The 111,455-nt window shown below is 64.2% G+C and carries 109 protein-coding genes, 1 tRNA gene and 1 pseudogene (2 of these 111 only partly in view); 61 read left to right on the top strand and 50 right to left on the bottom strand.

What is annotated here, in order from left to right:
* Window positions 1-529: the 5' portion of a chemotaxis protein CheD gene (locus tag DQG18_RS02695; RefSeq protein ID WP_116652659.1), read on the bottom strand. The gene continues 56 nt to the left of window position 1, outside the view; only the first 529 of its 585 coding nucleotides appear in the window; the start codon lies at window positions 527-529; its stop codon lies beyond the left edge, outside the window.
* Window positions 530-816: 287 nt separating this feature from the next.
* Here DQG18_RS02695 and DQG18_RS02690 point away from each other — a divergent pair, with 287 nt between their 5' ends.
* Window positions 817-1,170 carry a hypothetical protein gene (locus tag DQG18_RS02690; protein WP_116652658.1) on the top strand — a complete coding sequence of 118 codons (354 nt, stop codon included), beginning with the start codon at window positions 817-819 and terminating at the stop codon, window positions 1,168-1,170.
* 60 nt (window positions 1,171-1,230) lie between these two features.
* Here the strand turns inward: DQG18_RS02690 and DQG18_RS02685 are convergent, their stop codons facing one another.
* From DQG18_RS02685 to DQG18_RS02670, 4 genes are read right to left on the bottom strand one after another with little or no spacing between them, the layout of a single operon-like run.
* Window positions 1,231-2,754, bottom strand: a complete 1,524-nt coding sequence (locus DQG18_RS02685) for a tripartite tricarboxylate transporter permease (RefSeq protein WP_116652657.1) — start codon at window positions 2,752-2,754, stop codon at window positions 1,231-1,233.
* A complete protein-coding gene (locus DQG18_RS02680) occupies window positions 2,754-3,200 on the bottom strand; it encodes a tripartite tricarboxylate transporter TctB family protein (RefSeq protein ID WP_116652656.1) in 447 nt (148 codons plus the stop codon). The genes DQG18_RS02685 and DQG18_RS02680 overlap by 1 nt, the downstream gene beginning before the upstream one ends.
* A 53-nt stretch (window positions 3,201-3,253) precedes the next feature.
* Entirely contained in the window at window positions 3,254-4,240 is a 987-nt protein-coding gene (locus tag DQG18_RS02675; RefSeq protein ID WP_116652655.1) for a Bug family tripartite tricarboxylate transporter substrate binding protein, read from the bottom strand.
* Window positions 4,241-4,274: 34 nt separating this feature from the next.
* The gene (locus DQG18_RS02670) at window positions 4,275-5,216 is read right to left on the bottom strand and encodes a fumarylacetoacetate hydrolase family protein (protein WP_157969969.1); all 942 of its coding nucleotides are present in this window, start codon (window positions 5,214-5,216) and stop codon (window positions 4,275-4,277) included.
* A gap of 201 nt (window positions 5,217-5,417) precedes the next feature.
* On the opposite strand from DQG18_RS02670, the gene DQG18_RS02665 reads away from it, so the two are divergent.
* Window positions 5,418-6,116 carry a FadR/GntR family transcriptional regulator gene (locus DQG18_RS02665; RefSeq protein WP_116652653.1) on the top strand — a complete coding sequence of 233 codons (699 nt, stop codon included), beginning with the start codon at window positions 5,418-5,420 and terminating at the stop codon, window positions 6,114-6,116.
* A gap of 64 nt (window positions 6,117-6,180) precedes the next feature.
* Here the strand turns inward: DQG18_RS02665 and DQG18_RS02660 are convergent, their stop codons facing one another.
* From DQG18_RS02660 to DQG18_RS02640, 5 genes are all read right to left on the bottom strand, one after another.
* Window positions 6,181-6,669: a chemotaxis protein CheW gene (locus DQG18_RS02660; protein WP_116652652.1), complete on the bottom strand. Its 489-nt coding sequence runs from the start codon at window positions 6,667-6,669 to the stop codon at window positions 6,181-6,183.
* 26 nt (window positions 6,670-6,695) lie between these two features.
* Window positions 6,696-8,909 carry a chemotaxis protein CheA gene (locus tag DQG18_RS02655; protein ID WP_116652651.1) on the bottom strand — a complete coding sequence of 738 codons (2,214 nt, stop codon included), beginning with the start codon at window positions 8,907-8,909 and terminating at the stop codon, window positions 6,696-6,698.
* A gap of 41 nt (window positions 8,910-8,950) precedes the next feature.
* The gene (locus DQG18_RS02650; protein WP_116652650.1) at window positions 8,951-9,310 is read right to left on the bottom strand and encodes a response regulator; all 360 of its coding nucleotides are present in this window, start codon (window positions 9,308-9,310) and stop codon (window positions 8,951-8,953) included.
* Between the two features lie 8 nt (window positions 9,311-9,318).
* Window positions 9,319-9,609, bottom strand: coding sequence for an STAS domain-containing protein (locus DQG18_RS02645; protein WP_116652649.1), 291 nt, complete (start codon window positions 9,607-9,609; stop codon window positions 9,319-9,321).
* A 134-nt stretch (window positions 9,610-9,743) separates the two neighbouring features.
* Window positions 9,744-10,823: an enoyl-CoA hydratase/isomerase family protein gene (locus DQG18_RS02640; protein ID WP_157969968.1), complete on the bottom strand. Its 1,080-nt coding sequence runs from the start codon at window positions 10,821-10,823 to the stop codon at window positions 9,744-9,746.
* A gap of 147 nt (window positions 10,824-10,970) precedes the next feature.
* On the opposite strand from DQG18_RS02640, the gene DQG18_RS02635 reads away from it, so the two are divergent.
* From DQG18_RS02635 to DQG18_RS02605, 7 genes are all read left to right on the top strand, one after another.
* Window positions 10,971-12,311, top strand: coding sequence for an NAD(P)H-dependent oxidoreductase (locus DQG18_RS02635; RefSeq protein ID WP_116652647.1), 1,341 nt, complete (start codon window positions 10,971-10,973; stop codon window positions 12,309-12,311).
* 136 nt (window positions 12,312-12,447) lie between these two features.
* On the top strand, window positions 12,448-13,605 hold the full coding sequence (locus tag DQG18_RS02630) for an ABC transporter permease (RefSeq protein WP_116652646.1): 1,158 nt from the start codon (window positions 12,448-12,450) through the stop codon (window positions 13,603-13,605).
* A 4-nt stretch (window positions 13,606-13,609) separates the two neighbouring features.
* Window positions 13,610-14,389 (top strand): ABC transporter ATP-binding protein, encoded by a 780-nt coding sequence (locus DQG18_RS02625; RefSeq protein ID WP_198669631.1) that lies wholly within the window; start codon window positions 13,610-13,612, stop codon window positions 14,387-14,389.
* A complete protein-coding gene (locus DQG18_RS02620) occupies window positions 14,379-15,872 on the top strand; it encodes an MlaD family protein (protein ID WP_116652645.1) in 1,494 nt (497 codons plus the stop codon). The genes DQG18_RS02625 and DQG18_RS02620 overlap by 11 nt, the downstream gene beginning before the upstream one ends.
* Entirely contained in the window at window positions 15,869-16,486 is a 618-nt protein-coding gene (locus DQG18_RS02615) for an ABC-type transport auxiliary lipoprotein family protein (RefSeq protein WP_116652644.1), read from the top strand. The genes DQG18_RS02620 and DQG18_RS02615 overlap by 4 nt, the downstream gene beginning before the upstream one ends.
* 52 nt (window positions 16,487-16,538) lie before the next feature.
* On the top strand, window positions 16,539-17,987 hold the full coding sequence (locus DQG18_RS02610) for an NAD-dependent succinate-semialdehyde dehydrogenase (protein ID WP_116652643.1): 1,449 nt from the start codon (window positions 16,539-16,541) through the stop codon (window positions 17,985-17,987).
* Window positions 17,988-18,995: an aldose epimerase family protein gene (locus tag DQG18_RS02605; protein WP_116652642.1), complete on the top strand. Its 1,008-nt coding sequence runs from the start codon at window positions 17,988-17,990 to the stop codon at window positions 18,993-18,995.
* A gap of 1 nt (window position 18,996) precedes the next feature.
* Here the strand turns inward: DQG18_RS02605 and DQG18_RS02600 are convergent, their stop codons facing one another.
* The 5 genes from DQG18_RS02600 to DQG18_RS02580 all read right to left on the bottom strand — a co-directional run bounded on the left by DQG18_RS02600 (window position 18,997) and on the right by DQG18_RS02580 (window position 23,743).
* Window positions 18,997-20,277 (bottom strand): TRAP transporter large permease, encoded by a 1,281-nt coding sequence (locus DQG18_RS02600; RefSeq protein WP_116652641.1) that lies wholly within the window; start codon window positions 20,275-20,277, stop codon window positions 18,997-18,999.
* Window positions 20,278-20,290: 13 nt separating this feature from the next.
* Window positions 20,291-20,773: a TRAP transporter small permease gene (locus tag DQG18_RS02595; protein WP_116652640.1), complete on the bottom strand. Its 483-nt coding sequence runs from the start codon at window positions 20,771-20,773 to the stop codon at window positions 20,291-20,293.
* Between the two features lie 92 nt (window positions 20,774-20,865).
* A complete protein-coding gene (locus tag DQG18_RS02590; protein WP_116652639.1) occupies window positions 20,866-21,855 on the bottom strand; it encodes a C4-dicarboxylate TRAP transporter substrate-binding protein in 990 nt (329 codons plus the stop codon).
* A gap of 77 nt (window positions 21,856-21,932) precedes the next feature.
* A complete protein-coding gene (locus DQG18_RS02585; RefSeq protein ID WP_116652638.1) occupies window positions 21,933-23,003 on the bottom strand; it encodes an Ldh family oxidoreductase in 1,071 nt (356 codons plus the stop codon).
* Window positions 23,000-23,743, bottom strand: coding sequence for an SDR family oxidoreductase (locus DQG18_RS02580; RefSeq protein WP_116652806.1), 744 nt, complete (start codon window positions 23,741-23,743; stop codon window positions 23,000-23,002). Before DQG18_RS02580 ends, DQG18_RS02585 begins: the two co-directional genes overlap by 4 nt.
* Before the next feature lie 135 nt (window positions 23,744-23,878).
* Here DQG18_RS02580 and DQG18_RS02575 point away from each other — a divergent pair, with 135 nt between their 5' ends.
* Window positions 23,879-24,889: a GntR family transcriptional regulator gene (locus DQG18_RS02575; RefSeq protein WP_157969967.1), complete on the top strand. Its 1,011-nt coding sequence runs from the start codon at window positions 23,879-23,881 to the stop codon at window positions 24,887-24,889.
* Window positions 24,890-24,915: 26 nt separating this feature from the next.
* On the opposite strand, the gene rhaM is transcribed toward DQG18_RS02575, so the two are convergent.
* A complete protein-coding gene (gene rhaM / locus DQG18_RS02570; protein ID WP_425454206.1) occupies window positions 24,916-25,233 on the bottom strand; it encodes an L-rhamnose mutarotase in 318 nt (105 codons plus the stop codon).
* A 327-nt stretch (window positions 25,234-25,560) separates the two neighbouring features.
* On the opposite strand from rhaM, the gene rhaS reads away from it, so the two are divergent.
* The 4 genes from rhaS to DQG18_RS02550 all read left to right on the top strand — a co-directional run bounded on the left by rhaS (window position 25,561) and on the right by DQG18_RS02550 (window position 30,169).
* The gene (gene rhaS / locus DQG18_RS02565) at window positions 25,561-26,556 is read left to right on the top strand and encodes a rhamnose ABC transporter substrate-binding protein (RefSeq protein ID WP_116652636.1); all 996 of its coding nucleotides are present in this window, start codon (window positions 25,561-25,563) and stop codon (window positions 26,554-26,556) included.
* A gap of 114 nt (window positions 26,557-26,670) precedes the next feature.
* A complete protein-coding gene (locus tag DQG18_RS02560) occupies window positions 26,671-28,173 on the top strand; it encodes a sugar ABC transporter ATP-binding protein (RefSeq protein WP_116652635.1) in 1,503 nt (500 codons plus the stop codon).
* Window positions 28,170-29,162, top strand: coding sequence for an ABC transporter permease (locus tag DQG18_RS02555; protein ID WP_116652634.1), 993 nt, complete (start codon window positions 28,170-28,172; stop codon window positions 29,160-29,162). Before DQG18_RS02560 ends, DQG18_RS02555 begins: the two co-directional genes overlap by 4 nt.
* Window positions 29,159-30,169 (top strand): ABC transporter permease, encoded by a 1,011-nt coding sequence (locus DQG18_RS02550; RefSeq protein WP_116652633.1) that lies wholly within the window; start codon window positions 29,159-29,161, stop codon window positions 30,167-30,169. The genes DQG18_RS02555 and DQG18_RS02550 overlap by 4 nt, the downstream gene beginning before the upstream one ends.
* Before the next feature lie 3 nt (window positions 30,170-30,172).
* On the opposite strand, the gene DQG18_RS02545 is transcribed toward DQG18_RS02550, so the two are convergent.
* The 8 genes from DQG18_RS02545 to DQG18_RS02510 all read right to left on the bottom strand — a co-directional run bounded on the left by DQG18_RS02545 (window position 30,173) and on the right by DQG18_RS02510 (window position 40,134).
* A complete protein-coding gene (locus tag DQG18_RS02545) occupies window positions 30,173-30,994 on the bottom strand; it encodes a beta-keto acid cleavage family enzyme (protein WP_116652632.1) in 822 nt (273 codons plus the stop codon).
* Window positions 30,991-32,328 carry an aspartate aminotransferase family protein gene (locus tag DQG18_RS02540; protein WP_116652631.1) on the bottom strand — a complete coding sequence of 446 codons (1,338 nt, stop codon included), beginning with the start codon at window positions 32,326-32,328 and terminating at the stop codon, window positions 30,991-30,993. The genes DQG18_RS02545 and DQG18_RS02540 overlap by 4 nt, the downstream gene beginning before the upstream one ends.
* A 40-nt stretch (window positions 32,329-32,368) precedes the next feature.
* Window positions 32,369-32,806 carry a universal stress protein gene (locus DQG18_RS02535; RefSeq protein ID WP_116652630.1) on the bottom strand — a complete coding sequence of 146 codons (438 nt, stop codon included), beginning with the start codon at window positions 32,804-32,806 and terminating at the stop codon, window positions 32,369-32,371.
* 16 nt (window positions 32,807-32,822) lie between these two features.
* A complete protein-coding gene (locus DQG18_RS02530; RefSeq protein WP_116652629.1) occupies window positions 32,823-35,594 on the bottom strand; it encodes a TRAP transporter permease in 2,772 nt (923 codons plus the stop codon).
* Between the two features lie 108 nt (window positions 35,595-35,702).
* Complete coding sequence (locus tag DQG18_RS02525) at window positions 35,703-36,692, bottom strand: TAXI family TRAP transporter solute-binding subunit (RefSeq protein WP_116652628.1); 990 nt, start codon at window positions 36,690-36,692, stop codon at window positions 35,703-35,705.
* Complete coding sequence (locus DQG18_RS02520; RefSeq protein ID WP_116652627.1) at window positions 36,689-37,675, bottom strand: MurR/RpiR family transcriptional regulator; 987 nt, start codon at window positions 37,673-37,675, stop codon at window positions 36,689-36,691. Before DQG18_RS02520 ends, DQG18_RS02525 begins: the two co-directional genes overlap by 4 nt.
* Before the next feature lie 264 nt (window positions 37,676-37,939).
* On the bottom strand, window positions 37,940-39,187 hold the full coding sequence (locus DQG18_RS02515) for a D-tagatose-bisphosphate aldolase, class II, non-catalytic subunit (protein ID WP_116652626.1): 1,248 nt from the start codon (window positions 39,185-39,187) through the stop codon (window positions 37,940-37,942).
* Window positions 39,184-40,134, bottom strand: a complete 951-nt coding sequence (locus DQG18_RS02510; protein WP_116652625.1) for a sugar kinase — start codon at window positions 40,132-40,134, stop codon at window positions 39,184-39,186. Before DQG18_RS02510 ends, DQG18_RS02515 begins: the two co-directional genes overlap by 4 nt.
* A gap of 202 nt (window positions 40,135-40,336) precedes the next feature.
* Here DQG18_RS02510 and DQG18_RS02505 point away from each other — a divergent pair, with 202 nt between their 5' ends.
* The 8 genes from DQG18_RS02505 (at window position 40,337) to DQG18_RS02470 (ending at window position 48,999) form a co-directional block, all read left to right on the top strand.
* A complete protein-coding gene (locus tag DQG18_RS02505; protein WP_116652624.1) occupies window positions 40,337-41,365 on the top strand; it encodes a LacI family DNA-binding transcriptional regulator in 1,029 nt (342 codons plus the stop codon).
* A 134-nt stretch (window positions 41,366-41,499) separates the two neighbouring features.
* Entirely contained in the window at window positions 41,500-42,813 is a 1,314-nt protein-coding gene (locus tag DQG18_RS02500) for an ABC transporter substrate-binding protein (protein ID WP_116652623.1), read from the top strand.
* Between the two features lie 133 nt (window positions 42,814-42,946).
* A complete protein-coding gene (locus DQG18_RS02495; protein WP_116652622.1) occupies window positions 42,947-43,819 on the top strand; it encodes a carbohydrate ABC transporter permease in 873 nt (290 codons plus the stop codon).
* A gap of 11 nt (window positions 43,820-43,830) precedes the next feature.
* A complete protein-coding gene (locus DQG18_RS02490; RefSeq protein ID WP_116652621.1) occupies window positions 43,831-44,661 on the top strand; it encodes a carbohydrate ABC transporter permease in 831 nt (276 codons plus the stop codon).
* Window positions 44,662-44,670: 9 nt separating this feature from the next.
* Window positions 44,671-45,684 (top strand): ABC transporter ATP-binding protein, encoded by a 1,014-nt coding sequence (locus tag DQG18_RS02485; RefSeq protein WP_116652620.1) that lies wholly within the window; start codon window positions 44,671-44,673, stop codon window positions 45,682-45,684.
* Complete coding sequence (locus tag DQG18_RS02480) at window positions 45,671-46,441, top strand: L-iditol 2-dehydrogenase (protein WP_116652619.1); 771 nt, start codon at window positions 45,671-45,673, stop codon at window positions 46,439-46,441. Before DQG18_RS02485 ends, DQG18_RS02480 begins: the two co-directional genes overlap by 14 nt.
* Window positions 46,442-46,519: 78 nt before the next feature.
* Window positions 46,520-47,995, top strand: coding sequence for a mannitol dehydrogenase family protein (locus DQG18_RS02475; RefSeq protein WP_116652618.1), 1,476 nt, complete (start codon window positions 46,520-46,522; stop codon window positions 47,993-47,995).
* A gap of 8 nt (window positions 47,996-48,003) precedes the next feature.
* On the top strand, window positions 48,004-48,999 hold the full coding sequence (locus tag DQG18_RS02470; protein ID WP_116652617.1) for an alcohol dehydrogenase catalytic domain-containing protein: 996 nt from the start codon (window positions 48,004-48,006) through the stop codon (window positions 48,997-48,999).
* Between the two features lie 96 nt (window positions 49,000-49,095).
* Here DQG18_RS02470 and argE read toward each other — a convergent pair whose 3' ends face one another.
* The 4 genes from argE to eutB are packed head-to-tail and all read right to left on the bottom strand — an operon-like array spanning window position 49,096 to window position 53,464.
* The gene (gene argE, locus DQG18_RS02465) at window positions 49,096-50,262 is read right to left on the bottom strand and encodes an acetylornithine deacetylase (RefSeq protein WP_116652616.1); all 1,167 of its coding nucleotides are present in this window, start codon (window positions 50,260-50,262) and stop codon (window positions 49,096-49,098) included.
* Between the two features lie 8 nt (window positions 50,263-50,270).
* Window positions 50,271-51,455: a M24 family metallopeptidase gene (locus DQG18_RS02460; RefSeq protein ID WP_116652615.1), complete on the bottom strand. Its 1,185-nt coding sequence runs from the start codon at window positions 51,453-51,455 to the stop codon at window positions 50,271-50,273.
* Window positions 51,456-51,479: 24 nt separating this feature from the next.
* Window positions 51,480-52,472 carry an ectoine utilization protein EutC gene (eutC, locus tag DQG18_RS02455; RefSeq protein ID WP_116652614.1) on the bottom strand — a complete coding sequence of 331 codons (993 nt, stop codon included), beginning with the start codon at window positions 52,470-52,472 and terminating at the stop codon, window positions 51,480-51,482.
* Window positions 52,472-53,464, bottom strand: coding sequence for a hydroxyectoine utilization dehydratase EutB (gene eutB / locus DQG18_RS02450; protein ID WP_116652613.1), 993 nt, complete (start codon window positions 53,462-53,464; stop codon window positions 52,472-52,474). Before eutB ends, eutC begins: the two co-directional genes overlap by 1 nt.
* Window positions 53,465-53,860: 396 nt before the next feature.
* Between eutB and ehuB the strand changes: the two genes are divergently transcribed.
* The 16 genes and pseudogenes from ehuB (at window position 53,861) to DQG18_RS02375 (ending at window position 66,569) form a co-directional block, all read left to right on the top strand.
* Complete coding sequence (gene ehuB, locus DQG18_RS02445) at window positions 53,861-54,727, top strand: ectoine/hydroxyectoine ABC transporter substrate-binding protein EhuB (RefSeq protein ID WP_116652612.1); 867 nt, start codon at window positions 53,861-53,863, stop codon at window positions 54,725-54,727.
* Between the two features lie 97 nt (window positions 54,728-54,824).
* Window positions 54,825-55,496 carry an ectoine/hydroxyectoine ABC transporter permease subunit EhuC gene (gene ehuC, locus DQG18_RS02440; protein ID WP_116652611.1) on the top strand — a complete coding sequence of 224 codons (672 nt, stop codon included), beginning with the start codon at window positions 54,825-54,827 and terminating at the stop codon, window positions 55,494-55,496.
* Between the two features lie 4 nt (window positions 55,497-55,500).
* A complete protein-coding gene (ehuD, locus tag DQG18_RS02435; protein ID WP_116652804.1) occupies window positions 55,501-56,193 on the top strand; it encodes an ectoine/hydroxyectoine ABC transporter permease subunit EhuD in 693 nt (230 codons plus the stop codon).
* Window positions 56,190-56,969 (top strand): ectoine/hydroxyectoine ABC transporter ATP-binding protein EhuA, encoded by a 780-nt coding sequence (gene ehuA / locus DQG18_RS02430; RefSeq protein WP_116652610.1) that lies wholly within the window; start codon window positions 56,190-56,192, stop codon window positions 56,967-56,969. The genes ehuD and ehuA overlap by 4 nt, the downstream gene beginning before the upstream one ends.
* 119 nt (window positions 56,970-57,088) lie before the next feature.
* Window positions 57,089-57,223, top strand: a pseudogene (locus DQG18_RS16675) (winged helix-turn-helix transcriptional regulator); the annotation flags it as partial.
* Between the two features lie 108 nt (window positions 57,224-57,331).
* On the top strand, window positions 57,332-57,610 hold the full coding sequence (locus DQG18_RS16670) for an Lrp/AsnC ligand binding domain-containing protein (RefSeq protein WP_342771495.1): 279 nt from the start codon (window positions 57,332-57,334) through the stop codon (window positions 57,608-57,610).
* A 157-nt stretch (window positions 57,611-57,767) separates the two neighbouring features.
* Window positions 57,768-59,261, top strand: a complete 1,494-nt coding sequence (locus DQG18_RS02420; RefSeq protein ID WP_116652608.1) for an NAD-dependent succinate-semialdehyde dehydrogenase — start codon at window positions 57,768-57,770, stop codon at window positions 59,259-59,261.
* 61 nt (window positions 59,262-59,322) lie between these two features.
* Window positions 59,323-60,702: an aspartate aminotransferase family protein gene (locus DQG18_RS02415; protein ID WP_116652607.1), complete on the top strand. Its 1,380-nt coding sequence runs from the start codon at window positions 59,323-59,325 to the stop codon at window positions 60,700-60,702.
* Window positions 60,703-60,877: 175 nt separating this feature from the next.
* Entirely contained in the window at window positions 60,878-61,762 is an 885-nt protein-coding gene (locus tag DQG18_RS02410) for an MBL fold metallo-hydrolase (protein ID WP_116652606.1), read from the top strand.
* Window positions 61,762-62,067, top strand: coding sequence for an ArsR/SmtB family transcription factor (locus DQG18_RS02405; protein WP_116652605.1), 306 nt, complete (start codon window positions 61,762-61,764; stop codon window positions 62,065-62,067). The genes DQG18_RS02410 and DQG18_RS02405 overlap by 1 nt, the downstream gene beginning before the upstream one ends.
* A gap of 17 nt (window positions 62,068-62,084) precedes the next feature.
* Window positions 62,085-62,306: a YgaP family membrane protein gene (locus DQG18_RS02400; protein WP_116652604.1), complete on the top strand. Its 222-nt coding sequence runs from the start codon at window positions 62,085-62,087 to the stop codon at window positions 62,304-62,306.
* Window positions 62,303-62,731, top strand: coding sequence for a YeeE/YedE family protein (locus DQG18_RS02395; protein WP_116652603.1), 429 nt, complete (start codon window positions 62,303-62,305; stop codon window positions 62,729-62,731). Before DQG18_RS02400 ends, DQG18_RS02395 begins: the two co-directional genes overlap by 4 nt.
* On the top strand, window positions 62,732-63,175 hold the full coding sequence (locus DQG18_RS02390; RefSeq protein WP_116652602.1) for a DUF6691 family protein: 444 nt from the start codon (window positions 62,732-62,734) through the stop codon (window positions 63,173-63,175). It begins immediately after the preceding gene.
* A 38-nt stretch (window positions 63,176-63,213) separates the two neighbouring features.
* Window positions 63,214-63,543: a protein tyrosine phosphatase family protein gene (locus tag DQG18_RS02385; protein WP_198669630.1), complete on the top strand. Its 330-nt coding sequence runs from the start codon at window positions 63,214-63,216 to the stop codon at window positions 63,541-63,543.
* Between the two features lie 68 nt (window positions 63,544-63,611).
* Window positions 63,612-65,336, top strand: coding sequence for a SulP family inorganic anion transporter (locus DQG18_RS02380; protein WP_116652600.1), 1,725 nt, complete (start codon window positions 63,612-63,614; stop codon window positions 65,334-65,336).
* 48 nt (window positions 65,337-65,384) lie between these two features.
* Window positions 65,385-66,569 carry an NnrS family protein gene (locus DQG18_RS02375; RefSeq protein ID WP_116652599.1) on the top strand — a complete coding sequence of 395 codons (1,185 nt, stop codon included), beginning with the start codon at window positions 65,385-65,387 and terminating at the stop codon, window positions 66,567-66,569.
* Window positions 66,570-66,575: 6 nt separating this feature from the next.
* Here the strand turns inward: DQG18_RS02375 and DQG18_RS02370 are convergent, their stop codons facing one another.
* Both DQG18_RS02370 and DQG18_RS02365 read right to left on the bottom strand, forming a co-directional pair.
* Complete coding sequence (locus tag DQG18_RS02370) at window positions 66,576-67,193, bottom strand: UbiX family flavin prenyltransferase (RefSeq protein ID WP_116652598.1); 618 nt, start codon at window positions 67,191-67,193, stop codon at window positions 66,576-66,578.
* Window positions 67,186-68,721: a UbiD family decarboxylase gene (locus DQG18_RS02365; protein WP_116652597.1), complete on the bottom strand. Its 1,536-nt coding sequence runs from the start codon at window positions 68,719-68,721 to the stop codon at window positions 67,186-67,188. The genes DQG18_RS02370 and DQG18_RS02365 overlap by 8 nt, the downstream gene beginning before the upstream one ends.
* Window positions 68,722-68,832: 111 nt before the next feature.
* Between DQG18_RS02365 and ubiT the strand changes: the two genes are divergently transcribed.
* Genes ubiT through DQG18_RS02345 form a run of 4 tightly spaced genes read left to right on the top strand, consistent with a single transcriptional unit; the run spans window position 68,833 to window position 71,615 of the window.
* Window positions 68,833-69,330, top strand: coding sequence for a ubiquinone anaerobic biosynthesis accessory factor UbiT (gene ubiT / locus DQG18_RS02360; protein ID WP_116652596.1), 498 nt, complete (start codon window positions 68,833-68,835; stop codon window positions 69,328-69,330).
* Window positions 69,330-70,307: a ubiquinone anaerobic biosynthesis protein UbiU gene (gene ubiU, locus DQG18_RS02355; RefSeq protein WP_116652595.1), complete on the top strand. Its 978-nt coding sequence runs from the start codon at window positions 69,330-69,332 to the stop codon at window positions 70,305-70,307. Before ubiT ends, ubiU begins: the two co-directional genes overlap by 1 nt.
* Entirely contained in the window at window positions 70,304-71,215 is a 912-nt protein-coding gene (gene ubiV / locus DQG18_RS02350; protein WP_198669639.1) for a ubiquinone anaerobic biosynthesis protein UbiV, read from the top strand. Before ubiU ends, ubiV begins: the two co-directional genes overlap by 4 nt.
* Window positions 71,205-71,615 (top strand): hypothetical protein, encoded by a 411-nt coding sequence (locus tag DQG18_RS02345; protein ID WP_116652593.1) that lies wholly within the window; start codon window positions 71,205-71,207, stop codon window positions 71,613-71,615. Before ubiV ends, DQG18_RS02345 begins: the two co-directional genes overlap by 11 nt.
* 4 nt (window positions 71,616-71,619) lie before the next feature.
* Here DQG18_RS02345 and DQG18_RS02340 read toward each other — a convergent pair whose 3' ends face one another.
* The 4 genes from DQG18_RS02340 to DQG18_RS02325 form a co-directional block, all read right to left on the bottom strand.
* On the bottom strand, window positions 71,620-72,390 hold the full coding sequence (locus DQG18_RS02340) for an ABC transporter permease (RefSeq protein ID WP_116652592.1): 771 nt from the start codon (window positions 72,388-72,390) through the stop codon (window positions 71,620-71,622).
* Window positions 72,387-73,184: an ABC transporter ATP-binding protein gene (locus DQG18_RS02335; RefSeq protein WP_116652803.1), complete on the bottom strand. Its 798-nt coding sequence runs from the start codon at window positions 73,182-73,184 to the stop codon at window positions 72,387-72,389. Before DQG18_RS02335 ends, DQG18_RS02340 begins: the two co-directional genes overlap by 4 nt.
* 80 nt (window positions 73,185-73,264) lie before the next feature.
* A complete protein-coding gene (locus DQG18_RS02330; RefSeq protein WP_198669629.1) occupies window positions 73,265-74,278 on the bottom strand; it encodes an ABC transporter substrate-binding protein in 1,014 nt (337 codons plus the stop codon).
* A gap of 135 nt (window positions 74,279-74,413) precedes the next feature.
* Window positions 74,414-74,968, bottom strand: a complete 555-nt coding sequence (locus DQG18_RS02325; RefSeq protein WP_116652590.1) for a LuxR C-terminal-related transcriptional regulator — start codon at window positions 74,966-74,968, stop codon at window positions 74,414-74,416.
* Window positions 74,969-75,035: 67 nt separating this feature from the next.
* On the opposite strand from DQG18_RS02325, the gene DQG18_RS02320 reads away from it, so the two are divergent.
* The 3 genes from DQG18_RS02320 to DQG18_RS02310 all read left to right on the top strand — a co-directional run bounded on the left by DQG18_RS02320 (window position 75,036) and on the right by DQG18_RS02310 (window position 80,452).
* Window positions 75,036-76,214, top strand: coding sequence for an acetyl-CoA C-acetyltransferase (locus DQG18_RS02320; RefSeq protein WP_116652589.1), 1,179 nt, complete (start codon window positions 75,036-75,038; stop codon window positions 76,212-76,214).
* Between the two features lie 17 nt (window positions 76,215-76,231).
* The gene (locus DQG18_RS02315) at window positions 76,232-78,163 is read left to right on the top strand and encodes an acetoacetate--CoA ligase (RefSeq protein ID WP_116652588.1); all 1,932 of its coding nucleotides are present in this window, start codon (window positions 76,232-76,234) and stop codon (window positions 78,161-78,163) included.
* 219 nt (window positions 78,164-78,382) lie between these two features.
* Window positions 78,383-80,452, top strand: a complete 2,070-nt coding sequence (locus tag DQG18_RS02310; RefSeq protein WP_245958336.1) for a methyl-accepting chemotaxis protein — start codon at window positions 78,383-78,385, stop codon at window positions 80,450-80,452.
* A gap of 263 nt (window positions 80,453-80,715) precedes the next feature.
* Here the strand turns inward: DQG18_RS02310 and DQG18_RS02305 are convergent, their stop codons facing one another.
* The 7 genes from DQG18_RS02305 to DQG18_RS02275 all read right to left on the bottom strand — a co-directional run bounded on the left by DQG18_RS02305 (window position 80,716) and on the right by DQG18_RS02275 (window position 85,274).
* Window positions 80,716-81,000 (bottom strand): hypothetical protein, encoded by a 285-nt coding sequence (locus tag DQG18_RS02305; RefSeq protein WP_116652586.1) that lies wholly within the window; start codon window positions 80,998-81,000, stop codon window positions 80,716-80,718.
* A 16-nt stretch (window positions 81,001-81,016) separates the two neighbouring features.
* Window positions 81,017-81,673, bottom strand: a complete 657-nt coding sequence (locus DQG18_RS02300) for a hypothetical protein (protein WP_116652585.1) — start codon at window positions 81,671-81,673, stop codon at window positions 81,017-81,019.
* A 2-nt stretch (window positions 81,674-81,675) separates the two neighbouring features.
* Window positions 81,676-82,107, bottom strand: a complete 432-nt coding sequence (locus DQG18_RS02295) for an RrF2 family transcriptional regulator (protein ID WP_116652584.1) — start codon at window positions 82,105-82,107, stop codon at window positions 81,676-81,678.
* 342 nt (window positions 82,108-82,449) lie between these two features.
* Window positions 82,450-83,061: a NifU N-terminal domain-containing protein gene (locus DQG18_RS16665; RefSeq protein ID WP_116652583.1), complete on the bottom strand. Its 612-nt coding sequence runs from the start codon at window positions 83,059-83,061 to the stop codon at window positions 82,450-82,452.
* A gap of 23 nt (window positions 83,062-83,084) precedes the next feature.
* On the bottom strand, window positions 83,085-83,603 hold the full coding sequence (locus tag DQG18_RS02285; RefSeq protein ID WP_116652802.1) for a DUF2249 domain-containing protein: 519 nt from the start codon (window positions 83,601-83,603) through the stop codon (window positions 83,085-83,087).
* 14 nt (window positions 83,604-83,617) lie between these two features.
* Entirely contained in the window at window positions 83,618-84,967 is a 1,350-nt protein-coding gene (locus DQG18_RS02280) for a hypothetical protein (RefSeq protein ID WP_116652582.1), read from the bottom strand.
* A 58-nt stretch (window positions 84,968-85,025) separates the two neighbouring features.
* Window positions 85,026-85,274 (bottom strand): DUF2249 domain-containing protein, encoded by a 249-nt coding sequence (locus DQG18_RS02275; RefSeq protein ID WP_116652581.1) that lies wholly within the window; start codon window positions 85,272-85,274, stop codon window positions 85,026-85,028.
* A 207-nt stretch (window positions 85,275-85,481) separates the two neighbouring features.
* Here DQG18_RS02275 and fdxA point away from each other — a divergent pair, with 207 nt between their 5' ends.
* Window positions 85,482-85,820 (top strand): ferredoxin FdxA, encoded by a 339-nt coding sequence (gene fdxA / locus DQG18_RS02270; protein ID WP_116652580.1) that lies wholly within the window; start codon window positions 85,482-85,484, stop codon window positions 85,818-85,820.
* 244 nt (window positions 85,821-86,064) lie between these two features.
* Here the strand turns inward: fdxA and DQG18_RS02265 are convergent.
* A tRNA-Ser gene (locus tag DQG18_RS02265) sits at window positions 86,065-86,154 on the bottom strand.
* A 216-nt stretch (window positions 86,155-86,370) separates the two neighbouring features.
* Here DQG18_RS02265 and DQG18_RS02260 point away from each other — a divergent pair.
* The 15 genes from DQG18_RS02260 (at window position 86,371) to DQG18_RS02190 (ending at window position 99,858) form a co-directional block, all read left to right on the top strand.
* A complete protein-coding gene (locus DQG18_RS02260; protein WP_116652579.1) occupies window positions 86,371-87,072 on the top strand; it encodes an MBL fold metallo-hydrolase in 702 nt (233 codons plus the stop codon).
* Window positions 87,073-87,331: 259 nt separating this feature from the next.
* A complete protein-coding gene (locus DQG18_RS02255) occupies window positions 87,332-88,024 on the top strand; it encodes a 50S ribosomal protein L21 (RefSeq protein WP_116652801.1) in 693 nt (230 codons plus the stop codon).
* A gap of 27 nt (window positions 88,025-88,051) precedes the next feature.
* The gene (gene rpmA, locus DQG18_RS02250; protein ID WP_116652578.1) at window positions 88,052-88,318 is read left to right on the top strand and encodes a 50S ribosomal protein L27; all 267 of its coding nucleotides are present in this window, start codon (window positions 88,052-88,054) and stop codon (window positions 88,316-88,318) included.
* 109 nt (window positions 88,319-88,427) lie between these two features.
* Window positions 88,428-88,988: a GNAT family N-acetyltransferase gene (locus DQG18_RS02245; RefSeq protein ID WP_157969966.1), complete on the top strand. Its 561-nt coding sequence runs from the start codon at window positions 88,428-88,430 to the stop codon at window positions 88,986-88,988.
* A complete protein-coding gene (obgE, locus tag DQG18_RS02240) occupies window positions 88,985-90,028 on the top strand; it encodes a GTPase ObgE (RefSeq protein ID WP_116652576.1) in 1,044 nt (347 codons plus the stop codon). Before DQG18_RS02245 ends, obgE begins: the two co-directional genes overlap by 4 nt.
* Window positions 90,028-91,167 carry a glutamate 5-kinase gene (gene proB / locus DQG18_RS02235; protein ID WP_425454205.1) on the top strand — a complete coding sequence of 380 codons (1,140 nt, stop codon included), beginning with the start codon at window positions 90,028-90,030 and terminating at the stop codon, window positions 91,165-91,167. The genes obgE and proB overlap by 1 nt, the downstream gene beginning before the upstream one ends.
* Window positions 91,168-91,217: 50 nt before the next feature.
* Window positions 91,218-92,459: a glutamate-5-semialdehyde dehydrogenase gene (locus tag DQG18_RS02230; protein WP_116652799.1), complete on the top strand. Its 1,242-nt coding sequence runs from the start codon at window positions 91,218-91,220 to the stop codon at window positions 92,457-92,459.
* Entirely contained in the window at window positions 92,456-93,073 is a 618-nt protein-coding gene (locus DQG18_RS02225) for a nicotinate-nucleotide adenylyltransferase (RefSeq protein ID WP_281270372.1), read from the top strand. The genes DQG18_RS02230 and DQG18_RS02225 overlap by 4 nt, the downstream gene beginning before the upstream one ends.
* A gap of 206 nt (window positions 93,074-93,279) precedes the next feature.
* The gene (gene rsfS, locus DQG18_RS02220) at window positions 93,280-93,672 is read left to right on the top strand and encodes a ribosome silencing factor (RefSeq protein ID WP_116652575.1); all 393 of its coding nucleotides are present in this window, start codon (window positions 93,280-93,282) and stop codon (window positions 93,670-93,672) included.
* Window positions 93,673-93,751: 79 nt separating this feature from the next.
* Window positions 93,752-94,237 carry a 23S rRNA (pseudouridine(1915)-N(3))-methyltransferase RlmH gene (gene rlmH / locus DQG18_RS02215; protein WP_116652574.1) on the top strand — a complete coding sequence of 162 codons (486 nt, stop codon included), beginning with the start codon at window positions 93,752-93,754 and terminating at the stop codon, window positions 94,235-94,237.
* Between the two features lie 132 nt (window positions 94,238-94,369).
* Window positions 94,370-95,722 (top strand): murein hydrolase activator EnvC family protein, encoded by a 1,353-nt coding sequence (locus DQG18_RS02210; protein ID WP_157969965.1) that lies wholly within the window; start codon window positions 94,370-94,372, stop codon window positions 95,720-95,722.
* On the top strand, window positions 95,722-97,122 hold the full coding sequence (locus DQG18_RS02205) for a S41 family peptidase (protein WP_116652572.1): 1,401 nt from the start codon (window positions 95,722-95,724) through the stop codon (window positions 97,120-97,122). The genes DQG18_RS02210 and DQG18_RS02205 overlap by 1 nt, the downstream gene beginning before the upstream one ends.
* Before the next feature lie 285 nt (window positions 97,123-97,407).
* Entirely contained in the window at window positions 97,408-98,574 is a 1,167-nt protein-coding gene (locus DQG18_RS02200) for a divergent polysaccharide deacetylase family protein (protein WP_116652571.1), read from the top strand.
* A 52-nt stretch (window positions 98,575-98,626) separates the two neighbouring features.
* A complete protein-coding gene (locus DQG18_RS02195; protein WP_116652570.1) occupies window positions 98,627-99,175 on the top strand; it encodes an RNA pyrophosphohydrolase in 549 nt (182 codons plus the stop codon).
* Window positions 99,172-99,858: an aspartate/glutamate racemase family protein gene (locus tag DQG18_RS02190; RefSeq protein ID WP_116652569.1), complete on the top strand. Its 687-nt coding sequence runs from the start codon at window positions 99,172-99,174 to the stop codon at window positions 99,856-99,858. Before DQG18_RS02195 ends, DQG18_RS02190 begins: the two co-directional genes overlap by 4 nt.
* A 219-nt stretch (window positions 99,859-100,077) precedes the next feature.
* On the opposite strand, the gene DQG18_RS02185 is transcribed toward DQG18_RS02190, so the two are convergent.
* The 8 genes from DQG18_RS02185 to DQG18_RS02150 all read right to left on the bottom strand — a co-directional run.
* Entirely contained in the window at window positions 100,078-102,072 is a 1,995-nt protein-coding gene (locus DQG18_RS02185; RefSeq protein WP_245958335.1) for a methyl-accepting chemotaxis protein, read from the bottom strand.
* Window positions 102,073-102,350: 278 nt separating this feature from the next.
* Window positions 102,351-104,417, bottom strand: coding sequence for a methyl-accepting chemotaxis protein (locus DQG18_RS02180; protein WP_245958334.1), 2,067 nt, complete (start codon window positions 104,415-104,417; stop codon window positions 102,351-102,353).
* A 176-nt stretch (window positions 104,418-104,593) separates the two neighbouring features.
* Entirely contained in the window at window positions 104,594-105,016 is a 423-nt protein-coding gene (locus DQG18_RS02175; protein ID WP_116652568.1) for a F0F1 ATP synthase subunit epsilon, read from the bottom strand.
* A gap of 16 nt (window positions 105,017-105,032) precedes the next feature.
* Entirely contained in the window at window positions 105,033-106,472 is a 1,440-nt protein-coding gene (atpD, locus tag DQG18_RS02170) for a F0F1 ATP synthase subunit beta (protein ID WP_116652567.1), read from the bottom strand.
* 78 nt (window positions 106,473-106,550) lie between these two features.
* On the bottom strand, window positions 106,551-107,429 hold the full coding sequence (locus tag DQG18_RS02165; RefSeq protein ID WP_116652566.1) for a F0F1 ATP synthase subunit gamma: 879 nt from the start codon (window positions 107,427-107,429) through the stop codon (window positions 106,551-106,553).
* 39 nt (window positions 107,430-107,468) lie between these two features.
* Window positions 107,469-109,004 (bottom strand): F0F1 ATP synthase subunit alpha, encoded by a 1,536-nt coding sequence (atpA, locus tag DQG18_RS02160; RefSeq protein WP_116652565.1) that lies wholly within the window; start codon window positions 109,002-109,004, stop codon window positions 107,469-107,471.
* The gene (locus tag DQG18_RS02155) at window positions 109,004-109,564 is read right to left on the bottom strand and encodes a F0F1 ATP synthase subunit delta (RefSeq protein WP_116652795.1); all 561 of its coding nucleotides are present in this window, start codon (window positions 109,562-109,564) and stop codon (window positions 109,004-109,006) included. The genes atpA and DQG18_RS02155 overlap by 1 nt, the downstream gene beginning before the upstream one ends.
* Before the next feature lie 225 nt (window positions 109,565-109,789).
* Window positions 109,790-111,455, bottom strand: partial view of a primosomal protein N' gene (locus DQG18_RS02150; RefSeq protein ID WP_116652564.1) — the 3' portion only. It continues 506 nt past the right edge of the window; 1,666 of the gene's 2,172 nt are visible here — the last part of the coding sequence; its start codon lies beyond the right edge, outside the window; its stop codon occupies window positions 109,790-109,792.

Raw genomic sequence — 111,455 nt, 5'->3', positions numbered from 1 at the left:
CCAGTTCGTCCCTTACCAGATGCACGCTGTCGCGGCTGTCGAGGCGCTTGACCAGCGCCCGGCCGGTGGTCGGCTGGAACATCACGCGCCGCGCGAAATTGCCCCCCATGTCCTCGCTGGAGATGACGTAGTTTTCCTCGCGCAGAAATTCGCGGACAAACTCGATGTTCTTCAGTCCCACATCGTTGATCCCTGGATGGATGTTGCCACCCCCGAAAATCTTGAACTCGAGATTGGATTTCCGCCCCGTCCCGCGCGAAAGGATCATGTTGATGAGCTGTTCCATGGCGAACGCGCCATAGCGCGCCGATTGCCCGAACCGGTCCCTGGACGAGCCCGATTGCACGGCGAGCAGGAAATGATTCATCCCCCCGACCCCGGCCACCCGGTCGCGGATGCAGGCCGAGATACACGATCCCAGCACGGTGGAAAATGTGGTCCCCGGCTTGCCCGAGACCAGACAGTCACCCTGATGGACACTGGAGACCGTTCCGCGCGAAAAATCGGCTGGAAGCGATGCTGACGACATATGCTTTTTGTATCCCGGCTTTGAGGCCAATCCCTGTTGACGCAAATCCTTGTCGATTAACCTTGCCGATTTGCTAACCGGGCGGGATCGAACGGATTTATGAGCGATTATTTCCGCCTTTTGCCCCGCCAGCGCCCCAGCCCAGAGAGCGTGAAGCGCAAATTTCCAATCGCGTTAGGGCTTTTCTAACCCCGCACGGGCAAGTGTCCATCGAGGCATTTACGGTAAACATCGGTTTAGAACTTTGCCGTTACCATCGGCATCGGTATGAATCAGGAGTATGTCGAATGGGGCTGCACAAGCTGGCCAGAGAGCTGGAAGAAACCGCGCGCCAGACCGCCGAGATGGTGGACGGGATCACGGCCAGCCTTCTGACGCTGGGCGACACCTCGATCGACTGCAACGCCGCCCGCTCCACCGCCATCCGCCAGATCGTCATCGCGCTCCAGATGCAGGACCGCATCGAGCAGCGCTGCCGCAACATGGCCGAAGCCGCCCGCAAGATGGCGGATCTGCACGAAGGGGTCGACAAGGTCTCCTCGGAAGGCGTCTGGTCGTCCCTGACGCTCGACGAATTGCGCGACGAATCCCTTTCCGGCATAGCCGCCCGCACCAATTCGGGCGAAGTCGAGTTCTTCTAGAATGTTTCCAGAATAAGCGAGAACCATTTATTCGGTTCGGAAACACGAAAAATCAAAGACTTAAAGCGTTTTTCCTTCAGCCACCTCCGGCAGTTCCTCAACCGGCCGGGCCTTGCGCCGCCGGAACATCGCATAGACCATCCATCCCACCAGTAGCGCGCTGCACGCAAAGAAAGCGGCGGCAATCGGCCTTTGCATCAGGGCCAGATAATCCCCGCCGGTCAGAATGAGCGCCCTGCGGAATTGGGCCTCGATCATCGGCCCGAGAATAAACCCGATAAGCAGCGGTGCCGGTTCGAGGTCGAGCAGTTTCATGCCGTATCCGACCAGGCCGAAGATGATGACCAGCCAGACATCGAAAACGCTGTTCGAGATTGAATAGACACCGATGCAGATCATGCACAGGATGATGGGATAAAGCAGCCTGTAGGGGATTTGCAGCAGTTTGACCCACAATCCGATCAGGGGAATGTTGAGCACAAGCAGCAGGACATTGCCGATCCAGAAGCTGGCGACCAGCCCCCAGAACAGTTCGGGATGATCGCCCATGAGGCGGGGGCCGGGCTGGATGCCGTGGATCATGAGCGCGCCCAGCATGATCGCCATCGTCGCCGATCCCGGAATACCGAGGGCCAGCGTGGGCACGAACGAGGTCTGCACCGCGGCATTGTTCGCCGATTCAGGTGCTGCGACGCCCTCTACCGCGCCATTGCCGAACCGCTCCGGCTGACGCGCGATGCGCTTTTCGATCGCATAGGCCATGAAGGCGGAGATGGTTGGCCCGGTGCCGGGCAATGGCCCGAAAAAGCTGCCGACACCGAAACCGCGCAGGATCGGCATGATCGATGCCTTCATGTCCTTCCGGTCCGGGATCATGGAGCGGAGCGTGATGCGTCCGGCCTCGGTTACCGACTTTATCTTGCCGACCGAGGCGATGACCTCCGACATGCCGAACAGACCCATGGCAACAACAACCAGCGGGATGCCGTCGAACAGTTCAAAGAACCCGTAGGTGAACCGGCGCTCGCCTGAATTGATGTCGATACCCGCCAAGCCAAGGCATACCCCGAGCAGCACCATCACCACCGATTTGACTGGCTTGCCACGCCCGATGGTTCCTGCCGCGATCAGGCCGAGAAGCATGGCGGCGAAATATTCGGCAGCACCGAACGAAAGTGCAAGACTCACGAGCGCCGGCGCCAGCGCCATGAGCACCGCAATGCCCAGTGTCCCGCCGATAAACGACCCCACCGACGTAATGAACAAGGCCGGACCGGCCTTGCCCTGACGCGTCATGGGATAGCCGTCGATGCAGGTGACCGCATTGGAGGCCGTTCCCGGCAAATTGAGCAGGATCGATGCGGTCGACCCGCCATATTCGGCGCCGTAATAAATACCCGCCAGCAGGATCAGCGCACTGATCGGATCGAGATAAAACGAGACGGGCAGCAAGAGGGCGACAGCCGTCAGCCCGCCAATGCCGGGCAACACCCCGACAAATGTGCCAAGGAACACGCCTGCAAAACAATAGGCGAGATTTTCGAGCGAAAGCGCGGTTGGAAAACCGATCGAGAAGAGATCCATCAGAAATCCAGTGCAAAGGCGGGCAGCGGAATGCGCAGGCCAAGAACAAAAACGACCCACATGCCCAGCGCGACACCGACGGCAAGCGCTGTGGTTGGCAGTGGACGGGATTCGGGATCCCCGATGGCGGAAAGCCCGACCAGCAGGCACACCGCCGGAACCAGGCCGAGTACCCTCAGCGAGAGTGCGAAGCCGATCATGCCCGCCGTAACGGCAACAAGCGGGCGCCAGGCGATCCCGGGAAGCGGGTCGGCATAGCGAAGGGAGGCGACAGCCATTGCAAGGCCGAGAACCACCATCGCCACACCGGCGATGACCAGCACATAGCCCGGCCCCATTCGCGCAGCGTTCCCGATACCGAAACCCGCCGCCGAATAGGCCACATAGCCGCCGGTCAGCGCGATCAGCGCGCCACCCCATAAATCCTTGTGATTGAGCTCAATCATTGCCGTCTGTCTTTTGGATGCGGCCCGAACCGCTACGGCCCGGGCCGGAAGGATTATTCCTCGGCTTCCGCGATAGCCGCCAGTTCGAGCCACATGCTGACATCGGCATTGACCCAGTCCCGATATTCATCGGGCAGCATCGGTGCGGGCGCGGCACCTTGATTGGCGAGCGCTTCAACGACTGCCGGATCGGCCATCGCATCGGTTACGGCGGTGTTGATGGCCTCAAGCAGACCCGGCTCGACCCCGGTCGGCGCATAAAGCCCGAACCAGCCGATCGCCGAAAACCCTGCGACGCCACCTTCGGCGACTGTCGGAAGATCGGGATGCAGCGCAGAGCGCTCTTCGCTCGTTACGGCCAGCGCGATCAGTGCGCCATCCTCCGCATGCGGCAGGACCGATGAGGGCGGGGCGAACATGAGCTTGATGTCGCCGCCCAGAAGGGCCGGAACGGCTTCACCGGTGCCCGAATAGGGCACATGGCGCAGTTCCACACCGGCAAGCTGCTCGAAGAGCACGCCGGTCAGATGTGAGGCCGAGCCGATACCCGAGGACCCGAACGGGATGGCGTCCGGATCGGACTTGGCGAGCGCAACGAGTTCCTCGATCGATTCGACGCCCAGCGAGGGATGGACTGCAACGACATAGGGATCGGCGGAAAGCTGGGTGACCGGCGTCAGAACCTCCTGGATCTGGAAAGCGCCGCTATCCATGCCCATGCCTTCGCGGGCCAGGGACAGGATCGAGCCGGTCGATCCCATGATCAGCGTATAGCCGTCAGGCGCTTCGCGCATGGCCGAAAGCGTTCCCACAAGCCCCGATGCACCGGGCTGATTCTGGATAACCACCGGCTCGCTCCAGCCTTCGGCCACCTTGTTGAAAACGATGCGGCCGATCGTGTCCGTGCCGCCACCCGGGGGGAAGGGGATTACGACGTTGACGGGCTGGGCGGGATAGTCTTGCGCAAGAACCGCTCCGCCCCCGGTCAGAACAATGCCGGCTGCCACGATACTCGCGGCAAGAAATGAACTTCTGGTCATGATATTCCTCCTTTATACGACTGGACTGAAAATGTCAGATGACGTGCGTGCGCAGCGTCATGAACCCTTCGAGTGTGACCTCGACGGCATCGCCGGGTTTCAAAAACAGCTCGGCGGCATTGGGTTGGCCGAAGGCAGTGCCTTCCTGGCACCCGGTTGCCATGACATCGCCGGGTTCGAGCGGGATGTAGCGTGAGAAATGTTCGATGATCGTCGGGATCGAATGGATCTGGTCACGGGTTGAAAAACGCAGCCGCTTTTCTCCGTTCACCGCGCATGAAATCCAGATATCGGACAGGTCCGGAACCTCGTCGAGCGTTACGACATAAGGCCCCAAAGGTCCAAAACCGGGCATATTCTTGGCGGTCCAGAACCGTGTGCCGGTCTCCACCTCGCGCTTCTGGATTTCGCGCGCCGTCATATCGTTGAAAGCGGTGATCCCCAGGACATGCCCAAGCGCCTGATCGGCCGAAACGCCACTGGCGCGCTTCCCGATGATAAAGGCAAGTTCGGGTTCGTAGTCGAAAGTTGTGATGCCTTCGGGACGGCGGACATACCCCCTGTGCGGCGCGATGACAGCGTTGAGCTTGATAAAGCCGGTCGGTTCGTCGGGCATTTCCCGTATCAGACCGTTGCGCTCAAGCTCGGCCAGATGGGCGCGATAATTCTTGCCAATGGCGAGGAATTTCGAAGGGTCTGGCACCGGAGGCAGGAAGATCGCTGTCTCTTCCGCGATGGTCACCTTGGAAGTGTCGTGGCCGGCCTCGCGGATCGATTCGACCGCAGCCACCACCGCGCGGACCGCCCTCAATCCTTCATCACCCCGCTCCGCGAGCGCCTTGATCGAAACGGCCGGAGCAAGGCCCAGAGCGAAAAGCCTGTCAGCGGCCCCGACATCGAGCAGCAGGCCATCGCCGATCAATACGGCGAGCACCGGCGTGCTATCCGCGCCGCGCGCAATCAGGGCAAGTCTCATAGATATCCTCCGGCAAAATTGGGCGACCAATAGCATGGCCTGCACGCCTGAATTTGGCCTTACCCGTCGATTTCGCCAAATACTGCACATGTTGGGCGACCATTCAAGCCAAATTTTGCCATAATGGGCGCCCATTATGGCACGAGCCCTTGCAAATCCGTGCAAATGCCGGCAAATTGGGCGCTCATTGAATGGATCTGAATGCGGGGTCCAACCGCCGATATGCTGCAAAAAGCCGAAGACGCCGTCAGGGCCTATATTGTGGGCGCGATTACGCGTGGAGACTTCAGGCCCGAAAACCGCCTGCCGCCCGAACGCGCTCTTGCCGAGGAAATCGGGGTATCGCGCGCGGCGGTGCGTCAGGCTCTGACCGTTCTCGAAGCCGAAAATCGCATTCATCGCCATGTCGGGCGCGGCACTTTCGTAAGCGCACCGGGGATTGAACCCTCTCATCAGGCGAGGCGCCCGGTGATCGACACAAGCCCCTCCAAGCTGCTCGAAGCGCGCAATGTGCTGGAGGTCCGGCTGGCCGAGCTTGTGGTTCTGAACGCCACCGAAAAGGATTTGCGCGCGATCCGCGATGCAGCCGAGGCGATGGAAGGGATTTCCGATGCCCGCGATTTCGAGCGCGCCGACGCCGCCTTCCACCGGGCTATCGCCTATGCGTGCCACAACGACCTGCTGATCGGTGCCTATGATCTGATCGAGGCCGCACGCGAAGACCCCGAATGGATCAAGCTCAAGATTTCAAAGAACCAGCACGCCGAAAAGCGCAAGGACGATGTGAGGCGCGAACATGCCCGGCTCGTTGAGGCGTTTGAGGCGCGGGATCGCGACGAGGCCGCCGGGGCCATGCAATCGCATCTTCAAGCCGTCCGCATCAATCTGCTCGGTTTCTGAGACGCCATGAAACAACCCGCCGGGGTGCCGGCGGGCTTTGAAGGATTTGTGATTTGCGCGCCCGTCAGGCGTCGGGCTTGGCCCCGGCGACCACCGCGTGCAGGTCGATCAGTCCGACCATGCGGCTTTCGTGGGTGACGATGCCGTTCAAGAGTTCGGTATCGATCGAATTGCCTTCCGGCACGTTGTGGATGTCGTCCCTGGAAACGGTGAGGATGTCCGAGACCGCATCGACGAGGATGCCGATCCATTTGTCGCCCACGCTCATTACCACGACGACATGGTTCTTGGTGGGCTGGGTCTGCCCGTCCCCGAACCGGGCGCGAAGATCGAAGATCGGCACGATGGTGCCGCGCAGGTTGATCACCCCGCGCACATATTCGCGCGTGTTGGGAAGCGGGGTCGCCCCGTTCCAGGCGCGGATTTCCCGCACGGTGGTGATTTCGACGCCGTAGATCTGCTCATCGATGGAAAAGGCGATGAGCTGGAGCGTGTTCTGGCTGACACCGGCTGTACCGTCGCCATATTCGTCACGAATCTCGAGAGCTTCCATGTCCCTAAAACCCCGTTGCGCGGCCCTCATGCCGCATTCTGATGCGCGTTGCTCGTCTTCAAGCTTTGCACATCAACAATCAACGCAACGTTACCGTCGCCCAGGATTGTGCCGCCGGCTATGCCGTCGATGCGCTCGAAGTTTTCTTCGAGCGATTTGATGACAACCTGCTGCTGGCCGATGATGTCGTCGACCACCAGCGCGATCTTGGAATTGCCCTCGGCTTCGCACAGGACCACGAACCGGTCGGCATCGTCCTGCTCGGACCCGAGCTCGAACCGGCGCGCCAGATCGACCACCTGCACATATTCGCCGCGCACCTGCAGCACTTTGCCGCCCGAAGGCATGTGCCCGAAATCGGCCCGCGAGTTCTGGATGGTCTCGACGATCGAGGAGAGCGGAACGACGTAAGGGGAACCGGCGACCCGCACCAGCATGACGTCGAGCACCGCCAGCGTCAGCGGCAGGCGCAGCGTCATACGCGTCCCCTTGCCGGTCCAGGAGCGCACATGCACCGACCCGCCGATCTTCTTGATGTTGGAGAGCACCACGTCCATGCCCACGCCCCGGCCCGAAATGTCGGACACTTCCGAGGCGGTCGAAAAGCCGGGCGCAAAGATGAGGTTGTCGATCTGCTCGTCGGTCAGTTGCTGGTCGGGCCCGACAACGCCACGCTCGCGCGCCAGATCGAGCACCCGGTCGCGATCGATGCCCTGCCCGTCATCCTCGACGACGATGAGAATATTGCCCCCCGCCTGCTCGGCGGAAAGCCTGATGGTGCCGGTTTCGGGCTTGCCGCGCGCCAGGCGCTCCTCGCTGGTTTCGATGCCGTGATCGGCCGAATTGCGCACCATATGGGTCAGCGGATCGGACAGTTGCTCGATCACCGTCTTGTCGATTTCGGTGTTCTCGCCGATGGTTTCGAGCCTGATCTTCTTGCCCGTCTTGCCCGCCAGTTCGCGCACCAGCCGCGGCAGGCGCGAAAAGACCGACTTGACCGGCTGGGCGCGGATGGCCATCACCGCATCCTGCAAGCCGCGCGTCGTCTGCGCCAGAACCTCGATGCCCCGCACCAGTTCCTGGTAACGGTCGCGGATCGCATCGTCCATCTGCTGGGTGAGCATGGACTGGGTGATGACCAGTTCGCCCACCATGTTGACCACGCGGTCGACCTTGTCGAGATCGACGCGGATCGACTGCATGCCCGGCACCTTGCCGGCGCCCGTTCCGTCCTCGGCATCACGCGGCGCGGCGCCCGCGCTTTCAGCCGCCGCGCCTGGCGCTGGCGCGCTCGCGGCCAGCGAAATGGCAGGCGCTATGCGAACGGCGGGCTCCGCGTCGGGTTCGCCCGTCGGCACGAATTTGCGTTCGGCCTTGGCCGCCTCGGCCAGTTCGGCAAAGCTGGGAAGATCGTCCCCCGATGCGGGCTCGTCCTCCACCAGGGCCTCGAGCCGGGTCACCGCTATGGCGCAATCCCCGTCGACGAACTCGAACACCTCGCGGATCGCGTCCTCGCTCGCCTTGTCCGAAGCCAGTTCGATCGACCAGGAACAATAGACCCCGAACGGGTCGAACCCGGCCAGATCGGGCAGGGCCTCGAGCTTGGCGGTAACGGTCGTCCGGCCCAGAAGCGCCAGTTCGCGGAACAGCAGCAACGGATCGTTGGCGCGTTCGTAAAGCGTGGGGTAGGGCGCAAAATCGATCAGCCAGCGCGTCGCGCCACCGGCGGAGGGTGCCGCCGCGGAAAGCGGCGTATCGGTGTCGAGATCGACGCTAACGGGGGTAAAATCGATATCGAATTCCTCGTCGAGGTCATCGGTGGCACCTGGCGCATCGCCGCCGGTTTCCGCCGCCTCACCGCGCGCCAGCGCATCAAAGCTCGCTTTTTCGGTCGCGCCATATTCGGCTGGCAGCACCTCGCCGGTACGGGCGGCATTGACGAAATCGGCGACCAGATCGACCGAACGGATGCACAGCACCACCACCTCTTCGGTCAACTCCACCCGCCCGTCACGCACGTAATCGAGCAGCGTCTCGAAACTGTGGGCAAAGCGCACCAGCGCATCGAACCCGAACGCTCCGCCCCCGCCCTTGATCGAATGGATGGCGCGGAACACGGCGTTGAGCCGGTCGGCGTCGCGATCCCCATCCTGAATGGCCATGAACTGCTCTTCGAGTTCGAGCAGCAGTTCGGAACATTCGTCGAAATATGTGGCCTTGAATTCGTCGAGGTCGCTCATTTTCGCCTAAACCTGACCCACTGAAACCTGTTGCACGTCCGCTAGTGGACGACCTTGTTGATGACCGAGATGAGTTTTTCCGGATCGAAAGGCTTGACGATCCAGCCCGTCCCACCCGCCGCCCGGCCCTGATCACGCTTGTCCTGGCTGGTTTCGGTCGTGAGGATAAGGATGGGCAGGCTCTGGTGCTTGCCGGTGGCGCGCACCTGCCTGATGAATTCGATCCCGTCCATCACCGGCATGTTGATGTCGGTGATGACCACGTCGACCTCCTCGTTCTTGAGGACATCGAGCCCGATCTGCCCGTTTTCCGCCTGCAGAACCTCGAAACCCGCATTGGTGAGGGTGTGATGAAGCATGGCGAGAATGGTGCGGGAATCATCGACTGTGAGGATACGCATTTTGAGATTTACCCTTTGAGAACAGGCGCAAAGACCGGCATGAGGCCGAGCTTTTCAATCGAACCAACCATGATGTCGCTGGCCCCCGAGATCGAGAAGGCATTTCCCGACCGTCTGGCGGTTTCAACGGCACTCAGGAGCATGAACAGCCCGTTTGTCGAAACGCGCTCGACCGTCCCCGCCGCCACATCGACCGGCCCTGTTTGCAGCGCCTCGATCAGCGTTTCGCGCACCTCGTCGATCGCATCCAGATCAACGACGCGCGGCAGAACCACCGGCTGGGCTTCGGACTTCGACATCTGACGGCAGGCCCCCTGATTCGGCGCGCGCCCATGGCAGGCGCGCAGCCAGACACTGTTCGGAGCGTTCGTCCCGGCTTGTTCGATGCAAAAGGGTTCCGCTCCAACCGGACGCAGTTTTGTCCATGAAGCGTTTAAGAACTCCTAACCATAAGCGCGCGCCAGGGACGATGGGAATCCAGAACCCGCTCGAGCGCATCGCTGCCGACCTCGGCCATCGTTGCCGGCGACCATCTCGGCGCGCGATCCTTGTCGACCAGTACCGCCCGCACCCCCTCGGCAAAATCGGACCGCCCGGCCATGAAAGCGGCAAGCTCTGTATCCATGGCGAGGATAGCCGGCACCGAGCGCAGCCGCCGCGCCAGCCGGTGACTCTGGGCGATGGCTTCAAGACTGGTGGGGCAATGCGCCGCCATTGCCTGATAAAGCGCAGAGGCCGCCGGATCACCCTCCCCGGCCAGCGAAGCGAGATTGGCAAGGATATCGGCGGCGGACTGGCCCTCAAAGGCCAGCCGCAACGTATCGGCCGCGGCACAGAACCCAGCCGCCTCCTGATCGAGGGCCACCCCGCCGATGATCGCCGCGATCGCCGTATCGGGATCGGCGGCGAGCGCCGCCTCGATTACCCGGCCGCGAAGCGTGCCCAGTTCCGCCTCGGGCACCACCGCATCGGCAAGCCCGAGCGCCACGGCGTCCGCCGCCTCCACCTGCATCCCGCTCAAGAGAAACGCCAGCGCGCGGTGTTCGGCGGTCTGGTAGAGGATGGCGTTGACCCCCACGTCGCAGAAGAACCCGATGGCCGCCTCGGGCATCGCGAACCGGCTGGCCGGGGTAGCGATGCGGTAGCGCGCATGGCTCGAAAGCCCGATCCCGCCCCCCATGACGAAACCGTGCTGGAAGGCGACGATGGGCTTTTTATAGGTCGCGATCAGCCCGTTCATGCGGTATTCGAGCGTAAAATAGGCCCGCGCCGCCTCGCTGCGCCCCGAAAGCACCATGTCGCGCACCGCGCGCACGTCCCCGCCCGCGCAAAGACCCTTTTCGCCCCGTCCCTCGACGAGGACGAGCGTGACGTTCGGATCGTCCGCCCACCGGGCAAGCGCCGCCGAGATCGCCGCGATCATTTCACCCGTAAGCGCATTGATCGCCTTTTCGCGGTTGAGGGTGATGATGCCCGCCCGCCCTTCTGTCCCGATCCCAACCTCTGTGGTCATTTCCGCTCCCCGCATGCCGTAGTTTTGCCTTCATACTGCACGGCGGGCGGACAAATTGAAGCGCTTTGACGCCTCCAGCATTTCCATCGGCGGCGAAAATGCTCTAATGCTCACCGCGCTTCCGCCAAAAACCGATAAAACAACAAGATGCCATCCATCCCCACATTCCAGATCGCCCGCACGGGCATCGCCCGCGACCTCGAAGCCCGCGCCGAAACCGGAAAGCCGATCCGCCTCGGCATCATCGGGTCCGGCGAGATGGGCACCGACCTCGTGACCCAGACCATGCTGATGAAGGGTATCGAGATCGCCGCGATCTCGACCCGCCGCCCCCACACCGCCATGGCCGCCATGGACATCGCCTATGGCGAGGGCGAGGGAAAGGCCCACGCCAGCGAGGTCGAAAACCGGGCCGCGATGAGCCGGGCGATCGATGCGGGAAAAATCGCGGTTACCTCCGATACCGAACTGATGGTCACCGCCCCCGAGATCGACGTGGTGATCGATGCGACCGGCAAGCCCGGTGTTGCCGCCGATTTCGATCATCTGGCCATGGAACACGGCAAGCACGTGGTGATGATGAATGTCGAGGCCGACGTCACCATCGGCGCCTGGCTCAAGAAGGAAGCCGACCGGCTGGGGGTCGTCTATAGCGTGGGGGCGGGGGACGAACCCTCGTCCTGCATGGAGCTGATCGAGTTCGCGACCGCGCTCGAACTCGAGGTGGTCGCGGCGGGCAAGGGCAAGAACAACCCCTTCAACCCCGACGCGGTGCCCGCCGACTACATCGAAGAGGCCACCCGGCGAAACATGAACCCGCGCATGCTGGTCGAGTTCGTCGATGGCTCCAAGACCATGGTCGAGATGGCCGCGATCGCCAACGCCACGGGGCTTGTCCCCGACAAGCCCGGCATGCACGGGCCCGACGCAAGCCGCGACATGTTGCCCAAGGTCTTGATCCCCAGGGAGGATGGGGGCCTGCTCTCGCGCTCGGGCGTTGTCGATTATACCGTCGGCAAGGGGGTCGCACCCGGCGTCTTCGTCATCGCCCGGGCCCATCACCCCCGCATCATCGAGCGGCTCGATGACCTCCACATCGGCAAGGGCCCCTATTACGGCTTTTACCGCCCCTACCATCTCACCAGCCTTGAGGTACCGCTGACCGCGGCGCGCATCATGCTTTACGGGCGCCCCGACATGGTGCCGCTCGCAAACCCGGTCGCCGAGGTCTGCGCCATCGCCAAGCGCGACCTGCCCGCCGGAACCCCGCTCGATGCCATCGGGGAAACCTGCTACCGCTCCTGGACGATGACCGTCGCCGACGCCCGCGCGGCCGGAGCCATCCCCGTGGGCCTGCTCGAAGGCGGTGTCACCACCGCCCCGCTCAGGAAGGGCCAATTGCTGACCACCACCAACGCGACCCCCGACAGGACGACGAAACTTTTCCGCCTGCGCGAAAAGCAGGACCGGATGCTGGCCGGCCAGTAGGCGCGTGATCGTGTCCGAAACACTGGCCGCGCCCGAACAGTTGCTATAACTTGACTTCCAATGGAGGGGGACGCGCGGTTGCGTGGGTGATTCGTGTGCCTGTCCGCGCAAGAGTTGAGGAACCATCCGCGAGATCATGACGTCCGGGACCGCCGACCCCGCGCCAGCGCGGCTCGATATAGACCGAACCGGCCAAACCGCCACGCTGAGACTGTCCGGCCGCTGGACGGGCGATGAAGCGCGCGGTCTCGAACGTGCGCTTGCCGATTTTTCGCGCCAGACCCCTGCGCCCTCGCGCCTGACGTTCGAGCTTTCCGGCCTCGATGAACTCGATACCGCCGGCGCCTGGCTTGTGGTCGCCGCCCAGAACGCCGCCGCGGCCTCGGGGTCCGAAATCGCCATCACCGGCGGCAAGCCGGCCCATCTGGAGCTGCTCAAGCGCGTCGCCGCAAACCGGCCCGCGCCCGATGCCGGGCGGGCAAAGCCCCTGCCCCTGCTGATCCGTCCGTTTGATGCCCTCGGCCGTGCCATCGTCGAAGCCCTCGCCGATACCGTCCGGCTCGCAGCGGTTCTGGGGCAGATCCTTGCCGCGTTGGGAGCGACGCTCGTGGGGCGCGGCGCCTTCCGGTTCACCGCCTTCGTCAACCAGTTCGACCTCATCGTCTTTCGCTCGGTGCCCATCGTCGTGCTCATCTCGCTGGTGGTCGGCGCCATCATCACCCAGCAGACCATCCTCCAACTCGCCAATTTCGGCGTGGCGGTCTATGTGGTCGATCTCGCCGCCATCCTGATGCTGCGCGAGGTGGGCCTGCTGCTCGCCGCGATCATGGTCGCAGGGCGCTCGGGCTCGGCGATCACCGCCGAGATCGGCTCGATGCGCATGCGCGAGGAGATCGACGCCCTCTCGGTGATGGGGGTCGATCCCTACCGCGCGCTGGTCCTGCCGCGCATGGCCGCGCTGGTGCTCGGCATGCCGCTTCTGGCCTTCATCGCGTCGCTGGCGGGACTCGCCGGAGCCGCCATCGTCGCCCGCGTCTATGGGGACATCCCGCTCGGGATCTTTTTTGACCGCCTGCAGGACGCGCTCTCGATGCAGAGCCTTCTGGTGGGGATGATCAAGGCCCCCTTCATGGCCTTCATCATCGGGCTGGTCGCGATCAACGAGGGGTTCAAGGTCAAGGGCAGCGCGGAATCGCTGGGCCGCCGCACCACCGCCTCTGTGGTGCGCGCCATATTCCTCGTCATCGTCGTGGACGGTCTGTTCGCGGTGTTCTTTGCTGCGATCGGGTATTGACGCCATGGCCCAGGGGACGCCCATCATCGAGATCGAGAACCTTTCGGTCGCCTTCGGACCCAAAAAGGTCATCGACGGGCTGAGCTTCACGGTCGAAAGGGGCGAGATCCTGGGGGTCATCGGCCCCTCGGGCTCGGGCAAGTCGGTAACGTTGCGCGCCATCATCGGCCTGTTGCCCAAGGCAGGCGGCAAGGTGCGGGTCTTTGGCACCGATTACGACAATCTGGGGCCCGCCGGGCGCCGGGCGACCGAGCGGCGCTGGGGTGTTCTGTTCCAGCAGGGCGCGCTTTTCTCCGCGCTGACCGTACTCGAAAACATCGAGTTTCCCATGCGCGAGCACTTTTCGATGAGCGCCCGGATGCGCCGCGAGATCGCGCGCTACAAGATCGATCTGGTGGGCCTGCCGCCCGAAGCGGCCCATCTTTACCCTTCCGAGCTTTCGGGCGGCATGATCAAGCGCGCCGCGCTCGCCCGTGCGCTGGCACTCGATCCCGAAATCCTGTTTCTCGATGAACCGACCGCCGGGCTCGATCCGATCGGGGCGGCCCGGTTCGATGAACTCGTCGTATCTTTGCGCGACATGCTGGGCCTGACCGTTTATATGGTGACCCACGATCTTGACAGCCTGGCCGCCGCCTGCGACCGCATCGTGGCGCTGGGCGATGGCAGGCTCTTGAAAGCGGGAACCATGGCCGACATGCTCGCCTCGGACGACCCTTGGCTCAACGACTATTTCAAGGGCCCCCGCGCGCGGCACCTGGAGAAGCTGGACGATGGAAAATAAAGCCAATTACGCGCTTGTCGGCGCCTTTGCCACCCTCGTCATCGCCGCCCTGTTCGGGTTCGTCTACTGGTTCAGCGCCTCGGGCAATGCCGGACCGCGCACCCCCTATGACGTGGTGTTCACCGGCTCGGTCACCGGGCTCGGCGCGGGCACCGACGTGCTTTTCAACGGCATCAAGGTGGGCGACGTCACCGGCGTCAGGATCGATCCGGAAGACCCCAACCGCGTCATCGCCCGCATCACCGTGCGCGAAAGCACCCCGGTGATGAACGACACTCGCGCCGTGCTCGAAATCCAGGGGCTGACCGGCATGGCCCATATCCAGCTTCTGGGTGGCACCGTCGCGGCAGGTCCGGTCGCTGCCTCCGCCGGGCAGGACGCGGCGATCCTTCTGGGCGAACCCTCCGACTTCCAGCTCATCATCGAGGGCGCGCGCGACATCGTTGCCAGCGCCGATTCCACCCTTTCGCGCATCGATACGTTCCTGGGAGAAAACACCGACAGCCTCTCGCGCACCATCGCCAGCGTCGAAAACCTTGCCACCTCGCTTTCCGCGCTCGCCGACAATGTCGGCATGGGCGAGGATTCCGATTTCTCGGCCATCATCGAGTCCGCGCGCTCAACGCTCGAGGGCGCCAGCGCGACGTTCAACCGCCTCGAACGGTTCATCGCCGATAACGAAGCGTCGCTGGCCACGACCATTGCCAACGCGGAAACCTTTTCCGGCGCGCTCGCCTTAAATGCCGACGGGCTGGACGACTTCCTGTCCACCCTCACCGACACCGCCGATCGCATCGGTCCGCTGGCCGAGGAGTTGCGCAACCTGACCACCGAGGTGCGCAGCGTCGTCGAGGCCGTGCCCCCCGAACAGGTGCGCGAGACCTTCAGCAATATCGAAGCGTTCTCGGCATCTCTGGCCCGCAACACCGGCAGTATCGACAATTTCTTCGACAATGCCGATGCGCTCGCCGGCAATCTTTCCGGCATCGCCGATGCCCTTGAGGATACACTGAGCCTGATCGACGATGCCTCCGAGGCGGTCGATCCTCAGGTGATCGCCCGCGCCATGGACAATATCGAGGCGTTTTCGGTTGCGCTTGGCGATGGCGCCCCCGCCGTATCCGAGATCATCGAGAACGGCCGTATCCTGACCGAGAGTCTGATGAACACGGCCGACCGGATCGAGGCCATCGCCGGACGCGTCGATGAGATGGTTGGCTCGGACGAGGGTGAAACGCTCTTCAGCGATCTGGCCCTCACCTCCCAGTCCATCAGGACGCTCGCCGAAAATCTCGATGCACGCACCACCGAGATCACGAACGGGCTCACCGGCTTTGCCAATCGGGGCCTGGGCGAATACACTGCCCTTGCCAACGAGGCACGGGGAACCTTGCGTCGCCTCGACCGCATACTTGCAAATTTCGAGCGGAACCCGCAGCTTCTGATTTTCGGCGGCCAGACAGTAAGAGAGTTGGGTCAATGACATCGAAAACGCCCGCAACCGGCCCCGTTCTCGCCCGGCGTGCCTTTCTGGCTATGACCGCAACCGGCACGGCGGGCCTTCTTGCCGCGTGTACGGGGACGACCCCGCTGGTCACCTATGATCTCGTCGCCGCCGCCACCCAGCCGGCAGCACGCCGCTCGAACCGCACCGTGCTGATCTCGGTGCCCGAAGCCCTCCAGACCTACGATACCGACAGGATCGTGGCACGCGAACCGGGCGGGGTGTTGAGCTACCTGCCCACCGCCCAATGGTCCGACAGCTTGCCCCGGTTGATCCAGACCCGGCTCTTGCAGGCGTTTCAGGATGCAGGGGTTGCCAATGTGGGCCGGACCACGGACCCGCTCAATCCAGACCGGGTGCTGGCGTCGGACATCCGGGCGTTCGAGCTCGATCTTTCGGCCGGGCGCCAGGCTGTCGTGAGCCTCAATGTGCGGCTGGTCGATGACTGGAACCGGCGGGTCGTTGCATCCTCGGCATTCGCCGCGACCATCCCGGCCCCGGGAACCAGCGCCCCCGAAGCGGTGCCGGCCCTTAACGCGGCGCTCAACGAGGTGATCGGGGAAATCGTGCGCTGGACCGTCCAGCGCGTCTAGAGCTTTTTGCTGACGGTCCGCCTCGTTCCGAAACCTTTCAAGGGAGCCCCCCATGACCGACCTGCTGCGCCACAACGCCAATCTCATCGATGGAGAGTGGGTGCCCGCCGATTCGGGCAAAACGCTCGATGTCATCAATCCCGCGGATGGATCGGTGATCGGGCGGGTGCCCAATGCCGGGGCAGCCGAAACCCGCCGCGCCATCGAGGCCGCCGCCACCGCCTTTACCAGTTTCAAACAGACCCTTGCCGCCGAACGCGCCGACATGCTGTTCGCGCTTTACGACGCCATCCGCGCCAATATCGACGAGCTGGCCCACATCCTCACCGCCGAGCAGGGCAAGCCGATCGCCGAGGCCAGGGGCGAGCTTGCGCTTTCGGCCGGCTATATCCGCTGGTTCGCCGAAGAGGCGCGCCGGATCTATGGCGACATCGTTCCCTCCCCGTTCAAGAACCGCAAGCTGCTGGTAACGCGCGAGCCGGTGGGCGTGTGCGCTGCGATCACCCCCTGGAACTTCCCCTCCTCGATGCTGTCGCGCAAGGTCGGCCCGGCGCTCGCCGCGGGCTGCACCGTCGTCATCAAGCCCGCCTCCCAGACCCCCTATTCCGGGCTCGTCTGGGGCGCGCTCGCCGAAATGGCGGGCTTTCCCAAGGGCGTGGTCAACGTCGTCACCGGCTCGGCCCGCGAGATCGGGGGCGAGTTGACGGCCAACCCGCACGTGCGCAAGGTGACCTTCACCGGCTCGACCGAAGTGGGCAAGATGCTGATCGCCCAGTCGGCCACGACGGTCAAGAAGGTCTCGATGGAGCTGGGCGGCAACGCGCCCTTCATCGTTTTCGACGATGCCGATCTCGACAAGGCCGTCGACGCCGCCATGATCGCCAAATACCGCAATGCAGGCCAGACCTGCGTGTGCACCAACCGCTTTCTCGTTCAGGACGGCATCCACGACGCCTTCGTCGAAAAGCTCACCGAGCGCTCAAGGGCCCTCAAGGTTGGCCCGGGCACCGGCGAGGGGATCGATCAGGGCCCACTCATCGATATGGACGCGGTCGAAAAGATCGAGGGCCTGATCGCCGATGCGACCGATAACGGCGCGAAAATCCTTGCAGGCGGCAAGCGCCACGCGCTGGGCGGCACATTCTTCGAGCCGACCGTCCTGTCGGGTGCCACAACGAAGATGAAGATCGCCAGCGAGGAGATTTTCGGGCCCGTCTCGGCGGTCTATCGCTTCGCCGGCGAAGACGAGGCCATCCGCATCGCCAACGACACGCCCTACGGGTTGGCGTGCTACTTTTTCTCACGCGACCTTGGCCGCGCCTTCCGCGTCGCCGATGCGCTCGAATACGGGCTGGTCGGCGTCAATGAAGGCTTTTTCACCACCGAGGTCGCGCCGTTCGGCGGGGTCAAGGAAAGCGGGCTGGGCAGCGAGGGCGGCAGGCAGGGGATCGAGGAATATCTCGTCACCAAATATATCTCGCTTGGAGGACTGGGCGGCTAGATGAACGGACAAAGACGGGTTTTCGGGACCTTCGAGGGACGCGATGTCGAGGAGGTGACGCTGACCTCCCCGGCGGGCGTTTCCATCGCCATCCTCACCTGGGGTGCGCTGGTTCGTGACTGGCGCGTGCCGGTGGGCGACCAGATGCGGCCGGTGGTGCTGGGTTTTGACAGTTTCGATCCCTACCCCGCCCACAGTCCCTATTTCGGCGCCATCGCCGGACGCATCGCCAACCGCACGGCGCGCGGGCAGTTCACGCTCGATGGCACGGCCTATACCCTGCCGCTGAACGAAGGCCGCAATCACCTGCATGGCGGTCCACGCGGCATCGGCAGGCAGAACTGGACCATTGCCGAATACGATGGTTCGAGCGTCAGGCTGACGCTCGACAGCCCCGACGGCGATATGGGCTATCCGGGAAATCTCGCGATCTCGGTCACCTATCGGCTCGACGGGCACCGGCTCGATATGGAATTTGCGGCAACGACCGACCGCCCCACCCCGGTCAACATCGTCCAACACAATTATTTCAACCTGACCGGTGAAGGCGATGTGCTCGACCACCGCTTGTGGCTCGCGGCAGGCGCCTATACCCAACTCGACGAGGAACTGATTCCGACCGGCGCAATCCTGCCCGTTGCCGGCACCGATTACGATTTCCGCGCCGCAAGACCGATCCGCACCGCCGATGGCGCACCCGTGCCGGTCGATCTCAACTTCGTCCTCGACGCGCGGCGCAACACGGAAGACCCGGCGGCGATCCTTGCCGCTCCCGACGCGGCGCTGACCCTGAGGCTCTACACCGACCAGCCCGGCGTTCAGGTCTATAACGGGATAAAACTCTCGGTGCCGGTTCCCGGGATCGATGGCCGCCATTATGGTCGCTATTGTGGCCTCTGCCTTGAGGACCAAATCTTTCCCGACGCGATGAACCATCCCCATTTCCCTTCGCCGGTGATCACCCCCGAAAGCCCCTATCTCCACCGCTGCGCCATAGAGATCGCTTGATCTATCCAAAGAACATGTTGGGCAGCCACAGCGCCGCCTGCGGCACGAAGACCAGAAGGATGGTGACGGCGACGACCGCAATGATGAACGGCACCGATTCACGCGTATAATCGCTGACGCGCGTCTTGAGCACCGAGCACACCGCAAACATTGCCGCCCCGATCGGCGGGGTGAAATTGCCGATTGTGGCCGCGAGGATGAACACCACCCCGAAATGGACCGGGTCCCCGTCAAGGCTGCGGATCAGCGGCAGGAAGATGGGCGTGAGCATGATGATCAGAACCGTCGCATCGATCACCAGCCCCGCGACCACCACCCCCACCGCGATCATCACCATGATCACCGAGATATCGTCGGTCAGCCCGATGATCCAGTTGGCAAGCGTCTCGGGCACACGCTCGAGCACGATCCCATAGGTGAGGATGGCCGAAACCGCGATCAAAAACATGACGGCGCCGATGTCGCCGAGGCTGCCCTCGAGCGCATCGATGAAATTGCGCGTCCTGAGCCTTCGATAGATAAGCGCGCCCACGAACACCGCATAGATAACGGCGAACGCGCCGATCTCGGACGGGGTGAAGACTCCTGCCCTCAAACCGAACAGCAGCATCACGGGAAACAGCATCGCCCAGAAACCGGCGCGCAGCGCGCCGCCCAACTCGCCCAGCGAAGGCCGTGTCTGGCGTTCGGGCTGATAACCGCGCATATGGGCGGTGATCCACACCGCAATGGCCAGCGCGAGCCACAGCATCAGCGCGGGGATGATCCCGGCCGCAAACATCCGCCCGATCGAGACCTGTCCGATCGAGCCGTAAAGGATCATGCCGATCCCCGGCGGGATCAAGGGGGTGAGGACCGATCCGAACGAGAGGATGCCCGCCGTGAAGCCGCTTGAAAATCCGCGCTTCATCATCGGCTCGCCCAACATGCGCGACTGCATGGCCGCATCCGCGATGGCCGATCCCGATACCCCGCCCATCAGCGCCGAGAGGGCCAGCGAGACCTGGGCGAGCCCGCCCTTGAGCCGTCCCGTCAAGACCGATGCGAGCTTTAAAAGTTGTTCGGTGATGCCCGAATGGTTGAGAAAATTGCCCGCCATGATGAAAAGCGGAATGGCCAGCAGCGAGAAGTTCTGCGTCTGGCTGACCGTCACCTGCACGGGAATGGTGAAGGGAAGCTCGGGATACTGGATGAAAAAGAGCGCGCCCGAAATCCCGATCGCAAACGCGACCGGCATACCGATGACCAGAAGCACGAAAAAGGCGATGATGACGATCAGCATGGCACCCTCATATTCAAAGCTCGGCCGGGGCGGAGGGGCCGGCAAGGAATGCCTTGAACTTGAGCCAGGTGGTGACGAGCATGATCATGGCCCCGACCGGCAGGCTCAGGGTCACCCAGCTATAGCTGGCCCATGGAATCCCCTGGAAGGGCCGTGCCCGGCTCACCCAGGACAGGTGAATGCCCGAATAGGCGAGATAGATCAGAAACCCCGCAATGAGGATGTAGTTCACGAAAGTAAGTGCCCGCTGCACCGGCGGCGCGAACCGCTCGGCAACGATATCGACCGACATGAGCAGATCCTTGCGCCACGCGATATCGGCGCAAAGAAACACGCTCCAGGCAAACGACCATGTGGCGATGTCGATGGTCCAGTTGAGCGGCATGCGCATCAGCCGCGCAACGCCACCGGTGAACATCATCACCACCATCAGGAGCAGGAATACGCCGGCAAGCACCGCTTCGATCCGCAGGAAGCCCTGATAGATTTTACGCATCGAACCGTCCCCGCCGGCGTCGTCTTGATATGTCGCGCTTCCGAACCGAATAAATGGTGCCCACTTATTCTGGAAACGCTCCGGTTGGTTTATCAGTCCTTGCCGATCTCGGCATAGACCTGCGCGCGCGCCTCGGTCAGCCCGAGTGCTTCATAGGCCGCCATGCCCGCCTCGCGGAACGGAGCCAGATCGAGATCGTCGATGATGGTCATGCCCTCGTCGATCAGGGTCTGCTTGGCCGCCTGCGCCGCCTCGGCCATCACCGCCGAGGTTTCTTGCCCGGCAACGCGGCATTCCTCGACCAGCGCGGTCTGGTAGTCTTCCGGCAGGCCGTTGAACCACTGCGAACTCACCACCTGGAAATTGACCAGCTTGATGTGCGCGGTCTCGATCGCGTAGTCGAGCACTTCATAAAGATTGCCCGCCGTGATGTTGGGATAGACGAGCTCGGCCCCGTCGATCGCCATCTGCTGCAGGCCCGGATAGACATCGCCGAAATTCATCGCCGTGGGGGCCGCGCCCAGAGCCCGGATCGATTCCTGCCAGATCGGGGCCGGCGGAGTGCGGATGCGCAGCCCGGCCAGGTCGTCAGGCGTGCGGACCTCGCTATTGGTGAAGAAGTGCCGGTCGCCCTGCACCCAATCGAAGCACACCACCTTGAGCCCATGCTCGTCGGCAAGCTGCTGCTGCCAGGCGATCATCGAGGGCGAATCGGCCAGCGCAAAAGCCTCCTCGTTGGAATCGACGAAATAAGGCGCGTTGACCACCGCGATCTGGGGCACATAGGTGCCCAGCCGCGCCGCGTCGGTGTTCTGCCCGATATTGGCGCCCTGCCGGATCTGCTCGATGATGTCTTCCTCAACGCCGAGCTGGGCGGACGGGAACACCTCGATCGTGAGCCCCCCGCCGGTCCGCTCGCTTACCGCTTCAGCCCAGGCGAGGAACCCTTCGTGGAAGGGCTCGGACGGGCCGAGCACGTGGTTAAAACGCAGCGTATAGGTATCCTGCGCCTGAACCGCGCTCGCACCGGCGATTGCCGTTGCCGCCAGAAGCACGGCGGCGGTCCTGATGGTCGTTTTCATTATGAACCTCCCTGTTCATATACTTGTCGCACGATGCCTCGTCTCAGCCCGCATCGCGAGGGCCTCATGCTTCGCCCCTATGGGGCGAAGGGTAATTTCACGCCATATGTCCGCGACAGCCGTTCAAAGGCCTGCCGCGTTTCAGGATCGAGCGGCACGCCCGAGCGCTCGCGCTCGGCCGCCACGGCCCATTCCCGGTCCCCCGGCATCATGACCTTGCCGCCCTTGCGCACTGCCGAACCGCGGACCGCCTCGAAATAGCGTTCCATTCCATCGGAAAAGCCCGCCTTGTCGGTGACCGCATCGACCCGTATCGCGACGACGAACGCGCCCATCTTGCGCGGCGTTGCGCGCTCCGGCCCGCTCATGGGGATGATTTCATGGCTGAGCTTCATGCCCGAAAGCACGGCGGAGAAAATTTCGACGAGCCCGGCAAGCCCGGCGCCCTTGAACCCGAACTCTCCGCCCAGCGGCGCCAGCATCTCAACGTCATCGGCGTCGCGCGTATCGCGCCCCTCCCGATCCGAGGCGGTCGCGGCGGGCAGGTCCTGTCCAAGACTGCGATAGAGCTTGACCCGGTTGTAGGGGATGGCGCTGGTCGCCATGTCGAGCAGCCAGGGGTCCCGGCCGGGCACCGGCACCGCCATGGCGATGGGATTGGTGCCGTGGAACCGCTCCGCACCGTCATGAAGGCGCACGAAACTGTCCGAATTGCAGAAAGCCAGCCCCATATACCCCTTTTGCGCCATCGCCAGCGCATAGGCTCCCGCCGGGCCGAAATGGGAGGAGTTGCGCACCGAAACGGCACCGATCCCGGCATGTTCGGCCAGTTCCACCGCATGGTCGGCAGCCAGATAGGCGCCGAGCGCGCCATGGCCGTCATCGGCATCCACATACCCGAACCCGGGAAACGTGCGCGCAAAGCCCGGCGCGGGAGTCTTGTTAACCCGCCCCCCCTCGAAGACCCAGACGTAGTGATCGAGAAGCCGGATGCCGTGGCTGTCGATCCCCAGCCGCGAGCCATGCAGCATGGCGGAGGTGGCGGCGTCCGCGCTCCGGGCATCGACCCCGATAGCGACAAGAACCTCGCGGGCGAACCGGTCCAGTTCGGCAAGGCTTATGCGAAGGGCTTGGGGATGCGCGCTCATAGCGTCTGCCCTCCATCGACCACCAGCACCGTGCCGGTCATGAACGCGGCTTCGTCGCTCGCCAGAAACACACAGGCCGCCGCCATTTCCTCGACCCGGCCCAGCCGCCCCATGGGCTGGCGCGCAACAAAGCTGCGCCGCGTGGCATCGGGGTCCCCGGTTGCATTGATGCGGTCCTTAAGCGAGGGGGATTCGGTGGTTCCGGGCGCCAGCACGTTGCACCTTACGCCCTTTGCGATGAAATCGCGCGCCACCGCCTTGCTCAGCCCGATCAGCCCCGCCTTGGACGCGCCATAGGCCGCGCGGCTGGCAACGCCGGTGATCGAGGAGGCGACCGAAGCCACGTTTACGATAGCGCCTCCGCCCCGCGAAAGCATGCCCGGCAGCGCCGCCTTGATGGTGCGGAAACAGGCGGTGACGTTCTGGTCGAGGCTTTTCGCCCAGTCCTCTTCGGAGCAATCGAGCACCGTGCCGTTGTGCACCCAGCCCGCGCAGTTGACGAGAATATCGACCGGGCCGGCGGATGCGAACACCGCGTCCACCGCCGCGCGATCGGTAACGTCCATTTCACGGATCGCCATGGCGGGATCGCTGGCGGCCAGATCCGCCATCTTTTCCGCGCTGCGGCTGGTGGCGATGACCCTTGCGCCCTCGGCGGCAAAGGCGAGGGCCACGGCACGGCCGATGCCCTGCCCGGCACCGGTGATCAGCGCGGTCCGCCCCGCCAGCCGTCCAGCCATCATAGCAACCCTCCCGACTTAAAACGTCTTATGTACACACTAGCCATAATTTTGGAGTCCCCGCAAGCCCCCAATATTGCTCCGACGCAGGCAAGGCTTTATCCTTGGCAGCGGCACAAAGGGGTAAGGCACACGATGGTGGCACGGCAGGCGGGCGGGAACGCCCGGCAGGAACAGCAGCCCGTAGGACCGGCGCCCCGGCTTTACGCACAGGTTTACGACATCATCGCCGCCCGCATCGCCGACGGCACGCTGGCGGCGGGCACGCGGCTCCAGGAATCCCAGCTTGCCGCCGAATTCGGCATCTCGCGCGCACCCACCCGGCAGGCGCTTTCGGAACTCGAAGCCGGAGGTCTTGTCACAAAGGCGGAGGGGCGCGGCTATATCGTCTCGGGCGCCCACAAGACAAAGCCCGCCGTCCGGTCGGCGCCGGCAGGCCCGGTGACGCTCAACGCCGGCGCGAGCTGGGAGCGCATCCACGCCGAGGTCGAAAGCGAGATCATCGCACGCATTTCGTTCGGAAGCTGGCGGGTCAACGAGGTCGCCATGGCCCGTCATTACGGAGTCAGCCGCACCGTGGTCCGCGATGTCATGGGGCGCCTCCAGCAGCGGGGCATCGTGCGCAAGGACGATGCCGGGCGCTGGCTCGCCCCCGCGCTCACCCCCGATCATATTGGCGAGGTCTATGAAATGCGCTGGCTGCTCGAACCGGCGGCGCTCATGAAGGCGGCGCCCAACCTGCCCGAAAGCCTGCTCGCCACCATGAGCGCCGCGCTCGACCGCGCCATCGCCCACGCGCACGAGATTGGCGGCGAGGTGCTCGATACGCTCGAAGACCAGCTACACGTGCAGGTGCTCAGCCATTGCCGTCAGGACACCCTGATGCGCGCCATCGTCCAGCACCAGTCGCTGCTGGTCGCCCATCACTTCCTTTACCGCTGGACCCCGCAGCTCTTCAGCTCCGAGCCCTTCCTGCCCGAGCACCGCGAAATCCTCGATCTTCTCGCACTCGGCCGCCCCCGGGCCGCCGCCGACAGCCTCGAACGGCATCTCAAGGTCTCGCGCGACCGCGCCGTCGCTCGCGTCGAACTGATCAAGGGGGCCTTCAACGCCGAGGACATCTCGTTCCTCACCCTCGTCCGGTAGGCGTTGTTCCGCGCCTTGGGTCCCGTTCACGCCATATGAAAGACAGGGACCAGTTCGCACTCCATGGGTGAATTGTCCTCATGGGTCTCCATGATATCGGCCATCGCCCCCCACCATCGCTTGACGATTTCGGTGCCGGGCAATCGCCCCATCGTGTGATCGCTGGTCCTTATAAGCGTTGCAAAAAGACAGTTGGTCTCGGGGTCGAGCCAGATGCTGTAATCGGACACCCCCGCCCCGCGCAGCGTTTCCACCAGTTCAGGCCATATCTCGTCATGGCGGCGTTTATATTCCGATGCCTGCCCCGGGTTGAGCCGCATGCGAAACGCGATCCGCTCGTTCATGATTGTCACTCCAGTGATGATTGCCGTCCCGCGCCCATGAAAAAGGCAAACTCGATCATATACAATCATAAACGCGCATTGTTGCGGCAGAATCTGATTGACAATGATCGAAATTGGTAGGAACCATGCTCAGGGAGGAGTGCTCATGCAAACGCGAACGCTTTTGGCGTGAAACCGCCGCCGCGCCCTGCGCTGCTGACGGCGAAAGCCCGGCCCTGCGCGGGTCCGGGAAGGTGTTTTGCCTCAAAGCGAGCCATGGGGAGCACTCATCCACCGCAAAGAGGGCGGAAAAGGAATTAACCAGTAAATCCGGGGAGGATTGTCACTATGAGCCTGATCAAGAACCTGGCTGTCACCACCGCGCTGACCGCCGCAATGTTTGCCCTGGCCGCTCCGGCCCAGGCCCAGACGCGCATCGCGCTGCTGGTCAAGTCGCTCGGCAACGGCTTTTTCGAGGCCGCCAATGCCGGCGCGCAGGAAGCCGCCGAGGAACTGGGGGACGTCGAGATCATCTATACCGGCCCGACCGAACCCACTGCCGAGGCCCAGATCGAGGTCATCAACAGCCTGATCGCCCAGCAGGTCGACGCCATTGCCATTTCCGCCAACGACCCGGACGCCGTTGTCCCGGCGCTGCAGCGCGCCATGGAACGCGGCATCACCGTCATCTCCTGGGATTCGGGCGTTGCCCCCGAAGGGCGCGCCATGCACCTGAACCCCTCATCCAACGAACTGATCGGCAGCACCATCATTCGCCTTGCCGCCGACCATCTGCCCGATGGCGGCCAGGTCGCCATTCTTTCGGCGACGGCAACCGCCACCAACCAGAACATCTGGATCGAGGAAGCCCGCAAGGTGCTGCCCGATTATCCGGGCATCGATCTGGTCACCGTCGTTTATGGGGACGATCTCTCCGACAAGTCCTATCGCGAGGCACAAGGCCTGATCCAGAGCTATCCCGATCTCGATGCCATCATCGCCCCGACGACGGTCGGCATCGTCGCCGCCGCGCAAGCCGTGACCGATGCAGGCAAGATCGGCGAGATCAACGTCACCGGCCTTGCTCTGCCCTCGGAGATGGCCGGCCACATCGCCTCGGGCGCCAGCGAGTCCTTTGCGATCTGGAACCCGATCGACCTGGGCTATTCGGCGACCTATATCGCCTATGAGCTCGCCACCGGCGCTGCGACCGCCAACGAAGGCGACACCATCCCGATCGGCCGCGTAGGCGAAGTCACCATCGGGGAGAACGGCGAGGCGGCGATGTCCGAACCGTTCACCTACGATGCGAGCAATATCGACGAGTTCAAGAACATCTTCTGATCGCTCCTGCCCGGCCCGGCGTCCCAGATGCCGGGCCGGTCGCACCGCGCGTCTTTGAAAGGACGCGGGGTGCGGCTATCATCCTTGCGCATAGCCCATTTCCACAAAGCCCAGATGACCCAGCCCTGCCTTTCCCTCAGCGGCGTATCCAAGAGTTTCCCCGGCGTGCGGGCACTCAACGACATCGCGCTCGATCTTTATCCCGGGGAGGTGACCGCGCTCGTGGGCGAAAACGGCGCCGGAAAATCCACCCTCGTCAAGATCCTGACCGGCATCTATCAGCCCGACGCGGGCGAAATCCGCATCGACGGCACCCCGATATCGCTGCCCACCGCCCTCGCCGCCTTCGAGCACGGCATCACCGCCATCCATCAGGAAACCGTACTGTTCGACGAGTTGTCGGTGGCCGAAAACATCTTTCTCGGCCATGCCCCGCGCACAAGGCTTGGCCTTATCGACTGGCGCAAACTGCGCGCCGAGGCCCAGGACATCCTGTCGTCCATGGGCGCGCCCATATCGCCTCAAACGCGCCTCAAGGACCTCTCCATCGCCAACAAGCATCTCGTCGCGGTCGCCCGCGCGCTCTCGATCGAAGCGCGCATCGTCATCATGGACGAGCCCACCGCCGCGCTCTCGCACAAGGAGATCGAGGAGTTGTTCGTCCTCATCGACCTTTTGAAAAAGGACGGCAAGGCGATCCTGTTCATCTCGCACAAATTCGACGAGATTTTCCGGGTCGCCGACCGCTATACGGTGTTCCGCGACGGCGAGATGGTCGGCGCGGGGCTGATGAAAGAAACCAACGAAGCCGATCTCGTGCGCCTGATGGTGGGCCGTTCCGTGGAACACGTCTTTCCCAAGCTCGACATCACCCCCGGCGCGTTAGTGCTGAACGTCAGCGGACTCTCACATCCCACCGAGTTCGAGGACATTTCTTTTTCGCTGCGGCGCGGCGAGATCCTGGGCTTTTACGGCCTTGTGGGAGCGGGGCGGACCGAGATCATGCAGGCACTGTTCGGTATTACCCGCCCCAGCGCCGGAACCGTCACCCTCGATGGCAGGCCCGCCCTTGCCAGAGACCCCGCCCATGCGGTCGATATGGGCATCGTCTATGTGCCCGAGGAACGGGGACGCCAGGGCGCGGTGATCGGGCTACCCATTTTCCAGAACATTTCGCTCCCTTCGCTCAGGACCACCTCGCGCGCCGGCTTTCTGCGGCTGGCCGAAGAGCTGGCGCTGGCCCGCAAATATGCCGGGCGACTCGATCTCAGGGCCGCCGCGCTCGATCAGGACGTGGGCACGCTTTCGGGCGGCAACCAGCAAAAGGTGGTGATCGGCAAGTGGCTGGCCACGCGCCCGCGGGTCATCATTCTCGATGAACCCACCAAGGGTATCGATATCGGCTCCAAGGCCGCCGTCCACGCCTTCATGAGCGAACTGGCCGCCGAGGGGCTGAGCGTGATCATGGTCTCGTCCGAATTGCCCGAGATCATGGGCATGTCCGACCGCGTCATCGTCATGCGCGAGGGGCGGATGGCGGGCGAATTCAGCCGCACCGAACTCGATGCCGAAACCCTCGTGCGCGCCGCTGCGGGAATCGTCGAGGAGGCCGCATGAAACCGGGCACCCTTTTGCGGCACCGCGAACTGATCCTCGTTTTCGCCATCGTGGTGCTCGTGGCGCTCATTGCCCTGCGCTTTCCCGCCTTCATCCTGCCGCGCAACCTCATTCGCGTTTTCGACGACACCGCCATCCTCGCCATGCTGGCGCTGGGCCAGATGCTGGTCATCCTCACCCGCTGTATCGACCTTTCGATGGCCGCCAACCTGGCGCTGTGCGGCATGGTCGTCGCCATGCTCAACGCCGCCTTTCCCGATATTCCCATTCCCCTGCTGATCGTAGCGGGCATGGGGCTAGGGGCGGCACTTGGGGCGGCCAACGGGCTTCTGGTCTGGAAGCTCGACATGCCCTCGATCGTCGTGACGCTGGGCACGATGACCATCTTCCGCGGCGCGATCTTTCTTCTCGCCGGTGGCCAGTGGATCAACGCCCACCAGATGAGCGACAGCTTCAAGGCCCTGCCGCGCAACGTCTTTCTCGAGCTTCCCGTGTCCACCTGGATTACCGTGGCGGTCATCGGGCTCTTTGCGTTGCTGATGGGGCGCACCCCGCTTGGCCGCGCCTTTTACGCGGTCGGCGTCAACCCCACCGCCTCGGTCTATACCGGCATCGACGTGGGCCGGACGCGCTTTTTCGCCTTTACCATCGCCGGGATGGTCTCGGGGCTGGCGGGCTATCTGTGGGTGGCGCGCTACGCGGTTGCCTATGTGGACATCGCCGGCGGGTTCGAGCTTTCGATCATCGCCGCCTGCGTCATCGGCGGGGTATCCATCGCCGGGGGCATCGGCACCGTGGCAGGAGCGGTCCTCGGCGCGTTGTTCCTGGGCGTCGTCAACAACGCCCTGCCGGTCATCAACGTCTCGCCCTTCGCCCAGATGGCCATCTCGGGCGCGGTAATCGTCATCGCGGTGATCTTCAACGCCCGCAACGAGCGCAAGCGCGGCCGCATCATCCTGAAGAAAGCCGAAGCGGAGGCCCGCGCATGAACGAGGTCCCCCAGACACCGCGCACCATTCCCGACCGGCTCGAAAGCCCGTTCCGCTCGGCGCTCAAAAGCTGGGAGGCGCTGCTAATCGTCGTGGCGGTGGCGATCTTCATCGCCAACAGCTTCGCCTCGCCCTATTTCCTCAACCCCTGGAGTCTGTCGGACGCGACCTTCAACTTCACCGAAAAGGCCATCATCGCGCTGGCCATGGCCATGGTCATCATTTCGGGCGAAATCGATCTTTCCGTCGCCTCGATCATCGCGCTGGCCTCGACCGCCATGGGCTTTGCCCTCCAGTTCGGAGTGGACACACCGACGCTTGTAGCGATCGGCCTGTTTGTCGGGCTGGCCTGCGGCGCGTTCAACGGGGCGCTGGTCGCCGGCTTCGGCCTGCCCTCGATCGTCGTCACCATCGGCACCATGAGCCTTTTCCGGGGCATCTCCTATCTCGTGCTGGGCGATCAGGCCTTCCGGGGCTACCCGTCCGATTTCGCATGGTTCGGACAGGGCTATGTGTGGTGGGTGATCTCGTTCGAGCTGGTGCTGTTCCTCGTTTTGGCAGGGCTATTCTACGTCCTTCTTCATCGCACCAATTTCGGGCGCACCGTGTTTGCCATCGGCAACAATCCCGTCGCCGCGCAGTTTTCAGGCATCCGCGTCGCGCGCATCAAATTCATGCTGTTCCTGCTCACGGGCCTGATGTCCGGAATCGCCGCCATACTGCTCACGGCCCGGCTCGGCTCCACCCGCCCCTCGATCGCCTCGGGCTGGGAGCTCGAGATCGTGACCATGGTGGTTTTGGGCGGGGTCGCGATCCTGGGGGGATCGGGCAGCATCGCCGGGGTGGTCATCGCCGCCTTCATCATGGGGCTGGTGACCTTCGGGCTGGGTCTTCTCAACGTGCCGGGGATCGTCATGTCGATCTTCATCGGCCTGATGCTGATAACCGTCATCGCCCTGCCCATCGTTGCAGGAAAGCTTCGGCAGCAAACGAGCGGCGCGAAATAAACGTCAGCCCAGACCGAGAATCCCCAGCGCTTCGGCGCGGCTGGGGCGGGCACGCGCCAGGGTCGACGCGATGCCCGCGACGGCGGCGACCGGGTGCGTGTTGTCGGGCCAGAGCGCACCATCGGGGCCGGTCAGCGAATTTTCAAAACCGGCGCGGGCGTGACCGCCCAGCGCAAGCGCGGCGGCCAGCGCCGGGATTTCCCCCCGCCCGAAGGCGCAGACCATGACCGTCGGCGCCAGTACCCGCGCCGCATCGAGGAACCCCATAAGATCGGCGGGATCGCTCTGCTGCCCATCCGTATAGCGCCCGAGGACAAAAAGGACCGAAAGCCCCTTGTCGGGAACGATCCCGCGCTGGACGAAACCGGAAAGGCGCTCGACGTCATGGGGCGCGTAAAGAATGTGCTGGATCGCGATATCGCGGGCCGCACATCGGGCATAAAAGTCGGCCGCTTGCGCTTCATGGGCGGCATCGGGCACCATTTCGGCAAGGGCGACCGAGGCCGCGTCGGGATGGACGGCATCGACAACGGCGCGCTGCTCGGCCGGGGTAAACCGCCCCACCGCTTCGGTCGTGATCTGGACGACCATCTCCCGGCCCGCCTCGCGACGGATGGCGGCGATGAGATCGCGATAGCCGTCCGCATCGAGGCTATGGACGCCCTTTGCGTCGCGCAGATGCGCGTGGACGGCATCGGCCCCCGCCTCCCGGCATCGCGCCGCTGCCGTGGCGACTTCCTCGATCGTCACGGGCAATGCCGGATGATCGGCCTTGCTCCGCCGGGCTCCGTTGGGGGCAACCATCACAAGGGCAGGCGCGGTCATGGCTGTGCGAGAGCCGCCGCGAGGCTTTGATCGAGAAGATCGATGATCGTGGCGATCTCTTCGGGGGTGACGATAAAGGGCGGCGCAAGAAGGATGTGATCACCGCGCGCGCCATCGATCGTGCCGCTCATGGGGTAGCAGGCAAGACCGCGCGCCATACCCTCCGCCTTGATGCGGGCCGCTAGCTTTTTTTCCGGCGCGAACGGGGCCTTGGTCTGGCGGTCCTCGACGAGTTCAAGACCGACGAACAGCCCCCTCCCCCTGATGTCGCCCACATGAGGATGCTGGCCGAACCGGGCCTCGAGCCCTTCCCTGAGCTGGGCGCCGCGCGCGCGCACCTGGGCCAACATTTCGGGCCGCGATATTTTTTCAACCACCGCCAGCGCCGCCGCGGTGGCCATCGGATGGCCGATATAGGTGTGGCCGTGCTGGAAAAAACCCGTCCCGGCCTCTATGGCGTCGTAGATCCGGCCTGCAACCAGCAGCGCGCCGATAGGCTGGTAGCCCGCGCCGAGCCCCTTGGCGATGGCGATCATGTCCGGAGCGATACCATCCTGCTCGCAGGCGAACATGGTACCGGTGCGGCCCATGCCGCACATCACTTCATCGAGAATCAACAGCACCCCGTGGCGCTCGCATACCGCCTTGATCTTCTTGAAATAACCCTCGACGGGCGGAACCGCGCCCATGGTCGCACCCACCACCGGCTCGGCAATGAACGCTGCGACCGTATCGGGGCCCAGTTCGATGATCTTTGCTTCAAGCTCGGCCGCCAGCCTGTCGCCGTAAGCGGCGTCGCTCTCCCCCTCGCGCTTGTCGCGCCAGGCATGGCAGGGCGAGACATGATGCATGGCCTCGACCATATAGGGCGAGAACTGCGCGCGCCGCCAGCGATTGCCCCCCGCCGACAACGCCCCGATGGTGTTGCCGTGATAGCTCTGCCAGCGCGCAATGACGTTGCGGCGCTCCTTCTGGCCGATTTCGAGGAAATACTGGCGCGCCAGCTTGATCGCCGATTCCACGGCCTCGGAGCCCCCCGAGACGTAATAGACCCGCTCGATCCCCTCGGGGGCAAGGCTCACCAGCTTCTCGGCCAGCGCCTCGGCGGGAGGGCTGGTGAAAAAGGCGGTATGGGCATAGGCGAGCGTATCGGCCTGCGCCTTGATGGCCGCGATGACGTCGGGGTCGGAATGCCCGAGGCACGAAACCGCCGCCCCCCCACTGGCATCGAGATAGCGCTTGCCGTCCGCATCTATGAGCCAGGCGCCCTCCCCGCCGACGGCCATCGGCAGATCGGCCTTGGTGTGGCGGGGAAAGACATAACGCGATTTCATCTCACGGAACTCCGCAGGGAAGATATTGGGGGGCAGGCGCTCAGTCCTCGGCACGCACCACGAGCACCGAGCATTTGGCGTGCCGCACGACCCGCGCGGCGTTGGGGCCGAGCAGATAGTCGTCGAGATCGACCTTGCGCCCCGAGGACATGACGACCAGATCGCACCCTGTTTCGCGCGCATAGTGCAGGATGATCCGGTAGATCACCCCGTGATCGACGATGTGGCGATGGCGGATGTCGGCGGGAATGGCCTTGTCGGTAAAGGCCCGAAGCTGGGCGTTGGCCTTGGCCACCGACGTCTTTTCGTGATCGGGCGGGAAAAAACCGCCGACGATCGAGAGCCCGAAATCGGGCACGACGGTCAGGATATGAAGGGTCGAACCGAAGGTCCGCGCGTACTGGACGGCGAACTCCACCGCCCGCATCTCATCGTCGAGATTGGCAAGATCGACGGTGAGCAGGATGTCCTTGAACACTTGGGGTGCCCTCCTTTCAGGCCTCTGCCGGTTTGCCGGCGGCCCGCTGCTTGTCCCGGCGGCGGCGCTGCAGCAGATAGATGCCCCCCAGAAGCGCCAGCGCCGGGACATAGACGATCTCCCGGGGCGGACGATTGGCGTTGGGGGTCAGCACCCGGGTGATCTCCATGCCGAAATTGACGCCATAGCGTTCCGCTTCGCTCGAAAACTCGACGCCCATGATCTGGACGCTGTCGCCCATCTCCATGACGTCGAGCCCGGCGTAGCGCAGGCGCTCCATCGGCGGGGCTTCGGGCCCGAGATTGAGCATCACGACCTTGGAGATGTCGTTGCCGCGCATGTCCATGCCCTCGATCCCGAGGCGGATGAAATCGTTCTCGGGCTTCTGCGCGACGATTTCCATCAACTCGGTCGCCGGGCGCGGGTCATAGGGCGGAACGGCCAGATCGATCCAGAAATTAGGACGGAAGATGGTGAAGGCGATCAGCACCAGCAACACGGACTCGTAAAGCCGGGACCGGGTGACGAAATAGCCCTGCGTGCCCGCCGCAAAGGTCAACATCGCCGCCAGCCCCGCAACGAGGACCGTGAGGAAGGATACGAAATCGCCGACCCCGATCAGCAGCAGTTCGGTATTGAAGACGAAAATGAAGGGCAGGATGATCGTGCGGATATCGTAAGTGATCGACTTGAACCCGGTCTTGATGGGGTCGCCGCGCGAGATGGCCGCCGCCGCATAGGCGGCAAGGCCGACAGGCGGGGTCGCATCGGCCATCAGCCCGAAATAAAAGACGAACAGGTGGACCGCGATCAACGGCACCACGAGGCCCTGCTGGCTGCCCAGTTCGACGACCACCGGCGCCATCAGGGTCGCAACGATGATATAGTTGGCCGTGGTGGGCAGCCCCAGACCGAGGACGATGCAGAAAATCGCCGTCATCACCAGCATCAGTACAAGGTTGCCACCGGAAATATGCTCGACGAGTTCGACCAGAACCCCGCCGATGCCGGTCTGGGCCACGGTCCCCACGATGATGCCGGCGGCGGCGGTGGCGACCCCGATGCCCACCATGTTGCGTGCACCCGCCGCCAGCCCTTCGACAAGCTCGACAAAGCCCTGCCGCGTCGCCGCGGCGATATCGGCGTGGCGGCGCATGAGGCTCAAAATGGGGCGCTGGGTGACGAGGATGAACATCATGAAGGCGACGCCATAAAAGGCCGAAAGCCCCGGCGAGAGCCGCTCGACGATCAGCGCCCACAAAAGGACGACCACCGGCAGCAGGAAATGCAGCCCGCTGCGCACCGTTGTGCCCACTTCGGGCAAAACCAGCACCGGATCGTTGGGGTCATCGAGCGCAAGCTCGGGCTCCCTGGCCGAAAGCCACAGCAGCCCCAGATAGGCGACGAGAACACCCGCCCCCACGATCCATGTCGCGGCGGGGCCGAAGACCGTGCGCGTCCAGCCCACCCCGTAATAGACCGCCGCCGCGAGGATGACGAGGCTGGAAACCGTGATGCCGAAGCTGAAAATGCTCCAGAACCACGGGCGCTGGGTGCGCCGGGGTAGGCCCTCGAGCCCTTCCTTGAGCGATTCCAGATGCACGAGATAAAAGAGCCCCACATAGGCCAGAAGAGCGGGCAGAAACGCGTGCTTGATGACCTCGATATAGGGGATGCCCACATATTCGACCATGAGGAACGCCGCGGCCCCCATGACGGGAGGCATGATCTGGCCATTGGTCGATCCGGCCACTTCCACGGCCCCCGCCTTTTCCGACGAGAAGCCGACGCGTTTCATCAGCGGAATGGTGAAGGTGCCGGTGGTGACGACATTGGCGATCGAGGACCCCGAGATGAGCCCCGACATGGCCGAGGCAACGACCGACGCCTTGGCCGGTCCGCCGCGCATGTGCCCGAGCAGCGCAAAGGCGACCTTGATGAAGTAATTGCCCGCCCCCGCCCGGTCGAGCAGCGCCCCAAACAGGACGAACAGGAAGACAAAGGCGGTCGAAACCCCGATGGCGATGCCGAACACGCCCTCCGCGGTCAGCCATTGCTGGCTCATGGCGCGCTGGAACGAGGCGCCGCGATGGGCGATCATATCCGGCATGTAAGGCCCGGCAAAGGTATAGAAGAGGAATGCCAGCGCAATGAACAGCAGCGCCGGCCCCAGCGCCCGGCGCGTGGCTTCGAGCAGCAGCACGAGCCCCACACCCGCAACGACCAGATCGAAAAGGATCGGCGCGCCCGGACGGCGGGCCAGATCGTAATAGAAGATATAAAGATAGGCGGCGGAAAAGGCGGCGAGCGCCGCCAGAACCCAATCGACCGATGGCACCTTGTCGAGCGGGGCGGGGCGCCATGCGGCGTAAGCAGCGAGCCCTGTGGCAACGGTCATGGCGGCAAAGGCCGACCACTGATCGTTCCCGGCAAGCACAAGGCTTACCCCATAGAACGCAAAACCCGCCGTTGCGATCGCCAGGATTCCGGCAAAGACCGGCAGGGTGGCGGTGCGCCTTATGACGCCGGGGAAAGCCGTATAGGCCAGAAACAGGGCAAAAGCCAAATGGATGGCGCGCGCCTGGGTATCGTTGAAAATGAGAAAATTGAAGACGAAGGGGAGCGGAGAGGCATACCAGAGCTGAAACAGCGACCACGCCAGAGCCACACCGAACAGAACCCGGCCCGCCCACCCGTGCGGCGCGCGGGCGCCCGTATCGGCGATCGCGACCAGATCTTCGGGGTTATCCCGGTCGCCCACCGTGCCGGCTTCACCGCTCGTGCTCATGCCTGCTCCTCCCTCTCATCGCGTTCTCGGGCTTTTTTAGCCCTTCGTTCGACAACGCGGCCACGCGCCGGGGACAGGACCATCCCCGGCGCGTGCCCCATGACCCGATTACATCAGGCCCGCTTCCTCGTAATAGCGGACGGCACCCGGATGGAGCGGGGCCGAATTGCCCATGGAGATCATGGTCTCGGGTTCGAGCACGGTAAAGGCGGGGTGGAGGGCCTTGAAGTCCTCGAAATTCTCGAACACGGCCTTGACCACTTCATAGACCACGTCGTCGGGCGTATCGACCGAGGAGACGACTGTGGCGCCCACGCCGAAGGTCGTCACGTCCTCGTCATTGTTATACATACCCGCCGGGATGGTGGCCGAGAAGTAATAGTCGTTCTCATCGACGAGCCTGTCCACGATGTCGCCGGTGACGTTGACGAGCACCGCATCGCAGGTCGCCACCGGTTCCGAAATAGACCCCGAAGGGTGCCCCACGGTGAAGACGAACGCATCGAAGCGGTTGTCGCACAGCGACTGGGCCTGTTCGCGCGAGGGCAACTCGGCGGCAAGGGTGAAGCTGTCGGTGGTCCAGCCATATTCGTCCATCAGCAGTTCCATCGTGTTGCGCTGCCCGGAGCCGGGATTGCCGATATTGACGCGCTTGCCCTCGAGATCCTCGAAATTGACGACGCCCGCATCGGGGCGCGCAACGACCGTGAAGGGTTCGGGGTGGAGCGAAAAGAGAGCGCGCAGGCCGTCATAGGGCCCGACATCGGCGAACTGGTCGAGCCCGTGGACGGCGTTGTACTGCACGTCCGACTGCACGACCCCGATATTGAGCTCGCCCTCGCGAATGGAGTTGAGGTTGAAGACCGAGCCGCCCGTGGATTCCGCCGAGCAGCGGATGCCATGATCGGCGCGCGTGCGGTTGACGTTGAGGCAGATCGCCCCGCCCGCCGGATAATAGACCCCGGTGACGCCGCCGGTGCCGATGGTAACGAATTGCTGCTGGGCCATGACGGGCGCGGCAAACGCGAAAAGCGCTCCCGATGCCGCCGCGAGAACCGCAGCCCTCTTCGCCGTGGATTTGATATCGATGATCATCATCTTCTCCCTTTGGTGATTTGTGATTCTGGTTGTGTGGAGCCGCCGGGCTCCTCGGTATCCCTGGTCTCAGGGGGTTTTCGCCGCGCCCGCTCCCCCGGAGGACGGATGGAGCGCGGCAAAAGATAGGTGTCGAGCGCGGCGAACTGGGCTTCGCTGCGGGCCAGCGCCTGTCCCGCCCTTTCCCCGCCCCCCGCCGCAACGAGCGCGGCGATGGCTTCCGCGGCAACGAAGGCGGCGCTCATCGTATGGAAGAACGAGGGACTTTCCGCGCCGATGATGACGGCCACATCCGCGTTGCGGGCCAGCGGCGAGACGACGCTGTCGGTAATCGCGATGATCTCGATGTCGCGTTCGATGGCATAGGCGGCAATATCGGCGGTGGCGCGGGCATAGGGGTGGACGCTTATGGTGACGACCACATCGCCTTTCCCGGCATCCCGGAGAGGATCGAGCCCGATGCCGCCGGGATGGTCGAGCAGGCGCGCATCGCACCCAGCCAGCGAGCAGACATAGGCAAGCTGATAGGCGACCGAAAACCCTGCGCGCTGGCCGACAATGAAAATGCGCCGCGCCGCGACCATCAGCCGGGCCGCCTCGGCCAGTTGGACGAGCCCCTCCCTTTCTCCCAGCGCTGCCACGCGGGCCGCCGCTGCGTCGATGAGTTCGGCTGAAAGCGCATCCTCGCCACGGACCCGCCGCCGCTCCCTCAGTTCGCCTGCCTTTTCGGCAAAGCCGCCCGTGCTGCGCAAAAGCTGCTCGGCATAGAGCGCGCGCATGTCGTCGTAGCCTTCAAAGCCGAGACGCTTTGCCAGCCGGGTCATGGTGGTGGGGGGCACGCCGGCGCGCTTTGCCTGGTCGCGCATCGAAAGCAGCGCAACCTCGTTGGGGTGCTCGATGACCCAATGGGCACCGGCCTGCAACCGGGCGGGCAGGTCCTCATAAAGAGCAAGCAGTTTCTGCCTGAGCGGCGCGTTGTCCGGCACTGAATTTCCTCCCTCGCAACAAGTGAACCGAATGTTCCATTTTGTCAATATGGTTTGAATGGTTCACAAATCGGGTCGGAATCCTGCGCGGTTTCCGCGGAGATCACTGGCATTCACGGATGGGTCCGGCGCGTGCGTGCGCCTGAAGCTTCCGTTTCAGCGGGGTCAAAACAGAGGCTCCAGGTCTTTGATCCATCGCGTTTCGCTTGCGCGGTCCTTCGGGTTCGAACCGAAAGGCGGTGCCCGCTTGGTTCTGGAAACGTTTTATTGCGCCGTGGCACACGCGTAGTGCGCAAGGACGCCCTGGATCGCGGCAATCAGGAGGGCACGCGCACTTCCATGTGCGGGAAGACCGGGCAGATACTGATCGAGCAGCGGGGCGGGGATGTCGATGCCTTCGAGCCGGTTCATCAGATGGGCGACGGCCGCGATTGCCTGCCGTTCGGACCAATAATAGCGGATGCGGTCGGAATAGCTGAAATGGCGCTGGACCCAGAGGCTTTTCGCGTCGCCGTGATAATGGCGGTTCCAATGATCCGGCGAAGCCTCCATCAGCCGCTCCATCGCCGTCATGAGGCGATTGCGGGGCGGATGGCCATCGAGCGCATCGGCGACGGCATCGAGCCCGTAGAGCGCTTCGCGCATCCGGAACGTCAGCCACGGGCCGACCTTGAGGATCGAGAACCCGGCGCGCACCAGCGCTTCGAGCGCCGCCTCCGTCTGATAATCGGTCGAATGGGCTTCAAACACGATGCCGGGCAGAAACGCGAGCGCCGCCGAAAGGTCGCGGGCCTTGCCGGGATCGAACCGGATGACGTCGGCATGACCGAATTCGACCCCCGGCTGCACGACGAGCGCAATGACCCGCGCAAACGCTTCGCTTGCGCCCGCCGCGGCGAATGCCTCGCGATGAACGGCGTGGGTACGCGCCACCGCCTGGGGCGCGGTGACCGCTACCGTATCCAGCGCCTCGAGCGCGCCGCCGGGCACCGGAACCTCGGTGCCGATCACATAGACCGGGGCGTCCGCGCCGCTATGGGCTTCCGCAACCAGCGCCAGGCGGGCGGCGCGCGCCGCCGTCGTCTCGTCATCGAGAGCGAGGGACTCACCGGCGCAGCCCATCGAGGTATCGAGATGAAGCTTTGAAAAACCCGCCGCGCTATAGGCTGCGATCATCGCTTCGGCTTTTGCCATCGCCGTCTCGGCATCGAGATGCTTCCAGGGGTTGGGGCCCAGATGGTCCCCCCCCAATATGATCCGGTCGGACGGAAATCCGATTCGGGCCGCGATCTCCTCGACGAATGCGCGGAAACGGGTGGGCGTCATGCCGGTATAGCCGCCCTCCTGGTTCACCTGGTTGCAGGTCGCCTCGATCAGCGCGACCCTCCCCGTTTCCTGGGCCAGCAGCAGGGCCGCCTCGATGACCATGGGATGGGCCGAACAGACCGAGGTGATGCCCCCCGGACGCCCGGCATGGAATTGCGCGGCCATTTCGATCAGCGGGTGGTTCATGGGTTTTCCATTCCTCGCGCGGCAAGGAAGGCCCTGAGGTCGGAACGGCTCGACGTGCCTTCCATCGGCCCTCTTTTTCCAACGGCAATGGCCCCGGCGGCGGCGGCCATGATCAGCGCCTCGCGCGTCGGCGCGCCTTGCAGCCACAGGACGGTAAAGGCCGCTCCGAAACAGTCCCCCGCCCCCGTGGGATCAATTTCCTCGACGTCGAAGGCCGGGACGAACTGGCTGCCCTCGCGGTCGTAATGGCGGACGCCCTCCGCTCCTAGCTTGTGGACGATGGCACAAACCCCGCGCCCGAACAGTTCGTCCACCGCCTGCCGGGGCTTTTTGGCGCGGGTGAAAAGGAAAAGCTCGTCCCCTGAAGGCAGGAACAGATCGGCAAGCCCGAGAACCGCCTCCATCGCCTCGCCGATGCCGGGGCTGGCGAGCATTTCCTTGCGCAGATTGGGGTCGAACGACACCGTGCCTCCGCGCGCCTTGACGGCGCGGGCTGCGGCGAGGTTGAAGGCAATGAGGTCGGGACTCGAAAGGGACGAGCCCATCACGTGAAGGTGCCCGGCCCGGTCCAGAACCGGCTGCGCCTTTGCCTTGTCGGGGGGAAGGCCGCAGGCGCTGTGCCGGATATTGAAGATGAAATCGCGCGCGCCATCGGTCCGGTAGCGCACGAATGCGGTGGCGGTGGGATGGCCGGGGGCGATGGCAACGCCCGAGACGTCGACCCCGTCCCGGGACAGGCGTTCGAGCGCCTGGCGACCGAAATCGTCATCCCCGACCGCCGATATGACGGCGCTGGCATGTCCCATCCGGGCGGCCTGATCGGCAAAGATGGCCGGCGCGCCCGAGGGAAAGGGGCCGGTGAGCGCGATCGGTTCGAGAAAACCCATGCCGGGCGCATCCGCCAGGATTTCGGCCAGAACCTCTCCAATGACGACGATGTTCTTCATGGCCCACCCTGATATTGAACTGACGCTCCAGCCCTGCCCAACAAGTTAAAGCGGTGCCATCGGCCCCCGCTCAAGTCAATCGAAATTTTACGCGCGATAAAATTTAACTTTACGTCCGGGTCTGTTATGGTTGGCTTTTTGCGGCCCACCGGGCAAAGAGGAACAGTGGCAAGCTGGCGCAGACAGGACGAGTGAAAAAAACATGCAGGACTCAAAAATCCGCAACATGGAGGAATTTGCCGCCATCAGCGGAATCTCGCGCCCGACGGTCTCGAAATACTTCAACGATCCGGCAAGCGTGCGCAAAAGCACGAGGGACAGGATCGAAAAGGCGCTCGAAGAGCACAATTACCGCCCCAACATCTACGCCATAAACCAGAACCGGCGCACCTCGAAAAGCATCGGCGTGGTCGTGCCCTATCTCGCCGACCCGTTCTTTGCCGAGATGGCACGCCACATCGAGCGCCGCTGCATCGCAGCCGGCTTCTGGCCGATCCTGTTCAGCTCGCACGGGGAAACCCAACTCGAGATCGACATCCTCGACAGCCTGCTCTCGCTCAAGCCCGCCGGGGTGCTGCTAGCCCCGCTAGGGCGCGCATCGGATCGCCGGGCGGTGGAAAAATTCTGCCACGACGTGCCCACGGTCCTGTTCGACAGCAATCTCGAAGGGGTGGGCAAAGCCTTCGTGGGCTCCAACAACTTTCATTCCATCGGGCTGATCGTCGAATATCTGTGCCGGACCGGCGAACCCCCGTGTTTTTTCGAGATGCCTCCGGTCAACCCCAACGCCAACACGCGCCGCCACGCCTATATCCGGACCATGGAAGCGCTGGGGCACAAGGCCCATGTCATCCACGTCGAGGCCCAGGGCTGGGGCTTCGAGGAGGTGGGCTATTCGGAGGGCAAGAAGGTCATTTCCGATGGCAGGCTGCCCACCGACACCATCCTGTGCTCGAACGACCGCCTCGCCATCGGCCTTCTGGCGGCCGCCTATGAAAAGGGAATGCGCGTGGGGCGCGGGCCGGGCTTTGCCCTGCGGATCGCCGGGCATGACGACCACCCTTTTTCCAAATTCACCTCCCCATCGCTCACCACCATCGCCCAGGACTACGCGGCAATCACCGAATACAGCGTCGAGACCCTGTTCCGCCTCATCGAAACCGACAGCAAGAACGCCGAACGCGAAACCAAGCTGTTCGAGAGCAGGCTGGTCATGCGCGCGTCGGCCTGACCGGAGCGCCGACGCTTCCACCCGCCGTTGCACCGGAGATTTAAATTTACGCGCGTAAAGAAAATTATTGACGCCAGGGCATCTATGCCGTTAACCTCTCCGCCGGTACATCCAGTACGCAAGGGAGGATACGGATGAGACTCAAGACCACTTTGCTGGCGGCGTCTGCCCTGGCCCTCGTAGCCGCAGCAGGCGCTTCGGCCGAGGAACTGACCATTGCAACGGTCAACAATTCCGACATGATCATCATGCAGGAGCTGTCCGACCGGTTCACGGCCGAAACCGGCCACACCCTCAACTGGGTCGTTCTTGAAGAAAACGTCCTGCGCCAGCGCGTGACGACCGACATCGCCACCAATGGCGGCTCGTTCGACATCGTGACCATCGGTGCCTACGAAGCCCCGATCTGGGGGGCGCAGGGCTGGCTCAACAGCCTCGACGATTTCGGAGACGATTACGACTACGAGGACATTCTCGAGCCTGTCCGCAACGGACTTTCGGTCGACGGCTCGCTTTATGCCGTGCCCTTTTATGCCGAAAGCTCGTTTACCTTCTATCGCACCGATCTGTTCGAGGCGGCCGGCATCGAAGCGCCGACCGAGCAGATCACCTATGACGAGTTCGCCGAGATCGTCGCTGCCGTGCACGATCCCGACAACGACGTCTTCGGCACCTGCCAGCGCGGCAAGGCGGGCTGGGGCGAGAACATGGCGTTTGTCGGCCCGATGGTCAACGCCTTCGGCGGCCAGTGGTTCGACATGGACTGGAACCCCACCATCGACAGCCCCGAATGGCACGCCGCCATCACCTACTATGTGGACCTGATGAACGCATACGGGCCTCCGGGCGCGTCCTCGAACGGGCACAACGAAAACCGCGCGCTGTTCGCGGACGGCAGGTGCGCCACCTGGATCGATGCGACATCGGCTGCAGGCTATATCTACAACCCCGACGAAAGCTCGGTTGCCGACGTGACCGGCTTCTTCCAGGCCCCCAGGCAGGTAACCGACAAGGGTACGGGCTGGTTCTGGGCCTGGGCGCTCGCCGTTCCCTCGAGCTCCCAGAAGGTCGACGCGGCCAAGGAGTTCCTCGCCTGGGCGACCAGCAAGGACTACGTGGAACTTGTGGGCGAGACCAAGGGCTGGGTCGCCGCACCTCCGGGCACGCGCGCCTCGACCTACGCCAACCCGGCCTATGAGGAAGCCGCGCCCTTCGCCGGCACCGTGCTCAACTCGATCCTTGCCGCCAACCCGGCCGATCCGACGCTCAACCCCGTGCCTTATACCGGCGTTCAGTTCGTCGCGATCCCCGAGTTCCAGGGCATCGGCAATTTCGTGGGCCAACAGATCGCGGCCGCCCTTGCGGGCCAGACCACGGTCGACGAGGCCCTTGCGGCGAGCCAGCAGATGGCCGTGCGCGAAATGACACGGGCCGGTTATATCGACTGACCTCCTCCGGGGTGGGCCGGCTCGCAAGAGCCGGCCTGCTTTTCCTGTTATAGTATCCGTTACAGGCTTTTGGAGATCGCCCCCCGAGGGGACCATATCCTGAAGACTGCCGCCATCATCCGGGGAGGAGCGCATGGCAACCAAAGCATCCCGATCCGCCGCGCGGCTGATGATCTCGCCCGCAGTGATCCTGCTGCTGGGCTGGATGCTCATCCCGTTGGGCATGACGCTCTACTTTTCCTTCCTGCGCTACAACCTCATCATCCCCGGCAACCATCCGTTCGTGGGCTGGGAGAACTACCACTGGTTCGTAACCGATCCCAGTTTTAACGCCGCCATGATCAATACGCTCCTGCTGGTCGGCGGCGTGTTGCTGATCACCGTTCTGGGCGGGATCGGGTTCGCCTTGCTGCTCGACCAGCCCATGTGGGGACAGGGCGTCATCCGCATCATGGTCATCGCGCCATTCTTTGTAATGCCCACCGTCTCGGCACTGGTGTGGAAGAACATGTTCATGAACCCGGTGAACGGCTTTTTCGGCCATATCGCCCACGGACTGGGACTGCCGCCCATCGACTTTTTCAGCCAGATCCCGCTGCTCTCGATCGTCCTGATCGTGAGCTGGCAATGGCTGCCCTTTGCAACGCTCATTCTGTTCACCGCGCTGCAATCGCTCGACCAGGAACAGCTCGAAGCCGCCGAGATGGACGGCGCGCGGTTCGGATCGCGCTTCGCTTTCATCGTCCTTCCCCATCTGGCGCGGGCGATCACCGTCGTCATCCTCATCCAGACGATTTTCCTTTTGTCGATCTTTGCCGAGATTCTCGTCACGACCAATGGCGGTCCGGGGACGGCAACGACCAATCTCACCTATCTGATCTACGTCTCTTCGCTCCTGCAATACGATGTGGGCATGGGCAGCGCGGGGGGCGTCATCGCAATCATCCTTGCCAATATCGTCGCCATCTTCCTGATGCGCATGATCGGCAAGAACCTGGACGCTTGAGGAGAAAGACCATGGCGCGCGCCGTTTCGACTTCCCGCAAGACGTTCAACACTGCCATCGCGGGCCTGCTCGGTTTCGTGATGTTCTTTCCCGTGCTCTGGATCGTGATCCTGTCGTTCAAATCCGAGTTCGACGCGATCCGCTCCCCGCTCGCCATCCTGACTTCGGGCTGGACGCTCGAGAGCTATGGCGCGGTGCAGGCCCGTTCGGACTATTTCAAGCACTTCACCAATTCGGTGGTGATCTCGGTCGGCTCGACCTTTCTGGGGCTGCTCATCGCCGTCCCCGCGGCCTGGTCCATGGCGTTCGTGCCCGCCAAGCGCACCAGAGGCGTCCTGATGTGGATGCTCTCGACCAAGATGCTGCCGCCGGTGGGCGTGCTGGTCCCGATCTACCTCATCTTCCGCGATCTTGGAATCCTCGACACCAACCTTGGGCTGGTGATCGTCCTGATGCTGATGAACCTGCCGATCATCATCTGGATGCTCTACACCTATTTCCGCGAAATCCCCGGCGAAATTCTCGAAGCGGCCCGCATGGACGGGGCGAGCCTGCGCGATGAGGTGCTGTACGTCCTGACGCCGATGGCCGTTCCGGGCATCGCCTCCACGGTGCTGCTCAACATCATCCTCGCCTGGAACGAGGCGTTCTGGACCCTCAACCTCACCGCCGCCCGCGCCGCGCCGCTCACCGCGTTCATTGCCAGTTATTCGAGCCCCGAGGGGCTGTTTTATGCAAAATTGTCCGCCGCATCGGTCATGGCGATCGCACCGATCCTCATCATGGGCTGGTTCAGCCAGAAGCAACTCGTCCGCGGCCTGACGTTCGGCGCGGTGAAATAGGAAAAGAGCATGGGACAGATCGAGCTCAAACAGGTTTCCAAATCGTTCGGCACCGTCGAGGTGATCCGCCCGCTCGACCTCTCGATCGAGGAGGGCGAGTTCGTGGTCTTCGTAGGCCCCTCGGGGTGCGGCAAGTCCACCCTTTTGCGGCTCATCGCCGGGCTTGAGGACGTGACGTCCGGCGCGGTGCTGATCGATGGCGAGGACGCGACGGGCACCGCGCCCGCCAAGCGCGGCCTTGCCATGGTCTTCCAGTCCTACGCCCTTTACCCGCATATGAGCGTGCGCAAGAACATCGCCTTTCCCCTGCGCATGGCCAAGCTGGACAAGAACGAACAGGACCGCCGTGTCGAAGAGGCGGCACGCGTGCTGAACCTTGGCGACTATCTCGACCGGCGCCCCGGCCAGCTCTCGGGCGGCCAGCGCCAGCGCGTCGCGATCGGCCGCGCCATCGTGCGCGAGCCCGCCGCCTTTCTTTTCGACGAGCCGCTTTCCAACCTCGACGCCGCCCTGCGCGTGGGCATGCGGCTCGAGATCAGCGAACTGCACAAGCGGCTCAGGACGACGATGATCTACGTCACCCACGACCAGGTCGAGGCCATGACCATGGCCGACAAGATCGTCGTCCTTCAGGCCGGGGTCATCGAGCAGGTAGGCAGCCCGCTCGAACTTTACCAGCGCCCGCGCAACCTGTTCGTCGCGGGCTTCATCGGCTCACCCAGGATGAACTTAATCGAGGGGCCCGAGGCCGCGAAATACGATGCCCACACGATCGGTATCCGCCCCGAGCATATCGAGATTTCAGAGAGCCAGGGCTCTTGGAAAGGCACCGTCGGCCTCTCCGAACATCTGGGGGCCGACACGTTCTTTCACGTCCAGTGCGCCGTGTCCCCCACCCCCATAACGGTGCGCGCGCCCGGCGAGATGATCCTCAAATATGGCGCCGAGGTCCATCTCACCCCGCGCACCCAATATCTCCATCGTTTCGACAGTGAAGGATTGCGTAAAAATGAGCCGTCTTGAAGGTAAGGTCGCGCTGGTCACCGGCGGGGCGCGCGGTATCGGCCGGGCGATTTGCGAGGCTTTCATCGCCGAGGGCGCACGGGTTGCCGTGGCTGACCTTCTCGCCCAGGAGGCCGCTGAAACGGCTGCCGCCCTCGGCGCAAATGCCATGGCCGTCACCATGGATGTCACCAGCCCCGAGGCGATCGCCAGCGGCGTTGGAGAAGTGGAAAAAGCCTTCGGCGGCATCGATATCCTCGTCAACAATGCGGGGATCTTCAACATGGCCTCGATCGACAAGATCACCTTCGAGGACTACCGCCGCCAGTACGATGTCAACGTTGCGGGCACGATCTTTGCCATCCAGGCGGTGGTGCCGGCGATGAAACGGCGCGGCGGCGGCGCCATCGTCAATTTCGCCTCCCAGGCGGGTCGGCGGGGCGAACCCAACATCACCATCTATTGCTCGACCAAGGCGGCGGTGATCTCGGTCACCCAGTCGCTCGCGCTCGAACTGGCAAGGGACAATATCCGCGTCAACGCTATCGCCCCGGGTGTCATCGACACCCCGATGTGGGACATCGTCGACGCCAAATTCGCCGAGTACGAAAACAAGCCGCTGGGCCAGAAAAAGCGCGAAGTGGGCGAGGCGGTCCCGCTCGGGCGCATGGGCGATCCCGGCGAAGTCGCCGGGCCATGCATCTTTCTTGCCTCCGATGAAGCCCGCTACGTCACCGCCCAGACACTCAACGTCGATGGCGGCAACTGGATGAGCTGACGCGCAACGCGGCGCAAAATCCCGGCCGCGGCGGCCCTGCCGCGGCACACAAGCCAGTTGCAAAAAGAGTATCTTTCCATGGCCATCCCCCTTGCCGACGCCACCCTTGACCAGCTTCCCCCGGACATAAAGCGCCCGGCCTATGACCGCGCGCGTCTCAGCCCCGGAATCGTTCATATCGGCGTGGGTAATTTCCATAGGGCCCATCAGGCATGGTATCTGCACCGGCTGATGCAGATGGGGCTGGCCCATGACTGGGCGATCGTGGGGGCCGGGGTGCGGCCCAGCGATGCCGAGCAGCGCGAAAAACTGGCCGCCCAGGATTTTCTCACCACCCTTGTCGAACTCGACCCCTCCGGGCGCTCGGCGGAGGTGATCGGCTCGATGATCGATTTTCTGCCCGTCGAGTCCGACAACGCCGCGCTCGTCGCCCGTATGGCCCGGCCCGACATCCGCATCGTCTCGCTCACCGTCACCGAAGGCGGATATTATCTCGATCCTCTTGGGGAACTGGACGTGTCCCACCCCGACATCGTCCATGACGCAACGCATCCGCAAACGCCCCGCACCGCGTTCGGAGCCATGGTTGCCGCATTGCGCGAGCGCCGCGCCAGCCGAACGGGTCCGTTCACGGGGCTGTGCTGCGACAACCTCCAGGCCAATGGCGAGGTCCTTCGCCGCGTCGTCGTCTCTCTTGCCCGCCTTTCCGATCCGGCGCTTGCCGACTGGATCGAGCGCAATTGCTCGTTCCCCAACGCCATGGTCGATTGCATCGTGCCGGCGACCGGCCCCAAGGAAATTGCGCTTGCGGCGGAATTTGGCATAAGGGACGCCGCACCCGTTACCCACGAAAACTTCCGCCAATGGGTGATCGAGGATGATTTTTGCCGCGGGCGGCCCGATTGGGACAAGGCGGGCGCAACCTTCACCAGCGATGTCCACGCCTTCGAGCGCATGAAGCTCAGGATGCTCAATGGCGGCCATCAGGTGATTTCCGATCTGGGCGAACTGCTCTCGGTGGCAACGATTGCCGCCACGATGGAGCACGCCGGCATCCGAGCGGTGTTCGAAAAGGTCGAGCGCGAGGAGATCATGCCCCATGTCGCGCCCGTATCCGGCTATACGCCGGAGCAATATCTCGACCTTCTGCTCCGCCGGTTCGCCAACCCCATGATCGGCGACACGACGCGGCGCGTCGCGTTCGACGGTTCGTCCCGCCATCCGGGATTCGTCCTCGGCAGCGTTCGGGACGGGCTTGCGGCGGGAACCCCGGTCGAGGGGCTGGCGCTGGTCGAGGCGGCCTGGGCGCGCATGTGCTACGGCACGCGCGAGGACGGATCGCCGATCGAACCCAACGATCCGCTCTGGAACCAGTTGCAGGCAACGGCGCGTGCGGCACGCCAGACCCCGCGCGCCTGGCTCGACATGGGCCGCATCTATGGCGATCTCGGCCGGCACCCGCGTTTTGCCGATGCCTTTGAAAACTGGCTGTCGCTGATCTGGCAAAAGGGCACCCCAGCCGCGATCGCGGCGTATCTGGGCGATGACCGGTGAGGGACGGCATGCGGGCGATCTATTTTCCCTCGAAAGACAGGACCGAAACCGGCGAAATCCCCGACCCCGTGGCCGGCCCGGGGGAGGTCGTCATCGCGGTGCGGGCCAGCGGAATCTGCCACACCGATATCGAGGTCAGACGCGGAAACTATGGCAGTTCGGCATTTCCCATCGTGCCCGGTCACGAATATGCCGGGGAGATCGTCGAAACCGGGGCGGGGGTTGAAGGGCTCCGGATCGGGGACCGCGTCGTGGTCGATCCCAATATCGAATGCGGCACATGCGCGCCGTGCCGGCGGGGCTGGGCGCATCTGTGCGAAAGGCTGGGCGCCTACGGCGTTACCGTCAATGGCGGCTTTGCCGAAAAAAGCGTCGTGCGCGCCGCCGCGGCGCATCCGATCGGCGACATGAGCTATGGAATGGCCGCGCTGGCCGAACCGGTCGGCTGCGTTCTCAACGGGCTGTCTCCGCTGAAAGGCCGCATCATCGACCGCGCGCTGATCTTCGGCGCCGGACCGATGGGGCTCCTGATGGGGCTGACGCTCAAGGCGCAAGGGATCGCCGAGGTGGTTGCCGTCGACCGCAACGAAGCGCGCCTCGGGATGGCCAGCGCATTTGGCATCACCGGCCATATGGCAGGAGCGCCCCAACTGGCCGGACTGCACCAGTCCTTCGACCTCGCCGTCGATGCCACCGGCGTCCCCGAGGTTGCCTCCAGCCTCCTCGATTATACGGCCAATGGCGGCGCCGCGCTGTTTTTCGGGGTCTGCCCGCAGGAGGCCCACATCGGGATTTCCCCGTTCGAAGTCTTCCGCCGCCAGCTTTCGCTGCTCGGCACCCATTCGCTCAACCACAACATCCCCAGGGCCCTCGAAACGATACGCGCCATAGGGCCGCGGATCGGCACGGTGGTCACCCACAGCCTGCCGATGGAAGAGGTGGCGGCAATCCTTGCGGGCCATCCACCCGCCGACAGCATGAAAGTGCAGATGGTACTGGGGTAAAACGACCAGAGCGTTTCAGCTCTTGATTGAACCGGCACAGAGCACGGTTTCCACAAAGCCTACAGCCTCGACAATTCCGTCAAACACTGACGCGCGCTAAGCCTGCCCTTCCAGCCCCTCGATCATCTCAAGGCATGCGCTGAGCTGATCGAGTTCGATGAATTCATCGGGCTTGTGGGCCTGCTCGATCGAGCCCGGACCGCAGATCACCGTATCGATACCAAGCTCCTGGAACAGGCCCGCCTCGGTGGAAAAGGCAACGCACTGGGCCGGGTCCTCATTGCCGGTGAGGGCGCGGACCAGCGCCATGGCTTCCGACCGGCTCATCGGTTCGAGCCCGGCCACCTCGCCGATCGTCTCGGTGATGATCGCGGCATCGGGGTGAATGGTCTGCATGCGCGGGAGCAGTTCGGTTTTGACGAAATCGTGGATCTGGGCGTGGCTGAACTCGTAGTCCGGCCCGCTCACATGACGCAGCTCCCACTCCACCGAACACGAGCCCGCGATGATGTTGCGGGCAATCCCCCCCGCCATGCGCCCGACCTGGATGGTGGACCAGGGCGGATCGAACCGGCTTCCCTCCGGCGCCCGCGTTTTCAGCGTCTCGCCGATCTCAAGCAGCCTGGTGACGTAGCACACCGCGTATTCGATGGCGTTGACGCCCAGATCGGGGGCCGATCCGTGCCCTTCGAGCCCCAGGAAGGTCGTCGTATATTCGCAGCACCCCTTATGCCCTTCGACGATCTTCATCATCGTGGGCTCGCCCACGATGCACAGCGAGGGCTTGCGCCCGCTGGCCTGCAATTCGCGCAGCATCACCTGCGCGCCCAGGCAGCCCACCTCCTCGTCATAGCTGAACGCCAGATGGATCGGGCGTTTCAGCCCGATCTCCTGCAAGCGCGGCGCAAAGGCAAGGGCGCAGGCGATGAACCCCTTCATGTCGCAGGCCCCGCGCCCATAGACGCGCCGGTTGCGCAGCGTTGCGGTAAAGGGGTCCGAACGCCATTCCTGTCCCTCAACCGGCACGACGTCGGTATGGCCTGAAAGAACGATGCCGCCATCCTGGTCGGGCGGGCCCAGCGTTGCAAACAGATTGCCCTTGTTGCCATCGGGATTGAGCGTCAGATAGGTCCGCGCGCCGATCTGGTCGAGCCGCTGGTTGATATAGGCGATCATCTCGAGATTGCTGTCGCTGGAGACGGTCGCAAAACCGATGAGATCGGCAAGAATCGCCAGCGTTTCGCCAAGCAGTTTGTGGGCCATGACGGGTCCTATGGTTTGACGTGAAGCTCGCGCGGAACATTGGCGAGGCATTCCGGCCCGCCCGCGTCGGTGATGCGCATGGTTTCGGTGATCTCGAGCCCCCATTCGGGCGTCCAGATCGCGGGCATGAAGTGAAAGACCATGTTGGATTTGAGCACCGTCCGGTCGCCGGGCCGGATGCTCATGGTGTGCTCGCCCCAGTCCGGCGGATAGGCCAGCCCCACCGAATAACCGGTGCGCGAGGTCTTTTCGACGCCGTATCTCCTCAGCACCCCAAAGAAGGCCTCGGCGATCTCCCCGCACGTATAGCCCGGTCTTGCAACCGCCATCCCCGCTTCCATGCCTTCGAGCACGGCCTGCTGGGCCGTCAGCATTTCCCTGGGCGGGGTGCCCAGAAAGACCGTGCGCGAAATCGGGCAATGGTAGCGCCGGTAGCACCCGGCGATCTCAAAGAACGTTCCTTCCCCGCTCACCAGTTCCCGGTCGTCCCAGGTAAGGTGCGCCGCCGCCGCATCGCGGCCCGAGGGCGTGAGCGGCACGATCGCCGCATAGTCGCCCCCGATGCCCTCGGCGCCGGTCAGCGAAGCCTGATAGATTTCGGCGACCAGTTCGTTTTTCCTCAGCCCCGGCCGCGTCACGTCGCGGATGCGCGCGTGCATGGCTTCAACGATCCGTGCGGCCTTACCCATATAGTCGATCTCGGCGGGTGATTTGACCGATCTTTGCCAGCCGACCAGCGTCGTGGCATCGACGATCTTCACATCGCTGATTTCGGCACGCAGCGTTTCAAGGCAGGCGGCGGTGAAATAATAGGTATCCATTTCAACCCCGATGCGCAGCCGGTCCCAGCCCTTGTCCCTGAGGATGCCGCACAGATGCGCATAGGCGTGCTTTTCGGGATTCTGGACGTAATCGTCGGGGTAGGAAAAGATGGAATCATCGCCCAGCCAGGTGGTTTTCTGCGCTCCCACCGCGTCCATCGGACGCCCCCACCACAAGGGTTCGCCGGTGAGCGGGACGATGACCGCCTGATGCACATAGAACGACCAGCCGTCATAGCCGGTCAGCCAGTGCATGTTGCAGGGATTGGTGGCGATGAGAACATCGATGCCCTTCGCCTCCATGGCGCGGCGGGTCGCCTCGAGCCTGTCGCCATATTCGGCACGGGTGAACGATAGACGATCATTTTCCATTTGTGTGATCCCCCCGGAAAAATGTCAGGTCGAAATCCTGGTGCCCATACCGGCGGCGAGCGCGCGGACGCAGGCCAGATCGGCAATGGCCGTATCCTGCACGCCGGTCCCGGTGAGATCGGCGATGGTGATCTCGGCGGCACTCTCCCGCCCGCGATGCGCTCCCGCGATGATGGCGCCCAGCTCGGCAAAAGGAGCGTCGGGCGCAATCAGCCCCGCCGCGATGGCGTGATGGAGTTCTCCCAGCCGCCGCGTCTGGGAAAGACTGTCGGCAACGTAAAGGTCGGCGCGCAGCAGCGCCTGGGGCGCGATCTCGTTCTTGTGCTCGGCGTCCGACCCCATGGCGGTGATATGCTGGCCCGGCTCGAGCCACTCCGCTTCGACAAGCGGGGTTGCCGCCGGCGTCGTGGTGATGACGATATCGGCGCCGCGCATGGCATCCCTTGCGGTCGGGAAGACTTTGGCATCCAGCCCTCGATCCGCCGCTACGCGCTGCGCGAAAACCTGCGCCTTCTGGTCATCGCGCGCCCAGACGCGCACCTCGTCGATCTCGCGCACCAGCGCCAGCGCCTCGAGTTGCATCCGTGCCTGCATGCCCGCCCCGATGATCGCGACCGAGCGCGCATCTTCGCGCGCCAGATGATCGGCGGCGACGGCCCCGGCAGCAGCGGTGCGCACGTCGGTGAGGTAGCCATTGTCGAGCAGCAGGGCTTCGAGCAGGCCCGTGCGCGTGCTCAGCACCGCCATCATGCCGTTGGTCGAGGAAAGGCCCATGGCGGGATTGTCGAAAAAACCGGGGCTGATCTTGATGGCGAACCGCAAAAGGCCGGGCACGTAGGCGGTCTTGACGTCGACCTCGCCATTGGCATCGGCAATGTCGAGCCGCAGGATCGGCGGCATGACGACCGATCCTGCGGCGAGCGTCTCGAACGCGGACCGGACACAGGCCACCGCTTCATCGTCCAGACGCACGAGGCCCTCGAGCTGGGCCTGGGTGAGAATCCTGACCGTTGCCATCACGCGCCTTTCTTGAACGCAGCATGGGTGCGGGCAATGATGGCGCCATGCACCGTGCTGTCGATATTTTTCCCGCTCAGGACCAGCGCCGTGGGCCCGCGCGGGGCGAACCTGCCGGAAATGAGCGCCGCGATACCGACCGCGCCCGCCCCCTCGAGCACATCCCGTTCCGCCTCATAGCCATAGGCGATCCCCTCGGCGATCTCGCGCTCGGTCAAAAGGATCACATCGTCGACCAGCGCCTTTGTCATGGCGAAAGTATAGCGATTGTCGAGCCCGATGCCCCCGCCAAGGGAATCGGCGAGCGTTTCCACCTCTTCGACGAGCACGGGCTTGCCCGCGTCAAGCGATGCGGCCATCGCCGCGCCGCGCTCCATGGAAATCCCGATGATGCGCGTTGCCGGCGAATGGGCCTTGACGGCAAGCGCGACGCCCGAGATCAGCCCGCCGCCCGAAAGCGGCACGAGCACCGCTTCAAGCTCCGGCACGGCCTCGATGATTTCCAGCCCCAGCGTGCCCTGGCCCGCGATGACTTCGGGATGGTCGAAAGGCGGTATGTCGATGAGACCGCCTTTATCGACGAGCCTGTCGATCTCGGCCTGCGCATCGTCCTGGCTCCGGCCCACGATACGCGCTTCCGCACCGAGGCTCTTTACGGCCTCGACCTTGTTGGCGGGCACGAGCGATGACATGCAGATGACCGCCCGCGCGCCCGCAACGCTTGCGGCATGGGCGAGAGCCCGCCCGTGATTGCCCGTCGATGCCGCCCCGACGCCGCGCCGCCGCTGCCCCTCGGACAGCGACAGGATGGCGTTGGTCGCCCCGCGCAGCTTGAAGCTGCCGGTTGGAAGCAGGTGATCTTTCTTGAGATAGACGGGGTGCCCGGCCCGTTTACTCAGCGCGGCGCTCTCGACAAGCGGCGTGCGGCCGGCAAACGGCGCCACCCGCTGCCGGGCGGCGAACACGTCCTCGATCGTCACGGCATCGGCCATGCACCACTCCCCCCGGAAAATCAGGAAGCCGATCCCGCCGGAAACCCATGCTTTCGGATGGCATCCTGCAGGAGAGCGGCCCATCGACTATGCATTCGGACCTTCGGGGCAGTCCTTCCAATTTACCGCCCCTGCACAGACGGTCTTGCTGCGAATAAGGCGCCTATATAGACGTATCATCCCTCGACTTGGCCCCATAAGTCCGCAACCTTAACTGGTCAAGCATAGCCAAGCTGATCGGGCAGTATTGTCATCCACGGACAACATCTTGCACCGTTTACCGGATGCAATGGGTCCGTTAGGCTGTGAGAAGCTGTGACATATTGCGGATCATCTATGTTTATGACCTGCCGTCACCAAATAGGCTGGAAATAGGCCAGACAAACAGGAGGAATTATGCGCAAGACAATTTTGACCCCCGTCAACGGATGCCTTCTCGCCGGCGCCTTTATCATCGGCTTTGCCGGTGCCGCCCAGGCCGCGAGCCTTTCAGAGATCCAGGAAAGCGGGACGATCCGCGTCGCCATCGCCAACGAAATCCCTTACGCATATATCGATCCGGTCACCGGTGAGACCAAGGGCGCCGGGCCGGACGTGGCCGCCTACATCGCCGGACAGCTCGGCATCGACACCATCGAATGGGTCACCGTCGACTTCTCCTCGCTCATCCCCGGGCTGCAGGCGGATCGTTTCGATATGGTCGCCGCTGAAATGGCGATCATCCCGACCCGATGCGCGACCGTCATCTATTCCGAGCCCAACACCTCCTATGGCGAGGGCCTTCTGGTCGCGGCGGGCAACCCCAAGGACATCGGCGCCTATGCCGATTTCGCCGAAAATCCCGACCTCAAGGTCGCCATCATGGCCGGCGCCAACCAGCTCGACATGATGCAGGCGCTCGGGGTCAACGAGGACCAGATGGTGACGATCTCGTCCAACGCCGACGCGATCTCGACGGTTTCGACCGGCCGCGCCGACGCCTATGCCGCAACCGGGCTCACCGCCAACGAGCTGGCCGACCAGAGCGATGCCGTGGAACTGGTGGCCGGCTTCTCCGACCCCATCATCAACGGCGAGGCCCAGCGTTCCTGGGGCGGCTTTGTCTTTGCGCAAGGTTCGGAAGACCTGCGCGACGCGGTCAACGAGGTGCTGGCCGAATACAAGCAGACCGATGAATGGGAAGCCACGGTCTCGGGCTACGGCTTCACCGATACCGACGTTTCGCGCTCGTTCGACCGCACCACCGAAGAGCTTTGCTCATAAGGCCCGGTCAACGACATCAGATCCCGGGACCGGTGGGTAACGCCGCCGGTCCCGGCCGGACAACCCCGTTCACCAACGCCGGATCGAGACAGACCCCATGGATTGGACCGCCTATCTCAATCCCTTGATGCAGGGCGCCTGGGTCACGATCCAGTTGACCTTCTATTCGACGATATTGGGCGCCATCCTTTCCTTTGCCGCCGGCATCGGAAAGACCTCCACGAACCTTGCCGTCCGCTCGCTTGCGGTCACCTATATCGAGGTTTTCCGCGGCACTTCGCTTCTGGTGCAGCTTTTCTGGCTCTATTTCGCGCTTCCCGTCGCCGGGCAGGCGCTGGGGATCGACCTCAGACTGCCCCCGGTCGTCGCCGGGGTGCTCGCGCTCTCGCTCAATATCGGGGCCTACGGCGCCGAGGTGGTGCGCGGCGCCATCGAGGCGGTCTCCAGGGACCAATACGAGGCCGCCAAGGCGCTCAATTTCACGCCGCGCAAGACGCTCTGGCGCATCGCGCTGCCCCAGGCCATCCCCGAAATGATGCCGTCCTTTGGCAATCTGGCCATCCAGAATCTCAAGGATACCGCGCTCGTTTCGCTCATCAGCCTTTCGGATCTCGCCTTCAGGGCCGAGCAGTTGCGCAATTTCACCCAGGATTCGACCACGATCTACACCATGGCACTGTTCATGTATTTCGGGCTGGCGCTGGTCCTGACGGCCATGATGAAGATGCTTGAATTTTATGTCGGCCGCTGGCGCGCGGGGGGGAGATAACGCCATGCTGTTCGGAATCGCATGGGATACATCGAGCGGCTGGGCATTCGCCATATCCATCCTGCCCATCCTTTTGCGCGGGCTGGTGGTCACCATCCAGGCGACGGTGGTGGGCTTTTTCATCGCCCTCGTCGTGGGGCTCGTCTGGGCCGCGCTGAAAGCGGCCCCGCTCAGGATCGTCTCCTGGCCGGCGGCCATCGTCACCGAGTTCCTGCGCGACACCCCGCTCCTCATCCAGCTCTTCTTTCTCTATTACGTCCTGCCCGAATACGGCATCGTTCTACCCGCCTTCATGACCGGGGCGCTGGCGCTGGGGCTGCAATATTCGGCCTATACCTCGGAGGTCTATCGCGCCGGCATCGAGGCGGTGCCGCGCGGCCAGCACGAAGCGGCGCGGGCGCTCAACCTCAAAGGCATGCGCACCTTCACCCATATCGTTCTGCCCCAGGCCGTTCCACGCATCATCCCCGCCATGGGCAACTACCTGGTTTCGATCATGAAGGACGTACCGCTGCTCTCGGTCGTGACCGTCCTCGAAATGCTCAACGTTGCGCGCATCATCGGCGACCGGACATTCAACTATCTCATCCCGCTGTCGATGGTGGGCGGCATCTATCTCATCATGACCCTGATCGCATCGGCCGGCGTACGCTTTCTCGACATGCGATTGCCCAAGAGAGGAATCCCGCTGAAATGACCGAGCCGATCATCAAATTCGACAAGGTCGTCAAACGCTTCGACAGCTTCGTCGTCCTCGATGAACTCGACTTCGAGGTCAGGCCCGGCGAAAAGGTCACCATCATCGGGCCCTCGGGCTCGGGCAAGTCGACCGTTCTGCGCGTGCTGATGACTCTCGAGCCGATCTCGGAAGGCGTCGTTTATGTCGATGGCGACACGCTCTGGCACGAAAAGGACGCCAATGGCAGATTGCGGCCAGCCGGCGAGGGCCATCTGCGCAGGATGCGCGAAAAGCTGGGCATGGTCTTCCAGCAGTTCAATCTCTTTCCCCACATGACCGTGCGGCGCAACATCACCGAAGCGCCCACCCAGGTGCTGGGCATACCCAGGGCCGAGGCACGCGAAAGGGCCGACGACCTGCTCGACATGGTGGGCCTGCGCGAGCACGCCGACAAATATCCGCACCAGCTTTCGGGCGGCCAGCAGCAACGCGTCGGCATCGCCCGGGCGCTGGCCATGCGCCCCAAGATCATGCTGTTCGACGAACCGACCTCCGCGCTCGATCCCGAACTGGTCGGTGAAGTGCTCAACGTCATCCGGCGGCTGGCCGAGGAACACGACCTCACCATGCTGCTCGTGACCCACGAGATGAATTTCGCCCAGCAGATTTCGGATCGCGTCTGCTTTTTCGATCGCGGCAAGGTGCTCGAACAGGCGCCGCCCGAAGAATTGTTCACCGATCCCAAGCAGGAGCGCACACGCGCGTTTCTCAAGGCGGTACTCGAGAGCAACTGAGCCGGGACGAACGCGAAAAAGACCGCTACGCCCGCCGCACGCTTCGTCCGGCGGACGATTTACGTGCATCCTTTTCCCAAAACTGGACGCATGCCCGCCGACAGTTGTAGTCTGCCCTCATCAAAACAACCGGGAAAGAGGGCACGGCCATTCGCCACAGTCATATAAAACTCGACAGTCGCGACCTGAAGATCCTCTCGATCCTGCAGCGCGAGGGCCGCATACCCAAGGCAGCGCTCGCCGAGCGTGTCAACCTCACGCCCACCCCATGCTGGGAACGCCTCAAGCGGCTCGAGGACGCCGGCATCATCGAAAGCTACGGCGCGCGCATATCCCTGCGCACCTTCGGACCGCTGACCATCGTGTTCGTGCAGATCGAACTCGACAGCCATCAGGCCGAGGACTTCGCCCGGTTCGAGACGGCCATCTCGACCATCGACCAGATCGTGGAATGCTGGGCCGTGGGCGGCGGGATGGACTATCTGATCAAGGTCGTGACCCGCGACCTCGAAACCTACCAGAAACTGATCGACGACCTGCTCGCCGCCAAGGTCGGCGTCAAGCGCTACTATTCCTATGTCGTGACCGCCCCGGTCAAGAACGAGCCCCTGCCACTGACCAGCCTCATCCAGACGAGCTGACGGCAAGGCGCGCCAGCGCGCCCTTCTTCGCAGACGAACCGTCTCCCCGACCTCCGATCGGGCAGCAAATCCATCGGCTTTTGGCGCCCAGATTGGCGCCAGCCTCTCCCCGTTCGCCGCTAGTGTGGGCGGCAAAACACCAGGGAGAGTCATCGTCGTGTCCAGCCTGTCTGCAAAGCATATCGGGAGCGGTCTTGCATCACGTCTGGATGACCCGGACCTTTTCTTCCCCTTTGCCTATGTGGGCGGCGGGGCGATCGAGGCCGCGTCCCGCGCAACCCTTGGCGTGACCGATCCGGCCAGCGGCACGGTGCTGGGCCATATTCCTTCGCTTGATGCCGATGAATCGCGCCACGCCATCGATGTCGCGGAAGAAAGCTTTCCCGCATGGTCCGCCCTTTTGCCCCAGGAGCGCTCGGCCATCCTGCGGCGCTGGTACGAATTGATCGTCGAGGCGCGCGAGGACCTCGCCCGGATCATGACCGCCGAACAGGGCAAGCCGATCTCCGAGGCACGCGGGGAGATCGACTATACCGCCTCCTTTGTCGAATTCTACGCCGAGGAAGCCAAACGCCCCAATATCGAATCGGTGACCTCTCACCTGCCCAATGCCGAGGTCGAGCTCTGGCGCGAGCCGGCGGGCGTTGCAGCCCTCATCACCCCCTGGAACTTTCCCGCCGCCATGATCACCCGCAAAGCGGCGGCGGCGATGGCGGCGGGCTGCACCTGCCTTGTCCATCCCTCCTCGGAAACCCCGTTTTCCGCCACCGCGCTGGCCGTGCTGGCGGGCCGGGCCGGGGTGCCGGCGGGCGTCTTCAACGTCGTCACGGGCCGCGCCCCCATCATCGTCGAGCCCTGGACGGCCGATGCTCGCGTCCGGGTGCTCTCCTTTACCGGCTCGACCGAGATCGGCCGCCTGCTCTACCGGCAATCGGCAGGTACGATCAAGAAACTGGTGATGGAACTGGGCGGCCACGCCCCCTTCATCGTCTTTGCCGACGCCGATCTCGACCACGCCGTCGAGGAGGCGGTAAAGGCCAAGTTCGCGACATCGGGGCAGGACTGCCTCGGCGCCAATCGCTTTTATATCGAGCGCCGGCTCTACGACGCCTTTTGCGCCCGGTTCGCCGAGGTCACGGCGGCGCTTTCGGTCGGCCCGGGCGAAACCGATCCCGATATCGGCCCGCTGATGAACGCCCGCGCCATCGATAAGCAGATCGAACACGTCGAGGACGCGCTCGCCAAGGGTGCGCGTTGCCTCACCGGCGGCAAGCGCGGCGCGCAGGGAGACCTCTTTTTCCAGCCGACCGTTCTCGCCGACGTCCCCGACACCGCGCTCATCATGGCCGAGGAAACCTTCGGGCCGGTGGCAGCGCTCACCCCCTTCGATTCCGAAGAGGACGTGGTCGCGCGCGCCAATGCGACCGAATATGGCCTCATCGCCTATCTCCACACCCGCGACCCGCGCCGCATCTACCGCGTTTCGCGCCAGCTCCAGTTTGGCATGCTGGCGGTCAACCGCACCAAAATCACCGGCGCACCCATCCCCTTTGGCGGCTTCAAGCAGTCGGGCCTGGGGCGCGAAGGCGCCCGGCTCGGCCTCGAGGAGTTCACCGAAGTCAAATATGTCTGCCGCGACTGGGGCAGCTAGGGCCGGGACCGCGACAACCCTTCCACACCGATTTCCAGACCTTCCACAAGGACGCCATGCCATGCTGACCAATGACCAACTCGACCGCTGGGACCGCGACACATTCTTCCATCCCTCGACCCACCTCGCCCAGCACGCGCGCGGCGAAAGCCCCAGCCGCATCGTCACCGGCGGTTCCGGCGTTTATATCGAGGACCGCAACGGCAACCGCCTTCTCGACGCCTTTGCCGGGCTCTATTGCGTCAATGTCGGCTATGGGCGCACCGAAATCGCCGACGCCATTGCCGAGCAGGCAAAAGAACTGGCCTATTACCACGCCTATGTCGGGCACGGCACCGAAGCCTCGATCACGCTGGCCAAAATGGTCCTCGACCGCGCGCCCAAATCCATGAGCAAGGTTTATTTCGGCCTTGGGGGGTCGGACGCCAACGAGACCAACATCAAGCTGGTCTGGTACTACAACAACATCCTCAACCGGCCGGAAAAAAAGAAGATCATCTCGCGCTGGCGAGGCTATCACGGCTCGGGACTGATGACCGGCTCGCTGACCGGGCTGGCGTCGTTCCACGCCAAGTTCGATCTGCCGCTTCCCTATGTGCTGCACACCGAAGCGCCCTACTACCTGCGCCGCCCGCGCCTCGAGATGAGCGAGGCCGAGTTCGTTGCCCATTGCGTCGAGGAACTCGAAGCGCTGATCGCCCGCGAGGGGGCCGATACGATCGCGGCCTTCATCGGCGAACCCGTCCTGGGCACCGGCGGCATCGTGCCGCCCCCAGAAGGTTATTGGGAGGCCATCCAGGCCGTTCTGGCCAAGAACGACATCTTGCTCATCGTCGATGAAGTGGTCACCGGCTACGGCAGGCTCGGCACGATGATGGGGTCGGACCATTACGGCATCACCCCCGATATCATCACCATCGCCAAGGGCCTCACCTCGGCCTACGCGCCGCTTTCCGGCTCGATCGTGGGCGAGAAAATGTGGAAGGTGCTCGAACAGGGAACCGACGAGAACGGCCCGATCGGCCATGGCTGGACCTATTCCGCCCACCCGATCGGCGCCGCCGCCGGCGTCGCCAACCTCAAGCTGATCGATACGCTCGGGCTCGTCGAGAACGCCGGCACGGTCGGCGCCTACCTCGTCGCACAGATGAAGGAGGCGCTGGGCGACCACCCGCATGTGGGGGAAATCCGTGGCGAGGGCATGCTGTGCGGGATCGAGTTCGTCAAGGACCGCGACAGCCTCACCTTCTTTGACCCCGGCGAGAAGGTCGGCCCGCGTATCGCGACCGAACTGGCCAAAAAGGGCGTCATCGGGCGCGCCATGCCCCAGGGCGACATTCTGGGTTTTGCACCCCCGCTCTGCCTGACCCGGCAAGAAGCCGACATCGTCGTCGATCGCACGGCCGCAGCGGTGCGCGCCGTCCTCGAAACGGCTTCCTGATCGACGTCAGACCCCGGCGCGAAACGCTCCCTCCCATTCGTGGTTGCCCGGTCCGTCCGGGCAACCCAGCCCAGGGTTTCCATTTTTTCAAATTATCACTTGCATATTTTTGCAATCATTTATATGAAGCCACCAATCCGCTTCACAATGCCATTGCAAACTATAAGGATACCCCATGACCCAGCGGCCCGAAGTCACCGGTTTTTTCGATCCCCGCACCTGGTCCATCCAGTACGTGGTTGCCGATCCGGCGACCGGAAAATGCGCGATCATCGATCCGGTGCTCGACTATGACGAAAAGTCGGCTGCGACCGCGACCGCCCATGCCGACACCATCCTCAACTTCATCGCCGATAAGGGTTATACGGTCGAGTGGATCCTCGACACCCATCCCCATGCCGACCACTTTTCCGCCGCCGCCTATCTCAAGGACAAGACCGGCGCGCCGACCGCCATCGGCGAAAAGGTGACCGAAGTCCAAACGCTCTGGAAGGACTATTACAACTGGCCCCACTTCCCCGCCGACGGCTCGCAATGGGACAAGTTGTTTGCCGATGGCGAAACCTTCAGGATTGGCAATATCGATGCGCGCGTCATGTTCTCGCCCGGCCACACGCTGGCTTCGATCACCTATGTGATTGGCGACGCCGCCTTCGTCCACGACACGCTGTTCATGCCCGATAGCGGCACCGCCCGCGCCGACTTTCCCGGCGGGAATGCGGGCCAATTGTGGAATTCGATCCAGGCCATCCTGGCCCTGCCCGACGATACCCGCGTCTTTACCGGGCATGACTACCAGCCGGGCGGGCGCGAGCCGAGGTGGGAATCGAGCGTTGCCGAGCAGAAGGCGAAAAACATCCATATGTCGGTTTATAAGACCGAGGCCGAGTTCGTTGCCGCACGCGAGGCGCGTGACAGGACGCTCGCCATGCCCAAGCTGATCCTTCACGCCCTCCAGATCAACACCAATGCCGGGCGCCTGCCCGAACCCGAGGACAATGGACGGCGCTATCTCAAGATCCCGATGAACCTGCTCGAAGGCGCCGCCTGGGACGACTGATGCAGATTTCCGATGAGGCCCGCGAGCTCAGGGGCAAGGTCGGTGAAGCCACCGCCTTCCTCAAGAAGCTCTCCAACCCCGACCGCCTGCTGGTCGCCTGCGCGCTTGTTGAAGGCGAGCGGTCGGTGCGCGAACTCGAGGACGGGTTGGGCATCCGCCAGCCCGGCCTTTCCCAACAGCTCGCCGAACTGCGCGAGGCCGGGCTGATCGTCGGACGCAAGGAAGGCAAGCAGGTGTTCTACCGGCTCGCCGATCCGCGCATCCGGATTTTCGTCCACACCATGCACGATCTGTTCTGCAAGTGAAACAAAGGAGAACTGCCATGAAAATCAATGTGGGAACGCCAGATCGCATCGCCCGCCTGATCGTCGGGGTCTTGCTGATGATCGCCCCCTTCATCACCGGCTGGGCGCTGTTTGCCAACCCGGTCTGGACCTGGGTCTTCGTCATCGTCGGGCTGGTGCTCGCCGTCACCGGCCTCGTCCGCTTCTGCCCCGCCTATGCGCTTTTCAATCTCTCGACTTCGGAGACCAAGGATAAATGACTGAATTTACGCCCTGGCTGTCACTGGCCGGCGGCGGCCTGATCGGCCTTGCCGCCGTCCTTTTGATGGCCTTTCACGGTCGCATCGCCGGAATGACCGGCATCCTCTCGGGCCTCGTGCCGCCCTTTTCCAACGATTGGGGCTGGCGCGCCGCCTTCCTTGTGGGCGCCATCGCCGCCCCGGCGCTGGTCGTTATCTCGTCGGGATATGCCATTCCCTTTGAAAGCCCCACGCCCGCGCCGTGGCTGATCGTCGGCGGACTGGTCGTCGGGGTCGGGGTATATCTGGGCTCGGGCTGCACCTCCGGTCACGGCGTTTGCGGCATGGCCCGCCTTTCGCCGCGCTCGATCGTTGCAACGCTCACCTTCATGGCCTTTACCGCCCTGACCGTCTTCATCATCCGCCATCTCATCGGAGGCTTTTGAATGGCCCGCATTCTTTCCGCCCTCGCCATCGGCCTCGTCTTTGGCGCAGGGATCGCCCTTTCGGGCATGGCCAATCCGGCCAAGGTGCTGAACTTTTTCGATTTTTTCGGAACGTGGGACCCCTCGCTCGCCTTCGTCATGGGCGGCGCGCTCATCGTCACCGCCATCGGATATCTGTTCGTTCTCAGGCGCAATGCGCCGGTCTTTGACAGGCTGTTTCATCTCCCGACACGCCGCGACATCGACATGCCGCTGGTTGCAGGCTCAGCCATTTTCGGGATCGGCTGGGGCATCACCGGTTTTTGCCCCGGCGGCGCCATCCCCGCGCTCGGGCTGGGCCATGGCGATGCGTGGCTGTTCGTGGGCGCGATGACTGCCGGCATCGCCCTGGCGCGCCTTGCCCGTCAAACCCTTGCAACCCGCGCCAGCATCAGGGCCGCTTGAACATGTGGCCCTTCAACATCTTTCGTAAGAGTGGAAAAATGAACATCAACAAGATCGACGACCGCTTTGCAACGACCGGCCAGGTCCGCCCCCAGGACATCGAAGAGCTCGCCCGCGAGGGTTATAGGAGCATCGTCTGCGCGAGGCCCGACGATGAGGAACAGGGCCAGCCCGCCTTTGCCGAGATTGCCCGCGAGGCCGAACGGCACGGCATGAGCATCGTCCACATCCCGGTCAGCGGCCCCCCCCCCTCGCCCGAGCAGGTCGCCCGGTTTGAAAAAGCCATGGAAACCATGGAAGGTCCGGTTCTGGGCTTTTGCCGCGGCGGCAGCCGGGCCGCCGCCCTTTACGCCGCCATCGCGCGCTGACCCCACCGCTTTGACATCAGCGCCGCCTGTGGCGGCGCCCACTCTCCTTTGCTGGCAGCACGTCATCCATGTCCAGATTCTCCCGATATTTCCCCTTCCTCCAATGGGCCAGGGCCTATGACGGAACGACGCTGAGCAGCGATCTTCTCGCGGCGGTGATCGTCACCATCATGCTGATCCCGCAATCGCTGGCCTATGCCATGCTGGCGGGCCTGCCCGCCGAGGTCGGCCTTTACGCCTCGATCCTGCCGCTCGTCGCCTATGCGGTTTTCGGCACCAGCCGCACGCTGGCGGTCGGCCCGGTCGCCGTCGTCTCGCTGATGACGGCGTCTGCCATCGGGCAGGTCGCCGCCGAAGGAACGATTGGCTACCTCGCCGCCGCGATGCTCCTTGCCCTGCTCTCGGGCGGCATGCTCGCCGTCATGGGTATCTTCCGGCTGGGCTTTCTGGCCAATTTCCTCTCCCATCCGGTGATCTCGGGCTTCATCACCGCCGCCGGGCTGCTGATCGCCGCGGGCCAGCTTCACCATATCCTCGGCGTTGCGGGGGGCGGTGAAACGCTGCCCCGGATCGTTGCGTCCCTTTCCGGCCATCTCGCCTCCATCAACCCGATAACGCTGGTCATCGGCGTCGGCGTGCTCGCCTTTCTGGTCTTTGCACGCAAGCGCCTCAAATCCCTTCTGGCCACACTCCGCATCCCCGCGCGCCTTGCCGATTCGATTGCCAGGGCCGCGCCAATCCTTGCGGTCGCGATAACCGTCGCGCTGGCGGCGGGCCTCGATCTGGGGGCCCAAGGGGTTGCCCTTGTCGGCGCGATCCCGCAGGGGCTGCCGGCCTTTGGCGTCCCTTCCTTTTCCTCAGATCTGGTTACAACGCTGCTCGTACCGGCCTTTCTCATCTCGGTGGTGGGGTTCGTGGAATCGGTTTCCGTCGGCCAGACCCTTGCCGCCAAACGCCGCCAGCGGATCGACCCCGATCAGGAACTGATCGGGCTAGGCGCGGCCAATATCGCGGCAGGGCTGTCCTCGGGCTATCCGGTCACCGGCGGGTTCGCGCGCTCGGTGGTCAATTTCGATGCCGGGGCGCAAACCCCCGCCGCCGGGGTCTTCACCGCCATCGGCATCGCGCTCGCCGCCCTGTTCCTGACCCCGTTCCTTGCGAATCTGCCGCAGGCAACGCTCGCCGCAACCATCATCGTCGCCGTGCTCTCGCTGGTCGATTTCGGCGCGGTGCGCAAGGTCTTTGCCTATTCCCGCTCCGATTTCGCCGCCATGGCCGCAACCATCGTCGTGACGCTGGGCTGGGGCGTGGAACTGGGGATCGTCGCCGGGGTCGTGCTCTCGCTGTTGCTCCATCTTTACAGGACCAGCAAGCCCCACGTCGCCATCGTCGGGCAGGTGCCCGGCACCGAGCACTACCGCAATGTCGAGCGTCATTCCGTACTCACCAGCCCGGACATTCTCTCGATCCGCGTCGATGAAAGCCTTTATTTCGCCAATTCGCGCTTTCTCGAAGACACCATCGCCGCCCATGCCGCCGAGCGGCCCGAACTCAGGCACGTCATTCTGATGTGCTCGGCGGTCAACGCCATCGATGCCTCCGCGCTCGAAAGCCTCGAGGAAATCAACCGGCGACTGACCGATGCCGGGATCACCTTCAATCTCTCGGAAGTGAAAGGCCCGGTGATGGACCGGCTCAAGACGACCGATCTTCTCAAATCCCTCAACGGCCGGATCTTTCTCAGCCAGCACGAGGCGGCCAGCGCATTGGGCGGCAGCATCGGGCAAAAGTAGCGCGCCCCGGCTCTTAGCCCAGTTTGCGGCAGCGCAACGTCATCTCGCATGGCCGATGCGCAGATGGCCTTTGTGCAGACCGCTCCGCCCCCGCTGGCCCGCCTCTCGGCTTTTTCCCCCGGATACGGGCGTCACAGGCTTGTGGGCTTCGGGATCTTTTTCCCCGCCGCCGCGCTGTTCGCCCTCCTCCTGGTTTTGCCTTTTCTGTCCGGTCTGCCCGCATGGGCCCGCCTTCCGCCCGTGTGGCACGCGACCGAAGCCGTCTTTGGCTATGGCGGCGCGGTTCTGGCCGGGTTTGTGCTCAGCGCCATGCCCAACTGGACGGGCCGCCCGCTTCCCGCTGGACGCGTGGTGCTCGCCCTCTTTGCCCTGTGGCTGATGGGCCGCATCGCCATGATCGCCGCTGCCCTTTCCGGCGCCTCTGCCATCGCCTTTGCCGATCTCGCCCTGCCTCTTGGGCTGCTCCTGTTTGCGGCGCGCGAAACTCTTGTGAGCGGCAACCGCCGAACCCGCAAGATCGCTATCGTGCTCGCCCTTTTTTGCGCTGCAAGACCGCTCGCGCAGATGGGCGCGGAAACGGGGCTCCGCCTCGCCGTTACAGCGCAGATGACGCTCATCATGCTGATCGCGGGCCGCATGATCCCGGTATTCACCGCCTCGGCGCTGGGAAACGCCGCCCGTCCCATCCCGCGTTTCTCAAAATTCGACGCCATCGCCATTATAGCCGCCGTGATCGCCCTGCTGCTCTGGGCATTGGTCCCCGCGCAACAGGCCACAGCGCTTCCTCTGACCCTTGCGGCAATACTGCAAGCCATAAGGCTCTGCCGCTGGCGCGGTCATCTGGCCATGCGGCATCCGGCTATCGCCAGCCTTCATCTGGCCTACGGGTTCATCCCGCTGGGTTTCGGTCTTTCCGCCCTCGCCCTTGTCCGCCCGGATATCGTTGACCCTGGCGCGAGCCTCCACGCCTTTACCATCGGCGCCATGGGGACTGTCTCGCTCGCCATCATGATCCGCACGATCGAGGGGTGGATCGGCGCGCCCTGGTTCTCCGCCCTCGCCAATAGCGTCATCCCCGGCTGCGCCGCCCTTTCGGCCTGCCTGCGCATCGCCTATGGCTTTTATCCTGACATGCTCGCCTTACAGCTTTCCGGTCTATTCTGGATCACCGCCTTTTCGGTGTTCCTCGTCCTTTACGGCCCACTGCTGACAAAGACCGCGCGTACCGAGTGAGCGCGCTCAAAGCCCCTGTCGGACAGAGCGCTCGGCGTCGAGCCCCTGCCAGTCCTGCGCCAGCCGCGCCACGGGCAGGCCGAGCAGATCGATCATGCGGCAGGCGGTCTGGTCGATCACCTCGCGCATCGAACGCGCCATATAAAACGGCGGCACGGGCGGGAAGATGATGGCCCCCGATTGCGTTGCCCGGCGCATGAGGTCCAGATGCCCCAGATGAAGCGGCGTCTCGCGCACCCCCAGAACCAGCCGCCGCCGCTCCTTGAGATGCACGTCGGCGGCGCGGATCAGAAGCGTATCGTTGAGGCTATTGGCGATTGCCGAAAGCGTGCGGATCGAGCACGGCGCGACGATCATGCCATCGGTGGGAAAGGATCCGCTGGCAATCGTCGCTCCGATCTCGCCGGGCTCGTAAACGCGGTGCGCCATTTCCGCCGTCTCGACCAGCGCGTCCGGCCCCACCTCGTGCGCCAGCGTCTTTTCGGCGGCGCCCGAGATGATCAGATGCACCTCGATCCCGCCCTCGTCGGCAAGCCGGCGCACGATCTGCTGGCCGAGCGCGGCACCCGAAGCCCCCGACATGCCGACAACGACCCGGATCGGGCGCATGAATCGCTTATCCATTTTCCGTCCCTTCTCCATCCTCGAGCCCCAGTTCAGCCCAGAGCGTATCGACCCGGGCCGTGACCTCGTCGGACATAGCGAGCGGCGTTCCCCAGACCCGGCTGGTTTCCGGCCCGATCTTGGTGGTCGCGTCCAGCCCCATCTTGCTGCCCAGCCCCGCTTCCGCCGAGGCGAAATCGAGATAGTCCATGGGCGTATTCTCGATGACGATAAGATCGCGCGGCGCCTCGAAGCGGGTGGAAAGCGCCCAGATGACATCGGGCCATTGTCGCACGTCAATATCGGGATCGACCGCAACGATCAGCTTGCAATAGCTGAACTGGGGCAACATCGACCAAAGCCCCATCATCACCCGCCGCGCCTGCCCCGGATACCGCTTGTCGATCGAAACGACCATCATGCGATAAGAGCACGCCTCGGGCGGCAGCCAGAGGTCGACGATTTCGGGGAACTGCCGCCGGACGAGCGGCACGAACAGGGCGTTGAGCGCCTCGCCCAGCCGCGAGGGCTCGTCGGGCGGGCGCCCGGTGTATGTCGAGAGATAGACGGGATTTTTGCGCATGGTGATCGCATCGAGGGTCACGACCGGAAACGGTTCGACGCTGTTGTAATAGCCCGTATGATCGCCATAGGGCCCCTCGGGCGCCGTCTCGGTCGCCGACACGCGGCCTTCGAGCACGATCTCGGCTTCCGCCGGTACCGGGAGATCGACCGTCCGCCCCCGCGTGAGCGGCGTGCGCGCCCCGCGCAACAGGCCGGAAAATGCCAGTTCGCTCAGCCCGTCGGGCAGCGGCATCACCGCCGCAAGGATGGTCGCCGGGTCCGCCCCGATGGCAATGGCGATGGGCATATCCTCACCGCGCGCCTGCCAGAGCCGGTAATGGCGCGCCCCGCCCCTGTTGGCCAGCCAGCGCACGATCAGCCGGTCGCGCCCCAGCACCTGCATCCTGTAGACCCCGACATTAATGTCGGCGGGATCGTCCGGTGCGCGGGTGATGACCAGCGGCCAGGTGATGAGCGGGGCCGGCTCGCCCGGCCAGCACCACTGGACGGGCAGCAGCCCCAGATCGATCGCCTCGCCGATCAGGATGCGCTGGTGTACGGGCGCGTTGCGCATCCGGCTGGCGCGCATGGTCAGCGCCGCGCCAACAAGCGGCGCCTTTTCCATGGCCTGCGATAGTGAGCGCGGAACGCTGGGCTGGCGGAGATCGGCAAGGAACGTGCCGAACCGGGAAAGATCGGCCGGTTCGAGCCCCATGCCCCAGGCGATGCGCTCCTCGGTGCCGAAAAGATTGGCGAGGAGCGGCATGCCATAGGGCCGCCCCTCGGCATCGACTGGCCGCTCGAATAGCAGTGCTGGCCCCTCCCTGGCCAGCACCCGCCTGTGAATCTCGGTAATCTCGTGGACCACCGAGACGGGCGCCGTGACGCGCCGCAGGCGTCCCCGCCGCTCCAGAAGGTCGACAAACGCCCCAAGGTTGGCGCAGCCGGGCACGGAACGGCGGGGAACAGGATTGTCTTGGCTCATGTCTTGGTTTTGTGCGCGGCGGCAAATGTTACGTCTTTGCGCCCGCGCAAACAGCTTTCCCCTGCCCTGCCCTATTGTGGCTTCACTCACTGGTGAAGGAACCGTTCCGCCATGGACCTTTCCCCTGCCGTCTTCCGGCTGCTCGCCCCTTTGCCCCTCGCCGCCGTCGAGGGTCCGGCCCGCTGGGCGCTTCGCGCCGTTCTCGACCGGCACCCGGCCCTTCTCGACCGGCTGGGCGCGCACGGCGAAAAACGCTTCGCCTTTTTGCCCGACGATCTGCCCTTCAGCTTCGTCGTCACCCCCGCCCGGCGCGGCCTGTCGGTCAAGCGCCGCGGCATCGCCCGCCGCGCCGATGTCGAGATCTCGGGGCCGTTTTTCCTGCTTCTGGCACTGCTTGAAGGCCGGATCGATGGCGATGCGGTGTTCTTTTCGCGCCAGATCACCGTTGCCGGCGATACCGAAGCCATCGTGGCGCTGCGCAACGCCATGGACGACAGCACGCTCGACCTGCCCACCGACCTGGCCGCCCACGCGGGCCCCTTCGCCCCCCTCGTCCGGCACGGCGCCAGCGCCATCCGCCGGCGGGTGCTCACCCCGGAGACGCGGTGATGGAACTGATATGCCCCGCCGGCACCCCCGCCGCCTACCGCGAAGCCCTCGAAGCGGGCGCCGATGCCATCTATTGCGGCTTTGCCGACGAGACCAACGCCCGCAATTTTCCGGGCCTCAATTTTTCGCGCAAGGAAATGGCGCAGGCCATCGAGCTGGGACGGGCGCGCGGCGTCCGCTCGTTCATCGCCATCAACACCTTCATGCGCGCGGGCGATGAAAGGATCTGGTACGACGCGGTCGATGACGCGGTGGCGCTGGGCGCCGATGCGGTCATCCTCGCCGATACCGGGCTCATGGCCTATACGGCTGAAAAACACCCCGCCCAGCGCCTGCACGTCTCGGTGCAGGCCGCCGCCTCCAACCCCGAGGCCATCGCCTTTCTGGCCGAAGGGTTCGGGGCCAAGCGTGTCGTGCTGCCACGTGTCCTGACCCTCGACGAGGTTGCCGCCCTCACCCGCAAGTCCGCCTGCGAAACCGAGGTGTTCGTTTTCGGCGGGCTGTGCGTCATGGCCGAAGGCCGCTGCTCGCTTTCCTCCTATGCCACCGGCAAATCGCCCAATATGGACGGGGTCTGCTCCCCCGCCAGCCACGTGCGCTACCGCAATGACGGCGACACGCTGGTATCCGAACTGGGCGCCTATACCATCAACCGCTTCGGGCCCGGAGAAGCCGCCGGATACCCTACGCTCTGCAAGGGCCGGTTCCATATCGCCGAGGCCGAGGGCTATGCCTTTGAGGACCCGGTCAGCCTCGACATCCTCGACCAGATCGACGTGCTGCGCGCAGCGGGCGTCAAGGCCCTCAAGATCGAGGGCCGCCAGCGCGGCAAGGCCTACGTCGCCGCCGTCGTCTCGACCATTCGCAAGGCGCTCGCCGCTCCACCCCAAGAGCGCGCCGGACTCGTGGCCAGCCTGCGTAATCTCAGCGAAGGCCAGAAGACGACCTCGGGCGCTTACGAAAAACGGTGGCGATAGCGATGTCCAGATCCTCGACGCTTGTCCTCGGCCCGGTTCCCTATCTGTGGGAAGGCGAGGCCTGGCGCGACTTTTATTTCCGCATCGCCGACGAAGCCCCGGTCGACGTCGTGAGCCTTGGCGAAACCGTCTGCTCCAAGCGCCTGCACTTTTTCGACCCCCATTTCGACGCGGTGCTCGAAAGGCTCGAAGCGGCGGGCAAGACCGTGCATCTGGCAACGCTGGCGCTGATCACGCTCGAAAGGGAGCGCCGCGCCCAGGACAAGCTGCTGGCGCGGGAAGACCGCGTGTTCGAGGTGTCCGATCTTTCCGCCCTTCACAAGCTCAAGGGCCGGCCGCACACCATCGGCCCACTGGTCAACACCTATAATGCGGCAACGGCCCGCCTTTATGCGGCACGCGGCGCCCAGAGCGTCTGCCTGCCGCCCGAGCTTCCCATGACTTCGATCGCCCGGATCGCGGAGGACGCGCCCGAAGTTTCCTTCGAGGTCTCTGCCTTTGGCAAGGTGCCGCTCGCCATCTCCGCGCGCTGCGCGCATGCGCGCGCCAAGGGGCACACAAAGGACAACTGCCAGTTCGTGTGCGCCGAGGACCCCGACGGATTGCCGGTGGAAACGCTCGACAGCCAGCCGTTTCTTGCGCTCAACGGGGTGCAGACCGTCTCCCACACCTGCAACGTCCTTATGGAAGAGCTTGCAGCACTGGAACGCCACGGGGTCCGGCGGTTCCGCCTTTCCCCGCAGCATTGCGACATGGTCGGGGTTGCACAAATCTACCGGGGCGTGCTCGACGGCACGCTTGCCCCAGACGAGGGACTGGCAAGATTGCGCGAGGTTTATCCCGGCGTGCCATTCTCCAACGGTTTCATCCATGGCGCGGTGGGCGCGGAGTGGATCGATGCGGCCTGAGCTCCACGAGATACCGTCCTCATACGGCCAGGCGCGCGCCATCAACCGCATCCGCGCCGTGATCTCGGGCCTCGATCTCGATTGCCCGTGCCGCGAACGGCTCGACGCCGCGCTGCGCGCTTTCGCAGCGCTCGAGGAAGTCCGCGAGACGCGGCAGGCCGTCCTCGATGCGCGACATCAGCGCGAGGTGATCGCCGCCCTTCTGGGACTTTTGAGCGAGATCGACGAGATCGGCTTTTACGAACCCGACACCACGGTGTTCGAGGAAATCGCCATGCTCTTCGAGGACATCGGCCGCGCCGGCCAATCGGGCGCCGCCGCCATCCGCAAGATAGACACCGCCCATTGCACGCCCCCGGCCCCCATCGTGCACAACGGGCAGGCGATGGGCGGGAAATAACCCGTCAGGTCGGGCGGCGTTCGGCCCAGCCCGCGAAGATCCGCTCCAGCGCCACGACAAAATAATAAAGAACGATCCCGAGGATCGCGAGCGCAATGAGCACGGCGAACATCAGCGGATAGTTCGAGGCGATACGGCCGGAATCGAACAGACTCCCCAATCCCCGCCCGTGGGGCGTCACGATCTCGACGAGATTGGTGCCGATGAAGGCCAGCGTCACCGCGACCTTGAGCGCGCCGAAAAACTCCGGCAGCGTCTTGGGCAGCGCGATCTTCCAAAAGACCGTGAACCGCGACGCGCCCAGCGAGCGCAGGATGTCGCGATATTCCGGCTCCAGCGTCGAAAGCCCGATGGCGATCGAGACCGAGATGGGAAAGAACGAGATCATGAAGGCAACGAGGATGGTGTTGAAATCGTGCTGGCCGATGAAGATCAGCGCGACAACCGGCACGACCGTCGCCTTGGGGATGGCGTTGAACCCCACCAGCAAGGGATAGAGCGCATCGTTCATCACCCGGCTCAGGCCCATGATCATGCCAAGGATGGTGCCCACGACCACCGCCAGCCCCAGCCCCACCACCGTGCGCCACAGCGTCTGCCAGGCATTGATGAAGAACAGCTCGCGATACTGCCAGAAGGCGGGCCAGAGATCGGACGGCGCCGCCATCTTGTAGGTGGGCCAGCCCATGTACCAGACCCAGAACTCCCAGAGCGCCAGGACGATGATGATGGCAAGGATCGGGGTGACGATTTTCTGGATTTCCGCGCGGGTCATATCGCCCCCTCCGTCTTGGCGCCGCGCCCTTGCGCGATTTCGATCTGGTCGCGCAATTGCGCCAGCCAGTCGACCGATTGCGTCGAATAGAGCATGTCGATGGGGCGGGGACCGGGCATGTCGATATCGAGCACGAACTGGGTGGTGGCCGGGCGGCCCGAGAGCACCACCACCTGATCGGCCAGGTAGACCGACTCGCGCAGGTCGTGGGTGATGAGCAGCGCGGTGAACGGCTCTTCGGCGCGCAGCTTGTGCATGAGCTGCCACAGGTCCTCGCGCGTGAAGGCATCGAGCGCCCCGAACGGCTCGTCGAGGATCAGGATGTCCGGCTTGTGGACCAGCGAGCGGCAGAGCGAAGCGCGCTGGCGCATGCCCCCCGAAAGCTCGGACGGACGCTTGTCCTCGAAATCCTCCAGCCCGACCATGGCGAGCAGTTCGCGGGCGCGCGCCTCCTTTTGTGCCTTGGCCATCGTGGGGGCGACGATCTCGAGTGGCAGGATGACGTTTTGCAGGATCGTGCGCCATTCGAGCAGCACCGGGTTCTGGAACGCCATGCCCACGGTCTTGCGCGGGGATCTGACCCTCTCGCCGTGCAGCCGCACTTCGCCGCTGTCGGGAAACATCAGCCCCGCGATCAGCCGCGTCAGGGTCGATTTCCCGCATCCCGACGGGCCCACGACGGCGCAGAACTTGCCCTGGGGGATCGAGAGATTGAGATTGTCGAGCACCGGAAGCGGACCCGCGACGGTCCGATAGGCGTGGGTAACGTTTTCGATCTCGATGAGTTTACGCATGCGCTCTTCAACACTCTCGGCCAGACCATGCAAGAAGCGCCGCGCCCGGTAGGCGCGGCGCACGAGGTTTCATGCGAAGGTCACTGGACCATGAGGCTGCCGTCATCGGGCAGATACGAGCCGTCGAAATAGCGGCTGGCATCGGGCTCGTTGACGAAATCATAGGTCACGGCGATCTGTTCGAGCGAGTTGGCGAACCGCGCCTCGTCGATCCCGCCCAGCCCGTTCTCGCGCACCCAGTCGGTCATGATGTTGTCGCGCAGCGCAAGCTCGAGCCGGCGCACCTCGAGGTCCTTGTCCATGGCCGGATTGCGCGACACCATGGCATCGACCCCCGCTTCGGGATCGTTGACCGTATCCTGCAGGCCCTTGGCGATGGCGCGCAGGAAGCCTGTGAGCTGCTCAGGGTTTTCACGCGCGAAATCGGTGTTGGCGATGATGACGTTGCCGTAAAGATCGAGCCCGTAATCGGCCATCAGGAGCACGGTCATGTCGTCTTCGGGCACGCCAAGGCGTGTGGTGTTGAGGAACGAGGTGAACGAAAAGCCCGTCACCGCCGCCACCTGGCCCTCGGCCAGCATCGGCTCGCGGGTGGGAAAACCCACCGGCTCGACCGTCACCTGCGAGACGTCGATATCATTGGCCTCGGCAAAGACGGGGAACTGCGCCCAGGCCCCGTCCGGCGGCGGCGCACCGAGGACGCGGCCTTCGAGATCCTTGGGCGCCTCGATCCCCAGGCTCTTTCGCCCGACGATGGAAAAGGCGGGCTTGTCATAGAACATCATGACACCGGTTACCGGCGCGTCGGGGTTCTGGTCCAGGAACTTGACGAGGCTCGCCGTATCGGCGAACCCGACCGGATAGGCGCCCGTTGCGACCTTGGGGATCGCGTCGAGCGAGCCCTGCCCGGCGGTGATCTCGACATCGAGACCTTCGGCTGCGAAATGGCCATTCTCGATCGCCATGAAATAGGGGGCCGCGGGCCCTTCAAACTGCCAGTCGAGGGCAAATGGCATATCGGTCTGAGCCAATCCGGGCCCGGCAACCGCAAGGCTTGCCACCGAAGCGAAAATCACGCGTTTGAGCATAGTCATACTTCCTCCCAATGAACCGGCCCGCCTCTTTTCTTTTTAAAGCGTGGTCCGATCCTCTGACCATGCCGTACTTTGTTCCGGGCGTAAACTCCTCGTCCGTGTGGTTTTCCAGAGATTTGCCCAACACCCGCTTTTTTACGTCGAGGTGAACCAGGTGACCAGTTCGGCGGTGTTCCTGAACCCAAGCTGCCTGATCAGCCGGTAGCGATGCGTCTCGACGGTCCGGGGGGAAAGGCTCAGTTCGGCGGCGATGGCGGCATTGGTCTTGCCCTGGGCCACCAGCGTCACGATCTGGCGCTGGCGGTCGGTCAGCCCCGACCGACCGTGATGGGCGGGCCGCGCCATGGCATCAAAGCAGTAGATCGCTTCCGAGAAGGGATCGGCCCCCACCATGGAGCGACCACGCACATGGCACCAGAAGCGCGTGCCGTCCCGCCTGCGCATGATCCGCTCGTCGGTATAAGAGCGCCCGCCCGAGAAATTGGCCTGCCACAGATCGCCCACCATAACGAAATCGTCAACGCTGGGATAGAGCATGGAAAAGCTCTGGCCGCGCAATTCCTCCACCTCATAGCCGAAAAGCGCCCCGAACGCGGTATTGGCGTCGCGGATGATGCGATAGGTTGCAAAAACCAGCGGCACCGGCAGGGCTTCGAGCGGGAAATGGCGGGCGGGATCATGCGGCTCCATGACGTATAAATACGTCTACCCGGCAGCGCGTGGCAAGCGCTAGACACGGAGAACAGGAGGAATTGCCATGGCGACCGACGGCGTCTTTATCATTGCGGGCAAGCGCACCCCGATCGGGATGCTGAACGGCGCGCTGTCGAGCGTGGCCGCGCACCAACTGGGCGCGGTGGCGATCAGCGCAGCGTTGGACGCGGCAGGGATCGCGCCCGATGCGGTCGATGAAGCGATCATGGGGCAGGTGCTGTCCGGCGGCGCGGGCATGAACCCGGCCCGGCAGGCGGCGCGCGGCGCGGGACTGCCCGATACCTCCACCGCGTTTCTCGTCAATCAGGTGTGCGGCTCGGGGCTGCGCGCGGTGGCGCTGGGCTACCAGCAGATCATGACGGGCGACGCGCAGGTGGTCGTAGCGGGCGGGCAGGAATCGATGAGCCTTGCCCCCCATGTCGCCCAGCTGCGCACCGGAAAAAAGCTCGGCAATCTCGAGATGGTCGATACCGTCATGCGCGACGGGCTCTCGGACGCCTTTTATGGCTACCCCATGGGGATAACGGCGGAAAATATCGTGCGCCAATGCGGGCTGACGCGCGAAAATCAGGACACCTTTGCGCTGCGCTCCCAGCAGCGCGCCTCGGCGGCGGCAAAGGAAGGGCGGTTCGCCGACGAAATCGTGCCGGTCAGCATTCCGGGCCGTAAGGGCGACACCCTTGTGTCGGACGACGAATTCATACGGCACGACGCAACGCTCGACGCCATCGCCAACCTGCGCCCCGCCTTTGAAAAGGACGGCACGGTGACGGCAGCCAATTCGTCCGGCATCAATGATGGAGCCGCCGCGCTCGTCCTGATGGGCGGGGCGGCACTCGCCGCCCATGACGCGCAACCTCTGGCCCGCATCGTCTCCTGGGCAACCAGCGGGCTCGATCCGCAGGTCATGGGGCTGGGGCCGATCCCCGCCGCAAGAAAAGCGCTCGAAAAGGCCGGCTGGTCGGTCGCCGATGTCGATCTCTGGGAAGCCAACGAGGCCTTTGCGGCCCAGAGCCTTGCGGTGGTGGGCGAATTGGGGATCGATGCGGAAAAGGTCAACGTCAATGGCGGCGCGATCGCGCTGGGGCACCCGATCGGCGCGTCGGGCGCCCGGGTGCTGGTGACCTTGCTCTACGAAATGGCGCGGCGCGATGCCCGCAAGGGCGTGGCAACGCTGTGCATCGGCGGCGGCATGGGCATTGCCCTGTGCGTAGAACGCTAAAAAGGCCGGGAGGAAGGATGATGGATAGCGAGATTGTCTGGACCCCATCCGAAGCGCAAAAAAAGGCCTCGGCGATGTGGGCCTTCTCACAGCGCGCCGGATTTGAAGGCGATTACCCGGCGCTGCTCGACTGGTCGATCCGCGAACCCGAAGCGTTTCATGCCCTCCTCTGGGATGCGCTGGGCATCGTCGGCGACAAGGGCGAGGCAGCGTTCCGGGCCGGACCAACCATAAAGGACGCACAGTTCTACCCCGGCGCGCGCCTCAACTACGCCGAGAACCTGCTGCAATCGCGCGACGCTGCCCCCGCCATCATCGCCCATCGCGACGACGGCACGCGGCGCGAGATCTCCCGGGCCGCGCTTTACGACGAGGTTTCGCGCATGGTCCAGGCCCTGCGCGCCGCGGGCGTGGACCAGGGCGACCGGGTGGCCGCCATCGTCACCCACGATATCGAAGCCATCATCGGATATCTCGCCACCGCCGCCATCGGCGCCATCTGGTCGTCCTGCTCGCCCGATTTCGGACCGGAAGGCGCCAGCGACCGGCTGTGCCAGATCGATCCCAAAATTCTGATCGCCGTCGCCGGCTACGGCTATGGCGGCAAGCGCATCGACGTGACGCCAGCGATCCGGGCGGTTGCTGAAGGCACACGGCTGGAAAAAATCGTCGTCATCGGGGATGGCGTGCCCGAAACACTTTCCGGCCTGCCCGCCATCGCGCTCGCCGACTGGCTGGCCCCCTTCGCACCGGGCGAGATCGCCTTCAACCGCCTGCCCTTCGATACGCCGCTGGCGATCCTTTATTCCTCGGGAACCACCGGCAAGCCCAAATGCATCACCCATTCGGGGGGCGGGCTGCTCATCCAGCACAAAAAGGAGCAGGTGCTCCACTGCGATCTCAAGCCCGGCGAGAACTTCTTTTATTTCACCACCTGCGGCTGGATGATGTGGAACTGGCAGGTCTCCGGGCTGGCGTCGGGCGCAACGCTCGTCACCTTTGACGGCAACCCCTTCCACCCCGCCCCCAATGCGCTCATCGATCTCATCGACGCCGAAGACATTGCCATATTCGGGACCAGCGCCAAATATATCGATGCGTGCAACAAGGCGGGCCTCAAGCCGCGCGAAACCCACCGGCTCGAAAAGCTCCGGCTGATCCTTTCGACCGGATCGCCGCTCATCGCGCCGAGCTTTGACTATATCTACCGCGACTGGAAGGCCGATCTGCTTCTGGCCTCGATCTCGGGCGGCACCGACATCTGCGCCTGCTTTCTGGGCGGCAACCCGCTGCTGCCGGTCCGGCGGGGCGAGCTTCAATGCGCCCTGCTGGGCATGGATGTCGATACCCTCGACGACGAGGGCCATCCGGTCTCCGGCGCGCCGGGCGAATTCGTATGCCGCAACGCCCACCTCTCGATGCCGGTCCGTTTCTGGGGCGACCCGGACGGCAAACGCTACCACGAGTCCTATTTTGCGCGGTTCCCCGGCATCTGGGCGCATGGAGACTATGTCGAAAAGCGCCCTTCGGGCGGCTTCATCATCCATGGCCGTTCCGATACGACGCTCAACCCCGGCGGGGTGAGGATCGGCACGGCGGAAATCTACCGCCAGACCGAAACGATCCCCCAGATCGGGGAGGCCATTGCCGTGGGCCAGGACATCGCCGGCGACCAGCGGGTCATCCTGTTCGTCACCATGCGCGATGGCGCCGCGCTCGATGAGGCGCTCGAAAAGACCATCCGCGCGCGCATCCGCTCGGGCGCGAGCCCCAGGCACGTGCCCGCAAGGATCATTGCTGTGGCGGCCATCCCGCGCACCCGTTCGGGCAAGATTTCCGAGATCGCGGTGCGCGACGTGATCCACGGACGCCCGGTCAAGAACACCACGGCGCTGACCAACCCCGAAGCGCTGGACCTTTACCGCGACCTGCCGCAATTGCGCGACTGAACGCGCCCGTCCATGCCGCAAGGCCGCTCCCCGGAGCGGCCTTTTTCGTTGCAATCATCGATGGCGTGAAAAAAGCGCCTTCCATATCCCCTTGAAATGCCTCAACAATTGCAATCGATTACATTTTTGGACACCCCCAGGCATTTCGCAACCTATACTTAATTGTCTTGTCCGTATTCTTACCCGATACCAATGGCGATTGCGTGGGAGGGGGATGCCATGACGTCATTATTGGCCAGATTGGGCAATATCAAAATGTCGACGATGATCGCGGGCACGGTCATCGGGGGGATGATCGCCGTCGTCGTCGCCATCGTTCTGGCGGTTTATCTTAACCTCACGGCGGGCACCGACCGGCTGGCGCGCGACACCCAGAACGATACGGTCAGAACCGCCTCGACCATTCTGGTGGGCCAGCTCGCCGGATCGAAGGTCTTCTGGACAGAGGACGGGGAACTGGACCGCGTGGGAACCTGGGCGATCCCGCCCATGAGCTATGATTACGTCATCATGGATTCGATCGCGCGCGTCACGGGCCATTCCGCCGCGCTCTTCAATCTCAAAAATGACGGCTCGGCCTTCACCCAGATCACCACCTCGCTGCAGGACGCCGAAGGCACCCGGGTCGTCCACCCCGATATCGCCTCCGATAGCGAGCTGTTCGGGGCGATGATGTCGCGCACCGCCGTCTATGACGAGATCGAGCTCGATGGCGAGGCCTATTACGTCGTTTACCAGCCCATCGCGACCATGACCGAGGAGGGCGTGCTCGGCGTATTCCTCGTCGCCATATCGGCGGCGGCCATTGGGGGTCTCGTTGTCGAGACGTTCAATCTCATGCTCATGGTCTCCGCGATCACGCTGGTCTGCGGCATCGTCGTTGCGCTTCTTGCCTCGCGTGCGATTTCGCGTCCGATCCCTGCGTTGTCTGGTGTTATGGGGAAGATTGCGGGCAACGAGTTTGAGGTCGAGGTGCCCTATACGGGGTTTAGTAACGAGGTAGGGGAGATGGCCCGGGCCGTCGAGGTGTTCCGCCAGAACGGGCTGAAGGTGGCGCAGATGACCGAGGCGGAAGCGGCGCGGATCGTGGCCGACGAGGAAGCCCGGCGCAAGATGATGGCCGAGTTGCAGGAATCGTTCGGCGAGGTGGTCGATGCGGCAGTGGCGGGCGATTTCGGCAAAAGGGTCGAGGCCAGCTTTGCCGATGCCGAACTCAACGGGCTGGCCGGCTCGGTCAACGCGCTGGTCGAGACCGTGGATCGCGGGCTGGGCGAAACCGGAACGGTGCTGAGCGCTTTGGCCCAGACCGATCTCACCCGGCGGGTCGAGGGCCATTACGAGGGGGCGTTCGCACGGCTCAAGCACGACACCAACGCGGTGGCCGAAAAGCTCTCCGATATCGTGATGGAGCTGCGCGGCACCTCGGGGGCGCTCAAGACGGCGACGGGGGAGATTCTTTCGGGCGCCAACGATCTGAGTGAACGCACCACGCGCCAGGCGGCAACCATTGAGGAGACCTCGGCGGCCATGGAGCAGTTGGCGGCAACGGTGATGGAGAACGCCAAGCGGGCCCAGGACGCCAGCCAGACGGCGGTGACGGTGACCAGCGCGGCCGAAGAGGGCGGGCAGGTGATGGACGAGGCGACCTCGGCCATGGAGCGGATCACGACGTCTTCGGCCAAGGTGTCCGACATCATCAAGATGATCGACGACATCGCGTTCCAGACCAACCTTCTGGCGCTCAACGCTTCGGTGGAAGCGGCGCGGGCCGGGGAGGCGGGCAAGGGGTTCGCGGTGGTTGCGGTCGAGGTGCGGCGGCTGGCGCAATCGGCGGCGGAAGCCTCTTCTGAGGTCAAGGCGCTGATCGAGCAGTCCTCGCACGAGGTGGATGGCGGGTCACGGCTTGTGGCGCAGGCGGCTGAAAAGCTTGTGGCCATGCTCGAGGCGGCGCGGGCCAACACCGCGCAGATGGAAGAGATCGCGCGCCAGAGCCGCGAGCAGGCGTCCTCGATCGAGGAGGTCAACACCGCGGTGCGGCAGATGGACGAGATGACCCAGCACAACGCGGCGCTGGTTGAAGAGACCAACGCGGCGATCGCCCAGACCGAGGAGCAGGCGAGCGCGCTCGACCGGATTGTGGAGGTCTTCCGGCTCGACGGGCCCGGCACCGCATCCCAGCAGCGGCCCGACCCCACCCCCTCATCCACCCAGCCAAAGGTCAGGCAGGCCCAGGCCGCCTATCTCAGCCATGGCAGCGCCGCAATCGATGCCGATTGGAATGAGGTTTAGAGCAGTTCAGGTCTTGACGGAATCACCGAGGCTATACGCATGTGGAAACCGTGCTCTGGACCCCGGTAACAAGTACCGGGGTGACGGTGGAGTTTTAGGCAACAGCTTGCCAAAAGCACCAGTGTCATTCCGGTATTCATTACCGGCAATCCAGCGCAATCTTTCAAAACGCGCCGCTCTGTGCCGGTTCAATCAAAACGTGGAATGATCCTAGAGTACCCCGACTTCACCCGGTTGATCCGGGCGGTGACGGAGGAAAAGCGTTACGCCCGGCGGATCACGCCTTGAAGGCGGGTGTGGCTGGTGGGTATGTCCTGCCGCGCCAGCTTTTCAGCGACATGCATCCAGTCGCGCAACAGCCCCCGGTCCTCCTTGGAGAACCGCGCCCGGTGCTTGAGGGCCGCAAATGAATCACCGGGGTTGCAGCGCTCGTAATCGGCGCCGATGAGGGCCTCGTACTGGGCGCGCAGTTCCGGATCGTCCGGCCCTATCGCCTGCCCAAGCCCATTGCCGTAAAAAACGATACGGTCCTCGCCATTTTTCGTCATCTCGCCTCTCGACCTCCTATGGCTCCGGCCAGTCATAAACATGGATCAGCTTGGGATCGTCGGCGTGCTCGATCAGCATCCGGCGCACGCGGTCCTGCCAGAGCGTCCCGAACCGTTCGAGCTCCCCCGCGTCGGCCCGGCCCGAAACGGCCTTCGGCATCAGCGCGTCCATGCGCGGATCGTGGGGAACGGCGCCCGTGTCGATATCGACGATGACGCCCGCGCCGGTGTCCCGGCGCCTGAGCCCGATGGTGCCCGCGATGGGTGCGTCGAAAATAAGCAGGCCCCGGCGCCCGAAACGCCCGCCCGGCCCGATCCCGTAAAACCCCGTCTCGGGCGCCGCCCCCGTCAGGAGCGTTGCAACCGCGGCGATGACGCCGGTCGCCCCCTCGGCACGCCCGCCGCGCATATGCACCGCAATGGCGCCGCGCTCGGGCACCTGTCTGTCATAAAGCCAGCCAAGCCCCTCGACCAGCATCAGCCACGCGCCCGCCACCGTCGGGCAGGAATGCCCGGCAAGGCGCACCGCATCAGCATAGCGATAGGTGATCACCCCGCCATGGCCCGTGCCAAGGAACGCTGCGAGCGGATCGCGCATGCGCACGACCGGCACCGCGTCGAAAAACGCCGGGAAAGCCTCCTCCTGGCTTTGCGGGAACGGCACGATCCCCATGGTCAGGCCGCCGGCCTGTCGAGCCCGAACGCAGCGGGATCGAGGACCAGGTCCTTAAGCGTATAGCGGTCGATTTCGGCCATGAAGGCGCCCAGCGCGCCGCTCAATATGCCGCGCAGGCGGCAACTGGGCATGATGCGGCACGTGCTGTCCTCGCCAAAGCACTCGACGAGGGCGAAATCGGGCTCGGTGAGGCGCAACACTTCCCCCAGCCCGATGCTGACGGGCGGCCGGGCAAGGGCAAGCCCGCCCGACCGGCCCCGCACCGACCGCAGGATATCGTTCCGCGTCAGGGTGTTGGCGACCTTCATCAGATGCCCCCGCGATATGGCATAGACCCCGGCGACCTCCTCGATCGTCACCAGCCGGTCGCCATGGACCGCCGCATAGATCAATAGACGCATGGCGTAATCGGAAAACTGCGTCAGGCGCATGCTCTTATCTCCTCGGGACCGCGTGCGTACAACATATAGTCCTACAGCATCTTTCGGGCAGGGTAATCGCCGATCACGGCTAAGAGTGCCTAACAAAACCAGAGATGGCCACGATGGGGTTTGGACGAGTCGGATGCAAGGACAGGCGCGCGGGCGATACCGGGGGTATCGCCAAGCGACTGGACACGGCAGCCGGCCGTCCAAACCCCACCTGCGGCGCGCGGAATTTGTCCATCCGCTGCGTTCCCGCGCTTGCCGATACCTCGGTATCGGCTGCACGCGGCGCCTTGCGGGCTGGACAAATTGCGCGCGTCATGGCCGTCTCTGGTTTTGTTAGGCACTCTAAAACCCCAGCCATGCCCGCGCTTCCTGGCTCATCATCTCGGGCTCCCACGGGGGATCGTAGGTAAGCACCACTTCGGCATCGTCAATGCCCTCGACCCCCACCGCCGCCTGATAGGCGCCATTGCGCAGATAGTTGGTGGCCGGACATCCCGGCGTGGTCGTGGTCATGGTGATCGCGGCCGTGCCGTCCTTGTCGATGGCAACCGCATAGACAAGGCCCAGCCCGACGATATTGTAGCCCAGTTCCGGGTCGATCACGGTTTCCAGCGCGTGTCTGACCGCCGTTGCCAGCGGGTCTTCCGTCTCCGGTTCCCTTGCCGGCGAGCCACTGCGGATCACCGGCGCGCCCCTCACGAAATGGTCGGTGATCAGCCCCAGCAGCATGGGCTTCAAGTGATCCCACGCCATCCCCTTCTTGCCCACGACGATATAGTCGGGCCCCAGCGTGACCGAGGCGACGCCCTCGACGTCGAACAGCGCGGTCGCGAGAGGCGATGTCACCGCCTCGGACCTGTCGGCCATCTTCATGACCGTACCGGGCAGCACCGGCTGGCCGGGCAGAAAGCGCAGGCTGTCGGGGTCGCTCATGGGCTGGGTCTGGATGAACATGGCGCTTTTGTCCTTCTATGGTTCTACCCCCCAACGCGCACCAGAAGCCGATAGGTGCCCGCGTCCGCATCGGGGCCGCATTGCCAGGCATGGCCCCGCTTTTCAAGCTCGGGGAAGAGGAACACCGGCTCGCGGTCAAGCAGCGCGCAAAGCACCGCGCCGGATGCCATGGTTTCGAGCGCGGCAAGGATGCGCACCATCGGTTCGGGCGGATCGAGATCGCGGTTGTCCAGGAGCTGGACGGGCTCGGGCCAGCCTGAATCATCGTGGGCGGCACCCTCGCCCGGGGCTTCTTGCGCCTGGGGCTGCTCGCCAGTGCGGTGGAACAGAACCTCCCAGTCGCCTCCCTCGATCTCGCGGGCCTCGGGGCTGAACCCTTTGGCGCCCAACACCTGGAACAGGGGCAGCGGCTTGAAGGTTGCGTACAGGCGCAGGCCCTCGTCGGGTGCGAGCCTCTCGACGGCTTCCATGATCTTGGAGAACGGCTCGCCCCCATTGAGCAGGATCGGCCGGACATCGAGGTCAACAAAGGTTTGTGTCATGGCATGGTCTTCTTTCATGGTTGCGCCGGTTCGGGGCCGGGCAGGAAAAGGTGCGGGCGCCGCACGCCCCCGGCAAGCCCGATGCCGGCCAGCCGCCGCGTACGGACCAGATGGGCGGCGATAAGGGCCGTGGCAACCACCATAAGGCCGGCGGCCAGCCTGAAGCCCAAAATGTGTTGCCCGAGCAGCGCCGCCGTCGCCGCCAGCACCGACAGGAAATAAAGGACGAACCATTTCCGGGCCGGACCTTCCACCACAAGATCCTGTACGCGCGGGGTCGGCATCCGGCCCAGCACCGGACCGTAGCATTCGAGCCAGGTCATGAAGGCGACGATCTTGTAGAGCTTGGCCAGCCCCAGTCCCGACAGCCAGCCAAAGGCCAGCAAGAACACCACCGCGCCGATGTGATCGTAAAACACCCCCAGCCCGATGAGGATCAGCGCCAGCGCAATGGACGCGAAAAAATACGCGAGCGCCCAGGCCGCCATCTGGCTGTTGAGTTCGATCACGCGGCGCTTGCGCTTACGGTAAAGCATCGCCATGTCGGCACCATAAAGGGCAATGCCCGCAAGGCCCGCCGCCCCGCCCGCAATCAAAGCCAGCCCCGACGGCATATCGAAAACAACCAGGATCACCCCGCCCAATACGGCAACGCCAAGCGCCGCCGTGCCGAGCCCGAACACCGCGCGTGGGCGGGAGCCATCGGTTTCAGGCGCGAGCATGAACATGGCCAGAAGGCGGTAGCTCACCCCCATGGCGGTAAAGGTCAGCCAGCCCCCGATCCCGGCAACGGCGTGAAGGCCGACGCCTTCGCCTGCGATCCTGAGCAGCGCGTCGGACGTAACCAGTCCGGCAAAGGCCGAACTGAAGAGCGCTCCAAGGGCAATCGTCGCGGCAAGAAACACAAGCGCAACGGCTACGAACCGCGCCGGCAGCGGCAAGGGCCGCGCCGCCCACAGGGTGCGCCCAAGATTATAAAGCGCCAGCATGAAGCCGCCGGCCAGAAGGCTCGCTGCGACGGGCAGCAGCCAGGGCCAGGCGCCCAGCGCGCCACCAAGCTGGAGAAATCCCATGAGAAGGGCAACGAGCCCTGCAAGCAGCAGCACCAGCGTGGGCAGGGGCAGCATGTTGCTGAACAGCGGGCGCGCCACCAGTACCGGCACGAACTGAAACAGCGCACCGCACAGCAAGAGGCTCAGCCAGCCAATGGCGACGAGATGGACGAGCAGCAATGTCTCGGGGGCCCGCAGGGGAGCCGAGGGAAAGCCATACCCGGCCGCCATGAGCACCTCCGCCGCCATCAGTGCGGCAAGTGCGGCAGCGAAGTAGGACATGGTCCAGCGCGAAAGCGCGACACCGTGCATGGCTTCCCTCGGCAGTCGCCACCCACCCGAGGGGGGGCCGGCGAACGAACGTTCGTGTTCAGGCGGCCGGCTTGCCGATCTCGACCCGCCACACCTCGGGCCCCTGCTCGACATAGGTCCAGGAATATTTCCCCGGATGTTCAGCCTCGAGCTGATAGTGGAGCGGCTTGGGATCGTGATCGTTGATCAGGAGCAAAGACGTTCCCGGTGCCAGCCCGTCGACCAGCGAAAAGATTTTCGGATGCCGCTCGCGCGGCATGATGGTGCGGACGTCGATCGTTTCGGCATATGCGGACGCTTGGGTCATGGGGCTTCCTTTGGGTTTCTCGAACCGTTTGATCAGCGCTCGGAGAGAGCGAAAGCCAGCATCTGCGTCAAAAGATATATTGTCAATATATGTTTTGTGACGTACCGTTCCCCATAACGCCTTCCCACCTTTCGCCATCCCGGAATTCGCCATGCGCCTCACGGCTCGTTTCGACCGCTCCACGCCCACCCCGCCGGGGGTTCTGTCATGACCTTTGTGGTGACCGACAACTGCATCAAGTGCAAATTCACCGACTGCGTGGAAGTGTGCCCGGTCGACTGCTTTTACGAAGGCGAGAACATGCTGGTGATCCACCCCGACGAGTGTATCGATTGCGGGGTGTGCGTGCCCGAATGCCCGGCCGAGGCCATCTTTCCCGACACCGATCCCACCGTCGAGCCCCACTGGCTCGAACTCAACCTCGACCACGCCAACCTGTGGCCCAACATCACCCGCAAGAAAGACCCCATGCCCGACGCCGACGCCCTCAACGGCGTCCCCGGAAAACTCAAGGATTTCAGCCCCGCCCCCGGCGAGGGCGATTGAACCGGCTCAAACGGCCTGTTTTCGCCCCCCTGGAGAACGTACGGGACGAACACATGTCAGCCCTCGTATTGAGGTAGCCAAGACCGGCTGACCGCCGATGCTGGAGCAGGCCGGGTTCTGGCGCCCAGAAGCCGCGCCGCAATTGTCGAAACACGTTCCCAACAGCCGCGTTTGGGGCACCGCACCGCCGCAATGGTTTCCAAAAGAGATATAAAACCAAAGCGGTACGGCGCAAAGTAGAAAATGGCGGAGAGGGAGGGATTCGAACCCTCGGAACGCTTACGCGCTCAACGGTTTTCGAGACCGCCCCGTTCGACCACTCCGGCACCTCTCCGTCTGGTTTGTCGCCTTCCCATCGATTGGGAAAAACCCGTTGGGGTCGCTTGGGTGGGCGCTATATGGCATAGCCGTTCGGTGCCCGCAACACCTTGTTTGAAGCGCGGGCAAGTTCGGCTAGGCTGGGCCCGTCATCGACGCGCCGGAAGCGGATCGAAAGGCCCCTTGATGCGTTAAGCGATCAAGGGGCCGCAAGCAATGGAAGGGAGAGACAATGTTCGAGCGCGACGAATTTGAAACGGCGAGCGGTACGCTTGCGGTCATTCCGGTGCATCACGCCTCGCTGGTGCTCGAATGGGATGGCGAGGTGATCTATTGCGATCCGGTGGGGGGCGCCGAGCGGTATGCGAGCCTCGCGCGGCCCACCATCATCGTCCTCACCCACCACCATGGCGACCATCTCGATTTTGAAACGCTCGACCCCTTGATCGGCGAAAAAACCGTTCTGGCCGCGCCCCGCATCGTTTACGATCAGATGCCCGCCGACATGGCCGCCAAGACCCGGCTGATGGCCAATGGCGACGAGGCCACCATCAACGGCATCGGCCTTCGCGCCATCCCGATGTACAACACCACCCCCGAGCGCCTCCAATACCATGAAAAGGGTGTCGGCAACGGCTATCTCTTCGATTTCGCGGGCACCCGGGTTTATCTCGCGTCCGATACCGAACCGACGTCCCATATGGATGATCTGGGGCCGGTCGATATCGCCTTTTTCCCCATGAACCTGCCCTTCACCATGACGCCCGAACAGGTCCGCACAGCGATCGAAAAGGTACGGCCGAAAGTCGCCTACCCATTCCACTACCGCTATCCCTTCGACAAGATCGGCACCGAGCCCGAGGCGCTTATCGCGCTGATGCCCAAGGACAGCGCAACCGAAGTCCGCGCGCGCAACTGGTACCCCGACCTCTGACCGCCTATGGCTTGACCGCCCAAACCGCTTGACTCTTGGGGCATTTATACCGATAAGCACCGGCAAACGGCGCCGGGGCCATGCCCTCTCGCCGGTTTTGTCTGTTCAACACGCAGCCACAGGCCGCCCCGACGACCCGCTCCCGATGCGCAAGGCCGTCAAAAAACAAAGACCGCGGAACAAACGGGCCCACGCCGCGGCGCCGACAGGACGCGAAAACAAGGGAACCGGACAGTTCACGTCCGGGTCGTAAACAATGATGTTCGCAGTCATCAAGACCGGCGGCAAGCAATACAAGGTTGCCGCCAACGATCTGGTTCGCATCGAAAAGATCCCCGGGGACGCCGGTGAGGTCGTGACCTTTGACAACGTGCTGATGGTCGGCGATGCCATCGGCACCCCGCTCGTCGAGGGCGCGCTGGTGGCCGGTGAGGTCGTCGAGCAGTTCCGCGACAAGAAGGTCATCGTCTTCAAGAAAAAGCGCCGCCAGGGCTATCGCCGCACGCTCGGCCACCGCCAGGAGCTGACGCTGGTGCGCATCACCGAAATCCTGACCGGTGGCGCCAAGCCCTCGGGCAAGAAGGCCGCGGCGCCCAAAAAGACTGCCGCCAAGACTGCAGACACCAAGGCCGCCGAAGCCAAGCCCGCCGAAAAGAAGGCCGAGGAAACCGCGCCCAAAGCCAAGGAAAAGGCCCCCAAGGCCGCGCCCGCCGCTGCCGAGGGCGTCAAGGACGACGTCAAGCTGATCGGCGGCGTTGGTCCCGCGCTTGAAAAAAAGCTCGCAGGGCTGGGCGTCACCAGCCTTAGCCAGATCGCCGCCTGGACCGCCGAGGACATCGAGCGGGTCGACGGGGAACTGAACTTCAAGGGCCGCATCGAGCGCGAAGAGTGGGTCGAGCAGGCCAAGGAACTCCTCGCCGGCAAGCCCCCGCGCGCCAAGGCCGACCAGTAAAACCAACCGTTACCAAGGATTTGAACCATGGCCCATAAGAAAGCAGGCGGCTCATCCCGCAACGGTCGCGACACAGCCGGCCGCCGTCTCGGCGTCAAGAAGTTCGGCGGCCAGACCGTCGTCGCCGGAAACATCCTCGTGCGCCAGCGCGGCACCAAGTGGCATCCGGGCTCCAATGTGGGGCTGGGCAAGGACCACACCATCTTCGCGCTGGTCGACGGCACCGTCTCTTTTGCCACCAAGGCGGGCGGCAAGAGCTTTGTTTCCGTCGAACCAGTCAAGGCCGCCGAATAACGGCAGCCTTTGGCGCTGCCGGAGACCTTCTCCCCGGCGTCGCGCTCAGCTAGAAATAAGGGGAGCCGGTCGCCGGCTCCCCTTTTTTGCGTTTGGACAGCCCATGGCCATGACCCGCCAAGCCACGCCCCAGCCCGAGATCGAAACCACGCGCCTCGTCCTGCGCCGCCCGCGCCTGCGCGACGCGCCGCGTATCGCGAGCCTTCTCAACGATTACGAGGTCACCAAGAACCTCGCCCGCGTGCCGTACCCCTATACCATGCAGATGGCGTTCGACTGGCTGGTGCGGCAAAAGCGCGAGTGGAGCCCCGGCTCGATAACCTTCGCCATTTACGAAAAACGCGAAGGGCTCATCGGGTTCTGCGGCACCCACCGCGAGGACCGGATTCCCGAAATCGGCTACTGGCTGGGCCGCCCCTATTGGGGCAAGGGCTATATGAGCGAGGCGGTGCGCGCGGTGATCGAGTGGTATTTCGCCTCATCGAACCTCGACACGCTGGTGTCCGGGGTCTTTCACTTCAACGCCGCATCGCTCGCCATCCAGAAGAAATTCGGCTTTACCCAAACCCGCATCGGCAAGCGTATCTGCCTTGCCCAAAAGGCCGAGATCGACCATATCGAAACCGAACTGAGCCGCGAGGCCTTCTACAAGGCGCTGGAGACACTATGAAATTTCTCGACCAGGCCAAGGTCTATATTCGCTCGGGCACCGGCGGCGCCGGCGCGGTCGCCTTCCGGCGCGAGAAGTTCGTCGAGTTCGGCGGGCCCAATGGCGGCAATGGCGGGCGCGGCGGCGATGTGATCGCCGAATGCGTCGACGGACTCAATACGCTGATCGACTACCGCTACCAGCAGCATTTCCGCGCCGGAACGGGCACCCACGGCATGGGCCAGAACCGCACCGGCGCCGATGGGGCCGATATCGTCCTGAAGGTGCCGCAGGGCACGCAGATCTTCGAGGATGACGGGGAGACGCTGGTCGCCGATTTCACCGAAGTCGGCCAGCGCGAGGTACTGCTCGAAGGCGGCAATGGTGGGTTCGGCAACGCCCATTTCAAATCGGCGACCAATCAGGCCCCCCGCCGCGCCAATCCCGGCCTGCCGGGCGAGGAAAAATGGATCTGGCTGCGGCTGAAGCTCATCGCCGACGCCGGGCTCGTCGGCCTGCCCAATGCGGGCAAATCCACATTTCTTTCCGCCGTCACCGCCGCAAAGCCCAAGATCGCCGATTATCCCTTCACCACCCTTCATCCCGGCCTTGGCGTCGTGCGCATCGACGCGCGCGAATTCGTGCTTGCCGATATTCCGGGCCTCATCGAAGGTGCCTCGGACGGCGCGGGACTGGGCGACCGTTTCCTTGGCCATGTCGAGCGCTGCGCTGTGCTGATCCATCTCGTCGACGGCACCGAGGAAAACGTCGTGGACGCGTACCGGACCATCAGGGGCGAACTGGCCGCCTATGGCGGGGGGCTGGCGGAAAAAGAGGAAATCCTGTGCCTCAACAAGACCGACGCCCTCGACCCCGAAACGCTTGAGCTGCGTAAATCGGCGCTTGAAGAAGCGTCGGGAGGCACGGTCCTCGCCATTTCCGCGGCAGCGGGCAAGAACCTCGATGCGGTGCTCTATGCCGTCCTTGAGGCGCTCGACCACGACAAGGACAATGAGGCACGCTCCTCACGCGCCGGGCAGCCGGAAAAATGGACCCCCTGATGGCCACCGCTCAACCCGAAATGAACGCGCTGGCGCCTTACAGAAGACTGGTTATCAAGATCGGCTCGGCCCTCCTCGTTGATGCGGCGGCGGGAAAGCCGCGCGAGGACTGGCTGACAGCGCTCGCCGCAGGGATCGCCCGGCTCAAGGCCGAGGGAAGGGACGTGGTGATCGTTTCGTCCGGCGCCATCGCGCTGGGCCGCCGCATCCTGGGGCTGGCGGCCAGAACGCTGCCGCTCGATGAGAGCCAGGCCGCCGCCAGCGCCGGGCAGATCGCGCTCTCCCAGGCCTGGGCCAGCCATCTGGGGCGGCACGGCATCGTCACGGGCCAGATTCTCCTCACCCCCAACATCACCGAGGAGCGGCGCTATTTCCTCAATGCCCGCACCACGATCAAGACGCTTCTGGGCCTTGGCGCGGTTCCCATCATCAACGAGAACGATTCGGTGGCGACCTTCGAGATCCGCTATGGCGACAACGACCGGCTTTCGGCGCGCGTCGCCTCGATGATCGAGGCGGACCTGCTGGTCCTGCTCTCGGACATCGACGGGCTTTATACCGCCCCCCCCGCCCGCGACCCCGCCGCGACTCACATTCCCTTCGTTGCCGAAATCACCCCCGAGATCGAAGCCATGGCCGGGGGCGCGGCGAGCCATCTTTCACGCGGAGGGATGACCACCAAGATCGAGGCGGGCAGGATCGCGACCCACGCAGGCACTGCCATGATCATCGCGCCGGGAACTGGCGCGGACCCACTGGGGGCCCTGATGGACGGCGGCGTCCACACGCTTTTTGCGCCCACCGCCACCGCCAAGGCGGCCCGCAAGCGCTGGATCATGGGCACGCTCGAGGTGTCCGGCCACGTCACCATCGATGACGGGGCGGTGCGGGCGCTGAAATCGGGCCGCTCGCTGCTGCCCATCGGGGTCGTCGCCGTGCGCGGGGATTTCGAGACCGGAGACACCATCGCCATTCACGATCTGGCAGGCACCGAGATCGCGCGTGGGCTTGCCGGGATGGATCACCAGACCGCCGGGCTGGTCATGGGGAAAAAGAGCGGGACGATCAAGGACATGCTGGGGGTCAGCACCCGCACCGAACTCGTCCACCGCGACAATCTCGTGCTCTTGAAGGCGTAAGGAGAAGACCATTGGCCGCTATCGCGAAAACCGGGGATGTCGCCGCCATCATGGCCGAAATGGGCCGTGAGGCGCGCGCCGCCGCACGGGTGCTGGCCACCGCCCCGCGCGCCCGAAAGGACAAGGCCCTGCTGGCCGCCGCCGACGCCCTGCTCGCCGCACAAGACGCAATCCTTGCCGCCAATGCCAGGGACCTCGACGCCGCCAAAGCCAACGGCGCCGCCGCAGCCTTCATCGACCGGCTGACCCTTGATGGCCCCCGCATCGCCGGTATCGCCACGGCCCTGCGCGACGTCGCCGGCCTTGCCGATCCCGTGGGCACCGAGATCGCCCGCTGGCAGCGCCCCAACGGGCTCGACATCGCCCGCGTGCGCACGCCGCTGGGCGTCATCGGCGTCATCTTCGAGTCGCGCCCCAACGTTACTGCCGACGCCGGCGCGCTGTGTCTCAAGGCCGGGAACGCGGTGATCCTGCGCGGCGGCTCGGACAGCTTTTTTTCCTCACGCGCCATTCACGGCGCGCTTGTCGAGGGGCTGAAGGCCGCCGGCCTGCCCGAAACATCCATCCAGATCGTCCCCACCACCGACCGCGCGGCGGTCGGCGAAATGCTGGCCGGGCTCAATGGCAATATCGACGTCATCGTCCCGCGCGGCGGCAAGGCGCTGGTGGCGCGCGTCGAAAAGGAAGCCCGCGTGCCGGTCTTTGCCCACCTCGAAGGGATCGTGCACGTCTATCTCGACAAAAGCGCCGCTCTCAATATGGCCGTCGAAATCATCGCCAACGCCAAGATGCGCCGCCCCGGCGTCTGCGGGGCCGCCGAAACCCTGCTCGTCGACCGCGCGGCGGTCGAAACCCACCTCAAGCCCGTGCTCGACGCGCTGGCCGCGCGGGGCTGCCGGATCAGGGGCGACGCCGAAATCCAGGCCGCTATTGCCGAGGCGGAACCGGCGACCGAAGACGATTGGCGCACCGAATATCTCGACGCCATCATCTCGGTGAAGCTCGTCGAAGGGATCGAAGGGGCGATCGATCACATCCAGCGCTATTCCTCCAGCCACACCGAAGCGGTGATCGCCGAGGACCCGGCAGTCGTCGAAGCCTTCTTCAACCGTCTCGATTCCGCGATCCTCCTCCACAACGCCTCGACCCAGTTTGCCGATGGCGGGGAGTTCGGGTTCGGCGGCGAGATCGGCATCGCCACCGGCAAGATGCACGCGCGCGGCCCCGTCGGCGTCGAGCAGTTGACGAGCTTCAAATATCTCGTGCGCGGCACGGGGCAGACCCGCCCTTGAGCACAACCGCCCTACCCCGCGACATCACCGCCTTGCCGCCCTCGGCGCCGGGCATGCGGATCGGGCTGTTCGGGGGCAGCTTCAATCCCGCCCATGAGGGCCACCGGCTGGTGTCGCGCGAATGCCTCAAGCGGCTCGAACTGGACGCCGTGTGGTGGCTGGTGACGCCGGGCAACCCGTTAAAGGACCATTCGGCCCTCGCCCCGCTGGAGGCGCGGGTCGCGGCGGCCCGCGCGCTGGTTTCAAGCCCGCGCGAGCGCGTCACCGGTTTCGAGGCGGCGCGCGGCTTCACCTACACCCACCAGACCCTCTCCCACCTGCGCCAGACCATGCCGGACCGGAAGTTCGTCTGGATCATGGGCGCCGACAGCCTCGCCACCTTCCACCACTGGGAGCGCTGGCAGGAAATTTTCGCGCTGATGCCGGTCGCGGTCTATGTGCGGCCCGGCTCGACCCGCAAGGCCATCGCCTCGCGCGCCGCGACGGTCTTTGAGCACGGGCGGATTGAAGAGTCCGACGCCCCCCTTCTGGCCGGGCTCCACCCCCCTGCCTGGGTGCTGCTGCACGGGCTGATGAGCCCGTTGTCCTCGACCCAGTTGCGTGGCTCCCGATAGGGCGCTGCCCCTGACTTATGGTTACCGTCTCATTAACGACATCAAGTCATGATGGGCTCGTTACGCCGCATGCCCTTGGCAAATGGGGGGCACGCGCGCATATTGGTGACAGCCGGGCCGCAACGGGTGCCGGTTTGCAAGGAGAAAGGACCAGATTCTCATCTGATGACCCAGAGACAAATCCTCAAGGCGGAGGGCGCCGCTTAATGGCTCCGACGCCCATCAACACCGCATCGCGTGATGCCCGCCCCAAGGCCGCCCCGCAGCCGCCCGTGCTTGATCTGATCCTCGCCGCAATCGAGGACGCCAAGGCCGAAGACACCCTCGCCATCGACGTAACCGGCAAATCGAGCCTCACCGACCATATGGTCGTGACCTCGGGCCGCTCCAATCGTCACGTCTCGGCGATCGCCGACCAGCTCGTCAAGGCGCTGCGCGAGAACGGCTATGGCAAACCCAGGATCGAAGGCCTGCCTGCAGCCGATTGGGTTCTGGTCGACGCGAACGATGTGATCGTCCACATCTTCCGCCCCGAAGTCCGCGAGTTCTACAATATAGAGAAGATGTGGGCCGCCGATTTCAGCGCCGACACGCACTGATCGTATTTCAGGAGCGCAGTCAGAAAAAAGTTGGAGACTTTTTCGGTTCGACTGCGTGACCAAAATATAGAGGCTATCGATGCGGCTGGTGATCATTGCCCTCGGGCGCATGAAGGATGGGCCCGAAAGGGCCCTCGTTGCGCGTTACATCGGGCGCGCCGCCACAGGGGGCAGGCCGCTCGGCCTTTCGGGCCCCGCAATCGTCGAGCTAGCCGAAAGCCGCGAACGCAGCGCCGAGGCCCGCAGACGCGAGGAGGCCAGGGCCATCCTCGCCCAGCTCCCCGAAAATTCCGTCCTGGTTGCGCTCGACGAACGCGGAAAATCGCTTTCGAGCGAGGGGTTTGCTGGCAGGATTTCCCAATGGCGCGACGAGAACCGCACAGCCCTTGCCCTCGTCATCGGCGGGGCCGACGGGCTGGACGAGACGGTCCGCGCCCGCGCCGACCTCGTCCTTTCCTTTTCCCCCATGACCTGGCCCCACCAGATCGTTCGCATCATGGCCGCCGAACAGCTCTACCGCGCCACCACAATTTTATCGGGCCACCCCTATCACCGGGGCGATTGAAGAACAGGAGCGTTTCCAGCAAAAGCCTGTCCCCGGCCTGAACGGGGATGGGCGCCACTTTTGCGGTTCACAAGCGCGACAAAAAGAAAGCTTCCCTGATATGTTGCGTCCGTGATTCGGAAGGCCCTGAGATTGTCGCGTCCCCTGTTCCTGCTACCGGTTGTGATGTTGGCGGGCCTTTACGGGCTCTCGCCGTCCGCTGCCCAGGAGAACGCGGAGACCGCGCCCGATCTCGAATCCCTGCCCCATGCCGAACTTGGACCGACGGCCCGCGAGGCCGGGGACGATCTTGAAACGATAACCGGCGAGATCAGGCTTTCCGAGGAGCGCATCAATCAGATACGCGCCGAGATCGAGGCGCTCGAGGGCGACACCGCACGACTCGCCGCCGAGCTTGTCGCCACCGGCCAGCGCGTCGATCTGGCCGGCGAGGACGTGCGGCTGATCGAGGAACGGCTCGAAGAGCTTTTCGCCTCCGAACGCGCCATCCGCTCCCGGCTCGACGGGCACGACCGCTCGATCTCCAACCTTCTCGCCTCCCTTCAGCGCATTTCGGCCAGCCCGCCCCCCGCCATGATCGTCGACCCCACCGATGCCCTGGCCTCGGCCCGCGCCGCGCTGTTGCTCAGCGCCGTGCTCCCCGAGCTTCAGGACAAGGCCCGGACCGTCACCCAGGACCTCAACGCCCTGCTGGCACTCAAACAGACGGCACTTACCGAAGCCGACCGGCTCAACGCCAATATCGAGACCCTCCACGCCGAGCGCCTGCGCATCGCCACCGTCATCGAGGCGCGCAACCAGGGGCGCGAATGGCTGAGCGAGGAACTGCTGGTCGAGGAGGCCGAGGCCCGGGCGCTCGCCGACCGAGCGACCTCGCTCGAACAGTTGATCGCCGGGCTCGAAACCCGCATCGCGGCGCTGACCGCGGCGGACGAGGCGCGCAGCGCCGCATCAAGCGGGTCCGACGTGCCGGTGCTTGACCCCGAAACCCTTGCCATCGCCTTTGCCGACGCGACGCGCACCGAGCCCGCCGTCCCGCTTGAGGCGGCGCGCGGATTTCTCACCCGGCCCGCCAATGGCGTCGCCGTCCAGAGCTTTGGCGCCGCCGACGGCTTTGGCGGCACCGCGCAGGGGCTGACGCTCGCCACCCGCGCCGACGCGCCGGTTCTCGCCCCCGCCGATGGCTGGGTGGCTTATGCCGGACCCTTCCTCAATTACGGCCAAATCCTCGTTCTCAATGCCGGGCAGGATTATATGATCGTTCTGGCCGGATTGGGCGTTGTCGATGTGGAGCTTGGAGATTTCGTCACCATGGGCACTCCGGTCGGCACGATGGGCGGGCGCGCCGAGGGCCTGAGGCTTGCAGGCAATGCTGGCGTTGCAGGCCCCACGCTTTATATTGAACTGCGTGAGGGCGGTATCCCGATCAACCCGCAGGGCTGGTGGGCGGCCCGGAGCGAAAACGAGGAAAGTGAACAAGGCTGATGGCAGCAGATTTGACAATCGGACGCGGACGGATCGCAACGCTTTGGCCGCGCATCGTGCGCCATGCGCTCGGCGGGCTCGCCGTTCTCGCCCTCAGCCTGCCGGCGGGCGCGGGCGCCCAGTCCAATTCCGACGAGGAGCTTTACCGTCAGCTCGAACTGTTCGGCCGCGTCTTTGACCAGATCCGCGCCGAATATATCGAGGCGCCCGACGAAACCGAACTGGTCCGCGCCGCCATCCAGGGCATGCTGACCTCGCTCGACCCGCATTCGGCCTATCTGTCCCCCGAAAGCTTTGCCGATGTGCGCGAAGACACCTCGGGCACATTCGGGGGTCTCGGGATCGAGGTGACCATGGAGGACGGGCTGGTCAAGGTGGTCACCCCTTACGACGACAGCCCCGCCTCGCGCGCCGGCATCCTTGCCAACGACCTCGTGGTCGAGATCGACGGCCAGCAGGTGATGGGCATGACGCTCGATGAAGCGGTCGACATGATGCGCGGCGAGATCGGTACCGACATCGACATCGTCATATCGCGCGAAGGCGCCGACCGGCTGATCGAATTGACCCTCACCCGCGACGTCATCGCCATTGCGGCGGTGCGCTGGAGCGCGGAACGCGACATTCCCGTCATCCGCCTTTCGCGCTTTTCGGCTCAGGCTTATTCGGGCCTCGAGCGCGCCCTGCGCGAAATCATGGACGAGGAAGGCGGCCCCCCGCCGGGCATCATCCTCGATCTGAGGAACAACCCGGGCGGGCTGGTCGATCAGGCCCAGTTCGTCGCCGATGCCTTTCTCGAACGCGGCTCGATCGTCCTGACGCGCGGACGCGCCGCCAGCCAGAGCGCTCGCTATGACGCGGGGGCCGACGACATCGACGCTCTGATCGGCGATATTCCCGTCATCGTCCTCATCAATGGCGGCACCGCCTCGGCCGCGGAGATCGTTGCCGGGGCATTGCAGGATCACGGGCGCGCGACGCTCGTGGGCACCCGCTCGTTCGGCAAGGGCTCGGTCCAGTCGATCATCCCGCTCGGCTTTGACGGCGCCATGCGGCTCACCACGGCGCGCTACTACACCCCCGCCAACCGCTCGATCCAGGCCCTCGGCATCACCCCCGACATCCAGATCCTCCAGGACGTGCCCGAAGAATTCCAGGGCCGCGACGAGATCATCGGCGAAGCCGGGCTGGCCGGGCATATTTCAGGCGAGCAAGAGGAAGCGACGGCAGGCTCCTCGGTCTATGTGCCCGCCGAGCGCAGTGAGGACAACCAGATGCAATACGCCATCGACCTCATTCTGGGTGTCGAAACCGACGATGCCTTCCCGCCCGACCCCGCCTCCGTCGTCGCCAATACGCGCGAAGCGGCAGAGATCGGAGACGAGGGCGAGGCGAACTGATCCCTGCACCGGAGCGCGACAAAACAGGCCCAAATGCCCATTCCGATTCAATCGGGATGGGAAATGCCCAAGAGCGTTTCCAGCATAAGTGGATACCACTTATGCGGTTCGGACCCGAAGGGCCGCGTAAGCGAAACGCGATATAACAAAGACTTAGAGCTCCTGTTTTGATTCCATCAAAACAGGAAATGCTCTAGCTTTGCATGAAAGCGTTCCGGGCGTGATTCGGTCCCTGCCGCCCGGCGGGCGCGGTGCGGCAATGGGCGGGGACCGGACCGGACCGGCATGACCGACGAGTTGGACGCCCCCCTTGGCAGGAAGCGGCGCAAGCGCCGCCCCTCAGGGCGCGGGCTGGAACTGAACCAGTGGCCGTGGGGCCGGATCGGGCTTGGCGCGTTCGTTCTGGCCGCCGCCGGCATAGTCGCCTGGATCGCGCTGGTCGACGATCCCACCGGCGGCCGGCCGGTGGCCGAAGCCCCCATCACCATGACGGCCTCGCCCAATGCCGTCGCCATCGAGGTCGGACGCGAGATTCCCGCCGGGGAAATCGATATCCCCGCGACCGGGGCAGGTCCGTCCTTCATCACGCTCGACAGCGAGGTCACCCGCATCGAGCGCAACATCGCCGCCATCGAGACCCATGGCGCCCTGCCCCAGCTCGTCGAGGAGACCCAGCATGGCCCCCTGCCGCGCATCGGCGCGGACGGTCTCAAGCCCCACGAGGCCTATGCGCGCCCCGCCATCACCCCCGAGACGGCGGGCGGACGCAAGCTGATCGCCATCGTGGTCACCGGGCTCGGGCTCAATGCGACCACGACCCGCGAAGCCATCGATAGCCTCCCGGGCGCCGTAACGCTGGCGTTCGCCCCCTATGGCAACGGGCTGTTGGAAACGGCAGGCGCCGCGCGTGGGCGCGGCCACGAGATCATGCTCGAATTGCCGCTCGAGCCCTTCGACTATCCCCAGAACGATCCCGGCCCCCATACGCTTCTGGCCGACCAGCCGGCGCGCGACAATCTTGAAAAGCTCTACTGGCTCCTGGCCCGTATGGGCGGCTATACGGGCGTTCTCAACCACATGGGCGCGCGCTTTACCGCTTCGGCCGCCGATTTTTCTCCCGTCATGGAAGAACTCGGCATCCGCGGGCTTGCCTATCTCGACGACGGGACATCGAACCGCTCGGTTGCCCCGCAACTGGCCCGCGCCAACAACGTCCCCTTTGCCCGCGCCGATGCCGCGCTCGACACCAACCCGGCCCGCAGCGCCATTCTCGAAGCGCTTGACGGGCTCGAAACCCGGGCGAGCGAACGCGGCTGGGCCATCGGCACGCTTTCTGCGCTTCCCGTTTCGATCCGCACCCTTTCCGAATGGAGCGCCGGGCTCGACGAGAACGCCTATCTTCTCGTGCCACTAAGCGCGCTCCTGACCGACCGGCTCGCCCAGGCCCAATAAACCGCCTTTTCCTTTTCCTTTTCCTTTTCCTTTTCCTAACCCGATCCCAGCCATGAGCACCGACAAGAAAGCCCTCCGCAACGCCCTGCCCTATCGCGATTGCGTGGGCATTGCGCTCTTCAATCCAGGGGGCGAGGTGTTCATCGCCCGCCGCATCTTCACCCCCGGGCCCGATACGTCCGAAGTCGACCAGCCCTGGCAGATGCCGCAAGGCGGCATCGATCCGGGGGAAGATCCGCTCGCCGCCGCCCATCGCGAGCTTTATGAGGAAACCTCGGTGCGCTCGGTCTCCCTGCTCGGGGCGATCGATGACTGGATCTTTTACGACTTGCCCGATGAGGCGCTCGGGCTTGCCCTCAAAGGCCGGTATCGCGGCCAGCAGCAAAAATGGTTCGCCTTTCTCCTGACCGGGGCGGAAACCGAGATCGATCTCGAGGCCCCCGGCTCCGGCCCCATCGATCCCGAGTTCGATGCCTGGCGCTGGGCCGATTTTTCCACCGTCCACGACATCATCGTCCCCTTCAAGCGCCCCGCCTATCTCGCGGTGCAAAAGGGGTTCGGCCATATCCCGGCCCGGCTCGCAGCGGGAGAACGTCCATGAAGACCATCGGCCTTATCGGCGGGATGAGCTGGGAATCGACGGCCCGCTATTACGCCCTCATCAACCGCGAGACCGCCCGCCTGTGCGGCGGGCTCCATTCGGCGCCCATGCTCATCCATTCGCTCGATTTCGCCCCCATCGCCGCCATGCAGGCGGCGGGCGCATGGGAAAAGGCGGAAACGATCCTCGTTGAGAGCGCCAAAAACCTTGCGGCGGCAGGTGCCGGGATCGTCATCCTTGCCACCAACACCATGCACATCGCCGCCGGGGCGATCGAAGCCGCGGTCCCCGGCCGCTTCATCCACATCGCCGACCCCGTCGCCGACGCGCTTCTGGCCGATGGCGCGCAAACGGTGGGCCTGCTCGGCACGCGCTTTACGATGGAAATGGATTTTTTGAAGGACCGCTTGCGCGCCCGGGGGCTGACCCCGCTGGTCCCCGAAATCGGCCACACCGATCTCGACGCCATCATCTTCGAGCAATTGTGCCGCGGGATCGTGACCGAGCCCTCGCGCGCCACCTATGTGTCGGCCATCGAAAGGCTGGGCGCCAACGGCGCCCAGGCCGTCATTCTGGGCTGCACCGAACTCAACATGCTGATCGACGAGACCAACAGCCCCCTGCCGGTCTACGACACCACCGAACTGCACGCCAGGGCCGCCGTGACAGCCGCGCTGGCGTAACGCCCCTGGAGCAGTTCAGGTCTTGACGGAAGCACCGAGGCTATACGCTTTGTGGAAACCGTGCTCTGGACCCCGGTAACAAGTACCGGGGTGACGGTGGAGTTTTGGGCAACAGCTTGCCAAAATCACCAGTGTCATTCCGGTATTTATTGCCGGCAATCCAGAGCGGTCCTTTCACAATTGGTGGAATGTGCCACTTCCATCAAAAACTGACGCAATCTAAAATTCGCTCCAGTCCGCCTCGACGGCCGCATTGCCATGCGCAAGATACGCCTTGCGCGCATTCCGGGGCGCTGCCTGTGCAGGCTTTTCAGCCACCGCCTGCGCCGCCACGGCCCCGGCGTCGAGCTTGAAGATTTCAACGATCGCATCGAGCCGGCTTGCTTCGGCCTCGGTCTGCTCGATCGCCGCGTTGGTCTCTTCGACCAGCGCCGCGTTGTGCTGGGTCGTCTCGTCCATCTGGCGCACCGCGGTGTTGACCTCCTCGATCGCCGAGGCCTGCTCGTGGCTTTCGCGCGCGATGCCCTCCATCAGCCCCATATTGTCCCGAGCCGCACCGAGCATGGTGACCAGCTTTTCGGCGGCCTGCGCGACGAGCGTCGAGCCCGCATCGACTTCCGAAGCGCTCTGCTCGATCAATGTCTTGACCTCCGAGGAGGCTTCCGCCGCCGATTGCGCCAGCCGCCGCACCTCGACCGCAACCACCGCGAACCCCTTGCCCGCCTCCCCGGCCCGCGCCGCTTCCACCGAAGCATTGAGCGCCAGAAGGTTGGTCTGGAACGCGATATCGTCGATCAGCTTGATGATATCGGACACTTTTGCCGAAGACGTCGTGATCCGCTCCATGGCCGAAGTCGTCTCGTCCATCACCTGCCCGCCCTCTTCGGCGGCTGTGGTGAGCGCGAGCGCGGTCCGGCTGGCTTCCTGCGCGCGCTTGGCGTTTTCCATCACCGTCGAGGCGAGCTGCTCCATGGCCGCCGAGGTTTCCTCGATGGTCGCCGCCTGGCGTGTCGTGCGCTCGGAAAGATCGTTCGCCCCGGCAAGGATCTCCCCCGTCGCGGTCTTCAACCCGCGCGAGGTCGATTGCAGCTTGCGCACCACCTCTCCAAGCCGTTCGGCCACCAGATTGGTGTCGTCCCGCAAGGCGGCGAATGCGCCCTGATAAACGCCTTCCATGCGCTGGGTGAGATCGGTCCGCGCCAGCGCCGACAGCACCTGCCCCGCTTCGGCAAGACCGGCATTGACGGTATCAAGCATGGCGTTGAAATTGGCGACCACCCGGTCGATATCGGCATCCCCGAATTCCTCGTGGATACGGCGCGAGAAATCGCCGGCAACGCAAGCCGCGATCACCTCATCAAAGGCCGTCTGGAATCGCGCCATCATCTCGGCGCGCCTTGCGTCCCTTTCGGCATTGATCCGCCGCTCGGCTTCCGCCGCTTCCATGGCCTCGCCGTTCGAGCGGAACACCTGCAGGGCCTTGGCCATCTGTCCCAGTTCGTGATCGCGGTCCGTGCCCTCGATCTCGACACCGAACTCGCCCGAAGCCAGCCGCCGCATCAGCGCGGTCATCCCCGCGATCGCGCCCGAGAGCCACCGTCCCATCAGGAACGCCACCGCCCCCCCGAGCAGCACCGCGATCCCCGATATGGCGATGACGGCGATGGTGCTGACCCGGGCATCGGCTGCCGCGACCGGCCCGATCACATTCTGGTTGTCCTTGGCCCGGTCCATCAGTTCGTCATAGATCGCCTGAAGCTCGTTGCCCACCGCGTCCATGTCGCGGGCGACCGATACGCGCACCATGACATTGTTGGTTTCGATGGCGGCAATGAGCTGGCGGGCAAGATCGAGATAGGTGAGCGATACCGTCTGCGCGCGGTCGAGCCCTTCGAGCATTGCCGGGTCGCTCTCGAACATGGCCAGTCCGTCCGCGTCATAGGTCGCAACGTCGTCGATCATCACCAGCAGCTCGTCGGCGACCGCGGCGTCGGTGGTAAGCTGGTATTGCAGCGACAGCCGCTGGGCGGCGGCAAGGTCGCGATTGTAATCGTTGATCTCGAGCGACTGGCGCGCCGCGGCCCTGTATTCGTTAAAGAGCCCGGAAAGGTGCTGCACGCCATAGCCCCCGGCCAGCCCGGCCAGGCACAACAAGACAATCAACCCGCCAAAGGCCCCATAAACCCGTGCGGCAATGCTTAACTTTGAGAACATGAGACAAAAAAACCCATCAAACCCGTTATCGATCCACTTCGACGCCCGGTCGGCTCGTTGGGTTCCGATGAAAGGGAGCGGCCCGCGCCGGCTGCATCCCGTGCCCCAAACCAGCGCGCCGCCATCCCCTGCGACATACCGAGTTGTCCGCAATTTACCGCGCCAAGACTTATTAAATCGTCAACCATGCTTCGCCCGGCACACGCCCAAGAGAAAAGGCCGCCCCGGGGGGGGGGCGGCCTTGACTGTACGTTGGCTTTTCTCCTTTTGGAGAAAGGTCAGAACTCGCTCCAGTCGGCATCGATTGCGGCGCTGCCATGGCTGAGATAGGCGGCCTGGGCCTGCCTGACCTTTGGCTGGGTGGATGAGGGGGCGGGGTCGGGCCGCTGCTGGGGTGCGGTGCCGGGGCCGTCGAGCCGGAAGACCTCCACAATCCGGTCGAGCGCGCTGGCCTGCTCCTCGGTCTGGGCGATCGCCGCGTTGGTCTCTTCAACCAGCGCCGCGTTGTGCTGGGTCATCTCGTCCATCTGCCGCACCGCGGTGTTGACCTCCTCGATCGAGGACGCCTGCTCGCGGCTCTGGCGCGCGATCTCTTCCATCTGCGCGGTGTTGGCCCGCGCCGCCTCGAGCATGGCCACAAGCTTTTCAGCCGCCTGCGCCACAAGCCGTGACCCGCCATCCACCTCGTGCGAGGACTGCTCGATCAGCGCCTTGACCTCCGAAGAGGCTTCCGCCGCCGATTGCGCCAGCCGCCGCACCTCGACCGCGACCACCGCGAACCCCTTGCCCGCCTCCCCGGCCCGCGCCGCTTCCACCGAAGCGTTGAGCGCCAGAAGGTTGGTCTGGAACGCGATGTCGTCGATCATCTTGATGATGTCGGACACCTTGGCCGAAGACGTCGTGATCCGCTCCATGGCCGAGGTCGCCTCGTCCATCACCTGCCCGCCCTCTTCGGCCGCGCTGGTCACCGTCACCGCCGTCTGGCTGGCGTCCTGGGCCCGCTTGGCGTTCTCCATCACCGTTGCCGCCAACTGCTCCATGGCCGCCGAGGTCTCCTCGATGGTTGCCGCCTGGCGCGTGGTGCGTTCACTCAGATCGTTGGCGCCCGAAAGAATCTCCCCCGTCGCCGTCTTGAGCGCCCCCGAGGTGCCGCGCAGCTCCATCACGATATCGGAGAGCTTTTCGGCCACCGCGTTGGTGTCGTGCTTCAATCGGGCAAACGCCCCCTCGTAATGGCCCTCGACCCGCCGGGTGAGATCGGTCTGGGCCAAAGCGCTCAGCACCGTTCCGGTTTCGCCCAGCCCGCGATCCACGGTCTCGACCAGCGCGTTGACCGAGCCGGCCAGCCCGTTGAGTTCGGCATCGGCGAAGCTGGCCTCGACCCTTTTGCCGAAATCGCCCGCCACCGCCGCATCGACCACCTCGCCGAACGATTCCTGCAACTCGGCCATCATCTTGCGCCGGGCTTCCTCGTCGGCCACGATCCGCGCCGCTTCCGCCTCGGTCATCTGCGCCACCTTCAGCCCGTTCTGGCGGAACACCTCCACGGCCCGCGCCATCTCCCCCACCTCGTTACTAAACCCGGTATAGGGCACCTCCACCTCAAACTCGTTGCCCGCAATCTTCCCCATAACACCAGACAACGCAGGGATCGGACGCGAAATCGCACGCGAGGCAAGGATGGCCATCGCGCCGATCACGACAATGGCGATGCCCCCCACCACAAGCAGAAGGTTCATGGTGTTGGACACCACCGCGGTAATGGCGTCCTGGCTTACTCCCACATAGAGTATCCCCAGAACGTCGCTGCCCGACAGATAGGAGATCGGCTGATAGACCGAGTAATAATGTTCGCCGCCGAACTGGGTATTGGTATAGATCGCGCCTTCGGCATTGATCCGGGCCGCCAGTTCACTGTCGCCCGCAATGGGATCGAACAGCACGCGGTTGCCTTCGGCATCGGTCATCGAACCGCTTACCTGCTCGAAAACCTCGGTTTCCGGGTTCCAGGCGAACACCGCGGCGACCTCCCCCGTCACCCGGGCAATCGAATCGGTGAGGTCGTGATTGTAAAACCGTGGCATCACCCAGGTGCCGATCGAGCCCACATCCCCGTCCTCGGTCCATTCGACCTGGATGCCGCCCATGCCGCCCAGAATGGTCGTGGCGGTGCGGATATTGGATTTCTGGGTCGCGATCGCGACATTGTCCGAATTGGCCGACAGGTTGATGTAAACGGCCACGCAGACCGCTCCAACCGAAAGAACGACGCCGGCGACCACCGTCGCGGCGATCATGGTCGTCATCCGGATGCGACCAAAGAATTTGCTGGCAAGCCCCTGCATTTGTGTAGCTCCTATCGACAAAATGCCGTGCCCCCCTCAAGGAGATTGCCGCCACACTACGCAAATATGTTTAAGTGAAGGTTGCCGGTTTTTTCATTATCCAGAACCGGCAAATAAAAAAGGGCGCCGCCACGAGCGCCCTCTTTCATCAATATTGCAACGCGGAGAGCTTGGGCTCAGTGCGCCGTCGCACCCGCCGTTCCGGCTTCGAGCAGAAGATTCTTCCAGGTGTCGAGCGCGGTTTGTGCCGCCATCTTTTCTTCCGGGGTCGAGGCAGCATCGAGCGCGGCCTGTCCTGCGCTGATGCGCGCCTCGATCTCGGCGCGGCCGAACGCGTCGGCCGGCCTTGCCTCTTCGGCAAGGATCGCCACGCCGTCGTCGGAAATGTCGGCAAATCCGCCGGCCACGAAATACCGCGTGGCCGTCCCGGCGCCATCGGTGACGGTAACGAACCCGGGCCGGAGCACGGTCATCACCGGCGCATGCTCGCCCAGCACCGTCATGTAGCCCTCGGCCCCCGGTACGGTGACCGAACGGGCCTCGGCGCTCAGAACCAGCGCTTCGGGCGAAACGATTTCGACTTTGACGCCATCGGCCATCAACTCAATCCTTCAATCAAGCCGCTTCCGCGGCCAGCTTCTGGGCCTTCTTGACCGCATCCTCGATGGTGCCGACCATATAGAAGGCCTGCTCGGGCAGGTGGTCGTATTCACCGGCCACCAGCCCCTTGAAGGCCTTGATGGTGTCCTCGAGTTCCACATAGATGCCCGGCGCGCCGGTAAAGGCTTCCGCGACGTGGAAGGGCTGGCTCATGAAACGCTCGATCTTTCGCGCGCGCGCCACGGTCAGCTTGTCCTCTTCGGACAACTCGTCCATCCCCAGGATCGCGATGATGTCCTGAAGCGACTTGTAGCGCTGCAGGATCTCCTGCACCGAACGGGCGACGTTATAGTGTTCTTCGCCCACGATCGAGGCATCGAGCATGCGCGAGCTCGAATCGAGCGGGTCCACAGCCGGATAGATGCCCTTTTCGGCGATCGAACGGTTGAGCGTCGTCGTCGCGTCAAGGTGCGCGAACGAGGTCGCCGGCGCCGGGTCGGTCAGGTCGTCCGCCGGCACGTAAATGGCCTGCACCGAGGTGATCGACCCCTTGTTGGTCGTCGTGATGCGTTCCTGGAGTGCGCCCATATCGGTGGCCAGCGTCGGCTGATAACCCACCGCCGAGGGAATGCGGCCCAGAAGCGCCGACACTTCCGAACCGGCCTGGGTGAACCGGAAGATGTTGTCGACAAAGAACAGCACGTCCTGGCCCTGATCGCGGAAATGCTCGGCAACGGTCAGCCCGGTCAGCGCCACGCGGGCACGGGCTCCCGGGGGCTCGTTCATCTGCCCGAAGACCAGCGCGCATTTGGACCCCTCGGTCGATCCGTTATTCTCCTTGGGGTCCTTGTTCACCCCCGATTCGATCATTTCGTAATAAAGGTCGTTCCCCTCGCGGGTGCGTTCGCCCACACCGGCAAACACCGAATACCCGCCATGGGCCTTGGCAACGTTATTGATCAGTTCCTGGATCAGAACGGTCTTGCCGACGCCGGCGCCACCGAAAAGGCCGATCTTGCCGCCACGGGCGTAAGGGGCGAGCAGATCCACCACCTTGATGCCGGTGACCAGGATCTGGGCTTCCGAGGACTGGTCGACGAAGGGCGGGGCGTCCTGGTGGATGCCGCTGCGCCCGGCGGTCTTGACCGGGCCGGCCTCGTCGATCGGCTCGCCGATGACGTTCATGATGCGCCCGAGCGTTTCATCGCCCACCGGCACCGAAATCGAATCGCCGGTGTCGGTGACCGCAACGCCGCGCGCCAGGCCCTCGGTCGTGTCCATGGCGATGGTGCGCACCGTGTTCTCACCCAGATGCTGGGCGACTTCGAGCACGAGCCGGTTGCCGTTGTTGTCCACCTCCAGCGCGTTGAGGATGGCGGGCAGGTGATCGTCGAAGGTGACGTCCACGACGGCGCCTGTAATCTGCGTAACGCGGCCGATTTTCTTGTCTGCCATGGTGTTCTGTCCTTATCTGGAGCGTTTCCAAAAAGCGGGTTTCACTTTTTCGGCTTGGAAACGCGACAACTCGATACGTTAGAGCGCCTCGGCGCCCGAAATGATTTCGATCAGTTCCTTGGTGATCTGGGCCTGACGCTGGCGATTGTAGGACAGCGTCAGCTTGTCGATCATCTCGCCGGCGTTGCGCGTTGCGTTGTCCATGGCGCTCATCTGGGCGCCGAAGAACGAGGCGTTGTTTTCCAGAAGCGCACGGAAAATCTGGACGCTCACATTGCGCGGCAACAGATCGGTGAGAATCGCGTCCTCGTCCGGCTCGTATTCGTAGTTCCTGGCAAGCCCGGCTTCCCCCTCACCCGCCTTGAACTGGGCAGGGATGAGCTGCTGGGCGGTCGGCACCTGGGACACCACCGATTTGAACTCGGCGTAAAAGAGCGTCGCGACGTCGAATTCACCCGCCGCGTACATCGCAAGCAGTTTTTCCCCGATCTCCTGGGCGGTGCCATAGCCGATCTGCCTGACCTCGCGCAGCGAGATCGTATCGAGCATGTTCTTTTCGAACGAGCGCTTCAGAATATCGGCGCCCTTCTTGCCCACGCTCAGGATCTTGACCGTCTTGCCTTCCGAAATCAGCCGTGCCGCCGTTTCGCGCGCCAGCCTTGCGATCGAGGAATTGAACCCGCCGGCCAACCCGCGCTCGCCGGTCGCCACCACCAGAAGATGGGTGTCGCTCTTGCCGGTCCCGGCCAGAAGCGCGGGGGCGCCTTCGCGGCCCTGATAGGCCGATGCCAGCCCGGCCAGCACCCCTTCCATGCGTTCGGCATAGGGGCGCGCGGCTTCCGCCGCGTTCTGCGCCCGCCGGAGCTTGGCCGCCGCGACCATCTGCATGGCCTTGGTGATCTTCTGGGTCGACTTGACCGAGGCGATCCGGTTTTTCAGGTCTTTCAATGAGGGCATCGTGCCTCAATGCTCCTTGTCGGACGTGGATCGACCCGTTCAGGCCGCGTAGGTCTTCTTGAACGCATCGAGCGCAGCCACCAGCCGCTCCCTGATGCTGTCGGAAATCGCCTTTTCCTTTGCGATGTCGCCCAGAAGGTCGGCATGCTTGGAGCGCAGGACGCCCAGAAGCGCCTTCTCGAACGGGCCGACGCCACGCACGGGCAGGTCGTCGAGATATCCGTTCACGCCCGCAAAGATCACCGCGACCTGTTCCTCGGTCTTCAATGGCGAGAACTGGGGCTGCTTCAGCAGTTCAGTGAGGCGCGCGCCGCGATTGAGCAGACGCTGGGTCGCCGCATCGAGGTCCGAGCCGAACTGGGCGAAGGCCGCCATTTCGCGATACTGGCTGAGCTCGCCCTTGATCGAACCGGCCACCTGCTTCATCGCCTTGATCTGGGCCGAACCGCCCACGCGCGACACCGAAAGACCCACGTTCACCGCCGGGCGGATGCCCTGGAAGAACAGGTTCGTCTCAAGGAAGATCTGGCCGTCGGTGATCGAGATCACGTTGGTGGGAATATAGGCCGAGACGTCGTTGGCCTGCGTCTCGATGACCGGCAACGCGGTCAGCGACCCGAGCCCGTGGTCCTCATTGAGCTTTGCGGCCCGTTCGAGCAGGCGCGAATGGAGATAAAAGACGTCGCCCGGATAGGCTTCGCGCCCGGGCGGGCGGCGCAGCAAGAGGCTCATCTGGCGATAGGCCACGGCCTGCTTGGAAAGGTCGTCATAGGCGATCACGGCGTGCATGCCGTTGTCGCGGAAATATTCGCCGATCGCGCAGCCGGTGAACGGGGCGAGAAACTGCATGGGCGCGGGATCGGAAGCGGTCGCGGCAACCACGATCGAATATTCGAGCGCGCCATTGTCCTCGAGCATCTTGACGAACTGGGCGACGGTCGAGCGCTTCTGCCCCACGGCCACATAGATGCAGTAGAGCTTGTCGCTTTCCGAGGCACCGGACTGGTGCGCGGGCTTCTGGTTCAAAAAGGTGTCGAGAATGACCGCGGTCTTGCCGGTCTGGCGGTCGCCGATCACCAGTTCGCGCTGGCCGCGCCCGATGGGGATCAGCGCGTCGATGGCCTTGAGGCCCGTCGACATCGGCTCGTGCACCGACTTGCGCGGCAGGATGCCCGGCGCCTTGACGTCCACGCGGCGGCGCTCGGTATATTCGATCGGCCCCTTGCCGTCGATCGGATTGCCCAGCCCGTCGACGACGCGGCCCAGAAGGCCCTTGCCGACCGGGGTATCGACGATCGCGCCGGTGCGCTTGACGACATCGCCTTCCTTGATGTCGCGGTCGGCGCCGAAGATGACGATACCGACATTGTCGGTTTCAAGGTTCAGCGCCATGCCCTTGATGCCGCCGGGGAATTCGACAAGCTCACCGGCCTGGACGTTGTCCAGCCCATAAACGCGCGCGATACCGTCGCCGACCGAAAGCACCTGACCGACTTCGGAAACCTGTGCTTCCTTGCCGAAATCCTTGATCTGGTCTTTGAGGATCGCGGAAATTTCCGCAGCCTTGATATCCATTAGCTGATCCCTTTCATGGCGATCTTCATGGCCGAAAGTTTTGTCTTGAGCGAAGTGTCGATCATCTGCGAGCCGACCTTGACCACAAGGCCCCCGATAAGACTTTCATCGACATGTGTCCTGAGCGTCACGTCCTTGCCGAGCTTTGCCTTGAGGACCTTGGCAAGCTCCTTTTCCTGGGCGGCCGTCAGCCTGGTCGCCGAAACGACATCGGCGGCAACCTCGTTGCGCGCCGCGGCGGCCAGCCCCTTGAAGGCGGAAATGATCGCGGGCAGCACGAAAAGCCGTCCGTTCCTTGCCACCAGCCTGAGCGTATTGGCCACCAGATCGGCAAGACCGGCCTTTTGGAGAAGGGCTTCGAGCGCGTCGCGCTTGTCCTCGGTCGAAATGGCGGGGCTCTTGAGGAACCGGCTGAAATCGTCCGATGACGCGATCAGACCCGAAAGGGCATCGAGGCTCTTTTCGGTCGCCTCGACCGCCTTGGCGTCGCTGGCCAGCTCGAACAGCGCCGCCGCATAAGGGCGTGCGATTCCGGTCAGAACAGACTGTGTAGCGCTCAAGCCCTCAAACCCCGCTTTTTGCCGTCGCATCATTCAACATAATGGACCGGATGGCCGGTGGTGAATGCGTGACGGGCACGAACAACTCTTGCTGACCCAAAACCTCGCCGGCGGCACGAGCCGGATGCAGCCTTGCGATCCGGGGCTGGCCTTATCATGCCCAAAATGGCCACGCAATCCCAAGAGGGCCAAATTGAGGCGGCGCAAATGTCGCATTGGGCCCGCTCAATAAAAGCTCACCGGATCGATATCGACCTGAACCCGCAAATTCCCCCGTGCCGGATTGGCGTTTTCGAGCCAGAAACGCACATAGCCCGAAAGGTCGAACCCCTTGGGCGACTGCACGAGAATCCGCACCCGGTGCCGGCCCCTCACCATGGCCACGGGCGCATCGGCCGGCCCGAAGCGCCTCACCTCCGCGGCGAGCGGGGCCGCCGCCATCAGCGCCCGCGCATAACCCATGGTTTCACCGTGCTCGTTACCCGAAACGATCAGCGCCGCCAGCCGCCCGAAAGGGGGCAGCATACCGTCCTTGCGCACCTTGAGCTCATGGGCGTAGAACCCCTCGCGGTCGCCTGCGATCATCGCCCGCATCACCGCGTGTTCGGGATGGTAGGTTTGCAAGAGCGCCTTGCCCGAGCGGCTCGCCCGTCCGGCCCGCCCGGTCACTTGGGTCAGGATCTGGAAGGTCTTTTCCGCCGCGCGCGGATCGCCATGCGCCAGCCCCAGATCGGCATCGACCACGCCCACGAGCGAAAGTTTCTCGAAATGGTGGCCCTTGGCAACGAGCTGGGTGCCGATGATGATATCGTAATCCCCACGCGCGATCTCGGAGAACCGCTCGCGGATCTGGCTCATCGTGCCCATGTCCGAGGAGAGCACCACCGCCCGCGCCCCGGGGAACCGTTCGGCCACCTCCTCGGCCACCCGCTCGATCCCCGGCCCCACCGCCACCAGCGAATCGGTGGCCCCGCACGCCCCGCACGCCTCGGGCGCCCGCTCCTCATGGCCGCAATGGTGGCACATCAAGACGCCACGGAACCGGTGCTCGACCAGCCATGTCGAGCATTCAGGGCACTGGTACTGGTGCCCGCACGCCCGGCACAGCGTCAGGGGCGCATAGCCGCGCCGGTTGAGAAACAGCAGCGCCTGCTCGCCCCTGTCGAGCGCATCGAAGACGGCACGCGCGAGGCGCGGCGCGATCCACTGGCCTTTTTCGGGGCCTTCCTCGCGCATGTCGATTGCCGAGACATCGGGGAGCGCCGCGTCGGCAAACCGGCTTTCGAGCCTTATATGGGCATAGCGACCCTGATCGGCGTTGTACCGGCTTTCGATCGAGGGGGTGGCCGATGAAAGGATCACCCGCGCATCGGCCAGCGAGGCCCGCACCACCGCCATGTCGCGCCCGTGATAGTTGACGCGGTCGGCCTGCTTGAAGGCCCCGTCATGCTCCTCATCGAGCACCAAAAGCCCCAGTTCCCGGAACGGCAGGAACAGCGCCGAGCGCGCGCCGATCACCGCGCGCACCTCCCCCAGCAGCACCCCGCGCCAGACGCGCGCGCGCTGCACCGGGGTCATTTCCGAATGCCATTCGGCGGCCCGGTGCCCGAAGCGCTTCTCGAAGCGGTCGAGAAACGTATGGGTCAGCGCGATTTCGGGCAGGATGATCCCCACCTGCTTTCCGGCGCGCAACGCATCGGCAACGCTCTCGAAGAACACTTCTGTCTTGCCCGATCCGGTGATCCCGTCGATGAGCGCCACCGAGACCCCCCCCTTGTCGTGCGCCCTGATCGCATCGAGCCCCGTCTGCTGATCGTCCGAAAGCGTCGCGGGCGCGAAATCGGGCTCGGGCGCAAGGACCGGTGGTGGGGCGGGCAGCTCCACCGCCTCG

Origin of the sequence: Pelagibacterium sediminicola (genome assembly GCF_003390885.1) — a bacterium.
GTDB lineage: Bacteria > Pseudomonadota > Alphaproteobacteria > Rhizobiales > Devosiaceae > Pelagibacterium > Pelagibacterium sediminicola.
This window is presented reverse-complemented; position numbering and strand designations above follow the sequence as displayed.

What these genes read in the sequence shown, in the direction of transcription:
- DQG18_RS02285 (WP_116652802.1), bottom strand. Translation starts at nt 83,603, where the DNA reads ATGACACAAACCTTTGTTGACCTCGATGTCCGGCCGATCCTGCTCAAT.
- atpD (WP_116652567.1), bottom strand. Translation starts at nt 106,472, where the DNA reads ATGGCAGACAAGAAAATCGGCCGCGTTACGCAGATTACAGGCGCCGTC.
- DQG18_RS02615 (WP_116652644.1), top strand. Translation starts at nt 15,869, where the DNA reads ATGACATCGAAAACGCCCGCAACCGGCCCCGTTCTCGCCCGGCGTGCC.
- DQG18_RS02295 (WP_116652584.1), bottom strand. Translation starts at nt 82,107, where the DNA reads ATGCGCCTGACGCAGTTTTCCGATTACGCCATGCGTCTATTGATCTAT.
- eutC (WP_116652614.1), bottom strand. Translation starts at nt 52,472, where the DNA reads ATGGCAACGGTCAGGATTCTCACCCAGGCCCAGCTCGAGGGCCTCGTG.
- DQG18_RS02345 (WP_116652593.1), top strand. Translation starts at nt 71,205, where the DNA reads ATGCGGCCTGAGCTCCACGAGATACCGTCCTCATACGGCCAGGCGCGC.
- DQG18_RS02655 (WP_116652651.1), bottom strand. Translation starts at nt 8,909, where the DNA reads ATGAGCGACCTCGACGAATTCAAGGCCACATATTTCGACGAATGTTCC.
- DQG18_RS02585 (WP_116652638.1), bottom strand. Translation starts at nt 23,003, where the DNA reads ATGAGCGCGCATCCCCAAGCCCTTCGCATAAGCCTTGCCGAACTGGAC.
- DQG18_RS02595 (WP_116652640.1), bottom strand. Translation starts at nt 20,773, where the DNA reads ATGCGTAAAATCTATCAGGGCTTCCTGCGGATCGAAGCGGTGCTTGCC.
- DQG18_RS02175 (WP_116652568.1), bottom strand. Translation starts at nt 105,016, where the DNA reads ATGGCCGATGGCGTCAAAGTCGAAATCGTTTCGCCCGAAGCGCTGGTT.
- DQG18_RS02390 (WP_116652602.1), top strand. Translation starts at nt 62,732, where the DNA reads ATGGCCCGCATTCTTTCCGCCCTCGCCATCGGCCTCGTCTTTGGCGCA.
- ubiU (WP_116652595.1), top strand. Translation starts at nt 69,330, where the DNA reads ATGGAACTGATATGCCCCGCCGGCACCCCCGCCGCCTACCGCGAAGCC.
- DQG18_RS02665 (WP_116652653.1), top strand. Translation starts at nt 5,418, where the DNA reads ATGCGGGGTCCAACCGCCGATATGCTGCAAAAAGCCGAAGACGCCGTC.
- ehuA (WP_116652610.1), top strand. Translation starts at nt 56,190, where the DNA reads ATGACCGAGCCGATCATCAAATTCGACAAGGTCGTCAAACGCTTCGAC.
- DQG18_RS02275 (WP_116652581.1), bottom strand. Translation starts at nt 85,274, where the DNA reads ATGACCCAAGCGTCCGCATATGCCGAAACGATCGACGTCCGCACCATC.
- DQG18_RS02305 (WP_116652586.1), bottom strand. Translation starts at nt 81,000, where the DNA reads ATGACGAAAAATGGCGAGGACCGTATCGTTTTTTACGGCAATGGGCTT.
- rhaS (WP_116652636.1), top strand. Translation starts at nt 25,561, where the DNA reads ATGAGCCTGATCAAGAACCTGGCTGTCACCACCGCGCTGACCGCCGCA.
- DQG18_RS02365 (WP_116652597.1), bottom strand. Translation starts at nt 68,721, where the DNA reads ATGAGCCAAGACAATCCTGTTCCCCGCCGTTCCGTGCCCGGCTGCGCC.
- DQG18_RS02370 (WP_116652598.1), bottom strand. Translation starts at nt 67,193, where the DNA reads ATGGATAAGCGATTCATGCGCCCGATCCGGGTCGTTGTCGGCATGTCG.
- DQG18_RS02685 (WP_116652657.1), bottom strand. Translation starts at nt 2,754, where the DNA reads ATGGATCTCTTCTCGATCGGTTTTCCAACCGCGCTTTCGCTCGAAAAT.
- DQG18_RS02300 (WP_116652585.1), bottom strand. Translation starts at nt 81,673, where the DNA reads ATGGGGATCGTGCCGTTCCCGCAAAGCCAGGAGGAGGCTTTCCCGGCG.
- DQG18_RS02180 (WP_245958334.1), bottom strand. Translation starts at nt 104,417, where the DNA reads ATGCAGGGGCTTGCCAGCAAATTCTTTGGTCGCATCCGGATGACGACC.
- DQG18_RS02255 (WP_116652801.1), top strand. Translation starts at nt 87,332, where the DNA reads ATGTTCGCAGTCATCAAGACCGGCGGCAAGCAATACAAGGTTGCCGCC.
- DQG18_RS02490 (WP_116652621.1), top strand. Translation starts at nt 43,831, where the DNA reads ATGGCGCGCGCCGTTTCGACTTCCCGCAAGACGTTCAACACTGCCATC.
- DQG18_RS02580 (WP_116652806.1), bottom strand. Translation starts at nt 23,743, where the DNA reads ATGGCTGGACGGCTGGCGGGGCGGACCGCGCTGATCACCGGTGCCGGG.
- DQG18_RS02260 (WP_116652579.1), top strand. Translation starts at nt 86,371, where the DNA reads ATGTTCGAGCGCGACGAATTTGAAACGGCGAGCGGTACGCTTGCGGTC.
- DQG18_RS02540 (WP_116652631.1), bottom strand. Translation starts at nt 32,328, where the DNA reads ATGAAATCGCGTTATGTCTTTCCCCGCCACACCAAGGCCGATCTGCCG.
- DQG18_RS02165 (WP_116652566.1), bottom strand. Translation starts at nt 107,429, where the DNA reads ATGCCCTCATTGAAAGACCTGAAAAACCGGATCGCCTCGGTCAAGTCG.
- DQG18_RS02625 (WP_198669631.1), top strand. Translation starts at nt 13,610, where the DNA reads ATGGCCCAGGGGACGCCCATCATCGAGATCGAGAACCTTTCGGTCGCC.
- DQG18_RS02635 (WP_116652647.1), top strand. Translation starts at nt 10,971, where the DNA reads ATGCCATCCATCCCCACATTCCAGATCGCCCGCACGGGCATCGCCCGC.
- DQG18_RS02380 (WP_116652600.1), top strand. Translation starts at nt 63,612, where the DNA reads ATGTCCAGATTCTCCCGATATTTCCCCTTCCTCCAATGGGCCAGGGCC.
- argE (WP_116652616.1), bottom strand. Translation starts at nt 50,262, where the DNA reads ATGGCCCACAAACTGCTTGGCGAAACGCTGGCGATTCTTGCCGATCTC.
- DQG18_RS02620 (WP_116652645.1), top strand. Translation starts at nt 14,379, where the DNA reads ATGGAAAATAAAGCCAATTACGCGCTTGTCGGCGCCTTTGCCACCCTC.
- DQG18_RS02385 (WP_198669630.1), top strand. Translation starts at nt 63,214, where the DNA reads ATGAACATCAACAAGATCGACGACCGCTTTGCAACGACCGGCCAGGTC.
- DQG18_RS02325 (WP_116652590.1), bottom strand. Translation starts at nt 74,968, where the DNA reads ATGGAGCCGCATGATCCCGCCCGCCATTTCCCGCTCGAAGCCCTGCCG.
- DQG18_RS02575 (WP_157969967.1), top strand. Translation starts at nt 23,879, where the DNA reads ATGGTGGCACGGCAGGCGGGCGGGAACGCCCGGCAGGAACAGCAGCCC.
- DQG18_RS02600 (WP_116652641.1), bottom strand. Translation starts at nt 20,277, where the DNA reads ATGCTGATCGTCATCATCGCCTTTTTCGTGCTTCTGGTCATCGGTATG.
- DQG18_RS02315 (WP_116652588.1), top strand. Translation starts at nt 76,232, where the DNA reads ATGATGGATAGCGAGATTGTCTGGACCCCATCCGAAGCGCAAAAAAAG.
- DQG18_RS02590 (WP_116652639.1), bottom strand. Translation starts at nt 21,855, where the DNA reads ATGAAAACGACCATCAGGACCGCCGCCGTGCTTCTGGCGGCAACGGCA.
- DQG18_RS02395 (WP_116652603.1), top strand. Translation starts at nt 62,303, where the DNA reads ATGACTGAATTTACGCCCTGGCTGTCACTGGCCGGCGGCGGCCTGATC.
- DQG18_RS02205 (WP_116652572.1), top strand. Translation starts at nt 95,722, where the DNA reads ATGGCAGCAGATTTGACAATCGGACGCGGACGGATCGCAACGCTTTGG.
- DQG18_RS02310 (WP_245958336.1), top strand. Translation starts at nt 78,383, where the DNA reads ATGACGTCATTATTGGCCAGATTGGGCAATATCAAAATGTCGACGATG.
- atpA (WP_116652565.1), bottom strand. Translation starts at nt 109,004, where the DNA reads ATGGATATCAAGGCTGCGGAAATTTCCGCGATCCTCAAAGACCAGATC.
- ehuD (WP_116652804.1), top strand. Translation starts at nt 55,501, where the DNA reads ATGCTGTTCGGAATCGCATGGGATACATCGAGCGGCTGGGCATTCGCC.
- DQG18_RS02550 (WP_116652633.1), top strand. Translation starts at nt 29,159, where the DNA reads ATGAACGAGGTCCCCCAGACACCGCGCACCATTCCCGACCGGCTCGAA.
- DQG18_RS02400 (WP_116652604.1), top strand. Translation starts at nt 62,085, where the DNA reads ATGAAAATCAATGTGGGAACGCCAGATCGCATCGCCCGCCTGATCGTC.
- DQG18_RS02515 (WP_116652626.1), bottom strand. Translation starts at nt 39,187, where the DNA reads ATGAACCACCCGCTGATCGAAATGGCCGCGCAATTCCATGCCGGGCGT.
- DQG18_RS02500 (WP_116652623.1), top strand. Translation starts at nt 41,500, where the DNA reads ATGAGACTCAAGACCACTTTGCTGGCGGCGTCTGCCCTGGCCCTCGTA.
- ehuC (WP_116652611.1), top strand. Translation starts at nt 54,825, where the DNA reads ATGGATTGGACCGCCTATCTCAATCCCTTGATGCAGGGCGCCTGGGTC.
- rpmA (WP_116652578.1), top strand. Translation starts at nt 88,052, where the DNA reads ATGGCCCATAAGAAAGCAGGCGGCTCATCCCGCAACGGTCGCGACACA.
- DQG18_RS02605 (WP_116652642.1), top strand. Translation starts at nt 17,988, where the DNA reads ATGAACGGACAAAGACGGGTTTTCGGGACCTTCGAGGGACGCGATGTC.
- DQG18_RS02245 (WP_157969966.1), top strand. Translation starts at nt 88,428, where the DNA reads ATGACCCGCCAAGCCACGCCCCAGCCCGAGATCGAAACCACGCGCCTC.
- DQG18_RS02195 (WP_116652570.1), top strand. Translation starts at nt 98,627, where the DNA reads ATGAGCACCGACAAGAAAGCCCTCCGCAACGCCCTGCCCTATCGCGAT.
- DQG18_RS02530 (WP_116652629.1), bottom strand. Translation starts at nt 35,594, where the DNA reads ATGAGCACGAGCGGTGAAGCCGGCACGGTGGGCGACCGGGATAACCCC.
- DQG18_RS02340 (WP_116652592.1), bottom strand. Translation starts at nt 72,390, where the DNA reads ATGACCCGCGCGGAAATCCAGAAAATCGTCACCCCGATCCTTGCCATC.
- fdxA (WP_116652580.1), top strand. Translation starts at nt 85,482, where the DNA reads ATGACCTTTGTGGTGACCGACAACTGCATCAAGTGCAAATTCACCGAC.
- DQG18_RS02460 (WP_116652615.1), bottom strand. Translation starts at nt 51,455, where the DNA reads ATGGAAAATGATCGTCTATCGTTCACCCGTGCCGAATATGGCGACAGG.
- ehuB (WP_116652612.1), top strand. Translation starts at nt 53,861, where the DNA reads ATGCGCAAGACAATTTTGACCCCCGTCAACGGATGCCTTCTCGCCGGC.
- DQG18_RS02410 (WP_116652606.1), top strand. Translation starts at nt 60,878, where the DNA reads ATGACCCAGCGGCCCGAAGTCACCGGTTTTTTCGATCCCCGCACCTGG.
- DQG18_RS02525 (WP_116652628.1), bottom strand. Translation starts at nt 36,692, where the DNA reads ATGATGATCATCGATATCAAATCCACGGCGAAGAGGGCTGCGGTTCTC.
- eutB (WP_116652613.1), bottom strand. Translation starts at nt 53,464, where the DNA reads ATGGCCGATGCCGTGACGATCGAGGACGTGTTCGCCGCCCGGCAGCGG.
- rsfS (WP_116652575.1), top strand. Translation starts at nt 93,280, where the DNA reads ATGGCTCCGACGCCCATCAACACCGCATCGCGTGATGCCCGCCCCAAG.
- DQG18_RS02650 (WP_116652650.1), bottom strand. Translation starts at nt 9,310, where the DNA reads ATGCGTATCCTCACAGTCGATGATTCCCGCACCATTCTCGCCATGCTT.
- DQG18_RS02320 (WP_116652589.1), top strand. Translation starts at nt 75,036, where the DNA reads ATGGCGACCGACGGCGTCTTTATCATTGCGGGCAAGCGCACCCCGATC.
- DQG18_RS02485 (WP_116652620.1), top strand. Translation starts at nt 44,671, where the DNA reads ATGGGACAGATCGAGCTCAAACAGGTTTCCAAATCGTTCGGCACCGTC.
- DQG18_RS02560 (WP_116652635.1), top strand. Translation starts at nt 26,671, where the DNA reads ATGACCCAGCCCTGCCTTTCCCTCAGCGGCGTATCCAAGAGTTTCCCC.
- DQG18_RS02335 (WP_116652803.1), bottom strand. Translation starts at nt 73,184, where the DNA reads ATGCGTAAACTCATCGAGATCGAAAACGTTACCCACGCCTATCGGACC.
- DQG18_RS02610 (WP_116652643.1), top strand. Translation starts at nt 16,539, where the DNA reads ATGACCGACCTGCTGCGCCACAACGCCAATCTCATCGATGGAGAGTGG.
- DQG18_RS02475 (WP_116652618.1), top strand. Translation starts at nt 46,520, where the DNA reads ATGGCCATCCCCCTTGCCGACGCCACCCTTGACCAGCTTCCCCCGGAC.
- DQG18_RS02680 (WP_116652656.1), bottom strand. Translation starts at nt 3,200, where the DNA reads ATGATTGAGCTCAATCACAAGGATTTATGGGGTGGCGCGCTGATCGCG.
- DQG18_RS02675 (WP_116652655.1), bottom strand. Translation starts at nt 4,240, where the DNA reads ATGACCAGAAGTTCATTTCTTGCCGCGAGTATCGTGGCAGCCGGCATT.
- proB (WP_425454205.1), top strand. Translation starts at nt 90,028, where the DNA reads ATGGCCACCGCTCAACCCGAAATGAACGCGCTGGCGCCTTACAGAAGA.
- DQG18_RS02280 (WP_116652582.1), bottom strand. Translation starts at nt 84,967, where the DNA reads ATGCACGGTGTCGCGCTTTCGCGCTGGACCATGTCCTACTTCGCTGCC.
- DQG18_RS02645 (WP_116652649.1), bottom strand. Translation starts at nt 9,609, where the DNA reads ATGTCGAAGTCCGAAGCCCAGCCGGTGGTTCTGCCGCGCGTCGTTGAT.
- rlmH (WP_116652574.1), top strand. Translation starts at nt 93,752, where the DNA reads ATGCGGCTGGTGATCATTGCCCTCGGGCGCATGAAGGATGGGCCCGAA.
- DQG18_RS02670 (WP_157969969.1), bottom strand. Translation starts at nt 5,216, where the DNA reads ATGAGACTTGCCCTGATTGCGCGCGGCGCGGATAGCACGCCGGTGCTC.
- DQG18_RS02545 (WP_116652632.1), bottom strand. Translation starts at nt 30,994, where the DNA reads ATGACCGCGCCTGCCCTTGTGATGGTTGCCCCCAACGGAGCCCGGCGG.
- DQG18_RS02375 (WP_116652599.1), top strand. Translation starts at nt 65,385, where the DNA reads ATGGCCGATGCGCAGATGGCCTTTGTGCAGACCGCTCCGCCCCCGCTG.
- DQG18_RS02640 (WP_157969968.1), bottom strand. Translation starts at nt 10,823, where the DNA reads ATGACCACAGAGGTTGGGATCGGGACAGAAGGGCGGGCGGGCATCATC.
- ubiT (WP_116652596.1), top strand. Translation starts at nt 68,833, where the DNA reads ATGGACCTTTCCCCTGCCGTCTTCCGGCTGCTCGCCCCTTTGCCCCTC.
- DQG18_RS02185 (WP_245958335.1), bottom strand. Translation starts at nt 102,072, where the DNA reads ATGTTCTCAAAGTTAAGCATTGCCGCACGGGTTTATGGGGCCTTTGGC.
- DQG18_RS16665 (WP_116652583.1), bottom strand. Translation starts at nt 83,061, where the DNA reads ATGTTCATCCAGACCCAGCCCATGAGCGACCCCGACAGCCTGCGCTTT.
- DQG18_RS02480 (WP_116652619.1), top strand. Translation starts at nt 45,671, where the DNA reads ATGAGCCGTCTTGAAGGTAAGGTCGCGCTGGTCACCGGCGGGGCGCGC.
- obgE (WP_116652576.1), top strand. Translation starts at nt 88,985, where the DNA reads ATGAAATTTCTCGACCAGGCCAAGGTCTATATTCGCTCGGGCACCGGC.
- DQG18_RS02230 (WP_116652799.1), top strand. Translation starts at nt 91,218, where the DNA reads ATGGCCGAAATGGGCCGTGAGGCGCGCGCCGCCGCACGGGTGCTGGCC.
- DQG18_RS02630 (WP_116652646.1), top strand. Translation starts at nt 12,448, where the DNA reads ATGACGTCCGGGACCGCCGACCCCGCGCCAGCGCGGCTCGATATAGAC.
- DQG18_RS02660 (WP_116652652.1), bottom strand. Translation starts at nt 6,669, where the DNA reads ATGGAAGCTCTCGAGATTCGTGACGAATATGGCGACGGTACAGCCGGT.
- DQG18_RS02200 (WP_116652571.1), top strand. Translation starts at nt 97,408, where the DNA reads ATGACCGACGAGTTGGACGCCCCCCTTGGCAGGAAGCGGCGCAAGCGC.
- DQG18_RS02555 (WP_116652634.1), top strand. Translation starts at nt 28,170, where the DNA reads ATGAAACCGGGCACCCTTTTGCGGCACCGCGAACTGATCCTCGTTTTC.
- DQG18_RS02330 (WP_198669629.1), bottom strand. Translation starts at nt 74,278, where the DNA reads ATGACTATGCTCAAACGCGTGATTTTCGCTTCGGTGGCAAGCCTTGCG.
- DQG18_RS02495 (WP_116652622.1), top strand. Translation starts at nt 42,947, where the DNA reads ATGGCAACCAAAGCATCCCGATCCGCCGCGCGGCTGATGATCTCGCCC.
- DQG18_RS02415 (WP_116652607.1), top strand. Translation starts at nt 59,323, where the DNA reads ATGCTGACCAATGACCAACTCGACCGCTGGGACCGCGACACATTCTTC.
- DQG18_RS02505 (WP_116652624.1), top strand. Translation starts at nt 40,337, where the DNA reads ATGCAGGACTCAAAAATCCGCAACATGGAGGAATTTGCCGCCATCAGC.
- DQG18_RS02405 (WP_116652605.1), top strand. Translation starts at nt 61,762, where the DNA reads ATGCAGATTTCCGATGAGGCCCGCGAGCTCAGGGGCAAGGTCGGTGAA.
- DQG18_RS02470 (WP_116652617.1), top strand. Translation starts at nt 48,004, where the DNA reads ATGCGGGCGATCTATTTTCCCTCGAAAGACAGGACCGAAACCGGCGAA.
- DQG18_RS02510 (WP_116652625.1), bottom strand. Translation starts at nt 40,134, where the DNA reads ATGAAGAACATCGTCGTCATTGGAGAGGTTCTGGCCGAAATCCTGGCG.
- DQG18_RS02190 (WP_116652569.1), top strand. Translation starts at nt 99,172, where the DNA reads ATGAAGACCATCGGCCTTATCGGCGGGATGAGCTGGGAATCGACGGCC.
- rhaM (WP_425454206.1), bottom strand. Translation starts at nt 25,233, where the DNA reads ATGAACGAGCGGATCGCGTTTCGCATGCGGCTCAACCCGGGGCAGGCA.
- DQG18_RS02690 (WP_116652658.1), top strand. Translation starts at nt 817, where the DNA reads ATGGGGCTGCACAAGCTGGCCAGAGAGCTGGAAGAAACCGCGCGCCAG.